Raw genomic sequence first — 95529 nt, 5'->3', positions numbered from 1 at the left:
CAAACTTTGATGGTAGAAGAGTTGCGGAGTAATTATTTTCTTTCCTTGCATGTACTAATTTATGAATAATACATTAATTATCAAATAGTTATAGTGTTTTATTTATTTAATATTCACAAAATTTATTTTTAGTATTTTTGGTTGTGCAACAAGCACATCGGTTTGGCGCAATGGCGAGCTAAGGCTAAAATTTAAAGTTGGGGCTTTTGCTTACTGTGTCTTTTCACTTCAATTTCCGCCACTGACGCCAAGCCCTGAAACATTAGCAGAAAAATTTGACAAGGAAATCATTATAGAAAAGAGGTTAATTTACACCTAATACTATTTATCTCTATTGTACAAATGGATACGAAAAAACGAAACTTAATAATAGCTTTTTAGAAACCAAACTAAGAGTAACCGCAATAACAAGCAATTAGAAAACTATAAATAGACCTTTAAAATTAACGACAAACATGGCGAACCAATATTTACTTCACGGAAAATTAACCGCAAAAGCAGGACAAAGAAATGAACTTGCAAATATCTTATTGAAAGCATCTGAGCTTGTATCAACTGCAAAAGGTTGTAAATTATATGCTATAAGTAAGGGCGAGAATGACACAAATTCTGTTTACGTTACAGAAATTTGGGACAGCAAAGAAGACCACGACAACTCATTAAAAGTGGAAGGAGTAAGAGAATTAATAATGTCTGCAATGCCAATATTAGACGGACAACCAACAAAAGGACAAGAACTTGAAATTTTAGGAGGAACGGGAATATAAAAACCTGCCAGCCGCTAACAAGGAATTTCAAAATACTCGCTAAAAATGAAAATTAAGACACACACAATAGTATTTTCAATGTTACTAATTTGTTTTTATAGCTGTAGTTTTGACAAACAAGGACAATGGGATATTTCAGAATTATATGCACAAAAAATTGAAGGGACTTCAAAAATTCTTTATAAATATGATGCTTGGGGTGGACGTGATTCACATACTTATGGTTTTGTTATTTTAGACTCAACAGAAATATTTAAAATTGACCTCAAAAATACATTGCCTTTTTATAAACTTTCTGACATTCCTAATAAAAATAAAATAGAAGGTATTAGCCACGAATGCTATAATTCTTGCGAAGAAGAATATTATAAATCAAAGCCGAATTATAAACCAATGAAGATCAACAAATTTCAATCAAATAACATTAATATTGAAAATATAATCTACCAGTATCGTGGATATTCAGAAAAAGATGGTGGATTAGAAAGTTATGTTATTGATAAGTTTATTGAAACTAAAGATAGCTTGTTCTTTTACAACTTAAATGATGTAGAAAGTATGAATGGAATTCATCTTGATGAATTAAAAGTAAAAAAAGGGGAAGTTTATCTTCAACTCAACAATAATAAAGAAATTCAAAAAATTATTGTTGAGCAAATAAATTTAGATCCTATCACAAAGGAATTTATAGATGGAAGAACTTGCTTTTTAACTCCAAAAAAAAAAACATTCGCAAATGAATTTTCACAAAGAGGAATATTTCGAAAAATAAAAATAACAAAATAATACTGCACATAGAAGGGTTTTGTAATAGTCGAGCGAAACTGCAAATTTCAACATATGTTTTTCGATTAAACTTTTATTCTAAAAATCCCACCTTCAGCAATGCACAAACCCTTATTGCGCATTATAATAATACAACTTCAATAATAAAAATGAAAAAATTAATATTCTTACTTCTTACATTATTCATTACAAATTTTAGCTATGCTCAAAACATAGTACTTGACAGTTTAGTTGGAAAAAATAGTTTTTCTTTTCAAATTGATAAAAACATTTCATTTCAAGGAAAAGGATGGGATGTTTTACTAAACGAAATAAAACAGTCTAATTCTGTTTTGCTGGGAGAAACTCATTTTACAAACGAAATTCCTTATTTCACAAACGCAGTAATCAATGAAGTTAAGTTTGATAATTATTTTATTGAGGTTGACCCTTATTCAGTAGATTTAATCGAAACAAAAATTAAATCTCTATCTCCGGAGCGGCTTAATTCTTTTGTTAAAGAATATAGTACCAACTTTGCTTTTTTGCAGCAGGAACCAGAATTTGATTTGGTAAAGAGTTTAGTGAAACGTAATACCAAAATATATGGTGCCGAACAGATCAGCGTTTTTGCGGACCAAATGATAATTTCAAGTTTAAAAGAAACTTCGAAAAATAAAAAAGTAATTGAGATATATGAACAAATGCTTCATAATTCCAAACTTATTGCATCTAAAGAAGGTCTTGAAAAATATTACCTATTGTCTGAAGATTGTCTTCAAAAAATAGATTTGTTGTTGGCGTTAAAACTTTCAGACAAAGAACGAAAGCAAATTGAAGATTTAAAGTTAAGTCGAGAAATCTATACTAAAAGAAATCATCCCTTAAGAATTCAACTGCTGAAAAACATTTTGCTAAACCAAATGCCCGATTGGAATAACAAAAAAAATCTTTTCAAGTTTGGTGCGAATCATCTCCCAAAAGGTGAAACGATATTAACAAAAACTGATATTTATGATATTGGCAGTTTAATTTCTAATATTGAAGAGGCAAATTTCAGGAAATCATTACATATAATGCTCATTGGAAAAGGAGAAGACCAAAATGATAACACTAGTTTTAAATCTTTTCTAAATGTGGCAAAGGATGAACAATGGTACTGTTTTGATTTAAGACCTTTAAAGAAATCGATTTTACAAAACAAACTAAAAGTAGATGATGTATACTTATCGAGAGTTATAAAAGGTTATGATTATCTTATTTACATTCCTAAAGTAACTAAAAGTAAAGATATCTCGATAGAATAACGATGCACAGCGGCTGTTTGGCAATATGGTGGATTTAGGCTTCCTTAATCCATTGCATCGGCAAGTCAAATGTTAGCCTATTTTTTCATCAATTAAAAATCCCAATTTCTCGGCAATATCACAATGAAATTACCTTATAAAATAATACTTGGAGCTACATTTCTGGTAACAATAGTAAGTTGTACAGAAAAATACTCAACTTTAATATTGGAGTTTAAAAATGAAAAGAAATTAAGTGATAATTTTCCAGAACTATATAAATTAGAAATTAAAAAAAATGGTAAGATCATTAAAACGGTTCTACCAAAAGAAGGATTATTTATCGAAAATCCATTAAAAATTGACAGTATCGAAAAAGGAACTTATGAATTCATATATTCTGATCTATTTGGTAGAACACAAATAAAAAAGTACAAAGCTGAAAATTTCGATAAAGTTGACACTTTAAGAATTAGCCCAGACCATATCGACATCACAAAAGTTAAAAATAATTCAATAATTAGGAAACTTAATAACAACCAAATAACAATAAAGTATAGATCTCAAGGATGTTTTCATAAAATAAAAGATTCTATAGTTATTAAAAATAAAGATGGAAAGTATTACTTAGGTGATAATGGAAGATTTAAAACTTTAAGCAAGGATGAAATAGACAAAATAATTCAATTTGAATGCGAATTATATACTTTACCAAAAGATGGCGGATGTACAACCGTTAGTATTTACACATTGTTTTTTAATGGTGAGACTAAAGAAATACAAAATGGAAATTGTGGTTGGAATGGTTGGGATAACTTAAAAAATGATTTGAAAATAAAAAACTAAAAATACTGTCGATAAAACTATATTGGCAAAATATGATACGAAAGTATAACAGCGAAAATTAATGATTTGCAATCAGTGACTTTCTGCAATAGAATATATTCTGGGCATGGATTACAAAGCCGCGATGTCGGGTGGAATGGTTTTGTTTCTAGGATAAATTAAAATTTGACAATTACTATTTATTACATTATTTTTAACAAAATTATAGTTTGGATTGATGCATTGCGTAAAGCCAAATGTTAGTTGTAATTTTCTACAAACAATCTGCATAAAAGTAAATATGATAAAGAAAAGTCATTTATCAATCTTATTGTTATTTTTTCTATTTGGTTGTGGAAAACATCCTATTGAAAGTAAACTATCTGAAAATGGAAATTTTTGGTATATTTTTCACGAAAACAATGATAAAAACGTATATGAAAATATAAACTACGGCTATGTTTTCATAAATAATGGAAATTTAGATTACAGAAATTATGATTTTTCAACAAATAAGACGAATAGTTTTAGAATGAATGATGTAAAGCAAATAATGAAATGGAAACTAATTAATTCAAAGGAAATTCAAATTGAACATAAAATTTACTCTATTAAAAGATTTGATAAGGATACTTTAATATTAACATACCAAAATTCAAATAAAAACAGAATTCTAATTAACTTGAAAAATAAAAATCCAAGAGAATTAATCAGATTCAAACTTTAGAAAAAAACACGACTAACAGTGTATTTCCAAAAGCGGGGCTGAATTGCTTCAATTGGACATTTATGCAAGGTTCAACATTGGTAATTTTATTGAGCTTTTGTGCTAAAAATCTCCCCTTCGGTAATACCCTGCTCGTTGTCCGCCATTTTATAGAAACACTTACCCTACATACAAATCAATGAAATTAAAAACGCTTACAAGTTTAATATTTATTCTATTATCAACTTTTTCTTTTGCTCAAAAAGTTTCACCTTTTCAAATTAATGGAGAATTATTTGAAATTCCTGGAAAATGGGAATTTGAAACTCAACTTAAAGAATCTGGACAATTCCATTTGTCGAATAAAAAAGAAAAATTAAGTTTACTGATTTCTGTAAGAAAACCAGAAAAATTTGAATTTTTTCAAGCAGGATTAAGTGAAATTGAACTTTTGAATAAATTTTACAAATGGGAATATGATTACTGGAGTTCATCAAATGGAATTCAAACAGAAGTTTCTGAAACAAAAAGAAACGATGAAAAAAAATACATCATTTGGAAACTGACTTTGAAAAATATGCTACAAAATAATAACAAAGACCAAACTTCATATTTACTTTATGCTGTGAAAAATAATAATTTAATTTCAATTAATTTAACGAACAACACAGACAAGAAAAAATTATTTACTGAATCAGAATCAATAGAGCTTCTTGAAAAAGTATATCAGAAATAACAATAAAGGGTTTGGCAATAGCGGTCGGAAAGCCTCCAGTTCAAGTTTTTTTTGCTAACCCGATTTTGCGGATTTTTAATCCGTAACATTCTGCAACAGAATATATTTTATGAACATATTATAAATCTGTACTATCAAAAAAGCACAATTTGTAATCATTCTTTATTTTATTATTTTAGTGAAATTACATTTAAATCAATGCCTTACGTAAAGCTAGAATGTATTACATTTTGAATAAATAAAACAATATATAATGGGAATATTTAATTTTTTTAAAAGAAACAAAAAAGACTCATCAGTAGAGACTGATTCGACAGATTTTATGGCACGAATGGAAGCCATGGTACAAAAGATCAAGGAAGAAGAGGGTACGGATAACGACGAATTACCCAATCACAAAGGTGAATTTGGTTACTCAAAAGACAACCCTATTCTTTTAACAAGTGTTCCTGAATCAAGAAAATACCTAAATAGATTAATCAACATAAAACCGGGTTCTTCTCAATATACTTGGGAAAGAACTGGTTCGATGAAAAGCAGTATTGTCAGTGCACCAATTGATGAATACAATTTAATAGATGCTGATTCTAATATTGTTAAAACGATTTATATTTGGCCTTACAACAGAGTAAATTCAAAAAAAGTTCCAGAAGGATTTGGCTTGATGGATGGCTAAACCAAAAGCGGTGCTGAAGCATGTGTTTATTTAATCTTTAAGAAAAACTTTAAACAAAAAAAAGAAAATGCTCCCTACACGATGTAGAAAGCATTTTCAACCCTAATATTTAATATAATTAACCCATTACAGAGAGACTCCTCGTCTCCATGGAATGAAATCATTCTGATTAAGAACGTCCGCTTTGGTTTTTACTTCGCCGCTGGCTACGTTGATGATGAGTTCCAGAAGTTCGTCTGCCGCTTCAGGAATTGTTTTTTCTCCGCTGATCACGGTACCTGCATTAAAATCAATAATGTCTGACATTTTTTCTGCCAAAACCGTGTTGGAAGAAATCTTCACAACTGGCGAAATAGGATTTCCCATTGGAGTGCCAAGACCTGTAGTGAAAAGAACTACGGTTGCACCTGAACCTACTAAAGCGGTGGTACATTCGGCATCATTTCCGGGAGTGCACAGAAGATTCAGACCTGGTTTTGTAGCATATTCTGTAAAGTCGAGAACTTCTACAATCGGGGCAGCTCCGCCTTTTTTCGAGGCTCCTGCAGATTTCATCGCATCGGTAATTAAACCATCCTTGATATTTCCGGGAGACGGATTCATATCAAATCCTGATCCTGCCGCAACCACAGAGGCTTCAAAATCTTTCATTAGTTTCAGGAACTTTACACCGTCTTCATCGTTGATGCAACGGTTGACCAGCTCCTGCTCTACTCCACACAATTCAGGGAACTCGGCCAGCATGGTTGTTCCGCCAACTGCCGCCATAATATCGGAAACTTCTCCCAAAACAGGATTCGCAGAAATTCCTGAGAAACCGTCTGAGCCACCGCATTCCAAACCGATGTTCAGTTTGGTGATGGATGCTGGTTTTCTCTCTATTTCGTTAGCTTTTTTAATGCCTTCATATGAATCTTTGATAACGCCGGTCAACATTTCATCGATAGTACCCGATTTTTGCTGTTCGTAAACGACAATCGGTTTTTTATTATTGGGAGCCAATGCATGTAGTGAATCCATGAAAATCTGTACCTGAAGATTCTGACACCCTAAGCTGAGAACCGTAGCTCCCGCAACATTCGGGTTGTTGACATATCCTGCAAATAATCTTCCCAACGCTTCAGCATCCTGACGAATTCCGCCACAACCACCTTGGTGCGTGATGAATCTTACATCTATATTTTTAAAAACTCGTGTATCTGGTTCTTCTTCTTCAACTTCAACAGTTGCACCGCCGTTTAATAACGAACGCAATAATAACTGATGTTTGCTGGCTTTGTCGTGAAGTAATTCTTTTTCAAAAATATCTTTCAGCGTTTCGATATTCTTGTTTTCGCAGAATACCAACGGGAAAAACAGCCAAACATTTTCTGTACCTACCTGTCCGTCTTCACGGTGAAAACCATTGAAAGTACGGTCTTTCCATTTATCAACATTGGGTGGAGTCCAGCCCAAAGTTTCGGTTTTCCCAACCACTTTTGCACTTTGGTGCTTTACGTTTTCGGTGGTAATAACTTCGCCCTGTTTGATGGATTGATTGGCTTTTCCAACGATAACGCCATACATTAAAATATGGTCGCCATCCTCAAAATCTACGGCAGCGAATTTATGTTTTGCTTTAATATCTTTAAGAATCGTATAATCTGTACCGTCTAAGTGCACCGATTCTCCGGCAGGCAAATCCATCAACGCTACAATAACGTTGTCTTTGGGATTTACTTTCAGTACTTTCTTTTGCATGATTTTTTAAGAATAAAATTGAATAAAATTTTTGTAGGCAGTTTCCATATCATTGTGATCGATTTCGTACAATGCTTTTGCTACTGCGGCTTTCAGACCTTCAACTTTTGAAAGGTCGGTATCCCAGAACAATTTTTCACTCAATGCCTGTTCTGAAACTACTTCGTAATCTTCGTTTTTCCAGATTTCTTTGAATCTGTTGACGATCGCTTCTTCGTCATTCAGAGGAAGAGATTTTTCACCAAAGCTTCCTTGATAGAATCTGATTAAACTTGCCAGAGAGAACGTTAAGTTCAACGGAAGTTTGTTATTTCTTTCAACATACGTCAACAAACTTGGAACCACTCTTACTTTAAATTTAGAAACAAAATATAAAGCGATGCTTGCCAAATGATGCTTAATAAAAGGATTTCTGAATCTGTCGAAAACTTCTTCCGCAAATTCTTTCAATTCAGTTTCATCTAAACCTAAAGTCTGATTCACTTCATTAAAAATAGAATCGCTTAAAAAAGTTCCGATAAATTGATCATCAATCGCTTCTTTTACGATTTCTTTTCCTGCTAAAATTGCCGGAGCCAACATCAACGTATGTCCGCCATTCAGAATTCTAACTTTTCTTAAACGGTAGGGCTGAATATCATCCACCACCAAAATCTGTTCGTTGATCTGATCGAAAGGAATTTTATTTTTTAAATCTTCACCTCCCTGAATCACCCATAAAAGGAATGTTTCAGAAACCACCATCATTGGATCTTCATAATCTAACTGGTCTTCGTAAGTCGAAAGATCGTCTTTCGGACATCCCGGAACGATTCTGTCTACCAATGTATTATGGAAATGATTGCTTTGTTCAATCCATTGCACAAAACCTTCTTCTAAATTCCAAAGTTGGGCATATTTTAAGATAATACTTTTTAAAACGAATGCATTATCTTCAATAAGCTCGCAAGGAATAATTCTTAAGCCTTTGTCTGCTGCTCCATTGAAATGCTTATATCTTTCATGAAGTAAAACCGCTACTTTCGCAGGGAAATTTTTGTGCGGACCTTCATAGGTATTTTCAGTTTCGTCGTAAGCAATTCCGGTTTCTGTTGTATTTGAAAAAACAAATTCAAGTTCTTCTTCTTTTGCTAATTCTAAAAAATCGCTGTAATCTACATAAGGATTAATCGATTTTTGAATCGCTGAAATCACGCATTTTTCATCGATGATTTCTCCTTTTTTAATTCCTCTTGAGAATAAAGTATACAAATTCCCCTGTTCTTCAAGCTTGTGAACTGAGCCATTCGGAGTAGGTTGTATATTGACAATTCCTGCATTGAAACCTGCTTCATTATTCAGTTTATCAATCACATAATCGGTAAATCCGCGCATGAAGTTTCCTCCACCGAACTGTACGATTTTGATTGGTAATTTTGTATCGAGTCCGCTATTCTGGCGGTTTAATTTCTGTTTTGTCTGATTTTCCATCTTCTTGTTGATGATTTTTTAACGCAAAGTCCGCAAAGTTTTTTTGGACAAAATGCTGTCTATTTTAAGTTCGCAAAGGCGTTCTACTTAGCGAAGAACTCAAAGTTATTTATTTGAAACATTAAGATTTATTAAGGAGTTTAGGTTAGTTAAGAGAAATAAATTTCTTAAGCTTGCACTTCAATTTGCCTGCAAATTCTTAATATTTCTTAACTTCTAAATTCTCCTTAATGGTTTAAATTTTATTTCTATTTACTGATTACTTCATATTTCGGAACCAATGTTTTCATAACTGTCCATGCGATCAGGTAAGCGACTGCACAAACTGAGAAAATGATCATGTATCCTTTATCAATTCCATCAGATACTACTGCGCCTGATTTTTCCAATTGCTCAAAGAATCCATCCGGCAAACGGTCATTAACGTATTGGGGATATTTTTCTAACAAAGGAACTCCGTCTACGGTTGACCAAGCTTTGTGTGCATGATCGAATAATAATCCTGAAGATTTATTAATGATAAACGATCCGATTCCGCCTGCCATTCCGCCAATTCCTGTGATGGTTGCAATGGCTTTTTTAGGGAACATATCGCCTACTGTGGAAAAAATATTTGCTGACCAAGCCTGATGTGCTGCTCCTGCGATACCGATAATTAAAACCGGAATCCAATAGGTTGCAGTTCCTAAAGGTTGTGCTAAAAGTGCTAACAGTGGGAAAAATGCAAAAATTAACATTGCTTTCATTCTTCCTGAATAGGCATTCATGCCTTTCTTTTCAACAAAATATTTTGGAAGCCATCCTCCGATGATCGATAACAAAGTAATCATGTATAATACAAATAATGGAAGTGCACTTTCTGTGGAATCCATTCCGTATACCGAACTTAAATACGCCGGAGTCCAGAATAAAAAGAACCACCAAACACCGTCTGTCATGAACTTTCCGAACGCAAAAGCCCAAGTCTGTCTGTAGCTGAAACATTCTTTGAACGTAAACACTTTTTCAGGAACCGAAGTATCTTGATTAGGAAGATCATCCTGATCCTGATTGATATACGTTAATTCATGTTCGTTAACTCTCTTATGTAAATGTGGCTTTTTATAAACAAATACCCAAAGTCCCATCCAAACAAATCCTAGCGCACCGATGATGATAAACGCCCATTCCCAACCCATTGATTTTGCAATAAAAGGAATGGTAAGCGGTGCCGCCAAAGCTCCAACCGTTGCTCCTGCATTCCAAATACTCGTAGAAAAAGCTCTGTCTTTTTTAGGAAAATATTCTGCTGTGGTTTTGATCGCTGCAGGGAAATTTCCTGCTTCACCAATCGCCAAAACGAAACGTGCAAAAATGAATAAGGTTACACTTGTACTGATGATTGCAGAAGTATTGGAAACTGTAGAAATCAGTTCTTTAGAACCATGAAAACCGGCAAACCAGTTTCCTGTAAGGATTCCTGAAGTGGCAATTCCGCAGAATGCGTGTAAAACTGCACCGATAGACCAAACTCCGATTGCCCAAAGGAAACCTTTTTTGGTATCCATCCAATCCACGAATTTTCCTGCGAAAAGCATTCCTATCGCATAGAAAATAGAGAATAATGCCGTGATATTTCCGTAATCGTTATTATTCCAATGAAATTCTGGCGCAATAAAATCTTTCCAGGTTAAAGATAAAACCTGACGATCTAAATAATTAATCGTGGTCGCAAGAAATAACAGTAAACATATTGTCCACCTATATTGTGTCGGCTTAAGAGATTTAACTGAACTCATAGTCAATTTATTTATTTTAAAGTCTGAATGATATCCAGCACTTTTTTGGTTTCATTTTCTATCGTTGCATAGTCTTTCGCAAGCATCAATTCTTTGCTTACCAGCTTGCTTCCCATTCCTACTGCGGAAACCCCAGCTTTGAACCAGCTTTCAATGCTTTCTTTCGTGGTATCAACACCTCCGGTCGGCATAAATTTCAGATTCGGGAAAACATCTTTGATGGCGCTCATAAATCCTGGTCCCAAAGCGTTACCCGGGAATAATTTAATGAAAGTTACACCAGCAGCTTCAGCAGCAATAATTTCTGTCGGAGTCATACAACCCGGGCTGTACAACAAATCTTTCGGAATTAAAAATGCTGCAACTTCCGCCACAAAACCAGGACTGATAAAGAAATCTGCGCCCACTTTGTAATATTCTTCGGCTTGCTTTACATTCTTTATGGTTCCTATTCCGAGAAGCATTTCCGGCATTTCTGCATTACGAACCTCTACCATTTTTGTGAAATTACTTAACGCAGCTTCTCCACGGCTTGTATATTCTACCGCACGGATTCCTGCTTTGTAAAGTGATTTTAATATTTCTAAAGTTACCGTTTCATCAGCATTATAATAGAGAGGCAAAGCTCCCTGATTAATAATGGTATTTGTAACCAATTGAATTTTTGTCATTTTGTTGAATTATTTTGTTGAAAATAATCTTTGATGGGGTTTTATCCATCCTTTGGTATGCTGTAACTTCAACACTTCCTTTTTTAACGCAAGGGGCGCAAAGATTTTCTTTTTAAAACTTGATGTATATTTTTAAGGTCGCAAAGGCGTTTCACTTAGCGAAGTCCGCAATGTTTTTATTTAAGCAATGAGCCAATTGCCAAAAGCTAACAGCCAAAAGCGAAAATTACCTTTTGATTCTTCCTCCGGAATTTCCGGCCATTACCTCGAGAATATCTTCTGCGCTGCAGTAATTGATGTCACCTAAAATAGTATGTTTGATAGCACAAGCTGCGTTGGCGAAATTCAATGCTTTTTCGTCATCGAAATTTAATAAACCATAAATCAAACCTGCTGCAAAAGCATCTCCTGTCCCGATTCTGTCGACAACCGGATTTACTTCTAAAAGTCCGGTTTCAAAATAATTTCCGTTGACTAAAGCTCTTCCCTGCGTTTGCTGAGAACTCGCCGTAACGCCTATTCTTATTTTGTCGAAAATTTTATGAATAGATGGACATTGTTTTTTTAATTCTTCACAAGCTTCTAAGAAACCTTGCTGATCTGATGAAAACTGAGTTCCCAAAATTTCATTAATTTCATTTACACCACCGATAAAAATCGTTGAATATGAAACCAGTTCTTTTAAAACTTCGTTTCCGTTTTTACCATATTTCCAAAGGTTGGAACGGTAAGCAGGATCAGTAGTCACTTCAATTCCCATTTCACGAGCAGTTAATAAACCTTCTTTCAAAGTTTCGTAAGCGCCTTCCGAGATCCCAGGACTGATGCCTGTCCAATGGAAATATTCGCAACCTTCCAAAGCTTTTTTCCAGTCAACCTGTTCTGGTTTGATGTTGGCAAAAGAACCGTTCAGTCTGTTGTAAGCAATTCTGCTCGCACGAACCGATGAACCTACCTCTAGAAAATATAATCCTAAAGGATGTTCATTTTTATTAATGAAAGTTGTATCAATCCCAAAACTTTTGATGAAAGACAATGCAGATTCTCCCACAAAATCATCAGAAACATTGCTGATGTGCGTCACGTCGCAACCCATTGTTGCCAATGAAGAAGCTACGTTGAGCTCAGTTCCGCCGAAGAAAAATTCCATTTCGTGGCTTTGTCTCATTGTTTTGTTTCCGGGAGGTGAAAGCCTCATGATTACTTCACCGAAAGTAAGTATTTTGCTAGCCATATTTTAAATACCCTTTTTATTATCTGCTGTTATTTAAACGCAAAGTGCGCTAAGATTTTCTTTTAAAACTTGATGTATATTTTTAAGTTCGCAAAGGCGTTCTACTCAGCCAAGCTCACAAAGATTTTCAAGTTTAGAAAATTTGCAGATATGTAAATTATTATTTTCATTTAAACCATTAAGATTTGTTAAGGAGTTTAGAATAATTAAGTTAAGCTTCGCTTTAAGCGATGTACTTAATAAAATCTTAGATTTTCATCTTAAAAAACCTTAACTCCTTAATTGTTCAAATTTATTATCTCTCGCAAATTAGTTTGATTATGCAGATCTTTTTTAAATCTGCAAAATTTGCTCAATCTGCGAGAGCTTTTTTATTTAAATTTAAAAATCGAAATAATTTTTAGCATTATGATAACAGATATCGGAAATTGTTTTCCCGATCAGTTCCATATCATCCGGCAATTCGCCGTTTTTCATTTCTTCACCGAAAAGATTACACAATACTCTTCTGAAGTATTCGTGTCTTGGATAAGACAAGAAACTTCTTGAATCTGTCAACATTCCTACGAAACAGCTGATTAATCCCATGTTTGAAAGGGCATTCATCTGCTTGATCATTCCGTCTTTCTGATCCAAAAACCACCATCCGGAACCGAATTGTACTTTTCCTTTGATACTGCCGTCGTTGAAATTCCCGATCATTGTTGCGAAAATCTCATTGTCGGCAGGATTTAGGTTATATAGAATTGTTTTGGTGAGTTTATCTTTTCCGTCTAAAGTATTTAATAATTTAGATAAAGTTTCAGCCTGTACGAAATCTCCTATAGAATCCCATCCTGTATCAGGACCAAGAATTCTGTGCATTCTTTCGTTGTTGTTTCTCAAAGCTCCCAAATGAAATTGCTGAACCCATCCGAATTTATGATACGTTTCGCCTAAGAACAGTAAAATAGCAGTTTTAAACTGATTTACCTGCTTTTCAGCGATTACTTTTCCTGAAATTTTATCATTGAAAATAGCAGCTACTTCAGCTTCTGAAGCTTCTTCAAAAGAAATATTATTCAGTCCGTGGTCGCATAATCTGCATCCGTTTTCGTGGAAATATTCTACTCTTTTTAATAAAGCATCGCACAAAGTCTGATAAGAATTGATTTCAATCCCTGCAGACTCGCCCAATTTTGAAATATAATCTGCAAAGTTGTGGTTTTCAATAAGGATCGCCTTATCAGGACGGAAAGCCGTACTTACTTTAATATCAAAATCACTTTTCGCTAGATCCTGATGATAATTTAAAATATCAATCGGATCTTCTGTCGTACACAAAGATTCTACATTCATCATTTTCAGCAAACCTCTTGTCGACTTTTCAGGAGTCTGAAGCTGTGCTGTGATGTTGTCGTAAATATCTGATGCATTTTTTTCGTTCAATAATTCATCAATTCCGAAATAACGCTTTAATTCTAAATGCGTCCAGTGATATAACGGGTTTCTTAAAGTATAAGGAACCGTTTTAGCCCAAGCTTCAAATTTTTCTTTATCTGAGGCATCGCCTGTGATGAATTTTTCGTTCACACCCATCGTACGCATTGCACGCCATTTGTAATGATCGCCCGCAATCCAAACTTTAGATATATTTTCGAAAACGGTATCTTCAGCGATATCTTTAGGGATCAAATGATTATGATAATCGATGATAGGCTGTTTTTCTGCGTATTTGAAGTATAATTCTTCCGCGTATTTATTTTGTAATAAGAAATTATCTGTTATAAAAGATTTCATTTGTAAAATTCTAATGTTACTCGTTAGAAGGTTTTCCGATGGTTGCCAAAATACCGCCATCAACGTAAATAATGTGTCCGTTGATAAATCTGCTTGCATCTGAAGCTAAGAAAATAGCTGTTCCTGCAAGATCTTCGGGATTTCCCCATCTTCCTTCCGGAGTTCTGCTGATGATAAAATCGTTAAACGGATGACCGTCTACTCTGATTGGCTCTGTTTGGGTTGTCGCAAAATATCCGGGACCGATACCGTTTACCTGAATATTGTGTTTTGCCCATTCTGTTGCCAAATTTTTGGTAAGCATTTTCAGACCGCCTTTTGCAGAAGCATATGCCACTACATTATCACGACCCAGCTCACTCATCATTGAGCAAATATTGATGATTTTACCAGATTTTCTCTTAATCATGTGTTTTCCAACTAATTTGGACATGATGAAAGGTCCGGTAAGATCTACATCGATTACTTTTCTAAAGTCTTCTACATCCATATCAATCGCCGGAATACGTTTAATGATTCCTGCATTGTTGACTAAGATGTCAATTTTCCCGTGAGTTGCTTCCATGAGAGCAACCTTCTGAGCGGCTTCACGTTCGTCTGTTACGTCAAAAAGATACCCTGTAGCGCTATATCCTTTACTGCGATAATAGTCTAAAGCTTCGTCTAGTTTTGAGGGAGTTGTACTCGTGATTGCCAATTCAGCACCTGCAGAGGCAAGACCTTCAGCCATTGCCATTCCTAATCCGTGAGTACCGCCGGTGACAACGGCAACTTTACCGGATAAATCGAATAAATTCATGTGGAAAAAATTACTTTAGTTCGTTAGTTTTAACAGCGTCCATATCGCCATAATCCATATTTTCTCCTGCCATTCCCCAGATAAATGTGTAGTTGGAAGTACCAACTCCTGAGTGAATAGACCATTCCGGAGACAATACAGCTTCGTTGTTTTTCATAAAAATATGACGGGTTTCATTCGGCTGTCCCAAAAAGTGACTTACCGCCTGACCTTCCTCCAAATCAAAATAAAAATAAGCTTCCATTCTACGGGTATGCGTGTGAGAAGGCATTGTGTTCCAAACACTTCCTTCGTGCAACTCGGTCATTCCCATTTGTAGCTGGCATGTTTCTAATACGCTGTTGACGATCAACTTGTTGATGGTACGTCTGTTTGCGTATTTTGCTTCGCCTAATTCTACAATTTCGGCTTCGTTTTTAGTGATTTTCTTCGTTGGAAAAGTGTGATGAGCAGGAGCCGAATTGAAATAGAATAAAGTCTGACCTTCATTTCCGTTTTCAAAAACAACATCTTTTGCTCCTTTTCCAATGTATAAAGCTTCTTTATTTCCAAGCTCGAAAACCTCTCCGTCAACGGTTACCTTTCCGGCAGCGCCCACGTTGATGATTCCCAATTCTCTTCTGTCTAAGAAGTTCTCTGCCTTCAGATCATCAGTAGGTTCAAGTTTCAATGCGCTTTTTACGGGCATTGCACCACCTACGATCATTCTGTCGTACATAGAATACACTACATTGATTTGATCTTCATTAAATAAATCATTGATTAGAAACTCCCTTCTCAAATCTTCAGTTGTATATTTTTTTACATCTTCAGGATGGTGGGCGTATCGAAATTCTGATTTTGTCATACTCTAGATTTTAAACTTAAATTACGGTTTTTAAAAACCTGTTAAACATTGCGTAATCGATTGCATTAAATTACACTAAAATTCCACAGAAATACTTGTTGATAAATATATAGATAATATGTATTCGGTTAACAAAAAATTAATTTAAATTTTTAACTCACTGATTAAAAGCGAAATAAAATTTAATTTTTAAAAAAAATTAAGAAATTTTAAGAATATGAAGTAGATTTTTTTTGCCGAAATTAAGTACAAACACTTAAGAAAATAAAAATCATGCCAATTAATATTTATCAAAAATCAATATTGTTATATATATAAGGATATGATAAATTTAATATATATAACATCACAATTTAACACAATTTCAATCATTTATAAAATACACAAGTTTTTCAGAACAAAAAAGATGATAAAAATCAGACTAAACATTCAAAATTACTTTTCAGAAGTACTTTTTGGGAGTTTTAGGAAGCTGAAAAAGCTATAATTTGGCTTAATATCATACCAATACAATCATTAAACATCAAATTATTTTTACATTTTTAAACTTTTAAAAACAAGCATAAAAACCAAAACAAAAAATTGATAATCAATCAATTACACCGTTATACAAATTCGAATTTTTGTATTTATTAACAAATTAAACAGTCAAATTAATAAAAAAATAACATTTTTTTCTTTGCGTAATGAAAAATAATATTAGTTTAGAAGCCAAGATATTTTATTAAAAATAATTACGCAATCGATTGCACTCAGAAAAGCGTATATCATTAAAATATTCCTACGAACAGAATACTTAGAAATCCACAAAAAAAACAGAGAAGTTGTTTGACTTCTCCCACCACACATTAAACTATATAAGGATACAATAAATGGATAAAAAGGTACAATCAATAAAGTGGTTATATTTAACTGTTTTCCTTCTTCCCGTACTTGGTATGGCTCAGGAAAAAGAAACCAAGATTGACGAAGTTGTCTTGGTAGGATATACTAAAGTTTCTAAAAAAGATGTTACTAACTCCGTATCTTCTGTAAAGGCTGAAGCAATCAAAGATATGCCATCAACCAGTGCTGCTGAAGCTATTCAGGGAAGAATGGCGGGAGTACAGGTTTCATTAAGCGAAGGTTCACCCGGAGCCGATGTAGACATTGTAATCAGAGGAGGAAATTCCATTACAGGAAGTAATGCCCCACTTTACATTGTAGATGGAGTTCAAATGGATAATGCACTATCTATTTTATCACCAAAAGAAATTGAATCTATTGAAGTTTTAAAAGACGCATCTTCTACCAATATTTACGGAGCCAGAGGAGCTAACGGTGTTGTTATGATCACCACAAAAGGAGGTCGTAAAAGAGCAAAAACATCAATTAACTATAATGGTTTTTTAGGAGTAAGAAAAATTCAAAATACGATCGATGTATTAGATCCGTATCAATATGTGCTGTATCAATATGAAGTGTATAATAAAGGTGGAGTTCAGACGGATATTGATGCTTTCAAGGTAAGATATGGCACTTACGACCAGTTAAGCAAATACAAAGACGTGCAAAAAAGAGACTGGCAAGACGAGGTTTTTGGAAGAGAAGCATTTAACTTCACCCATAACCTTGCTGTCACCGGAGGGTCTGATAATTCATCTTTCGCATTATCTTTGAATAATGTAGAGGAAGATGGGATCATGATCGGGTCTGGTTTTAAAAGAAGCATGCTCAACTTCAAATATGATTATGATATTTCGAAGAAATTAAACTTTACTTTAAATACAAGATACAGCAGACAAACCATCTTCGGAACAGGAACCTCATCTACAGGATCACAAAGTACCAACCGACTAAGGAATGCAGTAAGGTATCAACCATTTGAAGGAGGATCTAACGTAAACGTTGATGATTTTGATCCTTTATTTGCAAATGAAACCAATCTTGTAAATCCTATTCTTTTAGCGAACAATGAGATTAAAGAAAATGGAAGAAATGATCTATTGCTCAATGGAACATTGGAATACAAAATAAGTAAAGACTTTACTTTCAGGAGTGTTATCGGATATTTACAGAGAGATGAGTATATTAATCAGTTTTCGGGAGCCATAACTTCGGTGGCAAGACAGAATAATGATCAACCTGTGGTTGTTTTAAACAAATCTCAAACGAGAAGAATCACCAATACTAATACTTTAAATTATAGAAAAACATTTGGAAGTCACAAATTAGATCTATTAGTAGGACAGGAAATCGTAAAAACAGATGGAGAATCATTAGGAATGACTATCAAATGGTTTCCAAAATCTATAAGTGCTGAAGAAGCATTTGCTAACATTCAGTCAGCTTCTCCTCCAGGTGGGTTGGTACAAGATGCTCCTAAAGCAGGAAGAAACCCTGACCGATTGGCATCATTTTTTGGTAGAGCCAACTATATCTTCAAAAATAAATACATCCTTACAGCTTCTATGAGAGCGGATGGCTCAAGTGTTTTTGGAGCTGGAAATCAATGGGGATATTTCCCTGCAGCTTCTGCCGCTTGGAAAATTACTGAAGAAAATTTCTTAAAAGAAAGCCAAACCATCAGCGAATTAAAACTTCGTGCAGGATACGGTCTTTCTGGAAATAACAGGATCGGATCTTTCTTATACGATACTTTCTTTACAACGTCATCTGATTATGGATATGCTTTTGGAACTAATGTAACTCCAGGGGCTACAACAGGTAACATCTTAGCAAACAAAAATGTTACTTGGGAAAAATCTGCTTCTAAAAACCTAGGTTTAGATTTTGGCTTATTTAAAGGAAAAGTGTATGGTACTTTAGATGTTTATCAAACTGATACCAAAGACTTATTACTTTTAGCTCAAATTCCTAAAGACAGAGGTTACGAATATCAATATCAAAACTCTGGAAGTACAACGAATAAAGGTATTGAATTCTCTATAGGAAGTACGATTATCAACAAAGAGAACTTCACTTGGAAAATGGATGCGAATATTTCATCAAACAAAAACACCATTAAAAGTTTAGGGAATAATGCATCTCCAAGTTCTTTTTCTTATCTATACCCTTCAGGTTGGCAAAACAGCTTGAATGACTTCTTAGTACAAGTTGGTAAGCCGGTAGGTACTTTTTGGGGATATCAAACAGCGGGTAGATATGAAGTAAGTGATTTTGATTATAATCCAGCAACGCAGATTTATACGTTAAAAGCGGGTATTCCAAGTTCTGCTGCTGCTGCAAACGGAGCAAAACTAATACAACCTGGAGATCTTAAACTTCAAGACTTAAACGGTGACGGTATTATTGATAATAAAGATATGACCGACCTAGGAAATGCTCAACCTAAATTCTATGGTGGTTTTAGCCAGAATTTCCGCTACAAAAACTGGGATATGAGCTTAATGTTCAACTTCTCTGTTGGAAATAAAGTGTACAACGCTAACAAAATCGAATATTCAACACAATATCTATACAAAGATAATAACATGCTAGCTGAAGTAGCCGACAGATTTAGATGGTTTAATGATGCCGGAGAAAAAGTAAATGATCCTACTCAGTTAGCGGCTCTAAATGCCAATACAACAGGATGGACTCCACCTGCAGGTGCTTATTTCTTACACTCGTATGCTATTGAAGACGGATCTTTCCTAAGACTAAACAACGTAACTCTAGGGTATTCTCTTGGAAAAGAATTTACTAAACAGCTTGGTCTTTCAAACTTCAGATTATATTTCACAATGAATAATGTCTTTACCATTACTGGTTATTCAGGATATGACCCAGAAGCTAATACCCGAAGAAATCCTTTAACACCTGGTGTAGATTATGCTGCTTACCCAAGAAGCAGATTTATCTTATCAGGAGTTGACATCACTTTTTAAACCTAATATTATGAAGAAGAATAAATTTTTAACAATACTATTTGCTGTTGCAGGAGTCATATCTTTAAACTCTTGTGATGATTATCTGGATGTAGAAAGCTTATCTAATACAGCCGAAAAACAACAATTTGATTCTGCACCAGATACTTTTTCTGCTTTGGTAGGCGTTTATAACGCTTCTATGGGCGACAATACCTATGGTCAGAGAATGAACTTAATCCTTACCCAATCAGGAGACGACTTAAGAACTTCTGGCGATTATAATGCGAATGACAGAAGAGGAATTAGCTGCTTCGGTGCTATTCCTACCAATACCGAGCTATTAAGACCTTTCTTAGATACCTATGCTGGAATTGAAAGAGCTAATCTTGTCATTAAAAATATTCCGCTTTCACCAGTGATGCAAACTGGTTCAGCAGCAGATAAGACGTTAATGAACAGATATTTGGGAGAGGCTTTAACATTGAGAGCACAGTTCTACTATGATCTTATAAAAAACTGGGGAGATGTACCTTTTCAAGATGTGCCATCTTCTGATCTTCCTGATTTGTATCTTGCAAAAACAGACAGAGATGTTATTTACGATAAAATTCTTGATGACCTACTTAAAGCAGAAAGTCTTGTCCCTTGGAGATCTGAAGGAGGAACTACTGCACAAAGAATTTCAAAAGGTGCTGTTAAAGGTTTAAGAGCGAGAATTGCTTTAGCAAGAGCAGGATATTCATTAAGAAGAAATCCTCAACTAATGATGCAGGGGTCTAATCCTCAGAAATATTACCAGATCGCTTATGATGAGTGTAAAGACATTATCAATTCTGCTCAGCATCAGCTTAATCCTAGCTATGAAGGATTATTCAGATCATTGCATACCAATTCTCAGGATGCTACGAATGAGGTGATCTATGCGATCGGAGCTTTCGGAGGAAACTCAAGAACAGACAGTAAAATCGGTTACTATAACGGTTTAAGACATGATGATACCGATTGGAAATCTTCAGGTGGGATCAGTGCAATTCCTGTTTATTTTTATGAATTTACAAAATATGATCTGAGAAGAGATGTTAACATCGCCATTTATAGAGTAAGTACTACAAAACAGGAAGAGCTTCAGACTTCTATCAACTGGAATGATGGTAAATTTAGAAAATCTTGGACCTCAATTACAGGAACTTCTCAAAATTTAGGAATCGACTGGCCAATGCTAAGATATTCAGATATCTTATTAATGTTTGCAGAAGCTGATAACGAATTACACGGTGGCCCATCTGCTGATGCTGTAAATGCAGTGATGGCAGTAAGACAAAGAGCTTATGCAGGTAATTTAGGTCAGGTAGGAACGATTCCAACTGGTAAAGCAGCTTTCTTCGATTATATCGTAAAAGAAAGACAGCTTGAATTTGGGGGCGAAGGATTAAGAAAATACGATCTTATCCGTTGGAATTTATTAGAAACTAAAATTAATGAAACAAGAGCTAAGCTTACCCAGTTTATGAATGGTACCGGAGCTTATGCAAACGTTCCTGAATATATTTTCTACAAAAAGCCAACCTATGTTCCAACAAAAACTGCTCAACAAAATGTATTAGACATTGATTTCTATACAACTGCAGGAGTTGCAAAAGCAGACATTTTCTACAGTCCAAATCAGTCTGTTGCTACACCATCAGGTTATACAAAAGTAAATTGGAGATTAGCAATGACTCAGCCATATATCAGTGGAGATCCTATCAAGAGTTATGCTTATTATTTCCAGCCTAACAGGAAAGAGCTATTACCATTAGCATTAGACGTTGTAAACTCTAATTATAATCTTACCCAAGATTATGGTTATTAGTAAAAATATACATTCATATTAATTAATTTTCAGTACAGACTTCCTCCTTTTTCGGGAGAAGGTCTGTACTTTTCTTCAAGAAAAAAGTTCAGGAATATGCAGGTTTCAGGTTTAAAAAATTCTAAGTTCTTCTTTATTTTTTCACTCGTTTTGATCAGTCTTCTTTCTTTCAAGGCTAATGATGATAGAACCATCATAGTTTCGAAAGACGGAAAAGGAAATTTCACGACTATTCAACAGGCAATTGACGCTGTTGAAGATGGAACATCCGTAAGAACAAAAATTATTATAAAACCCGGAACTTATAGAGAAAAAATTACGATTCCCGCTACAAAAAGCGCGATGAGTTTAATTGGAGAAAATGCGGAAAACACTATTTTGGTTTATGGTGATTTTGCTTCAAAACCAAACGCAGAAGGTAAAAATATTGGAACAACTGGTTCCTCAACACTATTTATTTTTTCTGATAATTTTTCAGCTAAAAATATCACTTTTCAAAACGATGCAGGACCAGTTGGACAAGCCGTTGCCGTTTTAACAACGGGGGATAAAATTGCTTTTGAAAATTGCAAATTTCTTGGATTTCAGGACACTCTATATTTAAAAGGCGCGCAGGATTTGCAAGACCAGTCTAAAGTTTCAAGAAATTATTTTAAAAACTGCTACATTGAAGGTACAACCGATTATATTTTCGGAGCCGGAACTGCGGTTTTTGAAAACTGTACTATTTATTCCAAAAACAACGCTTCGTATGTAACTGCAGCTTCTACTCCACAAGGTAATCAATTTGGTTTTGTGTTTATTAACTGTAACTTAACAGGAAATGCTGCATCAAATTCAGTATATTTGGGAAGACCTTGGAGACCTTTTGCAAAAACTGTTTACATCAGTTGTGCAATCGATTCCACAATGAAAAAAGAAGGTTGGCACAATTGGTCTAAACCTGAAGCTGAAAAGATCACTTTCTATGCTGAATATAATTCAACAGGAGCTGGAGCAGATCCATCGAAAAGAGTTCCCTGGTCTCATCAGCTAACGAAAGAGCAGGCTAAAAAATATTCAGCAAAAAATATTTTGAAAGGAAAAGACAACTGGAACTTTACAAAAAGTTTTAAATAAATTATTTTTTTCGATAAAAATTAAATCCTCTTCTTTTGAAGTTGTAATTGATCCCATCGGGATTCGCTGTTAATAGAAAAAATAAATGTAAAAAAAACGAAGCTCCGTAGGAGCGACCTGTCAATCTATCATATTTAAAAATTCAATGAAATAAAGTTTTAATTATTTTAAATGAAATTCAGTCTAAAACATAAAATCTTTACCACAGGCATTCTCATGATGCTTGCTTTATCTGTTTCGGCTCAGGAGAAAACTTTGAGTTTCCCTGGTGCAGAAGGTTTCGGAAGATTCACAACCGGAGGAAGAGGCGGAAAAGTTTTATTCGTCACTAAATTGACGGATGACGGTTCAGAAGGAACTTTAAGATATGTTTTAGAACAAAAAGGACCGAGATATATTATTTTTAAAACTGCCGGAACCATTTATTTGGAATCTCCGTTAAGAATAAAAGAAGGCAACGTTACCATTGCCGGACAAACCGCTCCCGGCGACGGAATTACCATTGCCAACTACGAAACTTTTGTTGCGACAGATAATGTCATCATCCGTTATATGAGATTCAGAATGGGTGACAAGAAAAAATATGAAGGTGACGCTTTGGGTGCGAGATTTATAAAAAATCTAATCGTCGATCATTGTTCGATGAGTTGGTCAACTGATGAAACGGTTTCAATTTATGTGAATGAAAACACCACTCTTCAATGGTGTTTGATCGCAGAAAGTTTAAGAAATTCTGCCCACCAAAAAGGGGCTCACGGATATGGCGGAATCGCCGGTGGAAAATTCGCTTCTTTTCATCATAATATTTACGCCAACCACGACAGCAGAAACCCGAGATTGGGAGAATATGCCGGAAGTAAATTTGCTTTGACCGATTTGACCGATTTCAGAAATAATGTAATTTACAACTGGGGACACAACAATGTCTATGGTGGTGAAGGAATGAATGTAAATATGGTTAATAATTACTACAAACCCGGTCCTGCATCGATGAACAAGAAAAGAATTGTAGCCATCGATAAAAATGAAAAACCAGAAACCGAAGTTTACAATATTTGGGGAAAATACTACATCAACGGAAATGTTTCCGAAGGAAATCCCGATGTTACCGCTGACAATTGGAATTTAGGTGTTTTTAATCAAATGAAACCTGCTTACAATCTGACTGATGCTGATAAAAATGCAATTAAAATCAATCAGCCTCACGATATTCAGAATAGTGTAACAACACATTCTGCAGAAGAAGCTTACGAAAAAACATTAAAAATCGGAGGTGCAAGCTTAGTGAGAGATGCGGTAGATTTAAGAATTTTAAAAGAGATAAAAAATGGAACTTTCACCTACACTGGCTCGCTTGGAAGTAAAAATGGAATCATCGATTCTCAAAATGATGTCGGAGGGTTTCCAGATTTAAAACAAGGAAAAGTTCTTTTAGATTCAGACAACGACGGAATGCCCGATGAATGGGAAATCAAAAATAATCTAGACCCGAAAACAGCAAATGCCAACGGAAAAGATTTACATAAAAATTATGATAATATTGAGGTTTACATCAATGACCTTGTAAAAAAAATAACCGATAAACAGTAGAAAGTCACTGAACTTTTTAAGTAAATGGTTATCTAAAACGAAAGTATTATGTCAGTAAAATTAAACGTATTCAAAATCATATTAACGGGAGCCGTTTTCGCGGCCGGTTCATCTTTCGCACAGAAAAACGTGATCGAAAAAATTCGTAAAAACCCAAAAGCTCCATTTTCTTATGCTGAATTATCTGTAAAAGAAGGCGGAAAATGGCAGGGTAACGAATACATCGGCGGAACTTTTAAAAACGTTAATGAACTAACACTTCCCGCTGAACATACCGACCATTCTTACTACATCCGATACGAAGGAATTGGTTTAGAAAACAATCAAATCGGCTACAGATTGTATCTTGACTGGAGAAATGCCACAGATATTTTCGGTAAAAAAGTCAATACTTTGGTTTTGCCTGAAGTCGGTCAGGATGGTTTTGAAACGTATCACCATGATGCACCTTGGGGACAGGATATTTTGAAATCGGGTCGTACCATCGGAGTCGGTTCTTACGGAAGATATGATGAGCAGAATGATTTTGTGGAAACTTTTAAAACCGTAAAAAGCACGACCGTAAAAGTTTTTAATGAAAATGATAAATCTTTCGCAACCATCGATTACAAAGGCTGGAAAACATGGGGAAAAGCAGTTGATCTTCAATCGAAACTAACAATTTTCAACAAAGACCGTTTTGTAAAAGTTGATTTAAGTTTAGATCAAACGCTTTCAGGTTTATGTACAGGAATTGTTGCTTTTAAAGATATCCCGATGAAACAGGGAATCAGCAAAAATAAAAAATGGGGCTACATTGCTACTTACGGAACGCAGACTTTAGCAAAAAAAGACGACAATCTTGGGATGGTGGTATTCTACCCTATCGAAAGTTTTGATAAATATGTGAAAGCAAAATCTACACATATCGTCGTTTTCAAGAAGACAAAAAATGTTTCTTATTACTTTATGGGAGCCTGGTCGCAAGAGCCAAATGGTTTGAAAACTGAAGAAGAATTCTATAAAGATTTAGATAAAAAATTAGATATTTTAGATAATAACAATCAACTTTAAAATTGAATGACAATGAGTTTTATTAATCAAAAATTAAAAATATACGCAGTTGCAGTTTTAGGATCGGGAATGTTCTTAGCTTGTGCTCAAACAAAAACGGCAGTCGCATCAAAACCAGCAAAAGAAACTTCGCAGTCAGGAAAAGTAGTTCCAACCAACCTAAAATGGTCTGAAAGAATGATGCTTTCCGAAATGCAGAGATTTCCTGAAGCTTGGATGCTAGATTTCAGCAAAAGCCCGAAATGGACGTATCCTTCAGCAATCGTTTTGGATGGTGCCGAACAGCTTTATATTAAAACAGGTAAAAAGCAATATTACGATTACATCAGTGAATTCGGAGAAAAACTGATCAAAGAAGACGGTACCATTCTTACCTACGATATCGAAAAATACAATATCGATATGTTGAATAGCGGGAACGTATTACTTTATCTGTACGAAAAAGAGAAAAAAGACAAATACCTGAAAGCGCTTCAAACGCTTCGTTTACAAATCGATGGACAACCAAGAACTAAAGAAGGGTCTTTTTGGCATAAGAAAATCTATCCTTATCAAGTTTGGCTAGATGGTTTGTATATGGGAATGCCTTTCTATACACATTACACAAAAGATTTTGTGAAAGGCTCCGAAGCAGACAAAGCGTATAATGATATTATTTTGCAGTTTGAATCTGTACAAAACAATCTTTTAGACAAAAAAACAGGATTGCTTTATCATGCTTGGGACGAAAGTAAAGAACAAGCTTGGGCAAATAAAGAAACAGGGCTTTCTCCAAATTTCTGGGGAAGAGCGATGGGTTGGTACGGAATGGCAATGGTAGATGTGCTAGATTATTTACCAGAAAACCATCCTGGAAGAGCAAAACTGATTTCTTACATTAAATCTTACTCTGATGCGGTTATCAAATATCAGGATAAAAAATCTGGGCTTTGGTACCAGGTTTTAGATAAGCCTTTGGCAAACGGTAATTACGAAGAAGCAACCGCTTCAGCAATGTTTGTCTACACGATGATTAAATCTGTAAACAAAGGTTATCTTCCAAAATCATACAAAGCTGCGGCTAAAAAAGGCTACGACGGAATCATCAAAAACCTTATTACAGTTGATGAAAATGGTGTTGTTAATTTAAATAAATGTTGTGCTGTTGCCGGCCTAGGAGGAAAACCTTACAGAGATGGTTCTTATGAATATTATGTAAATGAAGAGATCCGTTCTAATGACGGAAAAGGAACAGGACCATTCATTTTGGCAAGTTTAGAATTTGAAAAATAAATGGTTATTGCATTGTCATTTCAAAAAACGTAGCAAAATAAAAAAATCATTTTTTTTTAAAAAGTTACTAACATTGAAATAGCCAATTGTGGATAACTACATTTAATCAATGAATTTGAATTTCATGAAGACAAAAAATATTTTAAATATACTTTCAATAACCGCATTTTCTATTGCTTCAACTTATTTGAATGCTCAGGAAAAGCAATATGTTTCAGAAGTCTGGACTGCCGATCAGGGAAAAAACTACAGAAACCCGATTTTATACGCAGATTATTCAGATCCGGACGTTACTCGTGTGGGTGATGATTATTATATGACCGCTTCAAGTTTCAATGAAGCTCCGGGATTACCAATTCTTCATTCAAAAGATATGGTCAACTGGAAATTGGTCAACTATGCTTTGCCTGACGTTTTACCCGCAAAAAATTTCAGCACTCCCAAAAGAGGTGACGGAGTTTGGGCTCCTGCAATCCGTTTTCATCAAGGTGAATTCTATATTTATTGGGGCGACCCCGATTTCGGAATTTATATGGTAAAAACCAAAGATCCACTTGGAAAATGGGAAGACCCCGTTTTGGTCATGGAAGGAAAAGGTTTAATTGATTCTTGTCCTTTCTGGGACGAAGATGGTCAAGCCTATTTGGTTCATGGCTGGGCAGGAAGCCGTGCCGGAGTAAAAAGTTTGCTTTCCATCAATAAAATGAATACTGAAGGAACGAAAGTTTTAGATAAAGGCGTTCACATTTTTGACGGACATGATGCTCATCCAACCGTTGAAGGTCCAAAAATGTACAAAAGAAACGGTTATTACTATATTTTTGCTCCTGCAGGTGGAGTTGCTACAGGTTGGCAATTGGTTTTAAGATCAAAAAATATTTATGGTCCTTACGAAGAGAAAACAGTTCTCGAACAGGGGAAAACAAAAATAAACGGACCTCATCAGGGAGCTTGGGTTGACAATCCTTCAGGTGAAGATTGGTTCTATCATTTTCAGGATGTGGATGCAGGTGGAAGGATCGTGCATCTTCAACCGATGAAGTGGGAAAAAGATTGGCCTGTAATGGGAATCGACAACGATAAAAACGGAATCGGAGAGCCTGTTCTTACTTATAAAAAACCTAACGTTGGTAAAACGTATCCTATCGTAACACCTCCTGAAACGGATGAATTTGATAGTGAAAAATTAGGTTTACAGTGGCAATGGAGCGCCAACGAAAACATCGTTTGGTCATCCAAACTTCCCGGACAAAAATTCCTGAGATTATTCTCCATGAAAATGGGTGAAAATGATAAAAACCTTTGGAATGTTCCGAATCTTTTGACTCAAAAATTCCCGGCTCCGAATTTTGTGGCTTCCACTAAAGTTAAATTAACTCCGGAAGATGCCAAAGAAGGAAAAACTGCAGGACTTTTAGTAATGGGAATGGATCACGCATCGATCGTTATCACCAATAAAACTGACGGATATTATGTTCAGTTGAGAAAAGCCGAAAAGGCTGAAAAAGGTGGTGAAGAAAAAGTTTTGTTTGAAGCTAAATTAAAAAGTAACGAAGCTTATTTTAAAGTTAACGTCAACGAACCCAACGGAATTTGCACCTTCAGCTACAGTGAAAACGGGAAGAATTTCATAAAAGTTGGTGAACCGTTTCAGGCAAAACCAGGAAAATGGATTGGTGCTAAGGTGGGATTATATTCTATAAGCACACAGAAAGCGAACCGTGGTGGCTATGCAGATTTTGAGTATTTCAGAATAACAAAAAATTAATTTTTTACTCTCACTGATTTCGCAGATAATTTAAAAAAAACATGCACAATCTGTTTCATCTGTGATAGATAAAAACTTTAAAATGAACAAAACATTTAATCATATCATTTCCTTTTTAGCTGCAGTATTTCTTCTTTCTTCCTGTCAGTCGCAAAATGTCGTAGCCAAAAATAAAATTAATAAAAAGGTTACTCATATTTACCTCATCGGCGATTCTACAATGGCAGATTACACTGGAGATTACGAGCCCGGAAAAGATTATATGAAAGTCCGTTATCCTATTACAGGATGGGGACAGGTTTTTCAGCCGTTTTTTGTAAAAGACAGTTTGAAAGGTTTTTCAGCATTAAAAGATTCGGTGAAAATCATTGACAGAGCACATGGCGGAAGAAGTACGAGAACATTTTTTCAGGAAGGAAGATGGCGATATGTTTATGAACATCTGCAACCCAACGATTATGTGATTATGCAATTTGGTCACAATGATGGTTCAGAAAAACATACAGAACGTTATGTAAATATCGAAGGCTACAAAGAATTTTTAAGATTATTTGTCACTCAAACTATTCAAAAAGGAGGTAAACCAATTATTGTAACTCCGGTTGCGAGAAATTACCCTTGGAAAGATGGAAAATTAGAAAACGTTCATGGTGAATATTGGCAGGCTCCGATTGATATTGCGAAAGAAATGAAGATTCCGTATATCGATTTAAACAAACTATCGATGGATTTTTTCACCAAAAAAGGTCAGGATTATGTGAGCAGTCATTACTTTATGAATCTTCCGGAAGGAGTTTATGAAGCGTATCCCAAAGGTCAGAAAGACAACACACACTTTCAGCCGGACGGAGCAAAAGTGGTCGCACAGATGGTGTTCACAGAATTTAAAAATATAATTAAAACTAAATAATAAAGAAATAATGAAGAAGTCATTCAAAATAATTGGTCTTGTTGCAGCGATGATGTTTTCGGGACAAATCTATGCGCAAAATTTAGATATTTACAATAATATTGAGTTTAAAATGCCGCAGGTGACGGAAACTTCTTTTCCAGCCAATACAGTTTCCATCAAAGACTTTGGAGGTATTGCAGGTGGAAATGTAAAAAATACAGAAGCTTTCAAAAAAGCAATCGACGCTTTGGTAAAAAAAGGCGGCGGTAAACTGGTTGTTCCAAGAGGAATGTGGTTGACGGGACCCATTGTTTTGCAGAGTAACATCAATCTTCATATCGAGGAAGGTGCATTTGTAGTTTTCAGTAAAGATAAAAACGATTATCCTTTGGTAGATGTAAGCTTTGAAGGTTTAAATACCATTCGTTGCCAGTCTCCGATTTCAGCAAAAAATGCCAAAAATATTGCGATTACAGGAAAAGGGGTAATTGATGGAAGCGGTGATGCGTGGAGAGCTATTAAAAAAAGTAAAATGGCAGAATCTCAATGGAAAGAAATCGTAGCTTCAGGTGGAATTCTTTCTAAAGACGGCAAAAACTGGTATCCTTCAGAAAGCTATAAAAAAGGATTTGAAAGCAGCTCAAGCTTCAATGTTCCTGATAAAATTTCAAAATCTGAACTGGAATCTGTAAAAGATTTCCTTCGTCCGGTAATGGTAAGCATCGTAGGTTGTGATCAGGTTCTTTTAGACGGACCGACTTTCCAAAACTCTCCAGCTTGGAATCTTCATCCATTAATGACTTCAAACTTAATTTTAAGAAATCTTACGGTAAGAAATCCTTGGTATTCTCAAAATGGTGACGGTGTAGATTTAGAATCTTGCAAAAATGTTTTGATCTACGACAATACTTTTGATGTAGGTGACGATGCAATCTGCATTAAATCAGGAAAAAATGAAGACGGGAGAAAAAGAGGAATGCCAACAGAAAATGTAATCATCAAAAATAATGTGGTTTATCATGGTCACGGAGGTTTTGTGATCGGAAGCGAAATGTCTGGTGGTGCGAGAAATATTCATGTTTCAGATTGTACATTTATTGGAACTGATATCGGTCTTCGTTTCAAAACAACTCGTGGAAGAGGTGGTGTCGTTGAAAACATTTATGTAAAAAACATCGATATGATCAATATTCCAACTCAAACGATCGGGTTTAATATGTTCTACGAAGGAGCTTCTCCAGTTTTGGAAGACGGGCAAAAAGAGGAAGGAAATAAAGCTCCTGAAAAAACATTCCCGGTAACTGAGGAAACACCAATTTTCAGAAATATTTATTTTAAAAACATCAATGCGGTTAATTCTTACGAAGCGATTACCATCAATGGTTTAGCTGAAATGAATATCAAAAATATTGTCATTGAAGATTCTCAGTTTGATACTAAAAAAGCATTAACCATCGTAGATGCAGACGGAATTACATTGAAAAATGTAAAGCTTAAATACAGTGAAGGAACCGGAGCCGTTGTTTACAACAGTAAAAATGTGGATCTGTCTACCCTTCAGTTAGAATCTTCTCAAAAACCAACGATTAAGGTTTTAGGAAGCAAAACATCAGCGGTAAAACTGCCGAAAGATGTAAAAGGCGACCAATTGCAAATTTCGAAAGAGGTTGCAAAAAACGCAGTTAAATAATTTTCATTTTAATATGAGTTTTCACAAACTATATTTTCTTTTTGTTTTTTTTGTAGGAGCAAAAGCATTCGGCCAGACAAAGCCGAATGCTACTCCTTACACAAACGAGGCAACTTATGAAAAACTGAAAAAGAAACATCCGTTTATTACTCCGTTGAACAGGCCAATTCCGGCAAACATCGGGATCGATAAAGATGTGGAGTATGCCAACATCAACGGATTATCTTTAAAAGCAGATATTTATTATCCTCTCGATAAATCTAAAAAATATCCCGGAATTGCATTGGTTCACGGTGGCGGTTGGATTTCAGGAAGTAAGGAAAACGAAAAATATATGGCTCAGGAATTGGCTTCAAAAGGTTATGTTGCCATTGCAGTCGGTTACCGGTTAAGTGAAGTGGCAAAGTATCCCGCAGCAATTGATGATGTAGAAAATGCCATTAAATATTTAAAGAAAAATAAAAAGAACTATTCTTTAGACACAAAAAAAATCGCAGTTTTAGGAGAATCTGCAGGCGCGCAAATCGCAACTTTAGTGGGGGTAAAAACTAAAAATAAAATTCAGGCAATCGTTAATGTAGACGGAATTGTATCGTTTATTCATCCTGAAGCTGAAGAAAGCACTTATGCAGCCTTTTGGTTAGACGGTGACAGAAATGTGAATTTAAAGAACTGGACAGAAGCTTCACCTCTAGAATTTGTTGGTAAAAATACACCTCCTACTCTATTCATCAATTCTTCTCAGCCTCGATTTCATGCAGGAAGAGACGATATGATGAAGATTCTAAAAAGTCATAATATCTTTACCGAATATCACGAAATAAAAGACACTCCGCATTCCTTTTGGTCTGCAGAACCCTGGTTCACTGAAACTTTGAATCTGACTGTGGATTTTTTAGATAAAACGTTGAAATAAGGTTTAGGTTTAGGCAAATTAAAACGCAAAGATTTATTATTTATTGAAAATATTTAGGAGCAAAGGATAATCAATAAATTGATTTTAAGCGAACGTTTTTTTTCAAGCTTCATCAGCGACTTGTCGCAAGCTTTGCTCCTTAAAGTTTAAAGATTATAAATTAAACCTTTGCGTTTTAAAAATTCAGAATCAATCATAAAGATATTTTATGAAAAAACTACTTTTAATACTCTTCATTTCCATCACCAATTTTTTATTGGCAGGAAATGAACCTTACACAACAATCACCGTTGCACAAGACGGAAGCGGGCAATTTACCTCCATTCAGAAAGCGATAACTTCAATCAGAGATTTGGGTCCGGGTGAAGCTCTGGTTAAAATAAAAGCAGGAACATATCATGAAAAAATAGTCATTCCCTCTTCAAAACATAAAATCACTTTACAAGGCGAAAACAAAGAAAACACCATCATCACCAACGATGATTACTCCGGAAAAACCGATGCTTTGAATGAGAAAATGACAACCTTCAATTCGTACACGCTTTTGATAATGTCGGATGATATTAAAATTTCTGACATAACGATTCAAAATAGTTCTTGTAATCAGGGACAAGCCGTTGTTCTTCATGTAGAAGGTGACCGTTTCAGCATTAAAAATTCTAAAATATTAGGTTGCCAGGATACCGTTTATACAGGCGGAAATCACAGCAGACAATTTTATGAAAACTGTTATATCGAAGGAACAACCGATTTCCTATTTGGTTCGGCAACCGTTGTTTTCAAAAACTGTACGATTAAAAGTTTGGCCAATTCTTACATCACTGCTGCTTCAACAGACCAAAGTAAAGAATTTGGTTATGTATTTTTCGACTGTAAATTAATTGCAAAAGAAGGCATTACAAAAGTATTTTTAGGAAGGCCTTGGCGACCGTATGCAAAAACAGTTTTCATCAATACCGAAATGGGAAATCACATTCTTCCCGAAGGTTGGAATCCCTGGAAAGGTGACAAAATGTTTCCCGATAAAGACAAAACTGCTTATTACGCAGAATTTGGAAGCAAAGGTGAAGGTGGAAAAACGGAAAATCGTGTTGCATGGTCTCATCAGTTGACAAAAAAAGAAATGAAAAAATATACAATCAAAAATATTTTCGGAGACTGGAACCCCAATATTAATAATAAATAATTGGTAATGAGTAATTAATTGTTACCATAATAAAATGACATAAGAAAATGGAGCGTTAAGAAAATTTAAATTCAATCCGTTAAAAAATTTCCACTGTTTGAGTGCGGCAAAAAATTATGAAAACAAAAGAAAAATTGAATCCGCACGAGTTTTGGAAATTTTAGGATTTAATTTAAATTTTTAGCGGAAGTTTCCAAGTCTTGAACTTTTGGTTCTTTTGTTTTAAGACAAAAGAACTTAAATAAAAAAATAATTAAAATGAAAAAAATACTTTTAATTCTAAGCGTTGTAATTTCAACAATCGTTTTAGCTCAGAAAAAACCAACCTTATTTCTGATTGGCGATTCTACAATGGCCAACAAAGAAAACCCAGATAAAAATCCTGAACATGGATGGGGACAGGTTTTAGGACAATTCATGACCAACGGAATTGAAATTCAGAATCATGCGATGAATGGAAGAAGTTCTAAAAGTTTCAGAACCGAGGGAAGATGGGATAAAGTGGAAAAACAGCTTAAAAAAGGTGATTTTGTGGTGATTCAGTTTGGTCATAATGATCAGAAACTTAAAGATTCTACAAAATTTACCAATCCTTACACTCAATACAGAGCCAATTTGGAAAGATATGTGAACGAAACCAGAGCAAAAGGTGCAACGCCAATTTTAATGACTTCAATTACAAGAAGAAATTTTAATGAAAATGGGGTTTTAATAGACACTCACACCGATTATCCTTTGGTGGTAAGAATGGTGGCAAATGATATGAAAGTAGCTTTTGTAGATATGCAATTACTGACCGAACAAATGGAAATTTCTTACGGCCCGGAAAAATCAAAGCTGCTGCATCTTCATTTTAAAGCAGGTGAAAATTCTTACTATGCAAAAGATAAAGCAGACGACACCCATTTATCAAAATTGGGTGCCGAAACTGTAGCAAAACTAGCTGTAAAATCTTTGAAAGATTTAAAAACCGGTTTGGAAAAATATATAAAATAATTCTCTTACAGATTAAAAACTTTAAAATCTGCGTAATCCGTTTAATCTGCGAGAGAAAAAAGTAAACAGTCAATTTGTCATTCAGAGCGAAACGAAGTGAAGCGTAGAATCTAAGCTATCCAACTGTTAAATTCTAAGTCTAGGTTCCTGCGGAATGACAAAATGAATGTAGGCTTTTACTTACTAAAATAAAAATCAAAAAAAATGAATTTCAAAAAAGAACCATTTTTCGACGGCAATTCTGAATGGGAAGATTTAGGAGGTGGAGTTTCCAGACAATTTGTAGGCTACAACTCCCAAGTAATGATGGTCATTGTTAAATTTGAAAAAGATGCAATCGGAACTTTACATCAGCATTTTCATTCACAAATCACCTATGTAGCATCAGGAAAATTTGAAGTAACCGTTGATGGTGAAACCAAAATCCTACAACAAGGGGACGGTTTTTTTGCCCAACCGAATATTTTTCATGGTGTAAAATGTTTGGAAGCCGGACAATTGATTGATTCTTTCACTCCATTCAGAGAGGATTTTCTGAAAGATTAAATTACTAATAATCAAACCTCACAGGTTTTAAAAACCTGTGAGGTTTTTTCTAAATACACTTTAAAGTAAAAAATTAAAGTCATGAAAAAAACCTTTTTTCTCTTCATTCTTTTTCTTTTTTCACAAATTCCCGCTCAGGAAAAGCTCATGTTCTGGCCACAAGGCGAAATGCCCAATTCCAAAATTTTGGCATCTAAAACCAAGAAGAAAAAAACTTTAGCAGAACTGAAAGAGCCTGAATTGTTTGCTTTCTTACCTCCAATAAAAGAGAGAAATCAAAAGTCGGTCATCATTATTCCTGGTGGTGGCTATTCGAAACTCACTTACGATGAAGGCGCTTTTCAAATCGCAAAATGGATGAATACTTTGGGAATTTCGGCTTTTGTTTTAAACTACAGATTACCAACTTCTACAGATTTAATTCAAAGAGAAATTGCTCCGCTTCAGGACGCTCAAGCTGCTATCAAATATATTAGAAAAAATGCAGTTCAATGGGGAATTTCGCCCAACCAAGTCGGTGTTGTTGGAACTTCTGCAGGTGGACATTTAGCAACTTCGGTCAGTAACATCAGTACAGATTTTACCGGATTAAAAGACGATTTAGCAGATATTTCTACTATTCCTGACTTTGCCATTTTGTTTTGTCCGGTCATTGATTTAGGAGAATTTGCACACAAAGGAAGCCGAAACAGCTTGCTTGGAGAAAATGCTTCAGAGGAAAAAATCAGAGAATATTCCATGCAAAATAGGGTAACAGAAAAAACACCGCCAACAATTTTATTTCACAATCAGGATGATACGGCAGTTCCTCCAATGAATAGCATTTTATATTACAAAGCCATGACGAAAAATAAAGTGAAAGGTTCTTTATTTATTTTTCCTAAAGGCGGTCATCGTTTTTTTGTTACGGATAAAAATGAGCTGAGCGAGAACTGGAAAAAATTGTGCGCAGATTGGCTTGAAACAATAAATAATAAGTAATTGGTAATCAGTAATACATTTCTAACTTTTAATTTTTAAACAATGAAAAATTTCACCTTCATATTAATCATTTTTCTTGGAATTCAAATTTCAGCTCAACAGAAAATTACGGTTTGGCAAAAAGGAGAAATGCCAAATTCTAAAGGTTTAAAATTAAACATTATTGAAGAAAAAGAAGGTAGAATCACTCAAATTCAGGAGGCTGAGTTGTTTGCTTTTTTACCTGCAAAAGAAGAAAGAAAACCAATGGCAATCATCATCATTCCTGGTGGTGGTTACAGACATTTAACCTACGATTTTGGAGGATACTCTTATGCTAAATGGCTCAATACTTTAGGAATTTCAGCTTTTGTTCTGAATTACCGTTTGCCAACTTCTCCAGATTTAAAACAAAGAGAAATCGGTCCGTTACAGGATATTCAGGCTGCAATAAAGTTAATCAGAAAAAATGCAGCAAAATACGGAATTTCTTCTGACCAAATTGGTGTTTTAGGAACTTCTGCAGGTGGACATTTAGCTGCAATGGTAAGTAATACTTCCACTGATTACACAGAATTAAAAGGTAATTGGGAAAATTATAGCACTATTCCGAATTTTACAATTTTAGTTTCTCCAGTCATTGATTTGGGTAAATTTGCTCATAAAGGAAGCCGTGACAATTTGTTGGGAGAAAATGCTTCCGCAGAAAAAATAAAAGAATATTCAATACAAAATAGGGTGACAGAAAAAACACCGCCAACAATTTTATTTCATGCCCAAAATGACAATGCTGTTCCTGTAATCAACAGTATTTTGTATTATGAAGCGATGATTAAAAATAAAGTGAAAGGCGCCCTGTTTATTTTTCCTCAAGGCGAACATAATATCGGAATATCCAACAAAACTGAACTGACGGATAACTGGAAAAAGATTTGCGCAGACTGGCTTGGGAATTTGGGTAATAAGTAAATATGTAATGAGTAAAATGTTAAACGCAAAGACATATTTTAATTTTTCATAAGCTTTTAACAGTATGTTTGTCATTCCGTATGAATCTCAACAAGCAGAAATAAAGTAGTCAATTGGAGTAAAATCAAAAAAGCCTCATAGGTTTTATACACCTATGAGGCTTAGTTTATTATTGAGAAATTTTATTCTTCTTCAGCCACTTCGGAAAATCATTTTCAATCAACTTCGTTCCGGCTTCATTGTACCAGCTGTAGCCCATTCTACGTTCTTCGGAAACGTCTTCATAATTGAATTTTACACTTCCATCACGGTCACCAAAAACAGGTTTATTGGTAGGAATATCATAAAATCTTGCCCAAACTGCCGAACCTTCTTTTTTAGATAAAACACGAACAGCATTTCCACTTTCTCTGGAAACATTGTAAGTATAACCGTCAATTTTACTTTCTTTAAACCATTGTATTGCCGATTTAATTGATTTTTCAATCTCCGGAGTTATAGTTTGCATCATTAGAAATTTCACAATGTTTACCGATTCTCCACTTGCCAATGACATTGGTTCAAAAGCTCTTGCTTTTTCAGGTTTTAGAGAAACTTCGTTGTATTGATCTGCCCAAATCGAAAGTTTACCGTTTTGCATAACCTGAGTTTTCAAAATACATTGAATCCCTTTTTGTAATGCCTCTTTAGATTTCTCTTTTAATTTAAAATCAACCGCATCAAAACCTTCTTTCCCTTCAGAAATATTATACAAAACCGTCAAAACGTTGATCATTGCATTATCGTTGTAGGTCACCTGTTTTCTGTAAATCGCAGCGTTTGGAAAATATTGTGGAAAACCTCCATTCTGATATTGCATCGAAAGCAAATATTGAATTCCTTTCTCTGCTGATTTCAGATATGCAGGATTTTTTGTTGTGCTGTAAGCTTTTATCAATCCATTAATTTCCTTTGATGTAGCATTGTTATCTATGGTTGCGAGATCATTGTCATTCGCTTTGATAATTTTCAATAGTTTCGAATCTATTTTTGCAGTATAATCTACATTTTTTTTATCGCTGTTATGTTTTCCCCAACCTCCGTTTGGAAGCTGATAAATCATCATTTTTTCCGCCAAAGTATCTTTTACCTGCGCCGAAATTCCTGAAAATGCCAAACAAAAAACGGCAACTGAAAGTTTTAATTTAATCATTATTCAACTTTATTTAACGGTAATAATTAATGGATTGGCTACAATTTTAGATTGCTTCAGCAAAATATTCTCCCAATCTTTCTGAGTTTGAATCTGTCCGCTTTTCTGCCATGCAAAACCTGCATAATAGGTCAATTTTTTCTGAGGTTTTGTAATAACCAGCAAATTACTCTGATCTGGAGTTTCAGATTTAAAAGCAACCGACTTTTCTAAAATTTTAGGATTAACAACAATTCCTTCACCAACAAAAGCGTCATCTATTTTTTCCCAGTGAAGATAGTATCCGTCTTTATCATTCAATTTTGATTCACCTTCATTTTTATGAAGACTAATTCCGATTGTATAATTGGGAGCAGGTTTTTCGGTTTCAAAAATTGATTCAAATTTAGAAAAATTGGAACCTAGATCAAGAGAAATTCTTTTCGTCTCTTTCACTCCAAACTCACTCCACGGAGCGTAAGTTAATTCAAAAACAGTCCTCAGTGGACCTTCTGTAATCGTTTTAGAGCTTATGAAATTTTGAGAAACCTGAAGTTTTTCATCTTTCCAAATCCCAATTCCTCCCGTACCACGGCTGTCTCCAACATGATAGGGATCGTAGCCTTCTCCTCTCGTATCTTTGTGATAATACATCGGATCAGTCAAATAACCTTTGTACCATTCGTTAATTACAGATTTTTCGGTTCTTTTAAACCAAATATCAACTCCACTTGAAAGTGTACTTCCTTTTACTCCCGCCAAAGCTTCAGCCTGACCTTTTGGACCGTAAACTCTAAATGCAATTTTATCATTTTCCCAAGTATAATCGTCAACTCTTTCTGGAACTAATCTTGAGTAAGTCGTCAGTTTACTTTCAGGAATCGTTGTTTTTGAATCAGCAACTATCTTGTAAGAATTCGTCTTTTTTGCATCTATATTTGCCTGAAAAAGAACCTCATCATTTTTTCCATCTCCATCGTTATCGATCCACTGAATGGTCACATAATTATTTTGAGCATCTTTAATTCTCAAATCTTTTGCTTTATTTTTCCCTAAAAACCCCTTCAACTGGCTAATTGAAAGAGAAACTATTTCATTTCGAGCGAAATCCTGAGTATTTTTAACCTGAATTGATGTCTGCGCATTCATGAAATTCGCAGCCATGCAAACGATTGCACAACTTAATCCGGTTATTGAAATTTTATTCATAGACATGAAATGTTATTTTCTCAAAAGTAAAAATAAATCGCTGAACACAAATCATGATTCTCCTTAAAAGTTTCTTAAAATGATTTTTAATCTCTTCAAATTTTGTAAATTAGATTTTCTTCAAAAACATGGAAAACAAATTTGAATTTACCGAAAAGCAAAGATTTACTCAATGGTGGCTTTGGTTGTTACTTTCCGCAGTAATGATCTATACAATTTATAATTTTATTGAAGACCGACAGTATTTTTCTACACTTGAATTAGCAATATCAATTCTTATCCCAATTCTTGTCATCATTTTATTTCTTGTTATTAGGCTGGAAACCAAAATTGACGAGCATGGAATTTCTGTGCGATTTTTTCCGTTTCAAATTACATTCAGACATTATCCCTGGAGGAATATTACAAAAGCTTATGTCAGAAAATATTCGCCATTAGGAGAATATGGCGGTTGGGGAATACGCCTAGGTCTTTTTGGAACTGGAAAAGCTTACAATGTAAGAGGTAATCAGGGCTTACAAATTATTTTTAATAATGAGAAAAAAATTTTGATTGGAACGCAGAAACAAAATGAGCTGAAGTTGTATTTAGAAAATCTAAAAAAAGTATAATTCCCAACTCTTTCCAGAATCATTCTTTACATTTGCTACATGAAAATCCTTGTTATAGAAGACGAAAAAGAACTTTTAAAATCTATTCATGATTCTTTGATTCAGGAGCAGTTTCTTATTGAGACTGCAGAAAATTATCAATCTGCAAGTGAAAAGATTGCTTTGTACACGTACGACTGTATTTTGCTGGATATTATGCTTCCTGGTGGAAATGGTTTGCAACTTCTTCAGCAGCTTAAAGACATGGATAAATCTGAAAATGTCATCATTATTTCTGCAAAAGATTCTCTTGAAGATAAACTTACAGGATTGGAACTCGGAGCTGATGATTATTTAACTAAACCTTTTCACAATGCCGAACTCAACGCCAGAATAAAAGCCGTTCTGCGCAGAAAAAACCAGGATGGCAAAAACAGTATTGAGATTGCCAATATCGAACTGGATCTTACGGAACGAAGTTTTTCTGTAGATGGAGAACGTATTACACTTAACCGAAAAGAGTTTGATATTCTTCATTTTTTCTTGCTTAATAAAAAACGGTTGGTTACCAAAACAGCTTTAGCAGAGCATGTTTGGGGAGATCACATTGATCAGGCAGATAATTTTGATTTTATTTATTATCAGATTAAAAATTTAAGGAAAAAACTACAGCAATCGAACGCCGAAATTGAGATCGAGGCTGTTTACGGAATCGGCTACAAATTGATAGAAAAATGAAACTTCTCAATAAATCTATTCTTCATCTGATGACCTATCTTTTGCTGATCGTAAGTTTATGGTCAGTGATTTTTTATTTTAATATGCTCGATGAAATCAAAGGAAGTGTAGATGAAGAGCTTGAAAACTATAAAAGACAAATCGTTTTTAAAGCAGAAAAAGATCCTACCATTTTGCAGCAGAAAACTTTTGATGAAGGTTTTTTTTCCGTTAATAAAATAAGCGAAGAAAAAGCTCTCAGTTTTAAAGACACTTATGAAGACACAGAAATCTATGCACAAGATGCCGATGATGAAGCTCCAGAATTAGAACCTGTAAGAGTTTTGACCACTGTTTTTGAACAAAATGGAAATTTTTATGAGCTGAAAATCTTCAATAATATGGTTGAAGAAGATGATCTCGTAAAAGAATTGCTTTGGGATGCCGCCGGGTTGTATGTTCTTTTGATTTTCAGCATTTTGATAATTAATAATTTGGTATTACAAAGACTTTGGAAGCCATTTTATGAACTTTTGAATGAACTGAAAAATTACCGTTTAGGAATCAGCAAAAGCTTTCCGAAAGTTGAAACGAAAACCAAAGAATTCAGTGATTTGCAGGATGCCGTCACTACCCTTTTGCAATACAGCGAAAAAAGCTATGAGCAACAAAAAGAATTTATTGGGAATGCTTCTCACGAACTTCAGACTCCTTTGGCGATTGCCATTGGCAAGCTTGAACTGCTAATTGAAAAAGAAAATTTCACAGAAAATCAGGCTGAAAAGATTGCTGAGATCATGGAAATTATTGAGAGATTAGTTCGTCTCAACAAATCTCTTCTTCTGCTTACAAAAATTGAAAACAAACAGTTTTTTGATAATCAGGAAATTAAAGTCAATGATATTGTTCAAAAAAATATAGAAGATCTTCAGGATATTGCTGAATTTAAAGAAGTTGAGATCAGTTTTTCTGAAAACAGCGAACTTTTGGTAAAAGCCGATGCCGCATTGATTAATATTATCGTTTCCAATTTACTGCGAAATGCAATTTTCCATAATATAAAATCCGGAAAGGTGGAAGTGCAGATTAATGCTAAAAAATTAATCGTTAAAAACACAGGAATTGAAAATTCTTTACACCCCGAAAAAATATTTACACGATTTCAAAAATCTGAACATCATCAGTCAGGAAGCGGTTTGGGATTAGCGATTGTACAGGCGATTGCTGAATTGTATGATTTTTCGGTTTCTTATGATTTTAAAAATGGAATGCATGAGTTCCAAGTCAGTTTTTAGAATTAATTTAAACTAAAATTCTAAAATAGATTTTTCTAAATCATGATACAAAAGAATTTTCCAATGCTCTTTTTTTGCTAGACGTTCCCAATCAATGCGCTGATCTTTGGCAGTTTTACCATCAAAATCAGTTTTGTAAGCCACATGATATTTTAAATAACCTGATTGCGGAAGATTGTCTGCACCGTAAAAATAAATTTCATTTTGATCTTTTATCCAGAAAACCTGATGATAAGGTGTATGCCCACCGGTAACCTGAAATATGATTTCATTTGAAATATTTCCGGAATCTTCATTCATCCAGATAATTTTAGCATTTTTAATGACGAAATCAAGAATTTCAAAATCAAACGATAAACTGTCTTTTTTACTTAAAGCAAATTCATATTCTCTTTTTTGAATATAAATTGTAGCATCAGGAAAATTCAAACTCCACTCTTCGGTAAAAGTATTGACCAAACCTGAAATATGGTCTTTATGTAAATGTGAAAGTAATATTTTATTGATCTGAAATGGCTCAATTTCTTGTACTAAAAGATTGGCAACAATTTTAGGCTGATTATTTTCAAGCCAGCCCAAACCGGCGTCCAAAAGAATATTTTCAGTTTCGGTCATGATCAGAAACGACTGAATGCTCATTTTTATCCCTTTTGAAGATTCATCCAGAAACACAAATTCTTTTTCTTGGTTTACAGAAAAATTTCCTTCTTTCAATGCTATCACTTTCATAATCTACAATTTAATTGTTTGTGTTTTCAGGGTTAAAAAAAATGATATTGCAACGGCTAAACTGAGCAATCCCACAAACCAAAACCAGGAAGTTGCATGAAGAAAATAGCCGCTTCCACTTCCCAAAACACTGGAACCGAAATAGTAAAACAGCCAGTAAATAGACGTTGCCGCAGATTTGGCTTCTTTTGCTTTTGCAGCAACCATTCTGCTCGCCATGGTATGTGCTGCAAAAAACGTGAAAGTGAAAAGTCCCAATCCTAAAACAACCATCCATACATTAGTTGAAAACAGACAGAAAACACCGATAATCATTGCAAACACAGAAGTTTGAAGTATTGTTCGCTGACTGTATTTTAAAGACCATCTTCCTGAAAGCATTGTTCCAAAAACGCCTACTGTGTACATCAAAAAAATGAAAGCAATGAAAATATGATTCAACGAAAATGGCGGTTGCTCTAATCTGAAGCTTAGATAATTGTAAACGCTCACAAAAGATCCCATCAATAAAGCGGCAATACAATATAAACTTAAAAAATCGGCATCAGAAAAAAACGATTTCATCTGTCTGATCTTTAAAGCAAAACGTTGTCTTTGTGGTTTGAAAAAATTGGATTCCGGAAAAAATCTCCAGAAAACCAAAGCCAAAAAAAGACTTTCAATTCCAATGATTAAAACGGCGTTGCGCCATCCCAATTCACCCGCAAGCAAGGTTGCAAAAATTCTTCCGCTCATTCCGCCGATGATATTTCCGCTCAGATACATACTCAACGTCAAACCCAAAACAGAAGATGAGACTTCTTCAGTGATGTACGCCAAAGCGACAGCCGAAACTCCCGAAATCACAAAACCTTTTAAAACTCCAAGAAACACAAGAATTTCAAGGTGATTGATGTATGATGAAATTAAAGTTAGAAATGCCGAGTTTAGTAACGAAAATATCATCAGTTTTTTTCTTGAAAACGCATCGGCTTTAAACGAAAAAAACAGCAATCCGATTGCCATGCCGATCGTAGAAGAAGAAACCAGCAACGAGCTGTCACCAACAGAAGTTTTGAACTCAGAAGCAACATTGGGAAGCAAGGGCTGAAATAAGTACAGCTGTGAAAATACCGACAAACCAGAAAGAAAAATACAGATCTGGATTGCCCATAATCGTCTTGTATTTTTTCCTGCCTTATCCATTTGCTCTTTAATCATTTTAATAAAGCAAAGTTCTGTATAATTTTTAAATTTGTAAAACGCTTTATTTCGATAACATCAATCTATAAAACCGATTTACAAATGGAACTTCGTCAACTGAGATATTTTCTCAAAGCTAAAGAACTGATGAATTTTACGGAAGCTGCAAATGCCTTGCACATCAGTCAGAGCACGCTTTCCCAACAGATTAAACAACTGGAGACCGAAATCGACACTCCTCTTTTCAACAGAATCGGGAAAAGAATTCAGCTTACCGAAGCCGGAAACATTTTCGCTGATTTTGCAAAAAAATCTGTGCGTAGTTCTGAAGAGTCTTTATTGGCGATGCATGATCTGAAAAAACTGTCACGCGGAAGTCTAAAAATTGGGGTTTCTTATGGGCTTCGCTCGATTTTAGTTCCTGCAGTTAAAAATTTCATTCAAAAATATCCTCAGATTAATCTTGAAATTCTTTTTGAAACCACGGATATTCTGCTGAAAAAATTAGGTGACGCTGAACTCGATTTGGTTTTAAGTTATCAGGAAGCGCAGCCTGCAGAAAATTTCATCTACCAGAATCTTTTTGTCTCTGAAATGATGTTTGTAACTTCTGTACATTCTGAATTTTCAAAATTAAAAAAAATTGATCTCAAAACTATCGCTGATCTTCCTTTGGCAATGCCTTTTGACGGATTCAGTACCACACATTATGTGATGGATTTATTTAAACAAAATCTTATTTCTCCCAATGTAAAAATGAAGATCAACGACATTCCTACTTTAATAGAAATTGTGGAAAACGGAATTCTCCACACCATTCTGGCTGATTCTACCGTAACGGACCAACAAAATCTGGTTACCATTCCGATCAAAGAAAATAAAGCAGAACGGAAAGCCGTTTTAATGCAGCTTAAAGAAGCGTATCAAACTGAGGCTATGAAAAGCTTTGCTGAAATGATTATGAAAATATAAATTCCCATTTCTTTCCAGATTTCTTCCCAAATTTTTCCCGATTCGTGCTGTTGATTTGTAATATGAAAACAATACTAGCAGGAATTTTAAGCATTTTAGCAGGCTTCTCAGCATTTGCACAAACCAAGTCTAACGCCGTAAAAGTATCTCACGCAGAACCTATTTTTCAAGACTTGGTAAGAGATCTCGGAGCAAGAAAAGGCGAAAAGGAATTTAATTTGGGAGCCGATTTTTCAAGTGGAAAAAATTATAGAGAAAGCGGATATTTAGCCGAGTATGAATTTGCACCGATTAACCGATTAGGTCTCGAGGTGGAAACCGATTTTTCTTTTTTCAGTCCGAAAAATAATTCTACCAAAGAACAAATTCCCGGAAACCGATTAGACGGAATCAGACTTTCTGCGCAGTACACTTTTTTTGTTTCAGAAAAATCTCAGACTTCGATGGCTTTAGGCTATACTCAAGTCATAGAATTTACAGATTTTAAAAATTACGGCAAAGGAAAATTTATTACAGGTTTGGTGTACAGTCCGTTTTTTGTGGCTGCGAAAAAATGGGGTTCTCATATTCATACTTTGGTTTACACGTATCCGATGATTCAGCATGAATTGGGAGAAAACCAAACACCAGTTGATTGGCAGATCAATACTTCTGTGATGTATTCTTTACCCAATTCCGGTCATTTTATAGGCGTGGAAGTCAACAAAGAAATCAGTCATGGAAAAATGTCGGTCACGCTTCGTCCGCAAGTAAAAATTAAACTCGATTCACATTTTGCTGTGGGAATCGTGACGGGAATTCCTGTTTCGCACGACAAAGAAAATATGTCTTCGTTTTTCAGACTGGTGTATGAACCTTGATTTTGATTGGATTTTTATTTTAAAATTATTTAATCTGCGTGATATTTTTTCTCAAATAAGTATTTTTTATAACTAACGCAAATCCTTTTTAATGACCAGATATTTCAAATCTTTATCTCCTGCGTTGCTAATTCCATGCTCTGAATTTGGAGGACAGTACAAACTGGTATTTGCTCCGACTTCCACGATTTTACCATTTAGATAAAAAGAAGCTTTTCCTTCTAAAATATAAAAAAATTCTTCTTCAGGATGATGATGTGGCGCATGTGTAGATTTTCCAGGTTCTACGATACTCATCTTCAACGTGTTTTCTTCAGTGAATTTCTTATCGGCAAACCAATACTGATAACCGGATTTTGTTTTTGTTGCTTTAGTTAAATCAAATTCGTTCACGCAGTTTTCAATCGTATATTTAGAAGATTCATTTGCTGCAGCTGTTTTCTGAGCATATATCTTTTGTTGAAATAACATGATTATTATGATAACCGTGAGTTGAAATAATCTTTTCATTTTTTTAATTATTTAAAACAATCTGTTCAAAGATATTCAATTCTGCTCTGAATTTAATTGTGGCAAATCATTTAGATACCAGCTTGACAATAATTATCTTCTCTAATTTTTTTAAACTCTCACAGATTTTGCTGATGAAGACTAAGAATTTTTTTCCTTAAACTATCTTAAAACTTAAATTGATTTTAATGGTTAAAAAAACATCATTCCCAATTGTTTCCAGAATCATGTCGGAAATTAGCATTATAAAATTTACGTTATGAAAAATTTAATTGTAGCAATCAGCATTTTAGGTTTAAGTTTAACCAACATTTCAGCACAGGATATTCATCAAAATGAAGTTCCTTCGGTTATTCTTAACAATTTCCAAAAAAGTTTTCCAAAAGCAGCCGATATCGACTGGGAAATTAAAGGAAATCTTTATGAAGTAGAATTTGAAACCGGATTATTAGGTGATGATCATAAAGTTTTGTATTCCAGAGACGGAAAATTGGTAAGACATGAAGAAGAAATTTCAAAAAGTAATCTTCCGAAATCGGTTGTAACTTCCATCAACAGATCTTTTCCTGGTTACAGAATCGATGATGTAAAGAAAATTACTGAAGGTAGAAAAGTGATTTACAACGTCGAACTGAAAAATCGTTCTCAAGAATGGAAAGTAGTTTTTGATGCACAGGGAAGAATTTTACAAAAAAGAGAAGATTAAAATGAAGAGATTTTTGATCATTTTCACTCTATGTTTTGTTGCTGTAAATCTTTCTGCACAGATCAGTCCGCCGGGTTTGGGACATGCTAAAACGGCGAGCTGGTTGGCTGCAGGAGTCAAACAAAAGTTGAGTAAAAATTGGGAATCGATGAGCTATTTCGGAATGGGACGAACGGGCGAAACGTCAATCAATCCTATAGAAAAACCTTCTATTTTGGTTCTCAATCAGGAGTTTTACAAGCAGCTCAAAAACGATTGGAAATATTCTTTTGCGGTAAGTTTCAGGAATCAAAAAGAGAAAAATACAGCCGATAATAATATTGTTGATCAGCAGGAAATTAGATTATATGGTCGTTTATCGCACGTTTTTAAAAACTCAAAACTTAAAATAACACCTACTTTCAGACAGGAATTCAGAAAATTTTTCGCTCCCAAAAGCCTGGAAGATGCTGAATCTTTTGCTTTGCGAAGCCGATTGCGTCTGCAATTAAGTATCGACCTGAATGAAGATGCATCAAAAAAAATAATTTTAAGTTCCGAACAATTATTTTCAACTGAAAAAGATGCCGTTTCAAAAGAATGGAGTGATTGGAAATATCACGAAAGCCGTTTTTTAGCATATTATTCGGTAACTCCAAAAAATTCAGCTGTAACTTTTGATATTGGTTATATGAATAATCTGGTGGGAGGAAGTCATCCGTATGATGTGAGTTATTTGGCGTTTGATGTAGTGTTTAATGGGAAAAGAAAGAATTGAATGATTATATATTCGAATAATTCATAATTTTCCTTCTCACTAAGCCAAACTTTTTTGTACATATCTGTTTTATTTCTAAATTGCATTATCTCTCGAAAAAGAGAATGATAATCACAAAAAACATTTATGGAGCAGATTATTCCGTTTGACTTACAAATACAACACAATCCTTATTTCAATTATACTTTTTGTTTAAACCAATATTCTTTTCTTCAAAGCATTTCCTTCAGAGAAGTGAGTGAAGATTTTGAAAACTTAAACCTTCAGATCACCTCATCTTTGGGTTTATTTGAAAAATATGATGTTTATATTGATAAAATAAAGCAAAATTCGTTGTATAAAATTTCCCTTTTCAACTTTGTTTTTAATAACATGTTATTGAAAAGACTGACCGAAAAAGATTTAGATCAAATTAAAATTCAGGTTTTTAAAGGCGGAGAATCTATTTATGAAAAAAGTTTCAGCATAGAAGTTCTCCCGATGGATTATTTTGGTGGATTGCAATCGTATCCGCAACTTTTGGCTTCCTATGTTCTTTCCAATAATACTTCGCTGTACAAACTGAAAGCAGATGCAATCGATATTTTAGCGAGAAACAAACTCACCTCATCTTTTGAAGGTTATCAGCAGAAGAGCAAGGAAAGGGTTTTGCAAATGGTTTCGGCAATTTACAAATCCATTCAGAATCTGGAATTGATTTACAGCGCAATGCCGCCAAGTTTTGAAAAGAACGGACAAAGAATTAGGCTTATAGACACGGTTTTAGAAACAAAATTCGGGAACTGCATTGATATTCCTTTGCTTTTTGCAGCGTGTCTGGAAGCAATTGATTTGAATCCGATTATCGTTGTAACGGAAGGTCACGCTTTTGTTGGAGTTTGGTTGGATGATCAGCGTTTCGATGGAATAATCAATTTTGATCAGGCTGCAATTTCTAAAAGAATTGCAACCGGAATAAAAGAAATTGCGTTAATTGAATCGACCAGTCTTTGCAAAGGAAGTAATCTTTCCTTCAAAGATGCGATGAATTCTGCGGAAACTCAGTTGATGGATTCATCAAGATTTTTGCTCTCATTAGACATTAAAAATGCAAGGTCAGCGGGAATTTCTCCTCTCCCACTTTTGAAAAATGAAAATAATTTGACAGAAGATTTAAAACCTGTTCAAAACTCTACAAAACTTGATCAGGATTTTGATTTGGGAACTCAATATGATGATCTCGAGCTGACCGATTTTTCAAATCTTACCAAACAGAAAGTCTGGGAAAGAAAACTACTCGATCTTTCGCTCAGAAATAATCTTCTGAATTTGCGGTTCACCAAAAGTATGCTTCAATTGGTTGATTCTAAAATTAATGTGCTTGAAGACAGTTTAGCCGACGGAAAATCATTTACGATTCATCCCGACAACAACCAGGCAATTCTCAGAAAATACAATCTTTATGGCGAGCCTTTACATCAGTCGCAACCGCTTTTTAAACTTGCTGATGATGAGTTTAAATACAACCGACTTTTAACATATTATCATCAGGATGATCTCGATAATATTCTTACCAATCTTTACAGAAGCGCAAAACTCGCAGAAGAAGAAAACGGGAAAAGTACATTATATTTGGGAATTGGGCTATTAAAATGGTTTGAACCAAAAAACAAAGACGTTCCAAGACTCGCTCCTATTTTATTAGTTCCTGTTGAACTTTCGAGAAAATCTGTGAATTCTAAATTCACACTTCGAAGCCGTGAAGAAGAAACGATGATTAATATTACGTTGCTTGAATATTTAAAACAGGAATTCAAGCTCAACATCAACAGTCTCGAAAATCTTCCGATGGACGAATCGGGAGTTGATGTGCCGAAAGTTTTGGCGATTATCAGAAATGCGGTTCTCAATCTTGAAGGTTGGGATGTTCTGGAGCAGTTGGTTTTGGGAATTTTTTCCTTTAATAAATTGATTCTTTGGCAGGATATTTCAAAATATTCGGAAGAAATTCAGAAAAGTTCGATTGTAAAAAGTCTGATCGACGGACGATTGACAGGAACTTTGGAAAGCGTGGAAAATGATGCTCAAAGTTTAGAAAATATTTCAGCTTCAGAATTGGTTTTGCCAATTTCGACCGACAATTCTCAGTTAAATGCGGTAAAGAATGCCAATCTCAATAAAAGTTTTATTCTTCAAGGGCCTCCCGGAACTGGAAAATCACAGACAATTACCAACATTATTGCCGATGCTTTATCGAATGATAAAAAAGTACTTTTCGTTGCCGCCAAAAAAGCAGCTTTGGATGTGGTTCATCACCGATTGGAAAATATTGGTTTGGGTGCATTCTGCCTCGAATTGCATTCCAATAAATCTAAAAAATCAGATGTACTGAAACAGTTTGAAAGAACTTTGGAAGTTCCGAAGTATAAAATCAATGCCGATTATCATGAAGAAGCAAAACGTCTCGACGAACGCAGAAAAGAACTTGGGAAATATGTAAATGAACTGCACCATAAATTTCCGATTGGCTGGAGTTTATTTGATACCATTGCCTTTTTGGAAACCAATCATGTAAAAGCAGATGAACGTTTTCACATCAATTTCCCTTTGGAAAGTGCCGATGTTTTCAACTGGAATCAGTGGAAAGACTGGTTAATTCCTTTTGCGTCGATTGTGCAGAAAATCGGACAGCCATCGCTTCATGCTTTACGTCCGATAAAAACTTCAAGTCATCAGTTTGAAAATAAAAATCTTATTCTTTCCGCAATCAGTCAGTTTAATGAAAAGAAAAGTTCGGCAGAACAGGTAAAAAAGCAGTTTCAATTGGATGAAGTTTCCAATGCTGACAGCATAGAAATTCTTGAATATTTAAAAAACAATCCGGTGAAATCTGGTTTAATCGATTTGGTTTTTAATGAAGGTCAGCTGAATTTATTCAAAAACTGGATGACTCAGCAAACTCAGCTTCAACAAACTGAAAATCAAATCACTTCCAATTTTAATTCTTCCATTTTAAATATAGATTTTGCTTCATTAAAATTGTTGTGGAATCAGGCAAAACATACATGGTTTATTCCGAAATGGTTTAAACAAAGGAAAGTAAAACAGCAACTAAACGGTTACGCCAAATCAGGAATAGAATCTGATGTGCAAATCGATGGACTTTTTGACAAGCTTGAAAATTATCAGCAACTTAAAAATCAATTAAACAATCTTCATTACAATGCACTTTCATCGGTGACGAATCTTTATTTTACCGGAAATTCGTTTGATATTTCTTCGATTGAAAAAGATTTAAAAACCATTGAAAGTACGAAGGATTTAACTCAAAAAATTTCCATTCCGAATTTTCCGGAATGGCTGAAAGATTTTTCATCAAAACAAGATAACAATCAGAATATTTCTGAAGTCGTTGAAACGTTGAAAGACTTTGACAATGCAGAAACTCAGCTTTTAGAATTTGTGCATGAAATCCCTAATGATGCGGATTTACAGACAATTATTCAGAATATTCATCAGTTGGAAGACTGGATTAATTTTAATGCTTTAAAAGAAAAAGCACAAGATTTAAACCTAAACTGGTTCATCGATTTCCTTGAAAAAGGCTGGCTCGATACAGAATCTCTTGAACTCGAGTTTGAAAAAATCATTCATCTGAATTTATTCATTAAAACCATTTACAGTTCGGGAACTTTGAACGGTTTTGATGCCAATATTTACGAATCTCAGATTCAGCAGTATAAAAATCTTCATAAAGAATTTACGGAACTGACCAAAAATCAGTTAACGATGAAACTGAGCGATAGAATTCCTAATTTTTCTCAGGAAGCCGTTCAAAGCTCAGAAATTGGAATTTTGCAGAAAGCCATCAGAAACAAAGGTCGAGGTTTATCGATTAGAAAACTATTCGATCAAATTCCAACTTTAATTCCGAGGCTGAAACCTTGTATGTTGATGAGTCCGATTTCGGTGGCGCAATATTTTGATGTAAATGAAGAGCATTTTGACCTAGTAATTTTCGATGAAGCTTCGCAGCTGCCTACTTCTGAGGCAGTAAGTGCTTTGGCGAGGGCAAAACAGGCGATTATTGTGGGCGATCCGAAACAGATGCCGCCGACGAGTTTCTTTGCTTCCCAGAAAGTTGATGAAGAAAATTTTGAGCTCGAAGATCTGGAAAGTATTTTGGATGACTGTCTGGCGCTTTCGATTCCTTCAAATTATTTACTGAGGCATTACCGAAGCAAGCATGAAAGTTTGATTTCTTTCTCCAACGCTCATTTTTACGATAATAAACTGCTCACGTTCCCATCTCCGGATGATCTGAACCGAAAAGTAACGTTTGAATTTATTGACGGATTTTACGATAAAGGAAAAACGAGAACCAATAAAAATGAAGCAGAAGCAATAATTCAATACATTAAAGATCATCTTGAAAAGCAAAATAAAAAATCGATTGGTGTAGTGACTTTCAGCCAGACTCAGCAAAGTCTGATTGAAGATTTACTGCAGAAATTATTTCAGGAAAATCCGCATTTGGAAGAGTTTACCATTAATTCTGAGGAACCAATTTTCATTAAAAATCTTGAAAATGTACAGGGTGATGAACGTGATATTATTCTGTTCTCGATTGGTTACGGACCTGATGAAGACGGAAAAGTTTCGATGAATTTCGGTCCGCTCAACCGCGACGGAGGTTGGAGACGACTGAATGTTGCTGTAACAAGAGCGCGTTACGAAATGAAAGTGTTTTCTTCGTTAAAAGGCGACCAAATAGACATGAATAGGACGAGTTCGGAAGGTGTTTTAGGGTTAAAAAACTTCTTGAACTTTTCTGAAAAAGGTTTGGTTTATCACAATTCAAATCAAACGGTAAATCAACAAAAACTGATGGTGAATTCGATTACTAAACATTTGGAGGAAGGCGGTCTGAAAATCAAAACCAACATCGGAACTTCGGAATATAAAATCGATATCGGCGTTATTAATCCTGAACATGAAAGCGAATATTTGATGGCGATTTTAGTGGACAGTGAAAATTATTTCAATATCAATACCACCAATGACCGAGAATTGCTTGTTCCGAATGTTTTGAAAGGTTTGGGATGGAATGTTTTCAGGATCTGGACTCTGGACTGGATTAAAAATAAAGAAAAAATTGTTGAAAAAATTCAGGCTGAAATTGAGAAAATAAAGACCGAGACAAAAGAAAAAAAGGAAGAAATCATTGAACTGAAAACTTCTGAAAAAGTCTATCTGAGTGAAGTTTCGGAAACTGAAAAACCTTCGAAAATGATTTCTTATGTTGCAGCAGAATTGAGTCCGGAAATTAATGCGAACTCAGAATCTATTTATCTTTTTGAAAATAAACCCGTTCTTTTAAATCAGATTAAAACGATTATTGATATCGAATCACCGATTAGCCAGAATGCTTTATTCAGGAAGATTCTTAAACTTTGGAATACTTCAAGAGCAGGTGGAAAAATGAATAATTATCTTTTGGAAACTTTAAATTCTATCCCGAATTTACAAACCACAGAAAATTATCAGAAATTTTACTGGAACGAAAATCTACAACCTCAAAATCTTGATTTCTACCGAGACAATTCAATAGAAAAAAGATTGATTGATGAGATTGCTCCTGAAGAAATATCGGTTGCTATTATGGAATTGATGCATTCGAGTTTGAGTTTAAATAAGGACGAATTGGTTCGTGCGGTTTGTAAAACTTTTGGGTTTGCGAAAGTGGGTTCTCAGATTGATTCTGTAGTGAATTTTTCTGTGGAGGAATTGATTGGAAAAGGGGTGTTGAAGGAAGTTGATGGGAGAATTGTTTTGGGGTAAATTTTAAAACTTTTTTTGATTTTCATCCTTTATTAATAGTAAACGAAAAATATTTAATTTGAAAAATAAAGCTTTACTTTATGGAATACTCTTAATCTTAGTAGGATTTTCAGTAATTTTCTTTTTTGGTTATAAAGACAACGGTTTTTTGGAAATAATAAGTTATTTATTTTTTTTCTGTAGTTGGCTAATTATTACGTTCTCATTATTGGGGAAATATTACAGTTTTAAAAAACCAAATTTCAGTTCGAATAAAATGCTGTGGATAAAAAAAACGATTAAGAACACTGCAATAATAGGTTTTGCAGTTATTGGGATGTTTTGTTCAATGATTATTACAGGAAATTTAACTGATAGAAGAATTCAAAATATTTTAAATAATGAACCAATTGAAAAATCAATTGCAGAAGTAATAAATCTGGAAAGCAGGTACACAAGAGGAGGATGGAAAGTTTGGGCAATATTTCAATATAAAACCAGAAACGGTATTTATAAAAAAGGAATTTATAATTATAATGACAATTTCAAGAAAGGAGACAAATACGATATAATTTATTCTGTAAAATATCCTGAAATTGCAGAAATTAAAAATAAAGTAGAAAACAATTAATGATTAAATCAGAGCATGAAAAAAATATTTTGCATATTCAGTATTCTTTCTATTACTATAGTTTTTTCTCAAAAACACGAAATAAAAATCGCAGACCGATACCAATCAAAACAACCGCAGGATTTATCTGTTCCGCCACCGCCGAGAGTAACTTTCCCTGCACATTTTCCGAGTGGAAACAGAGCATTTCTGAAGAATATTGATGAGAATATTGATAAAAAAAAGTTACAGGACATTGGTGAAAATTTAAATACAGAAATCATTTTAAAGATAGACCAACAAGGAAATGTACTTAATATTTCAACGTTCGGAAAAAATGAAACTTTTAATAAAGAAGTGAAAGCCGCCGCGGCAAAATCTACCCAAAATATAAAGTGGACCGCCGGGAAAAATAGTCAAGGTGAAAAAGTAATTGATATTGTGAAAATACCGTATCGATTTAAGAATTTTTAGTTTCAAAAATTATGAAAAAATTGGTTTCTCTACTTTTTATTTTTTTTTCTGTTTCGGTATTTTCTCAGAATAAAAATCAGCAAGAAAATTTTATAGATATTGAAGAATCAAAATGTTTTGACAAACAAGATATTTCGAATGCTGAAATGCGAAAATGTACTATAAAAGCAAGAGAGTCTTGGGATAAAGAGCTTAATAAATATTATAATCTTCTTTCAACTAAACTTCCAAAAGAAGCTTTTGAAATATTGAAAGCTTCTCAAAAGGAATGGATTATTTATAGAGATAAAGAATTTAAATTCATTACTAAATTTTATTTTGAAGTAAAAGAAGGAACAATGTGGTATAATATTGCTGAAAATAAGAAAAAAGAAATTGTAAAAAATAGAGCATTAGGATTACAAATGTATTTTGAAAATTTAGAGTATTAAATTAATAAACTATAAATACAAAACAAATGTCATCTGTAATAAAAATGAAGAAGATTATAAGTATTGTTTTATTGCTATTAAGCATCGACCAACTTTGCGCTCAGGTTCCTGATTTAGAAAAGGCAAAACGCAAATATTTCCAAGCCAATGTAATCAGCTATAAAACTACCGCCTATTATCCAAATCCTGAAACGGATGCAATCTCTGTTTTCAGTATTTTATATACCGTCTACAAACCTCAAAATAAAGATTTCGAATTCTACAGCAAGAACGAAACTTCGGAGGAATTCTACAAAAACAATTTTTATTACGAAGTCAATCACACCGAAAAAACCATTTACGAATACGAAAATAAAGAAAATCAAAACGCCGCAATTTCAGCTTCCCGTCTCAGACAATTTGGACCCACCACTTTGCTAAAACAGAAATGGAGTTTTATTGATGAAACCCAAATCGACGGGAAAATTCACAGTCATTATTCAAACATAGAAAGCATTAATCATTACGAAGGAAAAGAAATAAAAGTCGAATTTCATATTTACATTTCGGGAAATTTTACAATCAGCAAGTTTGAAAGAAAAAGTTTTGTAGATGGAAAATTGGGACAAACCGTAACTTATTTATTCAGTAATTATATTTTCCTTGATAAAACGACCAATTTCAAAGTTATTCTTCCAAAAGATTATGCTTTAAAATATTACGAAAGACAAGATTCTTTACAGCCTTTAGCAAAAAATACTGTAGTTCAGCCTTTTGAAGCAATTGATATTAATGGTCAACAATTTTCTTTTAATCCAAAAAAAGAAAAACAAACCCTTCTCCTTTTTTCTTCAACCAATTGTGGTTATTCAAAAATGATTTCAGACTATATTTTGAGCTCAGGTTTTAATTTAAATCCTAAAATTGAACTCATCAATATTTTCGGTTCAGATTCTAAAGCAAATGTCAAAAAATATTTCGTTAACAAAGAAGTAAACTTTACTGTTATTTCTGACCAAAAAAACATTGAAAAACAGTTTGGAATTAATGGTTATCCCATTCTTTATTTAATTAATGAAAGAGGAATTATTATCGAAACATTAGATGGTTCATCACAAGTTTTACCATTTTTAAAAACTTTAACTGGCAAATAAAAAAATTAAAATCACATTCAAATTTTCACTAAATTGGGATACACTTTTGAAATTATGAAATTATTTCTAACTCTTTTATTTATTGTCAGTTTTGCTCTGGTTTCAGCGCAAAATAAAGATCTTATTAACGTAAAACGAAACATTTCAGATTCTACTTTAATATCAGAAAGCAAGAAAAGCGATTTCATTTCAAAAGCAGAAAAGGAAACCTCATCAGATATAAAATCAAGTCCCGAGAAATCTACTCTAGCTGAAAATATAAATATCGATCAGGAAATTAATACGGTATTAAATTATAAAGTTAACAGAATCTGGCGAGAAGATTTGTATTGTTTGGTTTGTGGAAAAAGCTCAAGATCAAGTAGAATTGCATAAACTATATTTCCCTTAAACATTCAATTTTCCGAATAATTTTCAGCAAAAAGATACTGTTCCATTTTAATATTTAACTGATGAAATTATCCTTACATCTCTTTTTTATTTTCTTTACCATTCAACTTTCGGCTCAAAATAAACAATTTACTTACGAATATCAATTTATCTCAGATTCTACCAATCAGAAAGATATAAGTAAACAAATCATGATCTTGAATGTTGACAAAGACAAATCACATTACTATAGTTTAGATAAATACATTTCAGATTCTACGATAAATGCAGAAAGCAAAAAAGGTTTGATGGTAATGCCGCTTCCTTATAAAATTTCTGAAATGGATATTAAAGATTTGAACAATAAAAAAATTTCTTTTGAAACTAAAGTTGGTGATTCCAAATACAATGTTGAGCAAAATGTAAATCTAAAATGGAATTTATCTAATGAATTTGATGAACTTTTAAACTATAAAGTACAGAAAGCAACTACAGAATTTGGGGGTAGAACTTGGATTGCATGGTTTGCAAAAGATATTCCGATTCAGGATGGACCTTATAAATTTCATGGTTTACCAGGGTTAATTTTAAAAATTGAGGACAAAACCGCAAGCCACAAATTTGTTTTAAAAGGCATTAAAAATACTAAAAGTCCTTTCGAATATCCTTACCGTAAAGATGAATCTCGGGAAACAAAACTTGATTATGAAGCCTATCTAAAAACATACTTTCAAAATAGAACCGACCCTACAGCATATCTAGTGGGAAGAATTCCTGACCAGAGAGATGCTGAAGGAAATTTCAGAACGGGCGAACAAATTATCCGTGAACAGAAAAAATTTATGCTTGAACAGATCAGCAAAAACAATAATATTATAGAGATTGATATTTTGAAAAGGAAAGGAAAATCTAAGAAATAATCACTTCAAATTCACAATTTCACCTTTCTGAAAATCAATCTTAAAATGGTCTGAAGCATCTCCTGATGACAGTTTTTCTAAAATCTTAAAGAAAGTTTTAAGTTGATTCAAAAAATCATCATTGGTTTTTAAATTTTCAAAATTTTGTTCTAAAATTTTATACTGAGAAAGCCTTTTTTTAAGAATATCTTTTTTTGCCAATTCATCTGCAGATTGTAGTTGATAAAGATTTAAAAGTGCATCTTCAAAGTTCCATTTTGTAAATTTATTTTTGACGTTGTTGGATGTTTTTTGATTTCCTGAACTTAACTCCAACAAATCTTTACCTGAAAGTTTTGAAGCTTTTTCAATAAAATCTTTCGGCCAGTCGGAAGGAATAAAACGAAGTCTCACCAGCTCTTTCAGATGAAACAATGTAAAATCCTGATAATTTTTTGTTTTTAAAATATCTTTATTCCAGATCTCCTTTGAGGAGTTCTTAGTTTTTAAATTATCAAACTCCTTTTCATAAAGCGGAAACAACTCGTTGAATCTTGGAACATTTTTAATGGAAATCGTTTCCACCTCAAATTCATCCTCAGAATTAACCGTGAGAATTTTATACCCAGGAATATACGCTGCTAAAGAAGGAACCTGAATATTGACGAGCATTTTTCCATCATCAAATTTTTTAATTCCGGTATCGTTGATGTGCATATGTCCTGCAAAATGTAATTTCAAACCGGCTTTTGCCAACAATTCTGCAACCTCATCTTGAGGAACTCTATCCATTTGCCATTTATCGTTTCCTAACAATTTTTTGATATCTGAATTAGCATCATCGTTAAAATCTAAAATCGGATAATGAGTAAAAGCAATTAATATTTTATTATATTTTTTAGCTTCGATCACCACTTTTTCAACCCAGGAAAATAAATGTTTTTTATTGGTTAAAATAGTATTGTACCCGATGGAAGCACCTTGAAAATTATTTTCATCTTTCGGATTTCCATTGTTATTTTTGGGAATATAGGTATTTCCATCAATTGCCATTAACCAAATCCCTTCGACTGGTTCAACAACATAAGAAAAGCCAGGCACCGAAAAACCAGGACTTACCTCATACATTCTGTTGGAATATTCAGAGTCTTTTAAAGCATTTTTTAAATTAAATTGTTCATAAGAATCTCTACTGAAGGGAGTCTGCCAAAAAAGATCTTTTTCAGATGGTACAAAACCAAATCCTTTCATCTCATTCAAAATTTCCAGATATCCCGACATCGCAATATCTTTCGTAAGAACAGCTCTTTTTTCTTTATTTTTAATCCATTTCTTGTCACTGACAATTGATAGCTCACCACCCTTTTCATCCATAAAATCAGATTTTCCTCCTTGTTTCAGAAACGGACCGACAGGATCGTGATTACCCGTCGTGATGAAAAACCGCATTTGATATTTTTTCTGATATTCTTCTAAAATTTTCTTTAAACCCCGCAAATTATAAGCTTGTCCGTCATCTGTATAATCTCCGGGAAGCGCAACGATTTTGATATTTCTTTTAGCAATATCATCCAAAGCCGCGAGAAAAGCAAAATAATTTTCATTAAAAATCCTTGTGGAATGCAGTTGAGAATCCATCGTTCTGAGAATAGTTTTCTTACCTGTTTTCGGATTTTCAATTCCTTTAAAATCTGAATCTGAAAATTCTCCATATAAATCCTGAAAATGGACATCAGCTAAAAAAGCAATTTTCACAGGTATTTGCTGGCTTTTTAGATCAAATGAAAAGAAAAAAAGGAAGACGAATAAAATAGGAAGCGATCGATTCAAAACAGGAAATTTTAATTTCGAAAGGTCGGTTTTTAGTTTAAACTGAGTGTGGATCGTATTTTAAATTTGATTTAATTTTTTTAGTTTATGATATTTTTTAAATCGCAAAAGGATCAAAAGATTTTAATTTCTCTCGCAGATTTTGCAGATTCAGCTGATCTTTAAATTTGAGAGAGAAATTTAAAAAAAGCACCTTCAAAAAGAAAGTGCTTCAAAATATCATTAAATTTTTAGATCAAACAAAAAACTGCTGAATCCACAAGATCTGTTTGAATTAAAAGAAAATCATTTCAAATAAGTTTCATACAGATCTGATCTTCTATCTTTCAGAATTTGAACAGAACCATTGTAGTGAAGATCTTTTAGTAAGTTTAAATCAACATCCACTATGAGTGTCATTTCTGTATTTGGAGTAGCTTCACCTTTCACCGCATTTGAAGGAAATGCAAAGTCTGAAGGCGTGAAAACTGCAGCCTGACCAAACTGAATATCCATATTATTTACTCCGGGGAGATTTCCGACACAGCCTGCAATCGCAACATAACATTCGTTTTCAATGGCTCTTGCAGCCGCGCAATGACGAACTCGCATATACGCATTTTGAGTATCGGTAAGATAAGGAACGAATAAAATTTTCATTCCTTGATCGGCTAAAATTCTTGGTAATTCAGGAAATTCAACGTCGTAACAGATAACCAAACCTATTTTTCCACAGTCGGTATCAAACACTTTGATCTCGTTCCCGCCTTTCATTCCGTAGTACTTTCTTTCATTGGGAGTGATATGAATTTTTCTATATTCATCGATTCTACCGTCACGGTGAAGGAGATAACTCACATTGTACAAATCATTATTTTCAAAAATCGGCATACTTCCGGAAATAATATTCACATTATAACTGATAGCCAATTCTGAAATCTTTGCTTTAATTTCTTCCGTAATTTTTGCCAGCTCAATCATACTGTCTCGCTCAGAAAGGTTATTGAATGGAGCCAACAAAGGAGTATTGAACAATTCTGGGAAAAGCACAAAATCTGATTTGTAATCTCCCATAACATTCACAAAAAACTCAACTTGCTCATAAAAAGCATCAATATCTTTAAACTGCCTCATCTGCCACTGCACCAATCCCAAACGGATAACGCTATCCTGCATTGTGTTTGGTTTTTTGCTGTAGTAAATATTATTCCATTGAAGTAAAACCGCATTTTCATGAGAAGCTTCGTCTTCGGGAAGATATTTTTTCAACACTTTTATCGGCAAAAAATTATTAGAAAGCTGGAAAGAAAGCACAGGATCATAAATTTCTTTATCCCTTACTCTTCTGATATATTCTCTAGGCGAAATTTCGTTGCTGTATTTGTGATAGTGCGGAATTCTTCCACCCAAAATAATGGATTTCAGATTTAATAATTCACAAAGCTCTTTTCGGGCATCGTATAATCTTCTTCCCAATCTCAATTTACGATATTCGGGATCAACAAAAATTTCTATTCCGTATAATACATTTCCGGTTGAAATATGGGTATTGAAAGAATAATTTCCGGTGATATCACTATACGTATGATCATCCCCAAACTCATCATAGTTTACAATAATGGATAATGCAACGGCTGCAATTTTTCCGTCTACTGTGATGCAGATTTGCCCGGCTTCAAAAATTTTATTCAGCTTGGCAATGCTTTTTTTTGACCAAACGTATTCTGACATTTGAGGATATGCTCTGCGCATGGTTTCTACCAACTCATCATAGTCGTCTACTTTCAGGGTGCGTGTTTCTATCTGCATAAATGTGTATTTTTCTTAAAGTTACGCAAAAACTCTGCAAACCTTTTGCCATCTTCCTTTAAAAATGGCTTAGACTAAAAACCTATATAAAATTTTATTGACCTATTGGGTTTCTTCGCAACTTTATCTTGGTGTGTTTTCAAGCTGTTTTGAGATATTCTCGATGTTCAAGGCCCAATTACGGCATTTTTGTTTCAAAAGTCTAACATAATTTTTTAATTATTCTAAGATTTTAAGCTTAATTCTAAAAAAAAATTAAATAATAATGTTCAATTTGTCATTTTTGAGGCAACTAATCTCAACTTAAGCATATCACTAAAACGTTAATTAAACTTTAAAAAAAATAAAAAAAGCCTATAAATACAGGTGTTTTTACACGACATCTATTATTTCATTAAATACAAATCTAAAAAAAGAGATTTATTTACAGAAACCACAAAAAAAACCGCAAAAACAAACCAATAAAACAAAATTAACTGCATTAAATTATATTTTTTACGAAAAACATACGCTTTTTTTCGTATATTTATATACTAAAACTGACCTGATGAAGCCTAAATTAACTATTTTTGGTGAACCCATGCTATACACTGAGGGTTTATCAAAACTTCTGACTCAAAGCAGTCTTTTTAATACTATTGATTTGTGTAATTCTTACGAGGCCTTACAAGAGAACCTTCAAGGCAAACCTCCAGAGTTTTTGATGATTAACTCTAATATGCTTATGCTGACAGATCTTTTAAAAAATGTAGAAAATATTACTGCACAAAATAAAACGATAAAGATTATTGTAATTGGCAACAGCTATGATATAATGGATATTAGGAAACTGTTTAATAAAGGAATAAAAAGCTATCTTGATAAAAACAGTAGGTACGATGAATTTTTGAAATCTGTACAAGCCTTACTTTCCAATGAAATTTACATCTGTGACTATGCAAAAGAGAAAATGATCAACTTTTTAAACACGGATGAAAAAAAACAAAAACTTCACATTCAAGATCCTCTTACAAAGCGTGAAATGGAAATATTAAAACTCATCTGCGATGGCTTAAGCAGTAAGGATATTTGCGAAAAACTTTTCATAAGCATTAATACCGTAGAAACTCACCGTAAAAGAATTTTATTAAAACTGAATGTAAAAAATTCTGTCGGTGTGGTAAAATACGCCATCGCAAATCATATTATAGATTAATAACCAATAGTATTACCCTAAGTAAACTCTAGATAAATTTATCTGGAGTTTATTTTTTTGAACAGATTTTTTAAATTCTGCTCCAATTTTTTTTATTCTTCAAACGGATTGTACAGATTTAGCATATTTAAAACATAGAAATAAATCTACATGATGAAATATTTTCATTTACATTGCAATAGGTTTTTACGGTATTCTTTTTATCAAAAGAAAAAAGAGTTTCTCTCACAACTAAATGAGGTGGGTTGAGAACCTTTTATATTAAAATCATTCTCCGATAAGAGGTCGAAAAAAATCATAAAAAAAGTCCGTTTTCACTAGTTGTGAGACGGACTCCCTAAAATTACACTAAAGCTTTTGGGTTTATCTATTGTATGAGGCTACAAACTCTTATTCATAATCCGGCATTTCTGCGTTGCTAAAGAGTATTGTTCTCTGCATATCTGTCAAATCATTATTTAAGTCTACGGTGACTACATTTCTCTGTGAAATATTATCATTAGAAGTATTCGTAAAAATAATCTGAGCATTATTGGGTGAAAAACGAGGATCTAAATCATTTGTACCTTGCGGTCTTTCACTTTCAGAAGATATATCATAGGTAATATTGGATATCAGATCATAGACAAAAATGTGAGTGTCGAGCTGTCTGTAATTACCACTAATATCTTCAAACCCTGAAATATCCCGAGTATACAAAAGACGATTGCCATCTACTGAAAGATTTAAACCTCCACTCGCTCCTAAAGTTCCTGATAAAATTGTCTTTATCGTATTTCCCAACATATCAATGATGTAAATCTGAGTACCATATCCATTGACACTATTGGTTTTTAATGCAATTTTGCTTCCATCATAACTCCAGTCACATTCAGAAATCATCGTTCCGGAAGGTGCTGTGTAGACTAAATTTAAACCACTTCCATCTTTATTTATTCTATAGAGTTTATTAAAGTTTGCATAGAGGAACTCTTGGCCATTGGTACTCCACGAGAAATCCATTTCATTATTATTAAATCCTGCGACGGGTACTGTCGTTACTTTAAAAACATTAGATCCATCAGGATTAGCAGTATAAATATGTGAATTACCTCCTTCAGTTCTTAAAAATGCAATTAATCCTGCATTATTATTTTTTCTAGGTCGCCAACTATTGTAAGACGAATTTGTAAATTGGAAATTTGCTCCCAACTCATTACTCGACACAATGAGTAAGTTTCCATTTTGTTTTTGTACATAATGATAACGATTAAGAGGAACCATATTGGTGGTAAACTTACTAATCGCACTGAGTACAGGCGCGTGTATTCCATCAGAAACTGAAACCTGCCAAAAATAACTTACCCCAAATTTAAGATTCGAAAGTGTATAGTGATTTGTAAGAAGATCATTGACCTGGATAATATTGGTATCAAGATTATTTTTAATGGTTAAATTATATTTTAGCACATCAACTGTATCGGGATCAGTAGAATTCCAAGTAAGCTCAACGATGAGAGGTTGATTCACCGCATTGTCTATAGGACTGAGTAATACCGGAGTGGTAGGCGGTGTATTAAGTGAATTATCATCATCCATTTCGAAAACGGCGGTTACCACCTGATCTTGTTTCTGAATATTGACTGCCTGAAACGTTGTAATATATCCACTCAGCTCAGCCTTTACAGAATAATTTCCAACGGGCATGTTTTTAATCTCAAAAGTACCGTCTGTACCCGTAAATACAGTTTCGGTGGTGGGTGCAGTAAAAATTTTCACGTTTCCAAGAGGAACATTAGTACCTCTTTTCACTACTTTTCCTTTTAATATTCCCGATTGAGCCTGATCTACAAGCTCTTCATTACAAGAGAGAAGGGAAAATGAAATGATAATTATACCGAGAATTTGTAATATAGTTTTCATAGTTTAAGTTTTTATTTTTTTCCTATATAAAAGTTTATTCCAATCGAAAATCTCATCGCCTGATCTTTTCTTTTTCCGTTTATCAAACCATCCCAATCATCTTTAAAACCAAGATCATATTGTGAAGAAACTCTTATTCCTAAGTTTTTTCTGACCATATATTCTAATCCGGCACCAAACTGCCCTTTGTACAATGGTTTCATCCCAGAATACATAGCACCAACTCCTCCATAAACAAATGGACTCAGTTTGTACTGAGGTAAAATGACTGCTTCTAGATTGACTTCCGGAGTAAAGTAGGTACGGGAAAAAATATTTTTATTTTCTATAGTTAAAACACTTGCACTAACGTCTAGATTTAAATAAGGATTAAAAAAATATTTGAATCCAAATTTCCCTCCCAAATTAAACTTAGGGTTTACGTAGTCGTCTTTTACTTTTTGTGTTTCAAGGTTGGTATACAAAGCAAACTGTTGTCTGTAATTGCTTGGATATTTATTACCTACTACTCTATTCAGATTATCATTTTGCTCGTTTTCATAGCTTTTTATAAGTGGTTTGTAAACTCCTATATTCTCATCCACAGATTTCCCCCATATATTGTCTCTTATTCCCTCAACGATCAATCCTTTAACCGCTTTTTCTATGGCTTCTGTCACTGCGAGCTGTACGGGTTCGTTTTGAGTTAGACCAACTTCTGCTTCTAAAAGTCTTTCAGTATCAATGTATCTGAAAAAGCTTCCATTAATACTTGTAGAAAGAATTGTTTTTGAAGTATAAACGGTTTTGAGTATCTCTCCATTTAAGGTAGAAACCGCACGAAGATAAATAGTTATTCTATCTTGTCTATATTGTGTAGAGGCACCGATACCGAAATACCTTGCTCCCAAGCCTCCTGTTAAGACATTGCTATCATAAGAAATAACCCCACCCTCTAGCAAGATTCCTGCATAAAGAAGCGGGGGTAATATTTGGCTATTTTTATCTGCATCTTTAAGATATTCTTGACGGGTAGAGCGAATAATCTGTCTCTCGTTAAGTAGATTAGCAATATTTTCTCTTTCTATAGGAATAAACCATTTGCTGTCTTCTAATGCTTTAATAAGAATTGTTGTAGTACCTTGAGGTACGGCAGTACTCCAATTATTACCATTTTCGGATGGTTTATATTGACCGGTTTGGTCTCTAAACTTATAGACCCCTATTACAATACGTTCTTTTGGCGGGATAAGATCCTTCAGCTCTCTTGTGTAAGCTGTATTTTCGCCAAGTGTTGATTTCTCTGGTGTAGAAGGAAGCCCAAGTAAAGAACTACATCCTATAGAAACACATACAAGTGTAAGACAGAAAAAAATTCTGATGTAAATGTAAAATTTCATGGTAATTTAGTTTTTAGTATTATTTGGGAATCACAATTTCGGATTGGTCTCCGGTAGAAGTATCCAAAATATTAATTAGCAATCCTTGCGCAGTAGTTGTAATCTGAATATACAACGAACCTAAAAGATAGTTTCCGGGTTTAAGAGCCCCATCACCAAATTGATTTTCGAAAAGCTTTTGTGATAATTGACTGAGAATCTGCCTATTTAGGCTTTCACTAAAACTATCCATCGAATTCATGCCGTTTAGCAAATCACTCAAACTATCTTTCTCATCAAATTGATTTTGAGCATTTGCAGAGCTTAATAGCCATTGGTAATTGAAAGTATCACCCCCAAATGCGGGATTGATAGGTTTATAAACAAGTTGCTGAGATTTTCCAAGAAAAAAACTGCAAAACAGTATAAGAAAAACATAAAGTGGTTTCATGGTAATTGTTTTTAGTATATGAATTCATTCTTAATAAGATTTTTCTTAGCAATAAATTCTTTAATCAAACGAAAACTCATAAGCATCTGTTCTTTTAAATAATCTTCACTAGGGTTGGTCATAAAACTATAGATTACCTTATCTTCAATTTCGATATTAATTTGCCCGTTTACTCCGCGTGTGGGAACTTCTGATATAGTAATCGTAGCATTGTCTTTTTTGGGAACTTGGTTGTATTGCATATAAAACAAATCGTAAAAGTCTTTTCCTACTTTGGTTTTTGTTTCATCGATAGTCAACCCTTTGAGTTCCGAGAAGACTTCCTCTTCAATTTTACTTGCTTTTTTACTAAAAGCATCTTGATTTATTTCTAAACTATCTTTAGCAATCAACTTTTGAGATTCTTCGTCTCTTATATATAAGAAAACTTTTAAAGCATCTTTCGTCTCTAGGTTAACACTCATTTCTGATAGTTTTTTTATTTCATTAGGATTTATTGTAAACTTTCCGCTTTGCCGGTTGTTTGAAAGATTACCTCCATTACCTTTTTTAATTGATACTAAGAGATAATTGAGCTCTTTATATACAGAAGTACTATTGATAGCAAACGCTTTAATAATAAACTGCTGCTCTATCGTCTCACGCTCTAATCTGGCAGATACTTTTCTTTCTTCCTGTGCATAACAACCAAGAGACAGAAAGACGGTAAGAAAAGTAAATAATAAAATATTTTTACTTATCATTACTTTTCTATTTAATAATTCCTAATAAAAATGGTTCTGTTATCACCTTTTACATTCACCTTCATATTTTCAGATACGCTGTTACTCCCTGTGATATCGATAATATTATTATTACCTTGGGTAGTGATGACATTTGTTGTTTTGGTATCAGAAAAAAAATTGTTAAAATATAAACTGTTGTAATCTCCAAGCTGCTGTATCATAATATTGGTTTTCGCATTTATCATCGCTTCAATATTATTAGAATCTCCTATTTGTAAAATATTCGAATAAGAAGTATGATTATCTACAGCTTGTAATATTGCTAAATCTAAGACACTGTTACTATTAATTTGATTCCATTCTACTTGTTGTGATTTCAGAGAAGAAAAAGAGAAAAATAAAAATCCTAAGCAAAAAAAGAATCTAGTGAGCATATTCATTTTTTTTTATTTAAAGGTACCTTAATACTTATTGTTACAAAACACATGAATAGGTTACTCTATCAAAATCACTGTTTACCGTTATATTTACTACTAAAAAAATAGTTGATAGAAACTGAAAAGGAGAAGCAAAGATGCTTCTCCTCATTTTTTTATTAAATTGTTAGTTAGACTGTACAACAGTTAATGAGTTTGAATTTCCAATCTGAGTTCCTAAATGGAAATTATAAGTTCCAAATTGGCTTACTGATATCATATTATCGTTTCCTAATTGGAAGTCAATGGCAGTGTTAGAATTACCAACTTGTAATTGATACAGCTCGTTGTCTGAACCAATCTGCAATCCTGTTGCTGAGTTATCATTACCTAATTGAGCTGAAACGGCAACGTTATCTGCACCAATCTGAGTATGAGAAGCCATATTATCATTACCATCCTGATATTGTAAAATATAGTTTCCGCTTCCTAATTGTACAGAAGAAGCATCATTTCTTCTACCTAACTGTACCTGTACAGCAGTATTATCAACACCTAATTGGAAAGCAGATGCCACATTTCTCCTACCATCTTGATATTGTACTACATCATTACCCACTCCCCATTGTATAGAAGTAGCATCGTTTCTTCTACCAATTTGTGTTTGTTCAGTAGAGTTAAAAGCTCCTATTTGCCATGTTTGGGCAGAGTTTCTGTTTCCGTACTGATTTGTTTCGTTTGAGTTTCCTAATCCTACTTGGTCTACATCAATAGAATTTCTGTTACCGTTACTCGAAGCAACATTAATGTTAAATGCTCCAGTTTGGTCAATGTCTGCTGTGTTACGGTTACCGTCTTGTAAAAGATAGTTTTGATTAAAAAACCCTGTTTGATTAACAGTTGCAACATTTAAGTTTCCCATTTGAGTACTCACATCAACGTTTGCTTGAGCGAATGCGAATCCTGTGGCTAGTAGTGTAAAAACACCAGTGATAAAATTTTTCATTTTCAATAAAATTAATTGGTTATTTGTGAGACAAAGATAGAAGCAAAACCAAAGTAAGAAACCACCAATCTCTTGTAAATTTCCAAAATCATTATATCTGGTTTTAAAACTAACCGTTTGTAGTTTTTACTCTCTCACCAATTATTGTTACACAAAATCACGGAGAACCATCACAAATAATAATTAACCAGAATTAGCAATTAGTGCTTGCATTATAGCATGCTTTCTACATTCTCTACATTTTATTTACATCAAAAAAAATAAAAAAACAAAACTAAGAATTAGACAAAAAAATCTATTTTGAAATGTATAGAAATATTTCACCACACTCAGAGAAGATTTTTTGGGATTTTTTTAGAAATATTTAGGAAATAGATTTTTAGATTCCGTTAAGAATACTGATCCTGTTTCACCTGAAAAAGTAAAAAAGCACCTACATTTCTGTAAGTGCTTGATTATAAAAGTGGTCCCACCTGGGCTCGAACCAGGGACCACCTGATTATGAGTCAGGTGCTCTAACCAACTGAGCTATAGGACCTCAAAATTTGGTTAAATTTTGTGTTTGCAAAAATAGTAAAATTTCTTTCACTACAAAACTTTTTATGGCTTTTCTTGACAAAGTTCTACCAAGACACCATTCGTCGATTTCGGATGCAAGAAGACAACTAATTTGTTATCAGCACCTTCTTTAGGTTCTTCAGAGATAAACTGAAATCCTTCTTTTTTTAATCTTTCTACTTCATTCAGTATATTTTCTACGCCAAATGCTAAATGATGAATACCTTCTCCTTTCTTATCAATGAATTTTGAGATTGGACTTTCTGGATTACTGGCCTCTAAAAGTTCAATTTTGCTTTCTCCAGTTTCATAAAAAGAAGTCACAACGCCCTCCCTTTCTACCGTTTCTTTTTTATAAGATTCTTTACCCAAAAGCTTTGTAAAAAGTTCATCAGAAACTCCCAAAGATTTCACTGCAATGCCGATATGTTCTAATTTCATAAGTCTAAAATATATTTTTTTTGATTGCTGATCAATTTTCAAATAAGCAATTCAAACAAAAGTACTAAATTTGCATAAATTATGGAAAGCAACAGACAAAGAAAAGTAGCACAGATTATACAGGAAGATTTCGCAGAACTTTTCCGAAAACAGGCATCAGAAAGTAAACAAAATTTTCTGGTATCGGTTTCCGACGTTAAAGTAACTCCCGATTTGGGAATCGCTAAAATCTATTTAAGTATTTTCCCTCAAGAATTTCGTTCTTCAATTATGGCAGAAATAGAAGCAAATAAGGCACAATACAGAAACTTCATCGGCCAGAAAATGGCAAAACAAGTACGTATTATTCCACAATTGAGCTTTTATCTTGACACTACACTTGATGATGTAGAAAAAATAGAAAGAGAACTAAGAGGCGAAGGTGACAATCCTGTTTTATAACAATATTGAAAAACATTGCATTTTACATCGCATCACGCTACCTTTTATCTAAAAAAGGAAGTACTGCGGTTACATTCATTACCTGGCTTGCAGCTGTGGCGATGAGTGTTGCTGTAGCTGCAATGTTTGTCATTATTTCTGTTTTTTCTGGGCTTGAAGATTTCAACAAATCATTGATCTCTAATCTCCATTCCGATCTAACGATAAAAAGTACATCCGGAAAAACTCTAAAAAATTTTGAGAAAATAAATACTGTTTTAAAAAACAATAAAGAAATTTCCAGCTTCTCTAGAATAATAGAAGAGAAAACCTACATCAATTACAACGGGAAAGGAGACGTTGCCTATCTTCGGGGAGTTGATTCAGCTTACACGAAAGTAAACCCAGTTGATAAAACTATTTTTTACGGTAGCTACCCTTCATTTGAGTATAGCAATGAAGTTATTATGGAACGTTCGCTCCAAAATAGATTGGGAATCCCTGTAGACTCAAACACAGATTTCTCAACGCTTTTCATGCCTAAATCAGGAACGGGAATTATCAATAAAGAAGAAGATATTTACAATAAAAAAGAAATTATTGTTTGTGGTGTTTTTCCCGGAAATGAACAACTCAACAATTATATTATCGCTCCGATAGAATTGGCCGAAGAATTATTAAATCTTCCAAAAAATTCAGCATACCAAATTGTTATCAAGCTTCAAAATCCAGAAAATATAGATTCTGTAAAACAAAATCTACTTAAAACTTTAGGAAAAGATATCGAAATCAAAACGAAAGAAGAAGAAAATGCAGCTTTTTGGAAAATGATCAACACCGAAAAACTATTTATTTATTTAATTTTTGCCTTGGTTATTTTCATCACGACTTTTAATTTGGCTGGTGCCATCATTATCTTACAGCTTGATAAAAAGCAACAAGCTAAATCTCTTATTTCTTTAGGTTTTCCTTTAGCACATCTTAGAATGACGTATTTCTATACAGGAATTCTGATTGTGATTTTAGGCGTTGTTTCCGGTCTTCTTTTAGGAACCGCTCTATGTTATTTCCAAATTTATACCGAATTATTTAAAGCAGTAGAAGATTTGCCTTTCCCTGTAAAAATTGTTGGTGAAAATTATTTAATCGTTGCAACCATCGCTTCTGTCTTTGGAATTATTATTTCTTGGTTTTTTTCTAAAATCAGCAAAGACTATATTACTAAAAATTAATATTTTAAATTTTTATTTATTTGTAAATTTGCCTCCCAATTTAGAAAAAATGAGACGAATTTTACATTCATTCTTGCTAATCCTGACCAGTATCAGTGCTTTAGCTCAAATTCCAGCCAATTATTATAGTACTGCAACCGGAACAGGTGCTACACTTAAAACCCAACTTAAAGACATCATCACTGCAGGACACAATCCTGGATCTTATGGTGGCTTATGGATTGCATACCAAACAACAGACCGTGATTATTATTACGAAAACGATGGTACAATTCTTGACATTTATTCAGAAAGACCAACTGCAGCAGACCCATATAATTTTACTGTTGGAACCAACCAATGCGGTAGCTACAACAGTGAATCTGATTGTTATAATAGAGAACATATTATTCCGCAAAGCTTATTCAATGAAGCATTACCGATGGTAGCAGATATACATTTCATACGTGCTACCGATGGATATGTTAACAACATAAGAGGCAGCTTTCCTTTTGGAAACGTAGGCGTTACAAATTACATTTCTAATAATGGTTCTAAAAGAGGTAGTTCTGTTTCTGCTGGATATACAGGAACCGTCTTTGAACCTATTGATGAATTTAAAGGTGATATAGCAAGAATGATTTTTTACTTTGTAACAAGATATGAAACTCAATTATCAGGATTTAGTTCAGGCAATATGCTTGGTAATTCTGCTTATCCAGGTTTGCAAATATGGGAACTTAACCAACTTTTAGCTTGGCACAATTTAGACCCAGTTTCTCCTGCTGAAATAGGAAGAAACAATGCTTCATATACTTATCAGGGAAACAGAAACCCTTATATTGACAATCCTAATTATGTAAATTTAGTTTGGGGAACACCAACTACAGATACACAAGCTCCGACAACTCCAACAAACTTAGTAGCAAACAACCCTACTGCAAGTACTGTTGCATTAAGCTGGACTGCATCTACAGACAATGTAGGCGTTACAGGATATGATATTTATGCTAATGGAGTTTTAAAATCGACAGTTTCAGGAACATCTACAACCGTTCAAGCACTAAACTCTTCTACAACTTACGATTTCTACGTTATTGCTAAAGATGCAGCAGGAAACCCATCTGCTCAAAGTAATATCGCAACTGAAACCACGCTTGCCGGATCTGGTGGCGGAACCGGAACTTGTGGAACTGAAGATTTCGAAAACATTACAGGAACAGGAAACGGATATGGTACAAGAACTTGGACCAATAACAATATAACTTGGACAGCAACTGATGCAAGAATAGATCAAACCATAACAGGAAAAGCAATTACCCTTCAAAATGGAAGTTTAACAAGTAGCTCTATTTCTGGAGGTATTGGAACACTTACTGTTACTACACAGCGTAAATTCGGAGGAACTTCTTCTAATTTAAACTTACAGATAAACGGTACAACTGTAGGAACGATTCCTTACAGTGATGCAGTTACTACAACCACGATCAGCAATATCAATGTTTCAGGAAATATAATCATTAAACTGATCAATCCTGTAGCTTCAAACAGAGTAGCTATTGATGATTTATCTTGGACTTGTGCAGCTTCTTTATCAACTGTTGAAAATTCAAAAGAAAAAGCATTCAATATTTATCCAAACCCGGTTAAAAACCATGAATTATTTGTAAAAGGTGAAAACTTAAGCAAAATTTCGAAAGCTGAGATCTATGATCTTTCAGGAAAACTGATTAAGAATATTGCAAATCCTTTCAAAAACTCAAACAAAATTAATCTTCATGGAGTAACTAAAGGTGTTTATATCTTGAAAACAGACAACAACACTACAAAATTCATCGTAGACTAAGACAACAAATATTTTCAATACAAAAGACCGGTTTTTATCGGTCTTTTTTTTATTTTTGGTATATGGATTCCAGCAACAAATTAGGACTGATCGGAAAAAACATCTCCTACTCTTTTTCAAAAAAATATTTTGAAGATAAATTTAAAAAGAAAAAACTCAGTAATTTTTCATACGAAATTTTCGACCTACAGGAAATCAATGAAATTGAAGAACTCCTTTTAAAACCTAACCTTTTAGGATTTAATGTAACGATTCCTTATAAAGAAAAAATTATAGATTACCTGGATGAGTTGAGTGATGAGGCTAAAAAAATAGGCGCTATAAACTGTGTCTTAATTGAAAACGGAAAGAAAACCGGCTACAATACAGATGCTTTTGGTTTTGAAAAAACTTTAGTTGCACACAAAAAACCACATCACGAATCAGCTTTGGTTTTAGGAAATGGTGGCGCTGCAAAAGCAATACAGTATGTTTTAGACAAACATCAGATTCCGTATCAGACGATTTCAAGAAAGTCAGAAATTAATTTTGAAAATATAGACTCAGAAACGGTTTCAAAAAACAAATTGATTATTCAATGTACTCCGGTGGGAACTTTTCCAAATACCGAAGATTGTTTAAATTTCCCTTTTGAAGCCCTTACAAATCAACATTTGGTGATTGACCTAATTTACAATCCCGAGTGCAGTCAATTTCTTTTAAATTCATCACAAAACGGAGCAAAAACCGTTAACGGATATTATATGCTCGAACAACAGGCAGAAAAAGCTTGGGAAATTTGGTCGGTTAAAAAAAAATAACATAAATTAGTAACTTAATTGGTTTATATTAGCTCGCTTTAAGAAGTTAATACCATTATTCATAAAAGATTTGCTATGACAACAGAAAATAATCTTTCTGAAAACGAAGAACAAAAACCTTCTACAGAACTTCAGGAAACAGTTGAGACCATTGAGAATACAGAAGAAAACCATCAGGAAGAAGACCCCGATGCGCCTCATCACGATTCTATTGCCGACCTGTCTCTAGCCGACACTCTGAAAGAAATGGAAAAAATCATCAACTCTAATAATGCAGGTGAACGATACAGAGAATTCAATGCATTAAAGGAAAAAGCAAATCATACGATTCACGACGAAATCGAAGATAAAAAGCATGAATACACCGATGCAGGAAATGCAATCGAAAATTTCAGCTACGAGCACCCTTCTCAATCTAAACTTTCAGGTCTGATTCATATTTTTAGAGAAAAACATGATAATTTCCAGAAAAATCAGGAAGAAGAACAGAAAAAAAATCTAGATCAGCGCCAAAGTATCATTGAAAGACTTAAAAATCTTTATACTAATTCTGAGCCTGGAGTGAATCTTTTCAAATCGATTAGAGAGATTAAGGAAGAATGGTCAAATTCTGGTCAGGTTGCAAAATCTGAATTTAAAATTTTAAACAACAACTATTTCCATCATTTGAATCAATTTTATCAGATGTTGGATCTAAATAAAGAGTTTCTAGAGCAGGAATACAGCCACAACTTAGAAAAAAGACAGCACATTATTGCACGAGCAAAAGAGCTGGAAAACGAGCCGGTTGTACAAAAAGCTTTAAACGAACTTCAATATCTTCACAAGCTTTGGAAAGAAGAAGCAGAACCAGTTTCTGAAGAATTTCGTGAAAAAACCTGGGAAGAGTTCAAAGAAATTTCAAATAAAATTCACGAGAGAAAAACCGAGCTTTCTGCAGCTATTGAAACTGAGCAGAACGCCAATCTCGAGAAGAAAAACGAAATCATCACTGAAATCAAAAATCTTTCTGAGCCAAAAGACAATCCTAATCATACCTACTGGCAAAACTCCATCAAAAAAGTGGAAGAATTGCGTTCAGAATTCTTGAAAACAGGAAGTGTGCCCAGAAAATTATCCAACAACAACTGGAATGATTTCAAATCTATACTAAGAGCCTTCAACACTACAAAAAATAATTATTATAAATCTCTAAAAGGTTCTCAACAACAGAATCTTGATGAGAAAATGAAACTTATTCAGACCGCAAAAGACAATATGCTTTCTGAAGATTGGGATCTTGCAGTGGCTTTATTTAAGAAACTTCAGGAAGATTGGAAGAAAATCGGTCACGTTCCTAAAAGCATGACCAATAAAATCTGGGATGAATTCCGTGATGCATGTAACACGTTCTTTAATAACTACAGAGAAAAAAGCAGCGCTTCTACCGATAACTGGAAAGAAAACTATAAACTAAAAAAAGACCTTCTTGAGGAGCTGAAAACAATCTCAGACGAAGAAGGAAGTATAGAAAAGATAGAAGCCATCAAAAGCTCATGGAACAATATTGGAAAAGTTCCGAGAGACAAAATGGCAATTAACTCTGAGTTTAATAAAACATTAAGAGAAAAGCTGAAGCTTAACAAAATTAATGAGCTTGAACTGAAAGAAGAAGGCTTATCTGAAAATCAATTAACTGATAAAGCCAGAAAAATCAAGAGTCAAATCTCGGATCTTGAAGCTGAAATCGTTAAACTTGAAAACAACTTGGCGTTCTTCAAAAATCCATCAAGAGAAAACCCTCTCTTAAGAGATACTTACAATACGATTGATGACAAAAAAGCTCATCTTGAGACTTTAAAGCAGAATCTTCACAGTATTATCGCTGGAGAATAATTAAAAATTAAAGTATAATCTATAGAGCGAAGCAAAGAAATTTGTATTCGCTTTTTTTATCTTATGCAAGACGAATTTTACATCAGAAGATGCATTGAGCTCGCTCAGAAAGCCATCGGAAACACCTACCCTAATCCATTAGTAGGAAGTGTGATTGTTCACAATGATAAAATAATTGGTGAAGGTTATCATTATAAAGCCGGTGAAAACCATGCGGAGATCAATGCTATAAATTCTATTGAAGATAAAAGCCTGATTCCTGAATCTACAATCTATGTTTCTTTGGAACCTTGTGCCCATTTCGGGAAAACACCGCCCTGTGCTTTAAAGATTGTTGAACTTGGCTTTAAAAAAGTTGTTATCGGTGCGATGGATTCTCATGATAAAGTCAAAGGAAAAGGCAAGAAGATCATTCAGGATGCAGGAATTGAAGTTACATCAGGTATTTTGGAAAAAGAATGTATTGAATTAAACAAAAGATTTTTCACGTATCACGAAAAAAGGAGACCTTTTATCATCTTAAAATGGGCAGAATCGGGCGATCGTTTTATGGATAAAGATTTTAAGCCTACCCAAATCAGCAACTCATTGACCAAACAATTTGTACATCAGCTGAGAAGCAATGAGCATTCTATTCTGATTGGAACCATGACTGCTTTAAGAGATAACCCGAGTCTTACCACAAGAGAAATTGTAGGCAGAAACCCTATTAGAATTTTGATTGATATTGATTTAAAAGTTCCAACTGATTTCAACATTTATAGCAACGAAGCAGAAACTTTAGTTTTTAATTCTGTAAAAGAAGGTGAAGAAGGAAATATAAAATTCATCAAAACCTCAAGAGAAAATTTCATTAAAAATATGTTGAAAAAATTACACGAACTTCAGATACAATCGATTATCGTAGAAGGTGGAAGTTTGGTGCTACAACAATTTATTGATGCAAATTTATGGGATGAGACGATTATTATTAAAAATAAAAATTTAGTTTTAGAAAACGGAACGAAGGCTCCAAGATTTAATCAAACACCTCTCGATACTCAGGATTTCCGAGACAATGTTATTGAATTTTATAAAAACTTTCATTAAGAAGCTGACAAATGCTGCACGAATACAAAACCATAGAAAAACCTGTAGAAAACACCTTGCTTAAAGAAAAAGGAAGCAAATTCATCGGTTTTGCTTTTCCGGTTAATAGTGAAGTTGAACTTAAAAGTGCTTTAGAGAAAATAAGAACCGAGCATCCAAAGGCGACGCATCATTGTTATGCTTTCAGAATGGGTTTAAATGGTGAAAATTATCGCGCCAATGATGACGGTGAACCGTCCGGAAGTGCAGGCTTACCTATTTACAACCAACTTTTAGCTAATGAGATAACCAATGTTTTAGTGATAAGTGTTCGTTATTATGGCGGAACAAAACTGGGTGTTTCAGGTTTGGTAAAAGCTTATAAAGAATCTGCTAAAATTACTTTAGAAGAAGCCCAAATCATTACAAAAGAACTGGAAACTGAAATAGAAATTCAGTTTCAGTTTAATCAGCAGAATCTTATTTTCACTTTACTTTCAAAATTTGATGCGAAGGTTTTGAATTTTGACGCCAATGAAAACTGTATTTTGACTGCCTCATTAAAAACAGCACAAAAAGAAAACATCTCAGAAAAATTATCTGAGATGCAACATATTTCTTTTGAATTTAAAGATTAAATCTAATCTCTTCGACTTCCCATTAAAAGAGAAGCAAAGTATATCAACTGTGCTAAAGATCCGAGTGCTGCCACCAAATAAGTTCGTGCCGCCCAAGTAAGACTGTCTTTTACTCCTACAAATTCTTCAGCAGTTACTGTTCCTGTATCTTTCAGCCACTTCATCGCTCGATTACTCGCATCATATTCTACTGGAAGTGTAATAAAAGCAAATAAAGTAGTAAGAGCAAACATAATTACTCCAATCAATAGGATTAATTTATTACCACTCATTGCCATAACAACAATCCCGCCCATCAATACAAACTGCATTAAATTTGAACTGATACTTACAACAGGAACCAGTTTTGATCTCAATTGCAACATTGAATATCCTACGGCATGTTGAACAGCGTGACCACATTCGTGAGCTGCAACAGCTGCTGCAGCTGCATTTCTCTGCATATAAACTCCTTCTGAAAGATTCACTGTTTTATTCGCCGGATTATAGTGATCCGTCAATTGTCCAGGAACCGAAATTACCTGAACATCATGAATATTGTTATCTCTCAGCATCTTTTCGGCAACTTCTTTACCCGACATTCCGTTTCTGAGATGTACGTTTGAATAATATTCGAATTTAGATTTTAATCTTGAGGAAACAAACCAGCTTATCAGCATCGCAAGTCCTATGATAAGATAATAACCTGTCATTTTATTTAAATTTAGTATATAATAATTCTATAATTGATGTAAAAATTGTGCCAAAGTTTTAGGTTTTATTAATTATATTTGTGGTTCAATTTACCTGAAAACTATGTCGAAAGTTTCCATTCTTGAAGTAAAAACTCCCGAAGATTTAAAGCAATTTGTAAAATTCCCAATGAATTTATACAAAAACAACCCATATTATGTGCCCTCATTTATAAAAGATGAAATTAATGTATGGAATCTTCAGGAAAATCCTGCCTTGCAGTACGCTGAAGCAAAACAGTTTTTGGCATGGAAAGACAATAAAGTAGTAGGTAGAATTGCAGTAATCATCAATCATAAAGAAGAAAAAGAACTCGGCATAAAGAAAGTTCGTTTCGGATGGCTTGATTTTATTGATGATACAGAAGTTTCTAAAGCGCTGATTGATACCGCTGTAAATTACGCTAAAGAACATCAAATAGACAATATTGAAGGCCCCATGGGTTTTACCAATCTCGACAAAGCCGGAATGCTGACTTTCGGATTTGAAAAAATAGCAACAATGATTGGTATTTACAATTATGAGTATTACCCAAAACACATAGAAAATCTTGGTCTTGTAAAGGAAAAAGAATGGGTAGAATTTGAAATGAATTTCCCTAAAGTACTTCCTCCAAAAGTAGAAAAATTCAGCTCATTGATTGCTGAAAAGTATAACTTAAGAGTTTTAGATTTCAAAAACAAAGAAGAGATTTTACCTTATGTAAAACCTATGTTTAAGTTGCTTGACGAAACTTACAAACATCTTTCTACTTACACTCCTATTTCTGAAGAGCAAATCAAAACATACAAAGAAAAATTCTTCCCAATGATTGCTAAAAACTACGTCATCTGCGTAGTTGATGAGCATGATGAGCTGGTTTCTTTTGCCGTTACGATGCCTTCTTATTCTAAAGCTTTACAAAAATCAAAAGGAAAACTTTTCCCTTTCGGATGGTGGCATTTCTTACAGGCTCAAAAGAAAAACGACCGCGCTAATTTTTATCTGATTGGAATTCATCCCGAATATCAAAGACGTGGCGTAACCGCTATTATTTTTAAAGAAATTTTTGTACGATTCAACAATATGGGAATCGATTTTGCAGAAACCAACCCCGAACTGGAAGAAAATAAAAGTGTACAGGTTCTTTGGCAGGATTATAATCCTGTAAATCATAAAAGAAGAAGAACATATTCTTTAAAATTTTAATATGAAGCCACACCTTATTATTTTCGCTATTCTTATTGCAGGTTTTGCTGTATACAATATCTTCTTCGCTCTACCTGACGATAGAATGAATACCCTTGTAAATATTGTTTATGCAAGTGTACTTTTTGGCTATATTTCATTTATGGCGTTTACAGTGCTCAAAAAACTGAGGAAATAACACTATTTTTAATAATTCTAAATTACCTCTTTTCCCTATTTTAATCAGACTTTTAAGTTGATTAATTTCATGCTTTATTGTTTATTGCCTAAATTTGCAACTTGAGATAATAATGTAAAAATGAATTTACCTGAAAGTTATATTCCGATCCTTATACAAGCCGGTGTTGCAATAGGTTTTGTAGCCATTTCTTTGCTTGGAGCTCATTTCTTGGGACCAAAGCAGAAAAAAGGAAATTCTGTAAAAAACCAAAGCTGGGAATGCGGTGTACCTGTTGAAGGAAACGCAAGAACACCATTTTCAATCAAGTATTTCTTAACTGCAATATTGTTTGTATTATTCGATATCGAAATCGTATTTTTTTATCCGTACGCTGTAAACTTCAGAGAATTTGGTCTTGAAGGATTCTTTGCAGTGCTTACATTCGTTGCTATATTCTTCCTTGCATTTTTCTATGTTTGGAAACGTGGCGCGCTAGACTGGGATAAATAAATTCAATTATAATTTTAAATAAGAAATTTAGATTAATACAATTAAATTAAAGTTAACATTAACAGCAATTTAGAATCTAAATTAAAATCTTAAAATCAACAAAATGTCAGATCAAAAACCAATTATAAGAACAGATGCACCAGCTCCGGAAGGATTTGAAGGAGAAGGGTTTTTCGCAACGAAACTGAGCAGTGTCATCGGGATGGCTAGAAAATTTTCACTTTGGCCTTTGCCTTTTGCTACTTCTTGTTGCGGTATCGAGTTCATGGCTACCCTTAACCCAACGTATGATGCATCCAGATTTGGTATGGAAAGAAACTCTTTCTCACCAAGACAAGCAGATATGTTGATGGTTTGTGGAACTATTTCAAAAAAATTAGGTCCTGTTTTAAAAGAAGTATATACCCAAATGGCAGAACCGAAATGGGTAGTTGCTGTTGGAGCTTGCGCTTCAAGTGGAGGTATTTTTGATACGTACTCCGTTTTACAGGGAATTGATAAAATTATTCCGGTAGACGTTTATGTTCCGGGGTGTCCTCCAAGACCAGAGCAGATTATTGAAGGTGTAATGCAGGTTCAGGCTTTAGCAGAAAGCGAAAGCATCAGAAGAAGAGATATGCCGGAATACCAAGCATTGCTTGATTCTTATAATATTAGCAATTAATTGATACGGAAATGACGAACGAATTTGTATTAGAAGCGATAACGAGAGAGTTTCCGGAATCTGTAATTTCAAGTTCAGAACCTTATGGTATGCTGACCGTTGAGATTAAAAAAGAGGACATCAAAAAAGTAATTCATTATCTTAAAGATTCATCATTGGAGATTAATTTCCTTACTGATGTTTGTGGAATCCATTACCCTGAATTTCCAGATAAAGAAATTGGCGTTATCTATCATTTACAAAATATGATGACGAATTTCAGAATCCGTATAAAAGCGTTCATGTCGAGAGAAAATATTGAAGTAGATTCTTTGACAGAACTTTATGCTGGAGCCAACTGGATGGAAAGAGAAACTTTTGATTTCTACGGTATTAAATTCAAAGGACATCCTGATTTAAGGCCAATCCTGAACATGGAAGATCTTGGTTATCACCCAATGCTGAAAGAATACCGTTTGGAAGATGGTACAAGAACAGATAAGAACGACACCATGTTTGGTAGATAGTATAGCTTATGGCGAATGGCATTTAGCCAATAGCCAGAAGCAAATAGCTAAAAGCAATTATTATGAAAGACAACTCATTATCTAATATACTTAACCAGCACAACAGTAACGAACAAATCGACGGGCAATTATACACCCTGAATTTGGGACCTACTCACCCTGCAACGCACGGAATCTTCCAAAACGTTCTTACAATGGACGGTGAAAGAATTCTTCACGCAGAGCAAACCGTTGGTTATATCCACAGAGCTTTTGAAAAAATTTCTGAAAGAAGAAATTACGCTCAAATTACTACACTTACTGACCGTATGAACTATTGTTCTGCTCCTATCAACAATATAGGATGGCACATGACAGTAGAAAAACTGATTGGCGTAAAAGTTCCTAAACGTGTAGATTATATGCGTGTAATCTTAATGGAATTGGCAAGAATCGGTGACCACTTAATCTGTAACGGAGTAACAGGAATGGATGCAGGAGCAATTACAGGTCTTACTTATATGTTCATCGAAAGAGAGCGTATTTATGATATGTACGAACAGATTTGTGGAGCAAGAATGACAACCAATATGGGAAGAATTGGAGGTTTTGAAAGAGATTTCACTCCAAAATTCCATGAGTTGTTGAAAGATTTCCTTAAAACATTCCCGGCAAGATTCCAGGAATTCTGTAATCTATTGGAGAGAAACAGAATATTTATGGACAGAACCATTGGTGCGGGAACAATTTCAGCAGAAAGAGCTTTAAGCTATGGTTTCACTGGTCCTAATTTACGTGCAACAGGTGTTGATTATGATGTAAGAGTTGCAGAGCCTTATTCTTCTTATGAAGATTTCGATTTCATCATTCCGGTAGGAACTTCAGGTGATACGTATGACCGTTTCATGGTTCGTCAACAGGAAATTTGGGAATCTCTTAAAATTATCAACCAAGCTTATGATAATTTGCCGGAAGGACCTTTCCATGCAGATGTTCCAGAATTTTATCTTCCTGAAAAAGCTGATGTTTACAAGAAAATGGAAGCATTGATTTACCATTTCAAAATTGTAATGGGAGAAACAGATGTTCCTAAAGGAGAAGTTTATCATGCGGTAGAAGGCGGAAACGGAGAATTAGGATTCTATTTAGTGAGTGATGGTGGAAGAAGCCCTTATAGACTTCACTTCAGAAGACCATGTTTTATCTACTACCAAGCATATCCTGAAATGATTACAGGTTCTGTAATTTCAGACGCCATCGTTACGATGTGTAGTATGAATGTAATTGCGGGAGAATTAGACGCATAAAAGAAATTATAGATTTTGGATTATAAATTTTAAATTAATCTAAACTCTTTAAATATAAATTAATATCAAAATTGATAAGATTTTTAGAACTAAGGTTTTCATCTAAAATCTAAAATCTAAAATCTAAAATCTTTAAATATGAGCGAAACAATAGCTTTTAAACCAGAAAGTTTACAGCAGGTCCATAAGATTATGGCAAGATACCCTGAGGGAAGACAAAAATCTGCTCTTCTTCCTGTGTTGCACATTGCACAGAAAGAATTCGGAGGTTGGTTAGACGTTCCTGTGATGGATTATGTTGCTGAATTATTGAGTATTAAACCAATTGAAGTATATGAAGTGGCAACTTTTTATACCATGTTTAATATGAAACCGGTGGGTAAATATGTTTTGGAAGTATGCAGAACCGGACCTTGCATGGTTTGTGGAAGCGAAAAAATATTAGACCACATCAGAACAAAACTGAACATTAAAGACGGTGAAACTACTGCTGACGGAATGTTCACATTGAAACCAGCTGAATGTCTGGGTGCTTGTGGATACGCTCCAATGTTACAGTTAGGAAAGTTTTACCACGAAAATTTAACCATAGAAAAGGTAGACGAAATCCTTGATCTTTGCAGAGAAGGACAAGTTGATTTGGGCTAATAGAAATTTTAATTTCTAAATTTTAGATTTTAAATTATTCACTTAACGTTTAATACTAATTAATGCAAAAAGCCAAAAGCTAATTGCAATAAGCAAATAAAAATGAGTAAAAAACTTTTACTTAAAGACGCACATGTAGAAGGAATACGCTACTTCGAAACTTACCGAAAACAAGGAGGTTACGGAGCAGCAGAAAAAGCCTTTAAAATGACACCCGAAGAAATCCTTGAAGAAGTAAAAGTTTCAGGTCTTCGTGGTCGTGGTGGTGCAGGTTTCCCAACGGGAATGAAGTGGAGCTTTCTGGCAAAACCGGAAGGCGTACCAAGACACTTGGTAGTGAATGCAGACGAATCTGAACCGGGAACTTTCAAAGACAGATATCTGATGGAATTTCTTCCTCATCTTTTGATCGAGGGAATGTTGATTTCATCTTTCGTTTTAGGTTCAAATGTTTCTTATATCTACATCCGTGGAGAATATTCTTGGATTCCTGATATTTTGGAAGAAGCGATTGAAGAGGCTAAAGCTGCAGGATTTTTAGGTAAAAACATCTTAGGATCAGGTTTCGATTGTGAAATTTATGTTCAAAGAGGTGGTGGAGCTTATATCTGTGGTGAAGAAACTGCTTTACTTGAATCTCTTGAAGGAAAAAGAGGAAACCCAAGATTAAAACCACCTTTTCCTGCTGTAAAAGGACTTTGGGAAAGACCAACGGTTGTAAATAACGTTGAATCTATCGCAGCAATTGTTCCAATTATCGATATTACCGGTGCTGAATATGCAAAAATTGGTGTTGGTCGTTCAACTGGGACAAAATTAATTTCTGCTTGTGGAAATATCAATAAACCAGGAGTTTATGAAATCGATATGACCATCACGGTTGAAGAATTTATTTATTCTGATGAATATTGTGGTGGAATTCCAAATGGTAAAAAGCTGAAAGCTTGTATTCCTGGAGGAAGTTCAGTTCCTATTGTGCCGGCAAACTTGTTGTTGAAAACGGTAAATGGTGAACCAAGATATATGAACTATGAATCTCTTGCTGACGGTGGTTTTGCTACCGGAACAATGATGGGTTCAGGAGGATTTATCGTTTTGGATGAAGACCAGTGTGTCGTAGAACATACCATGACTTTGGCAAGATTTTATAATCACGAAAGTTGTGGACAATGTACTCCTTGTCGTGAAGGAACGGGATGGATGTACAAGATTTTGAAAAAAATTGAGAAAGGAGAAGGAAAAATGGAAGACATCGATTTGCTTTGGGATATCCAGAGAAAAATTGAAGGAAATACTATTTGTCCACTTGGTGATGCAGCAGCTTGGCCTGTTGCAGCGGCTATTCGTCACTTCAGAGATGAATTCGAATGGCATATTAAAAACCCTGAATTGTGTTTAACACAAAATTATGGTTTGGCCAATTATGCAGATCCTATTCCAGCTGCAGCAAGTAATTAATAAAGATTGAAATTTTGAAGAAGTTTATTGCTGCAGGATTATTGATCTCAAATTTTGTTTTCGGACAAAATACTAAGATAGATACTTTAGAAGAAAGACATAATGAACCACTTCTAACATCTTACGAAAAACCAGAACCTCTAACTAAAAAAGGTCAGATGTTTGTTTTTTGGGGTTGGAACAGAGCAGGATTTAGTAATTCTGATATCAGATTTAAAGGAAACGGTTACGATTTTACATTAAATAATGTTGTAGCACATGACAGACCTTCAGATTTGAGTTGGGCATATGTAGACCCGGGACAGATTTCTACTCCACAGTTTAATTTTAGACTAGGATATTTTATAAAAGATAATTTGGCTTTGGTGATTGCTCAAGATCATATGAAATATGTGATGGATCAGGAACAGACTGTTGATTTTAATGGAAATATTTCAGATCCGAAATATGCTGCAATGGTTAAGAACGGGCAAGTTGATCTAACAGATCAGGAATTCCTGACTTTTGAACATACGGATGGACTTAATTATGTAAACGCAGGTCTTGAGAAATATAAAAGCTTATTAAATAAAAAGAATTTTGATATTTCATGGGCTTATGGAGGAGGAATCGGAGTTTTGTTTCCGAAATCTAATGTAAAATTATTCGGAAACGAAAGAAGTGACAGGTTTCACGTAGCAGGATTTGGGTTGGATGCAAGAACCAACATCAATTTTGTTTTTTGGAATCATATTATGGCAAGAGTTGAAGGAAAATTTGGTTATATCAATATGCCGGATATTAAAACAACTCTTAATAATAAGCCTGATAAAGCCAGTCAGGATTTTGTATTCTACCAGATTAATTTCGGGATCGGATATACATTTAATACAAGAAAATATAAATAAAGCATTTGCTTAAAATATAATTATGAGCGAAGAGGTTAAAAAATTCAAAATAACGATAGACGGACAAACTGCTGAAGTTTTGCCCGGGACTTCTATTTTGGAAGCTGCAAGACAAATCGGTGGAAAATCTGTTCCTCCAGCAATGTGTTACTACAGCAAATTGGAAACCAGCGGTGGAAGATGTAGAACATGTTTGGTAGAAGTTTCTAAAGGTTCAGAAGCAGATCCGCGTCCTATGCCAAAGTTGGTAGCAAGTTGCAGAACCAATGTGATGGACGGAATGGAAGTGAAAAACCTTTCTTCTGAAAAAGCTCAGGAAGGTAGAAAAGCGGTTACCGAATTCTTGTTGGTGAATCACCCATTAGATTGCCCGGTTTGTGATCAGGCAGGTGAATGTCATCTTCAGGATCTGGGTTACGAGCACGGAAATCTTGAAACCAGAACAGAATTTGAAAGAAATACGTACGAAGCAGACGACTTAGGTCCACATATCAAATTGAATATGAACCGTTGTATCTTGTGTGCAAGATGCGTTTTGGCGGCTAATCAATTGACAGGTGAACGTGAGCACGGAATTCTTTTCAGAGGAGATCATGCTGAAATTTCTACGTATTTAAATAAAGCTTTAGATAATGACTTTATCGGGAACGTAATCGACGTTTGCCCGGTTGGAGCATTAACAGACAGAACAGCTCGTTTTACAAGCAGAGTTTGGTTTACAAAGCCAATGAATGCTACTTGTAAGTGTGATAAATGTTCAGGAAAAGCTACGGTTTACATGAAAGGTGACGAGATCGTAAGAGTTACTGCAAGAAAAGATCAATGGGGAGAAGTTGAAGAATTTATTTGTGACACTTGTCGTTTCGAAAGAAAAAATCTTAGCGATTGGAACATTGAAGGACCAAGACATATCGACAGACATTCGGTTATTTCATTAAACCATTACGAGAAGCCTAAAGACGAATTGAGAGTTTTAGACAATCCGATGGCTAAAGAAATCAGCGAAAAAGACGAAAAATAATAACAAATTATAAATTTTAGATTGTAAATTTTAAATGAATTTATAATCTAAAATCTAAAATCTAAAATTTAGAATGGATTTAATTACATTTAAATTAATACTTGTACTTGCACTTTTCCTGCTTTCATTAACGATTGCAGCCTACTCTACTTGGGCAGAAAGAAAAGTTGCAGCCATTATGCAGGACAGAATCGGGCCCAACAGATCAGGACCTTTCGGTTTGCTGCAGCCTCTTGCGGATGGTGGTAAATTTTTCTTTAAAGAAGACTTTACTCCTGCCAATGCAGAAAAGTTTCTTTTCGTATTGGGACCTGCATTGGTGATGTTTATTTCATTAATTACCGGAGCGGTTATTCCTTGGGGTAAAACATTGAACATCGGAGATGTTTCTTATGATCTTCAGGTTGCTAACATCGATGTTGGTGTACTTTTCATCATCGGAATGGCTTCTATCGGAGTTTACGGAATTATGATCGGAGGCTGGGCTTCCAACAACAAGTATTCATTATTAGGTGCTATCCGTGCTTCTTCGCAGATGATTTCTTACGAATTGGCAATGGGTCTTGCATTACTTTCTATCATTATGATGTCAGGAAGTTTAGATTTAAAAGTAATTACTGAAAATCAAACGGAAGGAAAACTTTGGGGAATTATCCCTATCGGTTCTGGGATGAACTGGAATATTTTCTACCAACCATTGGCGTTCTTAATTTTCTTTGTTGCAGCTTTGGCAGAAACCAACCGTCACCCTTTCGATTTACCTGAATGTGAATCTGAATTGGTAACAGGATATACAACTGAATATTCTTCAATGAAGTTAGGTTTATACATGTTTGGTGAATATGTGAATATGTTTATTTCTAATGCTTTCATGGTCGTGCTTTTCTTCGGAGGCTACAACTATCCGGGAATTGACTGGGTTACTGAAAACTGGGGAGAAAATGTAGCAGGTATTTTGAGTATCGTAGCATTTTTATCTAAAACAATAATCGGAATTTTGATCTTTATGTGGATCAGATGGACGCTTCCAAGATTCAGATACGATCAATTAATGCACTTAGGATGGAAAACATTAATTCCATTGGCATTGGTCAACTTAATGATTACAGGAGCTGTGATTTTAGCTTTTGGAAATTAAGAAAGAATATGAAAATTTGATAATGAGATAATTTAAAAATTAACATTATCATTTTAAAATAAAATAGTAAATAATTAAGATAACAGACAAGATTAGTCTAAAATCTAATGTCTAACATCTAATATCTATAATTAAATGAAACTTACAAACAGATCAAAAGTTGTTTCAAATAAAGAGATGACCTTTTCTGAGAAGATCTACTTACCGGCGATTTTCAAAGGAATGGGGATTACTTTTAAGCATGCTGTGAGAACCGTTGTAAAACGTGCTCCCAATGTTTATTCTTATCCGGAAGTACAAAAGCCAAGAGCTGATATCTGGAGAGGCCAACATGTTTTGAAAAGAGATGAAGAAGGCAGAGAAAGATGTACAGCTTGTGGATTGTGTGCTGTGGCATGCCCTGCAGAAGCAATCACAATGACTGCTGCTGAAAGAACCAGAGAAGAAAAAGATCTTTACAGAGAAGAAAAATATGCATCGGTATATGAAATCAATATGCTAAGATGTATTTTCTGCGGTATGTGTGAAGAAGCTTGTCCGAAATCTGCAATTTATCTTACAGACAGATTGGTTGATGTTGAGACCAACAGAGGATCTTTCATTTACGGTAAAGATAAATTAGTTGAAAAAATAAATGAAAGGATTGATATCACAGAAAGACAATCCGAGAAACAAAAAAATGCGGTAAAATAATGGATCAGTTTTTATTTTTCTTGGTGGCGTTTTTAGCAGTGGCAAGTGCAGTGTACTTTGTATTTGCAAAAAATCCTTTATATGCTATTTTGTCATTAATTGTTACAATGTTTTCGATCGCCGGAATGTATATTCTTCTGAATGCACAGTTCCTTGCCATCATCCAGATCATCGTTTACGCTGGTGCTATCATGGTACTTTTCCTTTATATCTTAATGATGCTTAACCTTAATAAGCAAGACGAAAGTAAGAAGAACAATACTTTAAAGTTTGTTGGAGTTTTTACTGCATGTCTTCTTTTGATTGGTGTTTTAGGAGTTTTCAGAGGAGTACAAGATAATCATGTAGTGGTTGAAAACGTAGATAAAGGGGTAGGTCTTACAAAGAACCTGGGAAGACTTTTATTCAATGAATATGTTTTACCGTTTGAGCTTGCTTCAGTCCTGATTTTAGCAGGTATTGTAGGTGCGGTACTAATCGGTAAAAAAGATTTATAAAATTATGGGAGAAGTAAATACATTTATGCAAAGCATCCCTCTGGAATATTTCATTACTCTTTGTTCAGTATTATTCTGTCTTGGAGTTATGGGAGTATTGCTCAGAAAAAATGCGATTGTAATTTTAGGTTGTGTAGAGCTTATGCTTAATTCTGTAAACCTTTTATTGGCTGCGTTTGCGGCATACAACGGGAACAGTGACGGACAGCTTTTGGTTTTCTTTATCATGGTAGTTGCAGCAGCCGAAGTAGCGGTTGGTTTGGCAATTATTGCGATGTTATATAGAAACACCCGTTCTGTAGATGTAGGTATATTTAATAAATTAAAAGGATAAGAATGGAGAATTTAATATATGCAATAATACTTTTACCACTTATAGGCTTTCTTATCAACGGGCTTTTCGGGAAAAATCTTCCAAAGATTGTAGTCGGAAGTTTGGCAACAGTTGCAGTTTTTGCACCTTTTTGTATAGCAGTAAGCTTATTTTTAAATTTTGACTCTGAAAGTCCTGCCGTAGTTGTAAAGGCTTTCGAATGGTTTAGAGTAAACGGAATTCAGATTAATTTCGGTTTCCAAATTGATCAGCTTTCATTAATGATGGTGATGATCATCACAGGGATCGGATCTTTAATTCACTTATATTCTATCGGATATATGAGTCACGATAAAGGTTTTTATAAGTTTTTTACTTATTTAAATCTTTTCATCTTCTCAATGTTACTCTTGGTAATGGGAAGCAACTATATGATCTTATTCATCGGTTGGGAAGGTGTAGGTCTTTGTTCTTATTTATTGATCGGATTCTGGTACACCAACGAAGAATATGGTAAAGCAGCAAGAAAGGCTTTCATCATGAACAGAATCGGTGACCTTGGTTTATTGATCGGTATTTTCATGATTGCGTCTCAGACCAACTCTGTAGATTATATTTCAGTAGCACAAAATGCTTCTAAATTTGAATTAGACGGAACAATTATCATCTTTATCACAGCCAGTTTATTTATTGGTGCTGTTGGTAAATCTGCTCAGGTTCCTTTATATACCTGGTTACCCGATGCGATGGCAGGTCCAACTCCTGTTTCAGCATTAATTCACGCAGCAACAATGGTTACTGCAGGTATTTACTTGGTGGTAAGATCAAACTTCTTATTCACTTTAGCTCCAACCGTTCAGGATGGAATTTTATTAATCGGATTCTTAACTGCTGCTTTGGCTGGTTTCTACGCATTGCGTCAGAACGACATCAAAAAAGTATTGGCATATTCTACAGTTTCACAGCTTGGTTTTATGTTCATCGCTTTAGGTTTAGGAGCTTATTCCACAGCAATGTTCCACGTAATGACACACGCTTTCTTCAAAGCATTGTTATTCTTGGGAGCAGGTTCTGTAATTCACGCAATGAGCAACGAGCAGGATATGCGTTTTATGGGAGGTTTAAAAAAATACATTCCAATTACACACATTACATTCCTTATCGGAACATTGGCGATTTCAGGTTTCCCTTTACTTTCAGGGATGATTTCTAAAGACGAAATTTTGGTTGCAGCATTTGCTAAAAACCCTATTTACTGGGTAATGTTATTCATTTTAGCAGCAACAACCGCAGCATATATGTTCAGATTATACTATTTAACTTTCCACGGAGAGTTCAGAGGTACGGAAGAGCAGAAACACCATTTACATGAAAGCCCGATGAACATGACGTTACCGTTAATCGTTCTAGCAATTCTTTCAGTAATCGGAGGTTTTATTAATTTACCACACTTTATCGGTCACGGTCATTATGCTAAATTAATGGAATGGCTGAAGCCGGTATTGACCCCGGAAAGCTTTAAGCAAATGGAAATGACTCTTTCAGGAGTTGATTTCAATACAGAAATGATTCTTTTGGGAGCAACTGTCTTAATGTTCTTTACTGTTTGGTTCATTGTGAAAAACATGTATGTGAATAAGAAGAAAATGGCTCTTGCCGAGGAAGAATATACAGGCTGGGAAAAACTTTCTGCTAAAAAGTTATATGTTGATGAGCTTTACAATGCATTAATTGTAAAAACTTTCGAAGGACTTGGACGTGGCGGAAAAATGTTTGACAAAGGCGTTTTAGACCGTTTTGTAGACTACATAGGTGAAGGTGCTGAAGACAGCGGAAAATCTATGAAGCGTATTCAAAACGGAAATGTTGAGAACTATGTTCTTATCATGACTTTGGCTGTGGGAATTATACTGATTGTTAACTTTATATTACAATAATGTCTTATTTACTATTAACATTATTACTTTTACCTCTTGTAGGTTCGGGATTAATCTTTGCATGGAAGAATGCTTCCAGCAAATATTTGGCGCTGGGAATTGCTTTGATTCAAATGCTGCTTACATTTTATATACTTTCGGATTTCAATTTTGAACCGACGGTTGACAGTGTTTTGCAATACGAGATCAATTATCCTTGGTCACAGTTTATAAAAAGTAACCTTCACTTCGGAATCGATGGGATGAGTTTGCTTCTTTTATTGCTGACCAATATTCTTTCGCCTCTAATTATTTTATCATCTTTTAACGAAAACGTAAGCTACAAAAACTCGTTTTACGGACTTATTTTGCTGATGCAGTTTGGTCTTGTAGGAGTATTTACAGCTTTAGACGGTTTGTTATTCTATATTTTCTGGGAAGTAACCCTGATTCCAATCTGGTTTATCGCAGCTCTTTGGGGACAGGAAAACAAAAGAATGGAGTTCACTACAAAATTCTTTGTGTATACATTCGTAGGATCTTTGTTTATGTTGGCTGGTTTAATCTATGTTTACACGCATTCAGCATCTTTCGCTCTTACAGATTTGTATAATGCAGATTTGGGTGAAACGCAGCAGATTGTTGTATTCTGGTTTATTTTCTTTGCTTTTGCAGTGAAACTTCCGGTTTTCCCTTTCCACACTTGGCAACCCGATACTTATACCTACTCTCCTACTCAGGGATCAATGCTTTTATCAGGTATTATGCTGAAAATGGCGATCTACGGAGTAATCAGATATTTATTACCCATTACACCGACTGCAATTTTTGGAATTTCAGGACAGATTGTGATCATCCTGGCAATTATCGGAATTGTTCACGGTGCTTTAATTGCGATTATCCAGACTGATATGAAGAGAATCATAGCATATTCATCTTTTTCACACGTTGGATTGATGGTTGCAGGTATTTTTTCTTCGGCAGTTCTTACTTTAAGAGGAACTTTAACAATTGAAGGAGCTGAAGGAGCTTTAGTTCAAACTTTCGCTCACGGTATCAACGTTGTAGGTTTGTTCTATTGTGCAGATATTTTATATAAAAGATTCAAAACAAGAGACATCAGACAGATGGGAGGTTTGGCAAAAGTAGCGCCTAAGTTTGCAGTATTATTCTTACTGATCATTTTAGGATCAATGGGAGTTCCGTTGACGAATGGTTTTATTGGGGAGTTTATCCTTATTAAATCTATCTTTGATTTTAATGTATTGGCTTCAATCATTGCTGGTTTAACGATCATTCTTTGTGCGGTTTATCTGTTAAGATTTTACGGTAAAGCAATGTTTGGTGAAGGTAATGCTGCGGTTTTGAGTACAGCAAAAGATTTATCGGCAGTAGAATTTTCAGTATTGGCAAGTATTGCAGTATTTGTGATCTTGTTAGGAATTTTCCCTCAACCGATTATCGATATGGTGGGAAGTTCATTAGAGTTTGTGTATACATCGATGATCAATTAGGATTATAAGATTTAAAAATATAAAGATTTAAAAATTGAGAAATTAGAAATTGAGAAATTAGAAGTACAATTTGAGCCATCTCAAATCTAGTGTCTATGATCTCGCATCTATTATCTCGCATCTCAAATATAAATTATGAGTGTTTTAATTATAGTTTTCCTGACAGCAGTTGCTGCATTATTCTCGGGAGTTTTTGAAAAAGGAAAATTCGCAAGATACATTGGTATTTTTGGGTTGATCGTTGCATTATATGTAAGCTTTTTACCTGAAGCTTCTTTCTTCGAAAAGTACAGATTAATGTATGAGTACGGACAGAATACAGCTTTGTTTACAAAAATTTCTATTGTAACGACTTTGCTTTTATTCTTCCTGGGAGGTTTTGCATTCAGCAATCACAGAAACCATCAGTCAGAATTGTATGCATTGATGCTTTTTGCATTGTGTGGAGGTTTTGTATTGTTCGGATACCAAAATTTGGTGACTTTGTTCTTAGGAGTTGAAATCTTGTCTATTCCGTTGTACGTAATGGCGGGAGCGAACAAAACTGATCTTAGATCAAACGAAGCTTCATTAAAATATTTCCTGATGGGAGCATTTGCAACAGGTTTCTTATTGTTAGGAATTGCATTTATCTACGGAAGCACAGGAACATTTGATTTATACAGAATTCACGATTTCAGCACGGTAAATCCTACCAACGGAATGTTTATTCTTGGTGTTGTGTTAATGCTTTGTGCAATGGCGTTCAAAGTAGCTTTAGCACCTTTCCACATGTGGAGTCCGGATGTTTATCAAGGTTCTCCTTCATTGATCACAGCTTTCATGGCAAGTGTAGTAAAAATCTCAGGATTTTATGCATTATTCAGATTAATGACGATTGGGTTCTCTGGTGTTACTCACGAGTGGATCAATATTTTAGGCGTATTCTTAATTATTACTTTACTATTGGCAAATGCGATGGGTCTTGCTCAGACCAATGCTAAAAGAATGTTGGCATACTCTTCAGTTTCGCATGCAGGATATATCGGTTTGGTATTCTTCGGAATGAATGCTCTTTCAACGTATACATTGGCGTTTTATTTATTCGCTTATTCATTGTCTACAGTTGGAGTATTTATGTGCTTAATCTGGGTTGAAAAACTAAAAAGAGAGACTTCTTACGGCGCATTTAAAGGTTTGGCTAAATCTGAACCATTATTGGCAACCGTTGCAACGATCTCTTTATTGTCAATGGCTGGAATTCCTTTAACGGCAGGTTTCATGGGTAAATTTTCATTATTTGCACAAGCTTTAAGCAAAGACAACAATGCATTCTTAGTAATTATAGCAGTTTTAGGTTCTGCAATCTCAATTGCTTATTATTTAAGATTAATTATCGCAATGTTCTTCTTTAAAGAAACAACTTTTAAAACTTCAGAAAGAGTAACGGTAACTTACAATATTGTCGCAGTATTTATTATTGCATCGATCATTGCACTGGGTGTCTTCCCGGATTTATTTGCAAAACAATTTGGATTGTAATCTGAATCAAACATATTTAAAATTTAAACCTTTCAATTTTTTGAAAGGTTTTTTTGTGTTAAAAAATAAAACAATCATCATTTGTCGTAGAATTACTACAAAATATTCAATTAAATCTTATTAACTTTAAATAGATGAAAAACACAAACACAAGCACAAATGATAACGAATTTTATAAAACACAAAGTTCGTCCGGATGACAGCCTGAGCTCCATTGCCGCCCGAATATATATTTCTGAAAATGATTTAAAAACATTCCACAATCAAAACTGTGGAAAAATGAATAAGCTATTTGTAAACAATCTGAAAGGGATTGAGTTTATTTTAATTCCAACCCATTTAGTTTCCGAAGAAAAGCAAAAACTTCAACAACAAAAATTACTTCCACCACCGGATTATTTTCTGAAATTCCATTTTGATAAATATTCTGTTGAAGAATATTTTGAGCAATCTGAAAATAAAAATTTAGAGTTCAATTATAAGATAGATCTCAACATTCAAGAAGAGAAAGAAAATTTCCTGGCGAAAATTCATGTCAAAAATTTAACAAAAAATAATGTAACACCAGATGACAAAGTTTCTTCTCTTGCGTTGGAATGTATGAAAAGCCTCTATCCCATTTCATATAAAATTTCATTAAACGGCAAAATAGAATCTTTCAGTAAGCATCAACGTTTAATCGAAAAATTTAAGGCAAAGCGAAATGATATTGAAGATTTTTATGTTGGAGAAATTTCTAAAAAATATCTCAATACGTTTGAAGAAAGTATCTCAGACGAAACTTATTTTTTCAGGCAGATGCAATCTAATTTATTGTATCAGGTTTTATTTCCAAACCTGGAATGGTTCCACAAAAAATCTACTTGGAAAGAAAAATTTTATATTCAGATCAATTCATTTCCGTTAGAATTCAGTTTTCAAACAGAACAATTATTTGAAGATTCTGAACTTGTTGAAACTAAAATGACAGGAACTCTTTCAGAAAGCTGTAGCCTTAGAGAACTTCTCAAGGGAATTAGGATTGAAGATGAAGACATTCAAAAAAATATCAATGCTGAAATTATAATTCAATACTTCACTTATAAAACGACAAAACAATTACATGAAATAAAATCTTCAGTAAATATTTGGCATCAAAATCAATTATTTCAAAAACATCAATTACAAATAACACAAAATTAAGATGAAAACCTACCAATCACAACCCAATGATTCTTTTGCAGGAATTGCCAAAAAGTTTAAAATAAAAGATGAAAATTTTCTGAAAACATTTCATAATCTGAATTGTCCGAAAAGCGAAACAATAAAGGACGAAATTCCCACAGGAACCACACTTTTGATACCCGAAGATCCGCAGTTTCTTAATGATGAAAACCAAAACATTGATGAAGAAATAAATACAATGAATAATGAAAGTGGATCTGAACCGGATCCCGGTGAAGACACGATGGATAAAAAGTCTGAACAAAATGCATCAACAGTTGAAGACAGTAAAAAAGAAGAAAAGAAAGAGCAAAACAGTGAAAGCAACGCTTCGGAACACGACGGAAAATATTTCGTGATTCCTAAAGGGAAAGCCATTTGTGACAAAGGAACTCAATTTCCCGGTTTTAAAGTAACAAGTCATCAAAAACACTATTGGAATGATGAAAACGGAGAACCCGATTATCTTGCCGTCACTGAAGACGACGTAATGTTTAACCCAGCCGCAACGCCTTTCGGAAGCTGCTCGGTAAAAAATGGAAATCCATGTGCATTTGCACCTTCAGGAAAATGGACAAAAACCTACGACAAGGTAAAGGTAATGGACAAATGCTGTGTAACTGAACTCTCGGAACTCATGTGTTCAACAGGCGGAAAAATCACAGTTTTAAAGCACGGGCAACAATCTGAATTAGGAAAAAGTAACGTCAACAATGCCGACCCAAAAGAGCAACATGTGTATAATCCTGTTGTGGATTTTGAGGAATTTAAGGAGGAAATAAACGGAGATGATCCTTTTGAAGTTGAATAATAAATAGTAAGCTATGAAAATTATAAAAGGAAGCGCAAATCCTAAAGCAGAAGAAAAAAACTTTTACCAGCTATCAGATTTTATATATTGAAGTCATCTTGACTTAAAGAAACATTTATTTGTTATTTGAAATAAAAAAAGGGATTCGGAAATTAGTGTCGCTAAACTAAAAAAAATCCTATC

Annotated in this window: 86 protein-coding genes and 1 tRNA gene; 63 read left to right on the top strand and 24 right to left on the bottom strand. The window is 34.2% G+C overall.

Going from position 1 to position 95529, the window contains the following annotated elements; all coding sequences use genetic code 11:
- Positions 1-455 precede the first annotated feature (455 nt).
- The 7 genes from B5X64_RS17485 to B5X64_RS17455 all read left to right on the top strand — a co-directional run bounded on the left by B5X64_RS17485 (position 456) and on the right by B5X64_RS17455 (position 5761).
- Positions 456-767 carry a putative quinol monooxygenase gene (locus B5X64_RS17485; RefSeq protein ID WP_079466464.1) on the top strand — a complete coding sequence of 104 codons (312 nt, stop codon included), beginning with the start codon at positions 456-458 and terminating at the stop codon, positions 765-767.
- A gap of 45 nt (positions 768-812) precedes the next feature.
- Complete coding sequence (locus B5X64_RS17480; RefSeq protein WP_123920987.1) at positions 813-1553, top strand: hypothetical protein; 741 nt, start codon at positions 813-815, stop codon at positions 1551-1553.
- Between the two features lie 149 nt (positions 1554-1702).
- Positions 1703-2839, top strand: a complete 1137-nt coding sequence (locus B5X64_RS17475) for a hypothetical protein (protein WP_079466462.1) — start codon at positions 1703-1705, stop codon at positions 2837-2839.
- A gap of 123 nt (positions 2840-2962) precedes the next feature.
- Positions 2963-3664, top strand: a complete 702-nt coding sequence (locus tag B5X64_RS17470) for a hypothetical protein (protein WP_079466461.1) — start codon at positions 2963-2965, stop codon at positions 3662-3664.
- Between the two features lie 280 nt (positions 3665-3944).
- Positions 3945-4370: a hypothetical protein gene (locus B5X64_RS17465; protein ID WP_079466460.1), complete on the top strand. Its 426-nt coding sequence runs from the start codon at positions 3945-3947 to the stop codon at positions 4368-4370.
- A gap of 178 nt (positions 4371-4548) precedes the next feature.
- The gene (locus B5X64_RS17460) at positions 4549-5085 is read left to right on the top strand and encodes a hypothetical protein (RefSeq protein WP_079466459.1); all 537 of its coding nucleotides are present in this window, start codon (positions 4549-4551) and stop codon (positions 5083-5085) included.
- Positions 5086-5338: 253 nt separating this feature from the next.
- A complete protein-coding gene (locus tag B5X64_RS17455; RefSeq protein WP_079466458.1) occupies positions 5339-5761 on the top strand; it encodes a hypothetical protein in 423 nt (140 codons plus the stop codon).
- Between the two features lie 126 nt (positions 5762-5887).
- Here the strand turns inward: B5X64_RS17455 and B5X64_RS17450 are convergent, their stop codons facing one another.
- The 8 genes from B5X64_RS17450 to kduI form a co-directional block, all read right to left on the bottom strand.
- On the bottom strand, positions 5888-7501 hold the full coding sequence (locus tag B5X64_RS17450; protein ID WP_079466457.1) for a UxaA family hydrolase: 1614 nt from the start codon (positions 7499-7501) through the stop codon (positions 5888-5890).
- 6 nt (positions 7502-7507) lie between these two features.
- Positions 7508-8971 (bottom strand): tagaturonate reductase, encoded by a 1464-nt coding sequence (locus B5X64_RS17445; RefSeq protein WP_079466456.1) that lies wholly within the window; start codon positions 8969-8971, stop codon positions 7508-7510.
- A 248-nt stretch (positions 8972-9219) separates the two neighbouring features.
- Positions 9220-10749: an MFS transporter gene (locus B5X64_RS17440; protein ID WP_079466455.1), complete on the bottom strand. Its 1530-nt coding sequence runs from the start codon at positions 10747-10749 to the stop codon at positions 9220-9222.
- Positions 10750-10760: 11 nt separating this feature from the next.
- The gene (locus B5X64_RS17435) at positions 10761-11420 is read right to left on the bottom strand and encodes a beta/alpha barrel domain-containing protein (RefSeq protein ID WP_079466454.1); all 660 of its coding nucleotides are present in this window, start codon (positions 11418-11420) and stop codon (positions 10761-10763) included.
- Positions 11421-11646: 226 nt separating this feature from the next.
- On the bottom strand, positions 11647-12654 hold the full coding sequence (locus B5X64_RS17430) for a sugar kinase (protein WP_079466453.1): 1008 nt from the start codon (positions 12652-12654) through the stop codon (positions 11647-11649).
- A gap of 381 nt (positions 12655-13035) precedes the next feature.
- Positions 13036-14433: a glucuronate isomerase gene (gene uxaC / locus B5X64_RS17425; RefSeq protein ID WP_079466452.1), complete on the bottom strand. Its 1398-nt coding sequence runs from the start codon at positions 14431-14433 to the stop codon at positions 13036-13038.
- Positions 14434-14449: 16 nt separating this feature from the next.
- The gene (locus B5X64_RS17420; protein WP_079466451.1) at positions 14450-15232 is read right to left on the bottom strand and encodes a gluconate 5-dehydrogenase; all 783 of its coding nucleotides are present in this window, start codon (positions 15230-15232) and stop codon (positions 14450-14452) included.
- A 10-nt stretch (positions 15233-15242) separates the two neighbouring features.
- On the bottom strand, positions 15243-16079 hold the full coding sequence (gene kduI, locus B5X64_RS17415) for a 5-dehydro-4-deoxy-D-glucuronate isomerase (protein ID WP_056075318.1): 837 nt from the start codon (positions 16077-16079) through the stop codon (positions 15243-15245).
- Between the two features lie 872 nt (positions 16080-16951).
- On the opposite strand from kduI, the gene B5X64_RS17410 reads away from it, so the two are divergent.
- The 15 genes from B5X64_RS17410 (at position 16952) to B5X64_RS17340 (ending at position 36739) form a co-directional block, all read left to right on the top strand.
- Positions 16952-19948, top strand: a complete 2997-nt coding sequence (locus tag B5X64_RS17410; RefSeq protein WP_079466450.1) for a SusC/RagA family TonB-linked outer membrane protein — start codon at positions 16952-16954, stop codon at positions 19946-19948.
- A 10-nt stretch (positions 19949-19958) separates the two neighbouring features.
- Positions 19959-21782: a RagB/SusD family nutrient uptake outer membrane protein gene (locus tag B5X64_RS17405; RefSeq protein ID WP_079466469.1), complete on the top strand. Its 1824-nt coding sequence runs from the start codon at positions 19959-19961 to the stop codon at positions 21780-21782.
- Positions 21783-21878: 96 nt separating this feature from the next.
- Positions 21879-22901: a pectinesterase family protein gene (locus B5X64_RS17400; RefSeq protein WP_079466449.1), complete on the top strand. Its 1023-nt coding sequence runs from the start codon at positions 21879-21881 to the stop codon at positions 22899-22901.
- A 171-nt stretch (positions 22902-23072) separates the two neighbouring features.
- Positions 23073-24491 (top strand): pectate lyase family protein, encoded by a 1419-nt coding sequence (locus B5X64_RS17395; RefSeq protein WP_079466448.1) that lies wholly within the window; start codon positions 23073-23075, stop codon positions 24489-24491.
- A gap of 48 nt (positions 24492-24539) precedes the next feature.
- Complete coding sequence (locus B5X64_RS17390; RefSeq protein ID WP_079466447.1) at positions 24540-25544, top strand: DUF4861 family protein; 1005 nt, start codon at positions 24540-24542, stop codon at positions 25542-25544.
- 12 nt (positions 25545-25556) lie between these two features.
- Positions 25557-26816 (top strand): glycoside hydrolase family 88/105 protein, encoded by a 1260-nt coding sequence (locus tag B5X64_RS17385; RefSeq protein WP_079466468.1) that lies wholly within the window; start codon positions 25557-25559, stop codon positions 26814-26816.
- A 124-nt stretch (positions 26817-26940) separates the two neighbouring features.
- Positions 26941-28584: a glycoside hydrolase family 43 protein gene (locus B5X64_RS17380; RefSeq protein ID WP_079466446.1), complete on the top strand. Its 1644-nt coding sequence runs from the start codon at positions 26941-26943 to the stop codon at positions 28582-28584.
- An 82-nt stretch (positions 28585-28666) separates the two neighbouring features.
- Positions 28667-29494, top strand: a complete 828-nt coding sequence (locus B5X64_RS17375) for a rhamnogalacturonan acetylesterase (RefSeq protein WP_079466445.1) — start codon at positions 28667-28669, stop codon at positions 29492-29494.
- Positions 29495-29504: 10 nt separating this feature from the next.
- On the top strand, positions 29505-31166 hold the full coding sequence (locus tag B5X64_RS17370; RefSeq protein ID WP_079466444.1) for a glycoside hydrolase family 28 protein: 1662 nt from the start codon (positions 29505-29507) through the stop codon (positions 31164-31166).
- A gap of 13 nt (positions 31167-31179) precedes the next feature.
- Positions 31180-32082: an alpha/beta hydrolase gene (locus B5X64_RS17365; RefSeq protein WP_079466467.1), complete on the top strand. Its 903-nt coding sequence runs from the start codon at positions 31180-31182 to the stop codon at positions 32080-32082.
- Positions 32083-32290: 208 nt separating this feature from the next.
- Positions 32291-33268: a pectinesterase family protein gene (locus B5X64_RS17360; RefSeq protein ID WP_079466443.1), complete on the top strand. Its 978-nt coding sequence runs from the start codon at positions 32291-32293 to the stop codon at positions 33266-33268.
- 258 nt (positions 33269-33526) lie between these two features.
- A complete protein-coding gene (locus B5X64_RS17355; protein ID WP_079466442.1) occupies positions 33527-34264 on the top strand; it encodes a rhamnogalacturonan acetylesterase in 738 nt (245 codons plus the stop codon).
- Positions 34265-34468: 204 nt separating this feature from the next.
- The gene (locus B5X64_RS17350; protein WP_079466441.1) at positions 34469-34810 is read left to right on the top strand and encodes a cupin domain-containing protein; all 342 of its coding nucleotides are present in this window, start codon (positions 34469-34471) and stop codon (positions 34808-34810) included.
- A gap of 81 nt (positions 34811-34891) precedes the next feature.
- Positions 34892-35791, top strand: a complete 900-nt coding sequence (locus B5X64_RS17345) for an alpha/beta hydrolase (RefSeq protein WP_079466440.1) — start codon at positions 34892-34894, stop codon at positions 35789-35791.
- A gap of 42 nt (positions 35792-35833) precedes the next feature.
- Entirely contained in the window at positions 35834-36739 is a 906-nt protein-coding gene (locus B5X64_RS17340; protein ID WP_079466439.1) for an alpha/beta hydrolase, read from the top strand.
- 169 nt (positions 36740-36908) lie between these two features.
- Here B5X64_RS17340 and pelA read toward each other — a convergent pair whose 3' ends face one another.
- Together pelA and B5X64_RS17330 are read right to left on the bottom strand one after the other, a co-directional pair.
- Entirely contained in the window at positions 36909-37931 is a 1023-nt protein-coding gene (gene pelA / locus B5X64_RS17335; protein WP_079466438.1) for a pectate lyase, read from the bottom strand.
- A gap of 9 nt (positions 37932-37940) precedes the next feature.
- Positions 37941-39119 carry a DUF4861 family protein gene (locus tag B5X64_RS17330; RefSeq protein WP_079466437.1) on the bottom strand — a complete coding sequence of 393 codons (1179 nt, stop codon included), beginning with the start codon at positions 39117-39119 and terminating at the stop codon, positions 37941-37943.
- 128 nt (positions 39120-39247) lie between these two features.
- Here B5X64_RS17330 and B5X64_RS17325 point away from each other — a divergent pair, with 128 nt between their 5' ends.
- The 3 genes from B5X64_RS17325 to B5X64_RS17315 are packed head-to-tail and all read left to right on the top strand — an operon-like array spanning position 39248 to position 41721.
- On the top strand, positions 39248-39730 hold the full coding sequence (locus tag B5X64_RS17325; RefSeq protein ID WP_079466436.1) for a hypothetical protein: 483 nt from the start codon (positions 39248-39250) through the stop codon (positions 39728-39730).
- Between the two features lie 39 nt (positions 39731-39769).
- The gene (locus tag B5X64_RS17320; protein ID WP_079466435.1) at positions 39770-40447 is read left to right on the top strand and encodes a response regulator transcription factor; all 678 of its coding nucleotides are present in this window, start codon (positions 39770-39772) and stop codon (positions 40445-40447) included.
- Positions 40444-41721, top strand: a complete 1278-nt coding sequence (locus B5X64_RS17315) for a sensor histidine kinase (RefSeq protein ID WP_079466434.1) — start codon at positions 40444-40446, stop codon at positions 41719-41721. Before B5X64_RS17320 ends, B5X64_RS17315 begins: the two co-directional genes overlap by 4 nt.
- Before the next feature lie 12 nt (positions 41722-41733).
- Here B5X64_RS17315 and B5X64_RS17310 read toward each other — a convergent pair whose 3' ends face one another.
- Positions 41734-42450, bottom strand: a complete 717-nt coding sequence (locus B5X64_RS17310) for an MBL fold metallo-hydrolase (protein ID WP_079466433.1) — start codon at positions 42448-42450, stop codon at positions 41734-41736.
- Between the two features lie 3 nt (positions 42451-42453).
- Positions 42454-43650 carry an MFS transporter gene (locus B5X64_RS17305; protein ID WP_228418974.1) on the bottom strand — a complete coding sequence of 399 codons (1197 nt, stop codon included), beginning with the start codon at positions 43648-43650 and terminating at the stop codon, positions 42454-42456.
- 84 nt (positions 43651-43734) lie between these two features.
- Between B5X64_RS17305 and B5X64_RS17300 the strand changes: the two genes are divergently transcribed.
- Both B5X64_RS17300 and B5X64_RS17295 read left to right on the top strand, forming a co-directional pair.
- On the top strand, positions 43735-44604 hold the full coding sequence (locus tag B5X64_RS17300; protein ID WP_079466432.1) for a LysR substrate-binding domain-containing protein: 870 nt from the start codon (positions 43735-43737) through the stop codon (positions 44602-44604).
- Positions 44605-44666: 62 nt separating this feature from the next.
- Positions 44667-45464, top strand: coding sequence for an HAEPLYID family protein (locus B5X64_RS17295; RefSeq protein WP_079466431.1), 798 nt, complete (start codon positions 44667-44669; stop codon positions 45462-45464).
- Between the two features lie 72 nt (positions 45465-45536).
- On the opposite strand, the gene B5X64_RS17290 is transcribed toward B5X64_RS17295, so the two are convergent.
- Positions 45537-45974, bottom strand: a complete 438-nt coding sequence (locus B5X64_RS17290; protein WP_079466430.1) for a cupin domain-containing protein — start codon at positions 45972-45974, stop codon at positions 45537-45539.
- A gap of 259 nt (positions 45975-46233) precedes the next feature.
- On the opposite strand from B5X64_RS17290, the gene B5X64_RS17285 reads away from it, so the two are divergent.
- The 9 genes from B5X64_RS17285 (at position 46234) to B5X64_RS17245 (ending at position 57173) form a co-directional block, all read left to right on the top strand.
- Complete coding sequence (locus B5X64_RS17285; protein WP_079466429.1) at positions 46234-46680, top strand: PepSY-like domain-containing protein; 447 nt, start codon at positions 46234-46236, stop codon at positions 46678-46680.
- Between the two features lies 1 nt (position 46681).
- Positions 46682-47437 carry a DUF2490 domain-containing protein gene (locus B5X64_RS17280; protein WP_164463450.1) on the top strand — a complete coding sequence of 252 codons (756 nt, stop codon included), beginning with the start codon at positions 46682-46684 and terminating at the stop codon, positions 47435-47437.
- Positions 47438-47563: 126 nt separating this feature from the next.
- On the top strand, positions 47564-53257 hold the full coding sequence (locus B5X64_RS17275; protein ID WP_079466427.1) for a DUF3320 domain-containing protein: 5694 nt from the start codon (positions 47564-47566) through the stop codon (positions 53255-53257).
- A gap of 256 nt (positions 53258-53513) precedes the next feature.
- On the top strand, positions 53514-53867 hold the full coding sequence (locus tag B5X64_RS22640; RefSeq protein ID WP_123890011.1) for a hypothetical protein: 354 nt from the start codon (positions 53514-53516) through the stop codon (positions 53865-53867).
- A gap of 15 nt (positions 53868-53882) precedes the next feature.
- Positions 53883-54320 (top strand): hypothetical protein, encoded by a 438-nt coding sequence (locus B5X64_RS17265; RefSeq protein WP_079466426.1) that lies wholly within the window; start codon positions 53883-53885, stop codon positions 54318-54320.
- Between the two features lie 11 nt (positions 54321-54331).
- Positions 54332-54751 (top strand): lysozyme inhibitor LprI family protein, encoded by a 420-nt coding sequence (locus B5X64_RS17260; protein WP_079466425.1) that lies wholly within the window; start codon positions 54332-54334, stop codon positions 54749-54751.
- 44 nt (positions 54752-54795) lie between these two features.
- The gene (locus tag B5X64_RS17255) at positions 54796-55884 is read left to right on the top strand and encodes a TlpA family protein disulfide reductase (RefSeq protein ID WP_164463451.1); all 1089 of its coding nucleotides are present in this window, start codon (positions 54796-54798) and stop codon (positions 55882-55884) included.
- Between the two features lie 54 nt (positions 55885-55938).
- Positions 55939-56259: a hypothetical protein gene (locus B5X64_RS17250; RefSeq protein WP_079466423.1), complete on the top strand. Its 321-nt coding sequence runs from the start codon at positions 55939-55941 to the stop codon at positions 56257-56259.
- A gap of 77 nt (positions 56260-56336) precedes the next feature.
- A complete protein-coding gene (locus B5X64_RS17245; RefSeq protein WP_079466422.1) occupies positions 56337-57173 on the top strand; it encodes a GLPGLI family protein in 837 nt (278 codons plus the stop codon).
- Here the strand turns inward: B5X64_RS17245 and B5X64_RS17240 are convergent, their stop codons facing one another.
- Together B5X64_RS17240 and B5X64_RS17235 are read right to left on the bottom strand one after the other, a co-directional pair.
- Positions 57174-58907: a metallophosphoesterase family protein gene (locus B5X64_RS17240; RefSeq protein WP_228418972.1), complete on the bottom strand. Its 1734-nt coding sequence runs from the start codon at positions 58905-58907 to the stop codon at positions 57174-57176.
- 360 nt (positions 58908-59267) lie between these two features.
- A complete protein-coding gene (locus B5X64_RS17235) occupies positions 59268-60770 on the bottom strand; it encodes a bifunctional GNAT family N-acetyltransferase/carbon-nitrogen hydrolase family protein (RefSeq protein WP_079466420.1) in 1503 nt (500 codons plus the stop codon).
- Between the two features lie 547 nt (positions 60771-61317).
- Between B5X64_RS17235 and B5X64_RS17230 the strand changes: the two genes are divergently transcribed.
- Positions 61318-61965 carry a response regulator transcription factor gene (locus B5X64_RS17230; RefSeq protein ID WP_079466419.1) on the top strand — a complete coding sequence of 216 codons (648 nt, stop codon included), beginning with the start codon at positions 61318-61320 and terminating at the stop codon, positions 61963-61965.
- A gap of 390 nt (positions 61966-62355) precedes the next feature.
- Here the strand turns inward: B5X64_RS17230 and B5X64_RS17225 are convergent, their stop codons facing one another.
- From B5X64_RS17225 to mce, 8 genes are all read right to left on the bottom strand, one after another.
- Positions 62356-63867 (bottom strand): carboxypeptidase-like regulatory domain-containing protein, encoded by a 1512-nt coding sequence (locus B5X64_RS17225; RefSeq protein WP_079466418.1) that lies wholly within the window; start codon positions 63865-63867, stop codon positions 62356-62358.
- A gap of 11 nt (positions 63868-63878) precedes the next feature.
- Positions 63879-65246, bottom strand: a complete 1368-nt coding sequence (locus tag B5X64_RS17220; RefSeq protein WP_079466417.1) for a CsgG/HfaB family protein — start codon at positions 65244-65246, stop codon at positions 63879-63881.
- A 19-nt stretch (positions 65247-65265) separates the two neighbouring features.
- Positions 65266-65676 carry a curli production assembly/transport component CsgF gene (locus tag B5X64_RS17215; RefSeq protein ID WP_079466416.1) on the bottom strand — a complete coding sequence of 137 codons (411 nt, stop codon included), beginning with the start codon at positions 65674-65676 and terminating at the stop codon, positions 65266-65268.
- An 11-nt stretch (positions 65677-65687) separates the two neighbouring features.
- Complete coding sequence (locus B5X64_RS17210) at positions 65688-66419, bottom strand: CsgE family curli-type amyloid fiber assembly protein (RefSeq protein WP_079466415.1); 732 nt, start codon at positions 66417-66419, stop codon at positions 65688-65690.
- Positions 66420-66430: 11 nt separating this feature from the next.
- Entirely contained in the window at positions 66431-66841 is a 411-nt protein-coding gene (locus B5X64_RS17205; protein WP_228418970.1) for a hypothetical protein, read from the bottom strand.
- A 163-nt stretch (positions 66842-67004) separates the two neighbouring features.
- On the bottom strand, positions 67005-67823 hold the full coding sequence (locus B5X64_RS17200; RefSeq protein ID WP_079466413.1) for a hypothetical protein: 819 nt from the start codon (positions 67821-67823) through the stop codon (positions 67005-67007).
- Between the two features lie 464 nt (positions 67824-68287).
- Positions 68288-68361: transfer RNA gene (locus tag B5X64_RS17195), tRNA-Ile, on the bottom strand.
- 62 nt (positions 68362-68423) lie between these two features.
- Positions 68424-68822 (bottom strand): methylmalonyl-CoA epimerase, encoded by a 399-nt coding sequence (gene mce, locus B5X64_RS17190; protein WP_074231120.1) that lies wholly within the window; start codon positions 68820-68822, stop codon positions 68424-68426.
- A gap of 81 nt (positions 68823-68903) precedes the next feature.
- Here mce and rbfA point away from each other — a divergent pair, with 81 nt between their 5' ends.
- The 7 genes from rbfA to B5X64_RS17155 all read left to right on the top strand — a co-directional run bounded on the left by rbfA (position 68904) and on the right by B5X64_RS17155 (position 76680).
- Positions 68904-69263: a 30S ribosome-binding factor RbfA gene (rbfA, locus tag B5X64_RS17185; protein WP_066680287.1), complete on the top strand. Its 360-nt coding sequence runs from the start codon at positions 68904-68906 to the stop codon at positions 69261-69263.
- A 5-nt stretch (positions 69264-69268) separates the two neighbouring features.
- Complete coding sequence (locus B5X64_RS17180; RefSeq protein WP_079466412.1) at positions 69269-70474, top strand: ABC transporter permease; 1206 nt, start codon at positions 69269-69271, stop codon at positions 70472-70474.
- A gap of 49 nt (positions 70475-70523) precedes the next feature.
- Positions 70524-72299 (top strand): endonuclease, encoded by a 1776-nt coding sequence (locus B5X64_RS17175; protein ID WP_079466465.1) that lies wholly within the window; start codon positions 70524-70526, stop codon positions 72297-72299.
- Between the two features lie 62 nt (positions 72300-72361).
- Complete coding sequence (locus tag B5X64_RS17170; protein WP_079466411.1) at positions 72362-73099, top strand: shikimate dehydrogenase family protein; 738 nt, start codon at positions 72362-72364, stop codon at positions 73097-73099.
- Between the two features lie 75 nt (positions 73100-73174).
- The gene (locus B5X64_RS17165; protein ID WP_079466410.1) at positions 73175-74974 is read left to right on the top strand and encodes a DUF349 domain-containing protein; all 1800 of its coding nucleotides are present in this window, start codon (positions 73175-73177) and stop codon (positions 74972-74974) included.
- 63 nt (positions 74975-75037) lie between these two features.
- Positions 75038-76063: a bifunctional diaminohydroxyphosphoribosylaminopyrimidine deaminase/5-amino-6-(5-phosphoribosylamino)uracil reductase RibD gene (gene ribD, locus B5X64_RS17160; RefSeq protein ID WP_079466409.1), complete on the top strand. Its 1026-nt coding sequence runs from the start codon at positions 75038-75040 to the stop codon at positions 76061-76063.
- Between the two features lie 11 nt (positions 76064-76074).
- Complete coding sequence (locus tag B5X64_RS17155) at positions 76075-76680, top strand: IMPACT family protein (protein WP_079466408.1); 606 nt, start codon at positions 76075-76077, stop codon at positions 76678-76680.
- A 2-nt stretch (positions 76681-76682) separates the two neighbouring features.
- Here the strand turns inward: B5X64_RS17155 and B5X64_RS17150 are convergent, their stop codons facing one another.
- Positions 76683-77372 (bottom strand): zinc metallopeptidase, encoded by a 690-nt coding sequence (locus B5X64_RS17150; RefSeq protein WP_079466407.1) that lies wholly within the window; start codon positions 77370-77372, stop codon positions 76683-76685.
- 103 nt (positions 77373-77475) lie between these two features.
- Between B5X64_RS17150 and B5X64_RS17145 the strand changes: the two genes are divergently transcribed.
- The 19 genes from B5X64_RS17145 to B5X64_RS17060 all read left to right on the top strand — a co-directional run bounded on the left by B5X64_RS17145 (position 77476) and on the right by B5X64_RS17060 (position 95346).
- A complete protein-coding gene (locus tag B5X64_RS17145) occupies positions 77476-78600 on the top strand; it encodes a GTP cyclohydrolase (RefSeq protein WP_079466406.1) in 1125 nt (374 codons plus the stop codon).
- Between the two features lies 1 nt (position 78601).
- A complete protein-coding gene (locus tag B5X64_RS22860) occupies positions 78602-78778 on the top strand; it encodes a hypothetical protein (protein WP_164463452.1) in 177 nt (58 codons plus the stop codon).
- Positions 78779-78898: 120 nt separating this feature from the next.
- Positions 78899-79270: an NADH-quinone oxidoreductase subunit A gene (locus B5X64_RS17140; RefSeq protein ID WP_076557798.1), complete on the top strand. Its 372-nt coding sequence runs from the start codon at positions 78899-78901 to the stop codon at positions 79268-79270.
- A gap of 103 nt (positions 79271-79373) precedes the next feature.
- Positions 79374-79934: an NADH-quinone oxidoreductase subunit B gene (locus B5X64_RS17135; protein ID WP_074231131.1), complete on the top strand. Its 561-nt coding sequence runs from the start codon at positions 79374-79376 to the stop codon at positions 79932-79934.
- An 11-nt stretch (positions 79935-79945) separates the two neighbouring features.
- Entirely contained in the window at positions 79946-80440 is a 495-nt protein-coding gene (locus B5X64_RS17130; protein ID WP_079466405.1) for an NADH-quinone oxidoreductase subunit C, read from the top strand.
- 62 nt (positions 80441-80502) lie between these two features.
- Complete coding sequence (locus B5X64_RS17125; RefSeq protein WP_079466404.1) at positions 80503-81726, top strand: NADH-quinone oxidoreductase subunit D; 1224 nt, start codon at positions 80503-80505, stop codon at positions 81724-81726.
- A gap of 138 nt (positions 81727-81864) precedes the next feature.
- A complete protein-coding gene (locus tag B5X64_RS17120) occupies positions 81865-82374 on the top strand; it encodes an NADH-quinone oxidoreductase subunit NuoE family protein (protein ID WP_047447219.1) in 510 nt (169 codons plus the stop codon).
- 102 nt (positions 82375-82476) lie between these two features.
- Entirely contained in the window at positions 82477-83832 is a 1356-nt protein-coding gene (gene nuoF, locus B5X64_RS17115) for an NADH-quinone oxidoreductase subunit NuoF (protein ID WP_079466403.1), read from the top strand.
- Between the two features lie 158 nt (positions 83833-83990).
- A complete protein-coding gene (locus tag B5X64_RS17110) occupies positions 83991-84719 on the top strand; it encodes a hypothetical protein (protein ID WP_228418976.1) in 729 nt (242 codons plus the stop codon).
- Between the two features lie 22 nt (positions 84720-84741).
- Complete coding sequence (locus B5X64_RS17105) at positions 84742-85740, top strand: NADH-quinone oxidoreductase subunit G (RefSeq protein WP_079466401.1); 999 nt, start codon at positions 84742-84744, stop codon at positions 85738-85740.
- 73 nt (positions 85741-85813) lie between these two features.
- A complete protein-coding gene (gene nuoH, locus B5X64_RS17100) occupies positions 85814-86878 on the top strand; it encodes an NADH-quinone oxidoreductase subunit NuoH (protein ID WP_079466400.1) in 1065 nt (354 codons plus the stop codon).
- Between the two features lie 135 nt (positions 86879-87013).
- Positions 87014-87571, top strand: a complete 558-nt coding sequence (locus B5X64_RS17095) for a NuoI/complex I 23 kDa subunit family protein (protein WP_066680251.1) — start codon at positions 87014-87016, stop codon at positions 87569-87571.
- Positions 87571-88068 carry an NADH-quinone oxidoreductase subunit J family protein gene (locus B5X64_RS17090; RefSeq protein WP_066680248.1) on the top strand — a complete coding sequence of 166 codons (498 nt, stop codon included), beginning with the start codon at positions 87571-87573 and terminating at the stop codon, positions 88066-88068. The genes B5X64_RS17095 and B5X64_RS17090 overlap by 1 nt, the downstream gene beginning before the upstream one ends.
- Before the next feature lie 4 nt (positions 88069-88072).
- On the top strand, positions 88073-88402 hold the full coding sequence (gene nuoK, locus B5X64_RS17085) for an NADH-quinone oxidoreductase subunit NuoK (RefSeq protein WP_066680246.1): 330 nt from the start codon (positions 88073-88075) through the stop codon (positions 88400-88402).
- Between the two features lie 2 nt (positions 88403-88404).
- A complete protein-coding gene (gene nuoL / locus B5X64_RS17080; RefSeq protein WP_079466399.1) occupies positions 88405-90318 on the top strand; it encodes an NADH-quinone oxidoreductase subunit L in 1914 nt (637 codons plus the stop codon).
- The gene (locus B5X64_RS17075) at positions 90318-91811 is read left to right on the top strand and encodes a complex I subunit 4 family protein (RefSeq protein ID WP_079466398.1); all 1494 of its coding nucleotides are present in this window, start codon (positions 90318-90320) and stop codon (positions 91809-91811) included. Before nuoL ends, B5X64_RS17075 begins: the two co-directional genes overlap by 1 nt.
- Before the next feature lie 135 nt (positions 91812-91946).
- A complete protein-coding gene (locus B5X64_RS17070) occupies positions 91947-93332 on the top strand; it encodes an NADH-quinone oxidoreductase subunit N (RefSeq protein ID WP_079466397.1) in 1386 nt (461 codons plus the stop codon).
- A 159-nt stretch (positions 93333-93491) separates the two neighbouring features.
- Positions 93492-94514: a LysM peptidoglycan-binding domain-containing protein gene (locus B5X64_RS17065; RefSeq protein ID WP_079466396.1), complete on the top strand. Its 1023-nt coding sequence runs from the start codon at positions 93492-93494 to the stop codon at positions 94512-94514.
- Between the two features lies 1 nt (position 94515).
- Entirely contained in the window at positions 94516-95346 is an 831-nt protein-coding gene (locus B5X64_RS17060) for a DUF4280 domain-containing protein (RefSeq protein ID WP_079466395.1), read from the top strand.
- Positions 95347-95529 lie beyond the last annotated feature (183 nt).

Source organism: Chryseobacterium balustinum (assembly GCF_900168205.1).
Taxonomy (GTDB): Bacteria; Bacteroidota; Bacteroidia; order Flavobacteriales; family Weeksellaceae; genus Chryseobacterium; species Chryseobacterium balustinum.
Note: the sequence above shows the minus strand (reverse complement) of the source record. Positions and strands in the feature narration are given on the sequence as shown.

Bases quoted from the DNA above. Each gene is read 5' to 3' on its own strand.
- B5X64_RS17070 (WP_079466397.1), top strand. From the start codon at position 91,947: ATGAGTGTTTTAATTATAGTTTTCCTGACAGCAGTTGCTGCATTATTC.
- B5X64_RS17365 (WP_079466467.1), top strand. From the start codon at position 31,180: ATGAGTTTTCACAAACTATATTTTCTTTTTGTTTTTTTTGTAGGAGCA.
- B5X64_RS17340 (WP_079466439.1), top strand. From the start codon at position 35,834: ATGAAAAATTTCACCTTCATATTAATCATTTTTCTTGGAATTCAAATT.
- B5X64_RS17355 (WP_079466442.1), top strand. From the start codon at position 33,527: ATGAAAAAAATACTTTTAATTCTAAGCGTTGTAATTTCAACAATCGTT.
- uxaC (WP_079466452.1), bottom strand. From the start codon at position 14,433: ATGAAATCTTTTATAACAGATAATTTCTTATTACAAAATAAATACGCG.
- B5X64_RS17305 (WP_228418974.1), bottom strand. From the start codon at position 43,650: ATGATTAAAGAGCAAATGGATAAGGCAGGAAAAAATACAAGACGATTA.
- B5X64_RS17455 (WP_079466458.1), top strand. From the start codon at position 5,339: ATGGGAATATTTAATTTTTTTAAAAGAAACAAAAAAGACTCATCAGTA.
- B5X64_RS17320 (WP_079466435.1), top strand. From the start codon at position 39,770: ATGAAAATCCTTGTTATAGAAGACGAAAAAGAACTTTTAAAATCTATT.
- B5X64_RS17420 (WP_079466451.1), bottom strand. From the start codon at position 15,232: ATGAATTTATTCGATTTATCCGGTAAAGTTGCCGTTGTCACCGGCGGT.
- B5X64_RS17435 (WP_079466454.1), bottom strand. From the start codon at position 11,420: ATGACAAAAATTCAATTGGTTACAAATACCATTATTAATCAGGGAGCT.
- B5X64_RS17165 (WP_079466410.1), top strand. From the start codon at position 73,175: ATGACAACAGAAAATAATCTTTCTGAAAACGAAGAACAAAAACCTTCT.
- rbfA (WP_066680287.1), top strand. From the start codon at position 68,904: ATGGAAAGCAACAGACAAAGAAAAGTAGCACAGATTATACAGGAAGAT.
- B5X64_RS17260 (WP_079466425.1), top strand. From the start codon at position 54,332: ATGAAAAAATTGGTTTCTCTACTTTTTATTTTTTTTTCTGTTTCGGTA.
- B5X64_RS17135 (WP_074231131.1), top strand. From the start codon at position 79,374: ATGTCAGATCAAAAACCAATTATAAGAACAGATGCACCAGCTCCGGAA.
- B5X64_RS22640 (WP_123890011.1), top strand. From the start codon at position 53,514: ATGCTGTGGATAAAAAAAACGATTAAGAACACTGCAATAATAGGTTTT.
- B5X64_RS17360 (WP_079466443.1), top strand. From the start codon at position 32,291: ATGAAAAAACTACTTTTAATACTCTTCATTTCCATCACCAATTTTTTA.
- B5X64_RS22860 (WP_164463452.1), top strand. From the start codon at position 78,602: ATGAAGCCACACCTTATTATTTTCGCTATTCTTATTGCAGGTTTTGCT.
- B5X64_RS17275 (WP_079466427.1), top strand. From the start codon at position 47,564: ATGGAGCAGATTATTCCGTTTGACTTACAAATACAACACAATCCTTAT.
- B5X64_RS17105 (WP_079466401.1), top strand. From the start codon at position 84,742: ATGAGCGAAGAGGTTAAAAAATTCAAAATAACGATAGACGGACAAACT.
- B5X64_RS17225 (WP_079466418.1), bottom strand. From the start codon at position 63,867: ATGAAAACTATATTACAAATTCTCGGTATAATTATCATTTCATTTTCC.
- B5X64_RS17470 (WP_079466461.1), top strand. From the start codon at position 2,963: ATGAAATTACCTTATAAAATAATACTTGGAGCTACATTTCTGGTAACA.
- B5X64_RS17130 (WP_079466405.1), top strand. From the start codon at position 79,946: ATGACGAACGAATTTGTATTAGAAGCGATAACGAGAGAGTTTCCGGAA.
- B5X64_RS17235 (WP_079466420.1), bottom strand. From the start codon at position 60,770: ATGCAGATAGAAACACGCACCCTGAAAGTAGACGACTATGATGAGTTG.
- B5X64_RS17405 (WP_079466469.1), top strand. From the start codon at position 19,959: ATGAAGAAGAATAAATTTTTAACAATACTATTTGCTGTTGCAGGAGTC.
- B5X64_RS17450 (WP_079466457.1), bottom strand. From the start codon at position 7,501: ATGCAAAAGAAAGTACTGAAAGTAAATCCCAAAGACAACGTTATTGTA.
- B5X64_RS17440 (WP_079466455.1), bottom strand. From the start codon at position 10,749: ATGAGTTCAGTTAAATCTCTTAAGCCGACACAATATAGGTGGACAATA.
- nuoF (WP_079466403.1), top strand. From the start codon at position 82,477: ATGAGTAAAAAACTTTTACTTAAAGACGCACATGTAGAAGGAATACGC.
- B5X64_RS17400 (WP_079466449.1), top strand. From the start codon at position 21,879: ATGCAGGTTTCAGGTTTAAAAAATTCTAAGTTCTTCTTTATTTTTTCA.
- B5X64_RS17480 (WP_123920987.1), top strand. From the start codon at position 813: ATGAAAATTAAGACACACACAATAGTATTTTCAATGTTACTAATTTGT.
- B5X64_RS17205 (WP_228418970.1), bottom strand. From the start codon at position 66,841: ATGAATATGCTCACTAGATTCTTTTTTTGCTTAGGATTTTTATTTTTC.
- B5X64_RS17370 (WP_079466444.1), top strand. From the start codon at position 29,505: ATGAAGAAGTCATTCAAAATAATTGGTCTTGTTGCAGCGATGATGTTT.
- B5X64_RS17295 (WP_079466431.1), top strand. From the start codon at position 44,667: ATGAAAACAATACTAGCAGGAATTTTAAGCATTTTAGCAGGCTTCTCA.
- nuoK (WP_066680246.1), top strand. From the start codon at position 88,073: ATGGGAGAAGTAAATACATTTATGCAAAGCATCCCTCTGGAATATTTC.
- B5X64_RS17330 (WP_079466437.1), bottom strand. From the start codon at position 39,119: ATGAATAAAATTTCAATAACCGGATTAAGTTGTGCAATCGTTTGCATG.
- B5X64_RS17140 (WP_076557798.1), top strand. From the start codon at position 78,899: ATGAATTTACCTGAAAGTTATATTCCGATCCTTATACAAGCCGGTGTT.
- B5X64_RS17350 (WP_079466441.1), top strand. From the start codon at position 34,469: ATGAATTTCAAAAAAGAACCATTTTTCGACGGCAATTCTGAATGGGAA.
- B5X64_RS17310 (WP_079466433.1), bottom strand. From the start codon at position 42,450: ATGAAAGTGATAGCATTGAAAGAAGGAAATTTTTCTGTAAACCAAGAA.
- B5X64_RS17395 (WP_079466448.1), top strand. From the start codon at position 23,073: ATGAAATTCAGTCTAAAACATAAAATCTTTACCACAGGCATTCTCATG.
- B5X64_RS17385 (WP_079466468.1), top strand. From the start codon at position 25,557: ATGAGTTTTATTAATCAAAAATTAAAAATATACGCAGTTGCAGTTTTA.
- B5X64_RS17175 (WP_079466465.1), top strand. From the start codon at position 70,524: ATGAGACGAATTTTACATTCATTCTTGCTAATCCTGACCAGTATCAGT.
- B5X64_RS17060 (WP_079466395.1), top strand. From the start codon at position 94,516: ATGAAAACCTACCAATCACAACCCAATGATTCTTTTGCAGGAATTGCC.
- B5X64_RS17220 (WP_079466417.1), bottom strand. From the start codon at position 65,246: ATGAAATTTTACATTTACATCAGAATTTTTTTCTGTCTTACACTTGTA.
- B5X64_RS17475 (WP_079466462.1), top strand. From the start codon at position 1,703: ATGAAAAAATTAATATTCTTACTTCTTACATTATTCATTACAAATTTT.
- B5X64_RS17460 (WP_079466459.1), top strand. From the start codon at position 4,549: ATGAAATTAAAAACGCTTACAAGTTTAATATTTATTCTATTATCAACT.
- ribD (WP_079466409.1), top strand. From the start codon at position 75,038: ATGCAAGACGAATTTTACATCAGAAGATGCATTGAGCTCGCTCAGAAA.
- B5X64_RS17390 (WP_079466447.1), top strand. From the start codon at position 24,540: ATGTCAGTAAAATTAAACGTATTCAAAATCATATTAACGGGAGCCGTT.
- B5X64_RS17345 (WP_079466440.1), top strand. From the start codon at position 34,892: ATGAAAAAAACCTTTTTTCTCTTCATTCTTTTTCTTTTTTCACAAATT.
- pelA (WP_079466438.1), bottom strand. From the start codon at position 37,931: ATGATTAAATTAAAACTTTCAGTTGCCGTTTTTTGTTTGGCATTTTCA.
- B5X64_RS17090 (WP_066680248.1), top strand. From the start codon at position 87,571: ATGGATCAGTTTTTATTTTTCTTGGTGGCGTTTTTAGCAGTGGCAAGT.
- kduI (WP_056075318.1), bottom strand. From the start codon at position 16,079: ATGACAAAATCAGAATTTCGATACGCCCACCATCCTGAAGATGTAAAA.
- B5X64_RS17375 (WP_079466445.1), top strand. From the start codon at position 28,667: ATGAACAAAACATTTAATCATATCATTTCCTTTTTAGCTGCAGTATTT.
- B5X64_RS17125 (WP_079466404.1), top strand. From the start codon at position 80,503: ATGAAAGACAACTCATTATCTAATATACTTAACCAGCACAACAGTAAC.
- B5X64_RS17410 (WP_079466450.1), top strand. From the start codon at position 16,952: ATGGATAAAAAGGTACAATCAATAAAGTGGTTATATTTAACTGTTTTC.
- B5X64_RS17075 (WP_079466398.1), top strand. From the start codon at position 90,318: ATGTCTTATTTACTATTAACATTATTACTTTTACCTCTTGTAGGTTCG.
- B5X64_RS17250 (WP_079466423.1), top strand. From the start codon at position 55,939: ATGAAATTATTTCTAACTCTTTTATTTATTGTCAGTTTTGCTCTGGTT.
- B5X64_RS17300 (WP_079466432.1), top strand. From the start codon at position 43,735: ATGGAACTTCGTCAACTGAGATATTTTCTCAAAGCTAAAGAACTGATG.
- B5X64_RS17155 (WP_079466408.1), top strand. From the start codon at position 76,075: ATGCTGCACGAATACAAAACCATAGAAAAACCTGTAGAAAACACCTTG.
- B5X64_RS17215 (WP_079466416.1), bottom strand. From the start codon at position 65,676: ATGAAACCACTTTATGTTTTTCTTATACTGTTTTGCAGTTTTTTTCTT.
- B5X64_RS17120 (WP_047447219.1), top strand. From the start codon at position 81,865: ATGAGCGAAACAATAGCTTTTAAACCAGAAAGTTTACAGCAGGTCCAT.
- mce (WP_074231120.1), bottom strand. From the start codon at position 68,822: ATGAAATTAGAACATATCGGCATTGCAGTGAAATCTTTGGGAGTTTCT.
- B5X64_RS17230 (WP_079466419.1), top strand. From the start codon at position 61,318: ATGAAGCCTAAATTAACTATTTTTGGTGAACCCATGCTATACACTGAG.
- B5X64_RS17380 (WP_079466446.1), top strand. From the start codon at position 26,941: ATGAAGACAAAAAATATTTTAAATATACTTTCAATAACCGCATTTTCT.
- B5X64_RS17325 (WP_079466436.1), top strand. From the start codon at position 39,248: ATGGAAAACAAATTTGAATTTACCGAAAAGCAAAGATTTACTCAATGG.
- B5X64_RS17065 (WP_079466396.1), top strand. From the start codon at position 93,492: ATGATAACGAATTTTATAAAACACAAAGTTCGTCCGGATGACAGCCTG.
- B5X64_RS17200 (WP_079466413.1), bottom strand. From the start codon at position 67,823: ATGAAAAATTTTATCACTGGTGTTTTTACACTACTAGCCACAGGATTC.
- B5X64_RS17280 (WP_164463450.1), top strand. From the start codon at position 46,682: ATGAAGAGATTTTTGATCATTTTCACTCTATGTTTTGTTGCTGTAAAT.
- B5X64_RS17170 (WP_079466411.1), top strand. From the start codon at position 72,362: ATGGATTCCAGCAACAAATTAGGACTGATCGGAAAAAACATCTCCTAC.
- B5X64_RS17290 (WP_079466430.1), bottom strand. From the start codon at position 45,974: ATGAAAAGATTATTTCAACTCACGGTTATCATAATAATCATGTTATTT.
- B5X64_RS17095 (WP_066680251.1), top strand. From the start codon at position 87,014: ATGAAACTTACAAACAGATCAAAAGTTGTTTCAAATAAAGAGATGACC.
- B5X64_RS17210 (WP_079466415.1), bottom strand. From the start codon at position 66,419: ATGATAAGTAAAAATATTTTATTATTTACTTTTCTTACCGTCTTTCTG.
- B5X64_RS17150 (WP_079466407.1), bottom strand. From the start codon at position 77,372: ATGACAGGTTATTATCTTATCATAGGACTTGCGATGCTGATAAGCTGG.
- B5X64_RS17265 (WP_079466426.1), top strand. From the start codon at position 53,883: ATGAAAAAAATATTTTGCATATTCAGTATTCTTTCTATTACTATAGTT.
- B5X64_RS17445 (WP_079466456.1), bottom strand. From the start codon at position 8,971: ATGGAAAATCAGACAAAACAGAAATTAAACCGCCAGAATAGCGGACTC.
- B5X64_RS17465 (WP_079466460.1), top strand. From the start codon at position 3,945: ATGATAAAGAAAAGTCATTTATCAATCTTATTGTTATTTTTTCTATTT.
- B5X64_RS17145 (WP_079466406.1), top strand. From the start codon at position 77,476: ATGTCGAAAGTTTCCATTCTTGAAGTAAAAACTCCCGAAGATTTAAAG.
- B5X64_RS17315 (WP_079466434.1), top strand. From the start codon at position 40,444: ATGAAACTTCTCAATAAATCTATTCTTCATCTGATGACCTATCTTTTG.
- B5X64_RS17110 (WP_228418976.1), top strand. From the start codon at position 83,991: ATGTTTGTTTTTTGGGGTTGGAACAGAGCAGGATTTAGTAATTCTGAT.
- B5X64_RS17255 (WP_164463451.1), top strand. From the start codon at position 54,796: ATGAAGAAGATTATAAGTATTGTTTTATTGCTATTAAGCATCGACCAA.
- B5X64_RS17245 (WP_079466422.1), top strand. From the start codon at position 56,337: ATGAAATTATCCTTACATCTCTTTTTTATTTTCTTTACCATTCAACTT.
- B5X64_RS17285 (WP_079466429.1), top strand. From the start codon at position 46,234: ATGAAAAATTTAATTGTAGCAATCAGCATTTTAGGTTTAAGTTTAACC.
- nuoL (WP_079466399.1), top strand. From the start codon at position 88,405: ATGGAGAATTTAATATATGCAATAATACTTTTACCACTTATAGGCTTT.
- B5X64_RS17430 (WP_079466453.1), bottom strand. From the start codon at position 12,654: ATGGCTAGCAAAATACTTACTTTCGGTGAAGTAATCATGAGGCTTTCA.
- B5X64_RS17485 (WP_079466464.1), top strand. From the start codon at position 456: ATGGCGAACCAATATTTACTTCACGGAAAATTAACCGCAAAAGCAGGA.
- nuoH (WP_079466400.1), top strand. From the start codon at position 85,814: ATGGATTTAATTACATTTAAATTAATACTTGTACTTGCACTTTTCCTG.